The 110,581-nt window shown below is 56.7% G+C and carries 120 protein-coding genes and 3 tRNA genes (2 of these 123 only partly in view); 79 read left to right on the forward strand and 44 right to left on the reverse strand.

The window, feature by feature from the left end:
- The 4 genes from tssC to SIAM614_RS30470 form a co-directional block, all read right to left on the reverse strand.
- Nucleotides 1-890 carry the 5' portion of a type VI secretion system contractile sheath large subunit gene (gene tssC, locus SIAM614_RS06310; RefSeq protein ID WP_006932974.1) on the reverse strand. 634 nt of this gene lie to the left of the window's left edge, so only the first 890 of its 1,524 coding nucleotides appear in the window; its start codon is at nt 888-890; its stop codon lies beyond the left edge, outside the window.
- Nucleotides 891-1,445, reverse strand: coding sequence for a type VI secretion system contractile sheath small subunit (tssB, locus tag SIAM614_RS06315; RefSeq protein WP_006932976.1), 555 nt, complete (start codon nt 1,443-1,445; stop codon nt 891-893). It abuts the gene before it with no gap.
- Nucleotides 1,446-1,715: 270 nt separating this feature from the next.
- Nucleotides 1,716-2,999: a type VI secretion system protein TssA gene (locus SIAM614_RS06320; RefSeq protein ID WP_006932977.1), complete on the reverse strand. Its 1,284-nt coding sequence runs from the start codon at nt 2,997-2,999 to the stop codon at nt 1,716-1,718.
- 116 nt (nt 3,000-3,115) lie between these two features.
- Complete coding sequence (locus tag SIAM614_RS30470) at nt 3,116-3,820, reverse strand: OmpA family protein (protein WP_006932980.1); 705 nt, start codon at nt 3,818-3,820, stop codon at nt 3,116-3,118.
- A gap of 394 nt (nt 3,821-4,214) precedes the next feature.
- Between SIAM614_RS30470 and SIAM614_RS06330 the strand changes: the two genes are divergently transcribed.
- From SIAM614_RS06330 to SIAM614_RS06385, 12 genes are all read left to right on the forward strand, one after another.
- Complete coding sequence (locus SIAM614_RS06330) at nt 4,215-6,041, forward strand: type VI secretion system Vgr family protein (RefSeq protein ID WP_157139711.1); 1,827 nt, start codon at nt 4,215-4,217, stop codon at nt 6,039-6,041.
- 50 nt (nt 6,042-6,091) lie between these two features.
- Complete coding sequence (locus SIAM614_RS06335; RefSeq protein ID WP_157139712.1) at nt 6,092-6,688, forward strand: DUF6931 family protein; 597 nt, start codon at nt 6,092-6,094, stop codon at nt 6,686-6,688.
- 21 nt (nt 6,689-6,709) lie between these two features.
- Entirely contained in the window at nt 6,710-8,419 is a 1,710-nt protein-coding gene (tagH, locus tag SIAM614_RS06340) for a type VI secretion system-associated FHA domain protein TagH (RefSeq protein ID WP_006932987.1), read from the forward strand.
- Nucleotides 8,420-8,478: 59 nt separating this feature from the next.
- On the forward strand, nt 8,479-9,813 hold the full coding sequence (gene tssK, locus SIAM614_RS06345; protein WP_006932988.1) for a type VI secretion system baseplate subunit TssK: 1,335 nt from the start codon (nt 8,479-8,481) through the stop codon (nt 9,811-9,813).
- Nucleotides 9,813-11,414 carry a type IVB secretion system protein IcmH/DotU gene (icmH, locus tag SIAM614_RS06350; protein ID WP_006932989.1) on the forward strand — a complete coding sequence of 534 codons (1,602 nt, stop codon included), beginning with the start codon at nt 9,813-9,815 and terminating at the stop codon, nt 11,412-11,414. Before tssK ends, icmH begins: the two co-directional genes overlap by 1 nt.
- 33 nt (nt 11,415-11,447) lie before the next feature.
- Nucleotides 11,448-15,101, forward strand: a complete 3,654-nt coding sequence (tssM, locus tag SIAM614_RS06355) for a type VI secretion system membrane subunit TssM (protein ID WP_006932990.1) — start codon at nt 11,448-11,450, stop codon at nt 15,099-15,101.
- Between the two features lies 1 nt (nt 15,102).
- The gene (gene tagF, locus SIAM614_RS30475) at nt 15,103-15,777 is read left to right on the forward strand and encodes a type VI secretion system-associated protein TagF (RefSeq protein ID WP_006932991.1); all 675 of its coding nucleotides are present in this window, start codon (nt 15,103-15,105) and stop codon (nt 15,775-15,777) included.
- Nucleotides 15,774-16,538 carry a PP2C family protein-serine/threonine phosphatase gene (locus SIAM614_RS06365; RefSeq protein ID WP_006932992.1) on the forward strand — a complete coding sequence of 255 codons (765 nt, stop codon included), beginning with the start codon at nt 15,774-15,776 and terminating at the stop codon, nt 16,536-16,538. The genes tagF and SIAM614_RS06365 overlap by 4 nt, the downstream gene beginning before the upstream one ends.
- The gene (locus SIAM614_RS06370) at nt 16,538-17,989 is read left to right on the forward strand and encodes a serine/threonine-protein kinase (RefSeq protein WP_006932993.1); all 1,452 of its coding nucleotides are present in this window, start codon (nt 16,538-16,540) and stop codon (nt 17,987-17,989) included. The genes SIAM614_RS06365 and SIAM614_RS06370 overlap by 1 nt, the downstream gene beginning before the upstream one ends.
- 182 nt (nt 17,990-18,171) lie before the next feature.
- Complete coding sequence (locus SIAM614_RS31895) at nt 18,172-18,528, forward strand: hypothetical protein (RefSeq protein WP_006932994.1); 357 nt, start codon at nt 18,172-18,174, stop codon at nt 18,526-18,528.
- Between the two features lie 38 nt (nt 18,529-18,566).
- Nucleotides 18,567-18,989: an ExbD/TolR family protein gene (locus SIAM614_RS06380; protein WP_006932995.1), complete on the forward strand. Its 423-nt coding sequence runs from the start codon at nt 18,567-18,569 to the stop codon at nt 18,987-18,989.
- Complete coding sequence (locus SIAM614_RS06385) at nt 18,986-20,719, forward strand: hypothetical protein (RefSeq protein WP_006932996.1); 1,734 nt, start codon at nt 18,986-18,988, stop codon at nt 20,717-20,719. The genes SIAM614_RS06380 and SIAM614_RS06385 overlap by 4 nt, the downstream gene beginning before the upstream one ends.
- On the opposite strand, the gene SIAM614_RS06390 is transcribed toward SIAM614_RS06385, so the two are convergent.
- The 3 genes from SIAM614_RS06390 to SIAM614_RS06400 all read right to left on the reverse strand — a co-directional run bounded on the left by SIAM614_RS06390 (nt 20,711) and on the right by SIAM614_RS06400 (nt 22,429).
- Nucleotides 20,711-21,382 (reverse strand): MotA/TolQ/ExbB proton channel family protein, encoded by a 672-nt coding sequence (locus tag SIAM614_RS06390; protein WP_006932997.1) that lies wholly within the window; start codon nt 21,380-21,382, stop codon nt 20,711-20,713. The genes SIAM614_RS06385 and SIAM614_RS06390 overlap by 9 nt on opposite strands.
- 35 nt (nt 21,383-21,417) lie before the next feature.
- The gene (locus SIAM614_RS06395) at nt 21,418-21,849 is read right to left on the reverse strand and encodes a hypothetical protein (RefSeq protein ID WP_006932998.1); all 432 of its coding nucleotides are present in this window, start codon (nt 21,847-21,849) and stop codon (nt 21,418-21,420) included.
- 67 nt (nt 21,850-21,916) lie between these two features.
- Complete coding sequence (locus SIAM614_RS06400; protein ID WP_157139713.1) at nt 21,917-22,429, reverse strand: DUF1036 domain-containing protein; 513 nt, start codon at nt 22,427-22,429, stop codon at nt 21,917-21,919.
- A 90-nt stretch (nt 22,430-22,519) separates the two neighbouring features.
- On the opposite strand from SIAM614_RS06400, the gene SIAM614_RS06405 reads away from it, so the two are divergent.
- On the forward strand, nt 22,520-22,945 hold the full coding sequence (locus SIAM614_RS06405; RefSeq protein ID WP_006933000.1) for an ExbD/TolR family protein: 426 nt from the start codon (nt 22,520-22,522) through the stop codon (nt 22,943-22,945).
- Between the two features lie 125 nt (nt 22,946-23,070).
- Here SIAM614_RS06405 and SIAM614_RS06410 read toward each other — a convergent pair whose 3' ends face one another.
- Nucleotides 23,071-24,639, reverse strand: a complete 1,569-nt coding sequence (locus SIAM614_RS06410; protein WP_006933001.1) for a caspase family protein — start codon at nt 24,637-24,639, stop codon at nt 23,071-23,073.
- Nucleotides 24,640-25,109: 470 nt separating this feature from the next.
- Here SIAM614_RS06410 and SIAM614_RS06415 point away from each other — a divergent pair, with 470 nt between their 5' ends.
- Nucleotides 25,110-25,964, forward strand: a complete 855-nt coding sequence (locus SIAM614_RS06415; protein ID WP_006933003.1) for a hypothetical protein — start codon at nt 25,110-25,112, stop codon at nt 25,962-25,964.
- A 54-nt stretch (nt 25,965-26,018) separates the two neighbouring features.
- On the opposite strand, the gene SIAM614_RS06420 is transcribed toward SIAM614_RS06415, so the two are convergent.
- Both SIAM614_RS06420 and SIAM614_RS06425 read right to left on the reverse strand, forming a co-directional pair.
- Nucleotides 26,019-26,094: transfer RNA gene (locus SIAM614_RS06420), tRNA-Glu, on the reverse strand.
- Between the two features lie 125 nt (nt 26,095-26,219).
- A complete protein-coding gene (locus SIAM614_RS06425) occupies nt 26,220-26,660 on the reverse strand; it encodes a VOC family protein (RefSeq protein ID WP_006933005.1) in 441 nt (146 codons plus the stop codon).
- Here SIAM614_RS06425 and SIAM614_RS06430 point away from each other — a divergent pair.
- From SIAM614_RS06430 to SIAM614_RS06440, 3 genes are all read left to right on the forward strand, one after another.
- A complete protein-coding gene (locus SIAM614_RS06430; RefSeq protein ID WP_229597947.1) occupies nt 26,565-27,497 on the forward strand; it encodes an SIR2 family NAD-dependent protein deacylase in 933 nt (310 codons plus the stop codon). The genes SIAM614_RS06425 and SIAM614_RS06430 overlap by 96 nt on opposite strands.
- A 153-nt stretch (nt 27,498-27,650) precedes the next feature.
- On the forward strand, nt 27,651-28,232 hold the full coding sequence (locus tag SIAM614_RS06435) for a cold-shock protein (RefSeq protein ID WP_006933008.1): 582 nt from the start codon (nt 27,651-27,653) through the stop codon (nt 28,230-28,232).
- A gap of 170 nt (nt 28,233-28,402) precedes the next feature.
- Nucleotides 28,403-28,888, forward strand: a complete 486-nt coding sequence (locus tag SIAM614_RS06440) for a DUF192 domain-containing protein (RefSeq protein WP_040439558.1) — start codon at nt 28,403-28,405, stop codon at nt 28,886-28,888.
- 618 nt (nt 28,889-29,506) lie between these two features.
- Here SIAM614_RS06440 and SIAM614_RS06450 read toward each other — a convergent pair.
- Both SIAM614_RS06450 and SIAM614_RS06455 read right to left on the reverse strand, forming a co-directional pair.
- The gene (locus SIAM614_RS06450; RefSeq protein WP_157139714.1) at nt 29,507-29,758 is read right to left on the reverse strand and encodes a hypothetical protein; all 252 of its coding nucleotides are present in this window, start codon (nt 29,756-29,758) and stop codon (nt 29,507-29,509) included.
- Between the two features lie 18 nt (nt 29,759-29,776).
- The gene (locus SIAM614_RS06455; protein ID WP_006933012.1) at nt 29,777-30,001 is read right to left on the reverse strand and encodes a hypothetical protein; all 225 of its coding nucleotides are present in this window, start codon (nt 29,999-30,001) and stop codon (nt 29,777-29,779) included.
- Between the two features lie 310 nt (nt 30,002-30,311).
- On the opposite strand from SIAM614_RS06455, the gene SIAM614_RS06465 reads away from it, so the two are divergent.
- Complete coding sequence (locus tag SIAM614_RS06465; RefSeq protein WP_040439475.1) at nt 30,312-34,268, forward strand: PIN domain-containing protein; 3,957 nt, start codon at nt 30,312-30,314, stop codon at nt 34,266-34,268.
- A 142-nt stretch (nt 34,269-34,410) separates the two neighbouring features.
- Here SIAM614_RS06465 and SIAM614_RS06470 read toward each other — a convergent pair whose 3' ends face one another.
- From SIAM614_RS06470 to SIAM614_RS06480, 3 genes are all read right to left on the reverse strand, one after another.
- Entirely contained in the window at nt 34,411-35,556 is a 1,146-nt protein-coding gene (locus tag SIAM614_RS06470) for a tyrosine-type recombinase/integrase (RefSeq protein ID WP_006933015.1), read from the reverse strand.
- A 232-nt stretch (nt 35,557-35,788) separates the two neighbouring features.
- On the reverse strand, nt 35,789-36,415 hold the full coding sequence (locus tag SIAM614_RS06475) for a hypothetical protein (RefSeq protein ID WP_006933016.1): 627 nt from the start codon (nt 36,413-36,415) through the stop codon (nt 35,789-35,791).
- Nucleotides 36,412-36,675 carry a hypothetical protein gene (locus SIAM614_RS06480; protein ID WP_006933017.1) on the reverse strand — a complete coding sequence of 88 codons (264 nt, stop codon included), beginning with the start codon at nt 36,673-36,675 and terminating at the stop codon, nt 36,412-36,414. Before SIAM614_RS06480 ends, SIAM614_RS06475 begins: the two co-directional genes overlap by 4 nt.
- 113 nt (nt 36,676-36,788) lie before the next feature.
- Here SIAM614_RS06480 and SIAM614_RS06485 point away from each other — a divergent pair, with 113 nt between their 5' ends.
- Nucleotides 36,789-37,058, forward strand: coding sequence for a hypothetical protein (locus SIAM614_RS06485; RefSeq protein ID WP_006933018.1), 270 nt, complete (start codon nt 36,789-36,791; stop codon nt 37,056-37,058).
- Here SIAM614_RS06485 and SIAM614_RS06490 read toward each other — a convergent pair.
- Both SIAM614_RS06490 and SIAM614_RS06500 read right to left on the reverse strand, forming a co-directional pair.
- Entirely contained in the window at nt 37,055-37,312 is a 258-nt protein-coding gene (locus tag SIAM614_RS06490; protein ID WP_006933019.1) for a DUF2312 domain-containing protein, read from the reverse strand. The two genes, SIAM614_RS06485 and SIAM614_RS06490, sit on opposite strands and share 4 nt — an antisense overlap.
- A 479-nt stretch (nt 37,313-37,791) precedes the next feature.
- Nucleotides 37,792-38,250, reverse strand: coding sequence for a hypothetical protein (locus SIAM614_RS06500; RefSeq protein ID WP_006933020.1), 459 nt, complete (start codon nt 38,248-38,250; stop codon nt 37,792-37,794).
- Between the two features lie 291 nt (nt 38,251-38,541).
- Here SIAM614_RS06500 and SIAM614_RS06505 point away from each other — a divergent pair, with 291 nt between their 5' ends.
- Nucleotides 38,542-39,276 (forward strand): hypothetical protein, encoded by a 735-nt coding sequence (locus SIAM614_RS06505; RefSeq protein WP_006933021.1) that lies wholly within the window; start codon nt 38,542-38,544, stop codon nt 39,274-39,276.
- A 447-nt stretch (nt 39,277-39,723) separates the two neighbouring features.
- Here SIAM614_RS06505 and SIAM614_RS06510 read toward each other — a convergent pair whose 3' ends face one another.
- A complete protein-coding gene (locus SIAM614_RS06510; RefSeq protein WP_006933022.1) occupies nt 39,724-40,065 on the reverse strand; it encodes a hypothetical protein in 342 nt (113 codons plus the stop codon).
- Nucleotides 40,066-40,178: 113 nt separating this feature from the next.
- Nucleotides 40,179-41,057 (reverse strand): hypothetical protein, encoded by an 879-nt coding sequence (locus SIAM614_RS06515; RefSeq protein WP_157139715.1) that lies wholly within the window; start codon nt 41,055-41,057, stop codon nt 40,179-40,181.
- 119 nt (nt 41,058-41,176) lie between these two features.
- On the opposite strand from SIAM614_RS06515, the gene SIAM614_RS33510 reads away from it, so the two are divergent.
- Entirely contained in the window at nt 41,177-41,659 is a 483-nt protein-coding gene (locus SIAM614_RS33510) for a phage regulatory CII family protein (RefSeq protein ID WP_407636304.1), read from the forward strand.
- 5 nt (nt 41,660-41,664) lie between these two features.
- On the opposite strand, the gene SIAM614_RS06525 is transcribed toward SIAM614_RS33510, so the two are convergent.
- A complete protein-coding gene (locus tag SIAM614_RS06525) occupies nt 41,665-41,997 on the reverse strand; it encodes a hypothetical protein (protein WP_157139716.1) in 333 nt (110 codons plus the stop codon).
- A 68-nt stretch (nt 41,998-42,065) separates the two neighbouring features.
- Here SIAM614_RS06525 and SIAM614_RS06530 point away from each other — a divergent pair, with 68 nt between their 5' ends.
- The 5 genes from SIAM614_RS06530 to SIAM614_RS06550 are packed head-to-tail and all read left to right on the forward strand — an operon-like array spanning nt 42,066 to nt 45,157.
- On the forward strand, nt 42,066-42,506 hold the full coding sequence (locus tag SIAM614_RS06530) for a helix-turn-helix domain-containing protein (protein WP_040439479.1): 441 nt from the start codon (nt 42,066-42,068) through the stop codon (nt 42,504-42,506).
- A complete protein-coding gene (locus SIAM614_RS06535; protein WP_006933028.1) occupies nt 42,503-42,997 on the forward strand; it encodes a hypothetical protein in 495 nt (164 codons plus the stop codon). The genes SIAM614_RS06530 and SIAM614_RS06535 overlap by 4 nt, the downstream gene beginning before the upstream one ends.
- Nucleotides 42,994-43,215 (forward strand): hypothetical protein, encoded by a 222-nt coding sequence (locus SIAM614_RS06540; RefSeq protein ID WP_006933030.1) that lies wholly within the window; start codon nt 42,994-42,996, stop codon nt 43,213-43,215. The genes SIAM614_RS06535 and SIAM614_RS06540 overlap by 4 nt, the downstream gene beginning before the upstream one ends.
- Nucleotides 43,209-43,967: a DNA-methyltransferase gene (locus tag SIAM614_RS06545; RefSeq protein WP_006933031.1), complete on the forward strand. Its 759-nt coding sequence runs from the start codon at nt 43,209-43,211 to the stop codon at nt 43,965-43,967. The genes SIAM614_RS06540 and SIAM614_RS06545 overlap by 7 nt, the downstream gene beginning before the upstream one ends.
- Nucleotides 43,961-45,157: a DNA polymerase III subunit beta gene (locus SIAM614_RS06550; protein ID WP_006933032.1), complete on the forward strand. Its 1,197-nt coding sequence runs from the start codon at nt 43,961-43,963 to the stop codon at nt 45,155-45,157. Before SIAM614_RS06545 ends, SIAM614_RS06550 begins: the two co-directional genes overlap by 7 nt.
- A gap of 134 nt (nt 45,158-45,291) precedes the next feature.
- Here SIAM614_RS06550 and SIAM614_RS06555 read toward each other — a convergent pair whose 3' ends face one another.
- Nucleotides 45,292-46,563, reverse strand: coding sequence for a pentapeptide repeat-containing protein (locus SIAM614_RS06555; RefSeq protein WP_006933033.1), 1,272 nt, complete (start codon nt 46,561-46,563; stop codon nt 45,292-45,294).
- Nucleotides 46,564-46,628: 65 nt separating this feature from the next.
- Between SIAM614_RS06555 and SIAM614_RS06560 the strand changes: the two genes are divergently transcribed.
- The 12 genes from SIAM614_RS06560 to SIAM614_RS06615 all read left to right on the forward strand — a co-directional run bounded on the left by SIAM614_RS06560 (nt 46,629) and on the right by SIAM614_RS06615 (nt 59,033).
- Entirely contained in the window at nt 46,629-47,894 is a 1,266-nt protein-coding gene (locus tag SIAM614_RS06560; protein ID WP_006933034.1) for a CHC2 zinc finger domain-containing protein, read from the forward strand.
- Nucleotides 47,891-49,552, forward strand: a complete 1,662-nt coding sequence (locus tag SIAM614_RS06565) for a primase-helicase family protein (RefSeq protein ID WP_006933036.1) — start codon at nt 47,891-47,893, stop codon at nt 49,550-49,552. The genes SIAM614_RS06560 and SIAM614_RS06565 overlap by 4 nt, the downstream gene beginning before the upstream one ends.
- A 334-nt stretch (nt 49,553-49,886) precedes the next feature.
- Nucleotides 49,887-50,732, forward strand: a complete 846-nt coding sequence (locus SIAM614_RS06570) for a hypothetical protein (protein WP_006933047.1) — start codon at nt 49,887-49,889, stop codon at nt 50,730-50,732.
- A gap of 211 nt (nt 50,733-50,943) precedes the next feature.
- Nucleotides 50,944-51,465 carry a hypothetical protein gene (locus SIAM614_RS06575; protein WP_208983908.1) on the forward strand — a complete coding sequence of 174 codons (522 nt, stop codon included), beginning with the start codon at nt 50,944-50,946 and terminating at the stop codon, nt 51,463-51,465.
- A 144-nt stretch (nt 51,466-51,609) separates the two neighbouring features.
- Nucleotides 51,610-52,293, forward strand: a complete 684-nt coding sequence (locus SIAM614_RS06580; protein WP_157139717.1) for a hypothetical protein — start codon at nt 51,610-51,612, stop codon at nt 52,291-52,293.
- Entirely contained in the window at nt 52,290-54,254 is a 1,965-nt protein-coding gene (locus SIAM614_RS06585; protein ID WP_006933051.1) for a phage terminase large subunit family protein, read from the forward strand. Before SIAM614_RS06580 ends, SIAM614_RS06585 begins: the two co-directional genes overlap by 4 nt.
- Entirely contained in the window at nt 54,233-55,846 is a 1,614-nt protein-coding gene (locus SIAM614_RS06590) for a phage portal protein (protein WP_006933052.1), read from the forward strand. The genes SIAM614_RS06585 and SIAM614_RS06590 overlap by 22 nt, the downstream gene beginning before the upstream one ends.
- Nucleotides 55,843-56,109 (forward strand): hypothetical protein, encoded by a 267-nt coding sequence (locus SIAM614_RS06595; RefSeq protein ID WP_006933055.1) that lies wholly within the window; start codon nt 55,843-55,845, stop codon nt 56,107-56,109. Before SIAM614_RS06590 ends, SIAM614_RS06595 begins: the two co-directional genes overlap by 4 nt.
- Before the next feature lie 15 nt (nt 56,110-56,124).
- Complete coding sequence (locus tag SIAM614_RS06600; protein ID WP_006933056.1) at nt 56,125-57,168, forward strand: head maturation protease, ClpP-related; 1,044 nt, start codon at nt 56,125-56,127, stop codon at nt 57,166-57,168.
- 3 nt (nt 57,169-57,171) lie between these two features.
- Entirely contained in the window at nt 57,172-57,552 is a 381-nt protein-coding gene (locus SIAM614_RS06605) for a head decoration protein (RefSeq protein ID WP_006933057.1), read from the forward strand.
- A 12-nt stretch (nt 57,553-57,564) separates the two neighbouring features.
- Entirely contained in the window at nt 57,565-58,578 is a 1,014-nt protein-coding gene (locus SIAM614_RS06610; RefSeq protein WP_006933058.1) for a major capsid protein, read from the forward strand.
- 101 nt (nt 58,579-58,679) lie between these two features.
- Entirely contained in the window at nt 58,680-59,033 is a 354-nt protein-coding gene (locus tag SIAM614_RS06615; RefSeq protein WP_006933064.1) for a hypothetical protein, read from the forward strand.
- Nucleotides 59,034-59,083: 50 nt separating this feature from the next.
- Here SIAM614_RS06615 and SIAM614_RS06620 read toward each other — a convergent pair whose 3' ends face one another.
- Nucleotides 59,084-59,392 carry a hypothetical protein gene (locus SIAM614_RS06620; RefSeq protein ID WP_006933067.1) on the reverse strand — a complete coding sequence of 103 codons (309 nt, stop codon included), beginning with the start codon at nt 59,390-59,392 and terminating at the stop codon, nt 59,084-59,086.
- Nucleotides 59,393-59,424: 32 nt separating this feature from the next.
- Here SIAM614_RS06620 and SIAM614_RS06625 point away from each other — a divergent pair, with 32 nt between their 5' ends.
- The 13 genes from SIAM614_RS06625 (at nt 59,425) to SIAM614_RS31900 (ending at nt 70,931) form a co-directional block, all read left to right on the forward strand.
- On the forward strand, nt 59,425-60,240 hold the full coding sequence (locus SIAM614_RS06625; RefSeq protein WP_006933070.1) for a hypothetical protein: 816 nt from the start codon (nt 59,425-59,427) through the stop codon (nt 60,238-60,240).
- On the forward strand, nt 60,237-60,788 hold the full coding sequence (locus SIAM614_RS06630; protein ID WP_006933072.1) for a phage baseplate assembly protein V: 552 nt from the start codon (nt 60,237-60,239) through the stop codon (nt 60,786-60,788). Before SIAM614_RS06625 ends, SIAM614_RS06630 begins: the two co-directional genes overlap by 4 nt.
- 9 nt (nt 60,789-60,797) lie before the next feature.
- Nucleotides 60,798-60,983: a hypothetical protein gene (locus SIAM614_RS06635; RefSeq protein WP_006933075.1), complete on the forward strand. Its 186-nt coding sequence runs from the start codon at nt 60,798-60,800 to the stop codon at nt 60,981-60,983.
- Nucleotides 60,984-60,986: 3 nt separating this feature from the next.
- Nucleotides 60,987-61,385, forward strand: coding sequence for a GPW/gp25 family protein (locus tag SIAM614_RS06640; protein WP_040439481.1), 399 nt, complete (start codon nt 60,987-60,989; stop codon nt 61,383-61,385).
- 9 nt (nt 61,386-61,394) lie between these two features.
- On the forward strand, nt 61,395-62,246 hold the full coding sequence (locus SIAM614_RS06645) for a baseplate J/gp47 family protein (protein WP_006933078.1): 852 nt from the start codon (nt 61,395-61,397) through the stop codon (nt 62,244-62,246).
- Nucleotides 62,243-63,346 (forward strand): phage tail protein, encoded by a 1,104-nt coding sequence (locus tag SIAM614_RS06650; RefSeq protein ID WP_006933080.1) that lies wholly within the window; start codon nt 62,243-62,245, stop codon nt 63,344-63,346. The genes SIAM614_RS06645 and SIAM614_RS06650 overlap by 4 nt, the downstream gene beginning before the upstream one ends.
- Nucleotides 63,346-66,627 (forward strand): DUF4815 domain-containing protein, encoded by a 3,282-nt coding sequence (locus SIAM614_RS06655; protein ID WP_006933083.1) that lies wholly within the window; start codon nt 63,346-63,348, stop codon nt 66,625-66,627. The genes SIAM614_RS06650 and SIAM614_RS06655 overlap by 1 nt, the downstream gene beginning before the upstream one ends.
- Before the next feature lie 9 nt (nt 66,628-66,636).
- The gene (locus SIAM614_RS30480) at nt 66,637-67,626 is read left to right on the forward strand and encodes a phage tail protein (protein ID WP_006933085.1); all 990 of its coding nucleotides are present in this window, start codon (nt 66,637-66,639) and stop codon (nt 67,624-67,626) included.
- Nucleotides 67,627-67,634: 8 nt separating this feature from the next.
- Entirely contained in the window at nt 67,635-68,465 is an 831-nt protein-coding gene (locus SIAM614_RS06665; RefSeq protein WP_081455202.1) for a DUF4376 domain-containing protein, read from the forward strand.
- A gap of 87 nt (nt 68,466-68,552) precedes the next feature.
- Nucleotides 68,553-69,788, forward strand: a complete 1,236-nt coding sequence (locus SIAM614_RS06670; protein WP_006933090.1) for a phage tail sheath protein — start codon at nt 68,553-68,555, stop codon at nt 69,786-69,788.
- Nucleotides 69,789-69,840: 52 nt separating this feature from the next.
- On the forward strand, nt 69,841-70,353 hold the full coding sequence (locus tag SIAM614_RS06675) for a phage major tail tube protein (protein ID WP_006933092.1): 513 nt from the start codon (nt 69,841-69,843) through the stop codon (nt 70,351-70,353).
- Nucleotides 70,354-70,419: 66 nt separating this feature from the next.
- Nucleotides 70,420-70,785: a phage tail assembly protein gene (locus SIAM614_RS06680; protein WP_006933094.1), complete on the forward strand. Its 366-nt coding sequence runs from the start codon at nt 70,420-70,422 to the stop codon at nt 70,783-70,785.
- Nucleotides 70,785-70,931: a hypothetical protein gene (locus SIAM614_RS31900; RefSeq protein ID WP_006933095.1), complete on the forward strand. Its 147-nt coding sequence runs from the start codon at nt 70,785-70,787 to the stop codon at nt 70,929-70,931. The genes SIAM614_RS06680 and SIAM614_RS31900 overlap by 1 nt, the downstream gene beginning before the upstream one ends.
- A gap of 35 nt (nt 70,932-70,966) precedes the next feature.
- Here SIAM614_RS31900 and SIAM614_RS06685 read toward each other — a convergent pair whose 3' ends face one another.
- Nucleotides 70,967-71,287 carry a hypothetical protein gene (locus tag SIAM614_RS06685; protein WP_006933096.1) on the reverse strand — a complete coding sequence of 107 codons (321 nt, stop codon included), beginning with the start codon at nt 71,285-71,287 and terminating at the stop codon, nt 70,967-70,969.
- Nucleotides 71,284-71,631 (reverse strand): hypothetical protein, encoded by a 348-nt coding sequence (locus tag SIAM614_RS06690; protein ID WP_006933098.1) that lies wholly within the window; start codon nt 71,629-71,631, stop codon nt 71,284-71,286. Before SIAM614_RS06690 ends, SIAM614_RS06685 begins: the two co-directional genes overlap by 4 nt.
- Nucleotides 71,632-71,777: 146 nt before the next feature.
- Here SIAM614_RS06690 and SIAM614_RS06695 point away from each other — a divergent pair, with 146 nt between their 5' ends.
- The 4 genes from SIAM614_RS06695 to SIAM614_RS06710 are packed head-to-tail and all read left to right on the forward strand — an operon-like array spanning nt 71,778 to nt 75,831.
- A complete protein-coding gene (locus tag SIAM614_RS06695) occupies nt 71,778-74,144 on the forward strand; it encodes a phage tail tape measure protein (RefSeq protein ID WP_006933100.1) in 2,367 nt (788 codons plus the stop codon).
- 10 nt (nt 74,145-74,154) lie between these two features.
- Nucleotides 74,155-74,592 (forward strand): phage tail protein, encoded by a 438-nt coding sequence (locus SIAM614_RS06700; RefSeq protein ID WP_006933102.1) that lies wholly within the window; start codon nt 74,155-74,157, stop codon nt 74,590-74,592.
- Nucleotides 74,593-74,594: 2 nt separating this feature from the next.
- Nucleotides 74,595-74,810, forward strand: a complete 216-nt coding sequence (locus tag SIAM614_RS06705) for a tail protein X (protein WP_040439483.1) — start codon at nt 74,595-74,597, stop codon at nt 74,808-74,810.
- Between the two features lie 4 nt (nt 74,811-74,814).
- Nucleotides 74,815-75,831: a phage late control D family protein gene (locus SIAM614_RS06710; protein WP_006933106.1), complete on the forward strand. Its 1,017-nt coding sequence runs from the start codon at nt 74,815-74,817 to the stop codon at nt 75,829-75,831.
- 15 nt (nt 75,832-75,846) lie between these two features.
- On the opposite strand, the gene SIAM614_RS31725 is transcribed toward SIAM614_RS06710, so the two are convergent.
- The gene (locus SIAM614_RS31725) at nt 75,847-76,248 is read right to left on the reverse strand and encodes a thermonuclease family protein (RefSeq protein WP_006933108.1); all 402 of its coding nucleotides are present in this window, start codon (nt 76,246-76,248) and stop codon (nt 75,847-75,849) included.
- A gap of 121 nt (nt 76,249-76,369) precedes the next feature.
- On the opposite strand from SIAM614_RS31725, the gene SIAM614_RS06720 reads away from it, so the two are divergent.
- The 4 genes from SIAM614_RS06720 (at nt 76,370) to SIAM614_RS06735 (ending at nt 78,219) form a co-directional block, all read left to right on the forward strand.
- Nucleotides 76,370-77,074, forward strand: coding sequence for a M15 family metallopeptidase (locus tag SIAM614_RS06720; RefSeq protein WP_229597950.1), 705 nt, complete (start codon nt 76,370-76,372; stop codon nt 77,072-77,074).
- 12 nt (nt 77,075-77,086) lie between these two features.
- A complete protein-coding gene (locus SIAM614_RS06725) occupies nt 77,087-77,305 on the forward strand; it encodes a hypothetical protein (protein ID WP_006933112.1) in 219 nt (72 codons plus the stop codon).
- The gene (locus tag SIAM614_RS06730; RefSeq protein WP_006933113.1) at nt 77,305-77,655 is read left to right on the forward strand and encodes a hypothetical protein; all 351 of its coding nucleotides are present in this window, start codon (nt 77,305-77,307) and stop codon (nt 77,653-77,655) included. Before SIAM614_RS06725 ends, SIAM614_RS06730 begins: the two co-directional genes overlap by 1 nt.
- Before the next feature lie 234 nt (nt 77,656-77,889).
- The gene (locus SIAM614_RS06735; protein ID WP_006933115.1) at nt 77,890-78,219 is read left to right on the forward strand and encodes a hypothetical protein; all 330 of its coding nucleotides are present in this window, start codon (nt 77,890-77,892) and stop codon (nt 78,217-78,219) included.
- A gap of 162 nt (nt 78,220-78,381) precedes the next feature.
- Here the strand turns inward: SIAM614_RS06735 and SIAM614_RS06740 are convergent, their stop codons facing one another.
- From SIAM614_RS06740 to SIAM614_RS06760, 5 genes are all read right to left on the reverse strand, one after another.
- Complete coding sequence (locus tag SIAM614_RS06740) at nt 78,382-78,774, reverse strand: type II toxin-antitoxin system HicB family antitoxin (RefSeq protein WP_006933116.1); 393 nt, start codon at nt 78,772-78,774, stop codon at nt 78,382-78,384.
- A gap of 17 nt (nt 78,775-78,791) precedes the next feature.
- Nucleotides 78,792-78,974, reverse strand: coding sequence for a type II toxin-antitoxin system HicA family toxin (locus SIAM614_RS06745; RefSeq protein ID WP_006933117.1), 183 nt, complete (start codon nt 78,972-78,974; stop codon nt 78,792-78,794).
- Between the two features lie 283 nt (nt 78,975-79,257).
- Nucleotides 79,258-79,821, reverse strand: coding sequence for a TetR/AcrR family transcriptional regulator (locus SIAM614_RS06750; protein ID WP_006933118.1), 564 nt, complete (start codon nt 79,819-79,821; stop codon nt 79,258-79,260).
- Nucleotides 79,818-80,354 carry a dihydrofolate reductase family protein gene (locus SIAM614_RS06755; RefSeq protein ID WP_006933119.1) on the reverse strand — a complete coding sequence of 179 codons (537 nt, stop codon included), beginning with the start codon at nt 80,352-80,354 and terminating at the stop codon, nt 79,818-79,820. Before SIAM614_RS06755 ends, SIAM614_RS06750 begins: the two co-directional genes overlap by 4 nt.
- Nucleotides 80,355-80,542: 188 nt before the next feature.
- Entirely contained in the window at nt 80,543-80,896 is a 354-nt protein-coding gene (locus tag SIAM614_RS06760; RefSeq protein WP_040439484.1) for a hypothetical protein, read from the reverse strand.
- Between the two features lie 75 nt (nt 80,897-80,971).
- Here SIAM614_RS06760 and SIAM614_RS06765 point away from each other — a divergent pair, with 75 nt between their 5' ends.
- Nucleotides 80,972-82,453 (forward strand): hypothetical protein, encoded by a 1,482-nt coding sequence (locus tag SIAM614_RS06765; protein WP_006933122.1) that lies wholly within the window; start codon nt 80,972-80,974, stop codon nt 82,451-82,453.
- Between the two features lie 20 nt (nt 82,454-82,473).
- Here the strand turns inward: SIAM614_RS06765 and SIAM614_RS06770 are convergent, their stop codons facing one another.
- Nucleotides 82,474-83,844: a hypothetical protein gene (locus tag SIAM614_RS06770; RefSeq protein WP_006933123.1), complete on the reverse strand. Its 1,371-nt coding sequence runs from the start codon at nt 83,842-83,844 to the stop codon at nt 82,474-82,476.
- 338 nt (nt 83,845-84,182) lie between these two features.
- Between SIAM614_RS06770 and SIAM614_RS06775 the strand changes: the two genes are divergently transcribed.
- Nucleotides 84,183-84,259 (forward strand) — tRNA-Pro (locus SIAM614_RS06775).
- A 231-nt stretch (nt 84,260-84,490) separates the two neighbouring features.
- Nucleotides 84,491-85,201 (forward strand): hypothetical protein, encoded by a 711-nt coding sequence (locus tag SIAM614_RS06780; RefSeq protein ID WP_050789341.1) that lies wholly within the window; start codon nt 84,491-84,493, stop codon nt 85,199-85,201.
- On the opposite strand, the gene SIAM614_RS06785 is transcribed toward SIAM614_RS06780, so the two are convergent.
- Together SIAM614_RS06785 and SIAM614_RS06790 are read right to left on the reverse strand one after the other, a co-directional pair.
- On the reverse strand, nt 85,173-85,679 hold the full coding sequence (locus SIAM614_RS06785) for a hypothetical protein (RefSeq protein ID WP_006933125.1): 507 nt from the start codon (nt 85,677-85,679) through the stop codon (nt 85,173-85,175). The two genes, SIAM614_RS06780 and SIAM614_RS06785, sit on opposite strands and share 29 nt — an antisense overlap.
- Nucleotides 85,680-85,775: 96 nt before the next feature.
- A complete protein-coding gene (locus SIAM614_RS06790) occupies nt 85,776-86,009 on the reverse strand; it encodes a hypothetical protein (RefSeq protein ID WP_040439485.1) in 234 nt (77 codons plus the stop codon).
- Nucleotides 86,010-86,357: 348 nt separating this feature from the next.
- Here SIAM614_RS06790 and SIAM614_RS06795 point away from each other — a divergent pair, with 348 nt between their 5' ends.
- A complete protein-coding gene (locus SIAM614_RS06795; protein WP_006933128.1) occupies nt 86,358-86,663 on the forward strand; it encodes an ETC complex I subunit in 306 nt (101 codons plus the stop codon).
- A gap of 231 nt (nt 86,664-86,894) precedes the next feature.
- Nucleotides 86,895-86,971, forward strand: a tRNA-Arg gene (locus tag SIAM614_RS06800).
- Between the two features lie 194 nt (nt 86,972-87,165).
- Here SIAM614_RS06800 and SIAM614_RS06805 read toward each other — a convergent pair.
- Nucleotides 87,166-87,420: a hypothetical protein gene (locus SIAM614_RS06805; protein ID WP_006933129.1), complete on the reverse strand. Its 255-nt coding sequence runs from the start codon at nt 87,418-87,420 to the stop codon at nt 87,166-87,168.
- A gap of 219 nt (nt 87,421-87,639) precedes the next feature.
- Between SIAM614_RS06805 and SIAM614_RS06810 the strand changes: the two genes are divergently transcribed.
- Together SIAM614_RS06810 and SIAM614_RS06815 are read left to right on the forward strand one after the other, a co-directional pair.
- Nucleotides 87,640-88,449 carry an AfsR/SARP family transcriptional regulator gene (locus SIAM614_RS06810; protein WP_157139718.1) on the forward strand — a complete coding sequence of 270 codons (810 nt, stop codon included), beginning with the start codon at nt 87,640-87,642 and terminating at the stop codon, nt 88,447-88,449.
- A 107-nt stretch (nt 88,450-88,556) separates the two neighbouring features.
- Complete coding sequence (locus SIAM614_RS06815; RefSeq protein ID WP_157139719.1) at nt 88,557-89,594, forward strand: tetratricopeptide repeat protein; 1,038 nt, start codon at nt 88,557-88,559, stop codon at nt 89,592-89,594.
- On the opposite strand, the gene SIAM614_RS06820 is transcribed toward SIAM614_RS06815, so the two are convergent.
- Nucleotides 89,586-89,873 carry a hypothetical protein gene (locus SIAM614_RS06820; protein ID WP_006933132.1) on the reverse strand — a complete coding sequence of 96 codons (288 nt, stop codon included), beginning with the start codon at nt 89,871-89,873 and terminating at the stop codon, nt 89,586-89,588. The two genes, SIAM614_RS06815 and SIAM614_RS06820, sit on opposite strands and share 9 nt — an antisense overlap.
- Before the next feature lie 79 nt (nt 89,874-89,952).
- Nucleotides 89,953-90,243, reverse strand: a complete 291-nt coding sequence (locus tag SIAM614_RS06825) for a hypothetical protein (protein ID WP_006933133.1) — start codon at nt 90,241-90,243, stop codon at nt 89,953-89,955.
- Between the two features lie 249 nt (nt 90,244-90,492).
- Here SIAM614_RS06825 and SIAM614_RS31135 point away from each other — a divergent pair, with 249 nt between their 5' ends.
- On the forward strand, nt 90,493-91,902 hold the full coding sequence (locus tag SIAM614_RS31135) for a YcaO-like family protein (RefSeq protein ID WP_081455204.1): 1,410 nt from the start codon (nt 90,493-90,495) through the stop codon (nt 91,900-91,902).
- A gap of 154 nt (nt 91,903-92,056) precedes the next feature.
- On the opposite strand, the gene SIAM614_RS06835 is transcribed toward SIAM614_RS31135, so the two are convergent.
- Together SIAM614_RS06835 and SIAM614_RS06840 are read right to left on the reverse strand one after the other, a co-directional pair.
- Nucleotides 92,057-92,605, reverse strand: a complete 549-nt coding sequence (locus SIAM614_RS06835; protein ID WP_006933135.1) for a CAP domain-containing protein — start codon at nt 92,603-92,605, stop codon at nt 92,057-92,059.
- Nucleotides 92,605-93,441, reverse strand: a complete 837-nt coding sequence (locus SIAM614_RS06840) for a phosphodiesterase (protein ID WP_040439488.1) — start codon at nt 93,439-93,441, stop codon at nt 92,605-92,607. Before SIAM614_RS06840 ends, SIAM614_RS06835 begins: the two co-directional genes overlap by 1 nt.
- Before the next feature lie 180 nt (nt 93,442-93,621).
- On the opposite strand from SIAM614_RS06840, the gene SIAM614_RS06845 reads away from it, so the two are divergent.
- From SIAM614_RS06845 to SIAM614_RS06860, 4 genes are all read left to right on the forward strand, one after another.
- The gene (locus tag SIAM614_RS06845; protein ID WP_006933137.1) at nt 93,622-95,439 is read left to right on the forward strand and encodes an ArnT family glycosyltransferase; all 1,818 of its coding nucleotides are present in this window, start codon (nt 93,622-93,624) and stop codon (nt 95,437-95,439) included.
- The gene (locus SIAM614_RS06850) at nt 95,423-96,334 is read left to right on the forward strand and encodes a phosphatase PAP2 family protein (RefSeq protein ID WP_006933138.1); all 912 of its coding nucleotides are present in this window, start codon (nt 95,423-95,425) and stop codon (nt 96,332-96,334) included. Before SIAM614_RS06845 ends, SIAM614_RS06850 begins: the two co-directional genes overlap by 17 nt.
- Entirely contained in the window at nt 96,331-97,092 is a 762-nt protein-coding gene (locus SIAM614_RS06855; protein WP_006933139.1) for a glycosyltransferase family 2 protein, read from the forward strand. The genes SIAM614_RS06850 and SIAM614_RS06855 overlap by 4 nt, the downstream gene beginning before the upstream one ends.
- A gap of 63 nt (nt 97,093-97,155) precedes the next feature.
- The gene (locus SIAM614_RS06860; RefSeq protein ID WP_006933140.1) at nt 97,156-97,470 is read left to right on the forward strand and encodes a lipid-A-disaccharide synthase N-terminal domain-containing protein; all 315 of its coding nucleotides are present in this window, start codon (nt 97,156-97,158) and stop codon (nt 97,468-97,470) included.
- 28 nt (nt 97,471-97,498) lie between these two features.
- Here SIAM614_RS06860 and metC read toward each other — a convergent pair whose 3' ends face one another.
- A complete protein-coding gene (gene metC / locus SIAM614_RS06865) occupies nt 97,499-98,677 on the reverse strand; it encodes a cystathionine beta-lyase (protein WP_006933141.1) in 1,179 nt (392 codons plus the stop codon).
- A gap of 468 nt (nt 98,678-99,145) precedes the next feature.
- Here metC and SIAM614_RS06870 point away from each other — a divergent pair, with 468 nt between their 5' ends.
- The 5 genes from SIAM614_RS06870 (at nt 99,146) to SIAM614_RS06890 (ending at nt 104,366) form a co-directional block, all read left to right on the forward strand.
- Nucleotides 99,146-100,165, forward strand: coding sequence for an amino acid ABC transporter substrate-binding protein (locus SIAM614_RS06870; RefSeq protein WP_031268586.1), 1,020 nt, complete (start codon nt 99,146-99,148; stop codon nt 100,163-100,165).
- Between the two features lie 236 nt (nt 100,166-100,401).
- Nucleotides 100,402-101,607 carry an amino acid ABC transporter permease gene (locus SIAM614_RS06875; protein ID WP_006933143.1) on the forward strand — a complete coding sequence of 402 codons (1,206 nt, stop codon included), beginning with the start codon at nt 100,402-100,404 and terminating at the stop codon, nt 101,605-101,607.
- A 12-nt stretch (nt 101,608-101,619) separates the two neighbouring features.
- The gene (locus SIAM614_RS06880; protein ID WP_040439490.1) at nt 101,620-102,771 is read left to right on the forward strand and encodes an amino acid ABC transporter permease; all 1,152 of its coding nucleotides are present in this window, start codon (nt 101,620-101,622) and stop codon (nt 102,769-102,771) included.
- Nucleotides 102,772-102,840: 69 nt separating this feature from the next.
- Entirely contained in the window at nt 102,841-103,644 is an 804-nt protein-coding gene (locus tag SIAM614_RS06885) for an amino acid ABC transporter ATP-binding protein (RefSeq protein ID WP_006933145.1), read from the forward strand.
- Nucleotides 103,645-103,661: 17 nt separating this feature from the next.
- Nucleotides 103,662-104,366 carry a TIGR02117 family protein gene (locus tag SIAM614_RS06890; RefSeq protein ID WP_040439491.1) on the forward strand — a complete coding sequence of 235 codons (705 nt, stop codon included), beginning with the start codon at nt 103,662-103,664 and terminating at the stop codon, nt 104,364-104,366.
- Here the strand turns inward: SIAM614_RS06890 and SIAM614_RS06895 are convergent.
- Nucleotides 104,349-104,981, reverse strand: a complete 633-nt coding sequence (locus SIAM614_RS06895) for a TetR/AcrR family transcriptional regulator (protein WP_006933147.1) — start codon at nt 104,979-104,981, stop codon at nt 104,349-104,351. The genes SIAM614_RS06890 and SIAM614_RS06895 overlap by 18 nt on opposite strands.
- A 29-nt stretch (nt 104,982-105,010) precedes the next feature.
- Between SIAM614_RS06895 and SIAM614_RS06900 the strand changes: the two genes are divergently transcribed.
- Nucleotides 105,011-105,844 (forward strand): HD domain-containing protein, encoded by an 834-nt coding sequence (locus SIAM614_RS06900; RefSeq protein ID WP_157139720.1) that lies wholly within the window; start codon nt 105,011-105,013, stop codon nt 105,842-105,844.
- 284 nt (nt 105,845-106,128) lie between these two features.
- Nucleotides 106,129-107,469 carry a globin-coupled sensor protein gene (locus SIAM614_RS06905; protein WP_006933149.1) on the forward strand — a complete coding sequence of 447 codons (1,341 nt, stop codon included), beginning with the start codon at nt 106,129-106,131 and terminating at the stop codon, nt 107,467-107,469.
- A 15-nt stretch (nt 107,470-107,484) separates the two neighbouring features.
- On the opposite strand, the gene sseA is transcribed toward SIAM614_RS06905, so the two are convergent.
- The 4 genes from sseA to SIAM614_RS06925 form a co-directional block, all read right to left on the reverse strand.
- Nucleotides 107,485-108,330, reverse strand: a complete 846-nt coding sequence (sseA, locus tag SIAM614_RS06910; RefSeq protein ID WP_006933150.1) for a 3-mercaptopyruvate sulfurtransferase — start codon at nt 108,328-108,330, stop codon at nt 107,485-107,487.
- Nucleotides 108,331-108,339: 9 nt separating this feature from the next.
- On the reverse strand, nt 108,340-108,813 hold the full coding sequence (locus SIAM614_RS06915; protein ID WP_040439492.1) for a GFA family protein: 474 nt from the start codon (nt 108,811-108,813) through the stop codon (nt 108,340-108,342).
- A gap of 26 nt (nt 108,814-108,839) precedes the next feature.
- Nucleotides 108,840-109,556, reverse strand: coding sequence for an alanyl-tRNA editing protein (locus tag SIAM614_RS06920; protein ID WP_040439571.1), 717 nt, complete (start codon nt 109,554-109,556; stop codon nt 108,840-108,842).
- Between the two features lie 143 nt (nt 109,557-109,699).
- Nucleotides 109,700-110,191: a hypothetical protein gene (locus SIAM614_RS06925; RefSeq protein WP_157139721.1), complete on the reverse strand. Its 492-nt coding sequence runs from the start codon at nt 110,189-110,191 to the stop codon at nt 109,700-109,702.
- 26 nt (nt 110,192-110,217) lie between these two features.
- Here SIAM614_RS06925 and SIAM614_RS06930 point away from each other — a divergent pair, with 26 nt between their 5' ends.
- Nucleotides 110,218-110,581, forward strand: the start of a protein-coding gene (locus SIAM614_RS06930; protein WP_006933154.1) for a helix-turn-helix domain-containing protein. The gene runs 698 nt beyond the window's last position; 364 of the gene's 1,062 nt are visible here — the first part of the coding sequence; the start codon lies at nt 110,218-110,220; its stop codon lies off the right edge, out of view.

A 110,581-nucleotide genomic window follows, 5' to 3' on the forward strand; every position in this document is an offset into this window, starting at 1 on the left:
ACGTTTGCAGCCATGGCGTAAGCCGAACTCATCCAGGCGTAGTTTTCGTGGCTGTCTTCGCCGAACTCTTCTTCGAAGGCAAATTCTTCCACCGGATCAGACTTTGCACCGTAAGGCTGGCGGGCCAGCACACGCGGCATCGTCAGACCCAGGTAACGTGCGTCTTCGGATTCCCGCAGCGTCCGCCACTGGGCATGGATCTCCGTGTCGAAGATCTTGGACAGATCACGCTTGGCCGGCAGTTCTGTCCAGCTGTCCATCTGCATGAGCTGCGGATTGGCAGCGGCCAGGAACGGAGCGTGAGCAGCCGAGGAGATCTTCGCCATGCCGCGCAGCACCGTAATGTCCTGCGGATCGTAGGAAAACTCATAGTCGCCCACGATGCAGCCATAGGGCTGACCGCCCAACTGGCCGAACTCGGCTTCGTAGATCTGCTTGAACAGCGGGCTCTGGTCCCACTTGGCGCCACGATAGCTCTTGAACACGCCAGCAAGTTCTTTCTTGGAGATGTTCAGGAATTGCAGCTTCAGCGATGCATCGGTTTCGGACTGATGGACCAGATAGTCGATGCCGCGCCAGGCGCTTTCCAGCGTCTGGAATTCCGGCGCATGGATGATTTCGTTCACCTGTGCGGTGAGCTTTTCGTCCAGCTTCGCGATCATCTCGTCGATCGTGTCGTAGACATCTTCCTTGATCAGCGCCTGATCGGACAGAGCTTCGGCCAGAAAGGTCGACATGGCGTTGTCAACCAGTTGGTTCGCCGTGTCGTTTTCGTTCTTGATCCGGAAGTTCTGCTTCAGGATCGAAGCGAATTCCTCAGGGCTCTTCTCAACCGCTACTTCGCCGGCTGCTGCGCCACTTGTTTGAGCGCTGGTATCTGTGCTGCTCATTTATGCCTCCTCCGTGCCGTCACCATCTGCCTGCTTATCGGCAGACGATGCCTTGTCGGCCTCCATCTTCTGAGCGAGTGCCTGCATCAGGGCCGGATCCCGGGTCAGTTCTTCAAGCTGGGAAATTGCCTGAACACGTCCGTCCATCATGGTGCGCAGCGCGGCAAGGCTACGGCGCGCATCGAGCAATTTCTTCAGCGCAGGGACCTGTTCGGCAACACGGCCAGGGGTAAAGTCATCCATGCTCTTGAAACGGAGCTGGACGCTCATCTTGGAATTTTCTTCGCCTGACAGCTTGTCCTTCACAGTAAAGGACGTGCCCGGTTCGATTGCTTCCATGCGCTTGGAAAAGTTGTCCATGTCGATGTCGAGGAACTTGCGGTCGTCGATATCGGCTTTTTCGACACCGGGGTTATCGCCGGAAAGGTCCGCCATGATGCCCATGACGAAAGGCAGTTCTACCTTCTGTTCCGCGTCGAACGGATCTTCGTAGAAAATGTGGACCCGCGGAGGTCTGTTGCGCTTGATAAAGCCTTGCCCGCTGTTCGATGCCATTGTACTTGCCTTTCATTTTCCTGACCCAGAAGAAAAAGGTCGATTTTAGTAAAATACTAGCGCGTGTCACTTGTTTGCTAATTGCTGTTCTTTGGTCGGCGCTGCGTTTCGTTGATATCTGTGTACTTCGTTTTTGGGGAACGGGAAGTGATCACGGTCACATGATCGATGGTTTATATTTTTCTTGAAATATTGAGGACCCGTTGGCGATTGGTGTCAAGTAAGAAGCTGAAAACCCTAGGTAACATGCGGGTTGTATATCCTGTTGGCTTACTCCTCTTCGGGCCTCAGAAACAGGTTGAGAAGACCGGTAAATGACCCAGAACTCATGTTTTGCGCTTCGTCCAGCAACAAGGGTATCGGGCTGGTGGGTTCATTGGAGGTATAGTACCCCTTGACCGTCGAGATTCCCCTCATGGCGTCATTCCGGCTTTCAATCACCATCACCGCAAAATTGTCGATTTCACCCAGGTCCCGATCACCGCTGTCATTCAGGTCGACAAGACGGTCGTTGGAAAGCTGAAGGCCGCTTGCGCCCAGTATCAAGGCAACGTCGTCGAACCGGCGTGGCATCAGGATTTTCAGGGCGTCCAGATAGGACTTGCCGACAAGGCCGCGCGCTTCACGGACGAGAAAAAGAGCAGGGTGCGAAGGTTCCCGGGTGGCGAAGTATTCTTCGACCGCGTCCAGAATGAGTTTCGCCTGGGCTGCGTTCTTGATTTCAGACTGAGCCGCCTGCGGGGCCACGGCTTCTGCCGCGTTCGAACCGTCGTCATCTTTAGCTGACGATTTCGTCTCTTCCGGCGAGAGGCGTCCGAGGCGAGTGTTCAGCTCGACGTTCATCTCCTTCAGGAGCGTTGTCAAAGCCTCGTAGTTGGGAGGCGCAGCCTTGGCACCACTTGCCTTCAGCTTCTCGGTACACAGGTCGGCAATCGCCTGAAGCTCATCCGGAAGGTCGCCAAGATCCTTGAGAATCTCTTCAATGGCCTCTTGTTCAAGTTCGCCAGACGTAAGCGCAGCCTCGATCGCACCGAGCGAAATCGTATGCTCGTCCGCACGGGCCGTTGCCTCGCCGGTGGCAATCTGAATGGCGCGAAAGCTGATCGGTCCGGTCCGGCGGGTCTTGAGCAACGGCGCTGCCTCCAGCGGAAGCACGACAGTGGGCCTGTTATTCAGAGACTCAAGTGCACCGATCCGTTCCATGTGACCGAAATCGGCATCGCTCGGATGAACCTCATCCCAATGATTTTCCAGCAGCTTGCGGATGATCCGTACCGTGTTTGCAAACGTATGGACCTGCCCGCTTAGCAGGCTGAACTGAGCGAGAATGACGAGCAGTCTCAGGTCTCTGGACTGCTTCAGAAAGCCGTCCATCTGCTTGAAGAGATCGGTGAAGTCGATCTCTGACCGGTCGAATTCGCTGAACCGTTCAGGCAGCAGTTCCTCACACGAATCCAGCAATGCTGCGAAGGCTGGCTCTGTGTCATATAGGTCCGGCCCGCAGCCTGCACCCGGCGCAACTTCAGTGCCGTAGGTTTCCGGATCGAAATTCATTCGTGCTCCCCAGCCCGGTATGCATTCCGGTTGTGTGTCCGGAATAGGACCCGTTTATAGTTCAGGAGACCCGGACCGGAAAGCTTACCGGCCCGGCTTTTTGGAAGTGTGGATGGTTACTGTTCAAGCACGAGCTTGCTCTCGACGCGGCGGTTGGCCGGGTCGTTGACGTCGGCAACCTTTGGCCGTGTTTCACCGTAGGCAACGGTTTTCAGACGATCCCGGCTGACCCCGAGGTTGACCAGGAACTGTGTGACAGCCTGGGCCCGGTCTTCGGACAGACGCTGGTTGTAAGAGGTTGAGCCGATTCCATCCGTGTGGCCTTCGATGACGAAGGTGGCTTTGGCCAGGTCCGGGTCGTTGATGCCCTTGGCGAACTCGCGCAGGTTTGCCTGTGCGGACGGGCTGAGCCGTGCCGACGCATATTCAAAGGAAACCAGCAGGTTGAAGGCAGCGTCGATGGCGTTGGTCTCCGGGTCGACCACAAGGGTCTGCTCGGTTTCACCGCCATCGGACTTTGCGCCATCCTGGGAGACGGCAACCTGGCCACCTTCATCCGGTTTTGCATTCGGATTACACTCGTCCCGTGTTCCGATGCACAGCGCGCGGGTTCCGCCAGCCGGCTTCAGCGAACGCGTCTTCAGCTGCTTGAAGTGCTTGCTGACTTCATCGGCCGAGTAGGTGGCATCCTGCGCAAGCACAGGGGCCGAAGCCAAGACCGGCAATATGGTGGCAAGCGAAATTGAGGCAGCCAGCAACGAGCGGCGAAGGCCGGAGCGAGCGGCCGGGTTTCGGGCGAGCGAAGAAACAAAAAGGGTCACGATTTCAATCCTCCCTTGTGGAGTGTTCAAATGCGATAGCGCATTGGGCGTCGAAATGGATCGTGCCATATGGATAAGAATAATAGTGTGGCGAAAGTCACTAAAGTGCGATTTGATGTCAGTATGTCGTTTTATCGGCAAGAAGCAAGAGGAGAGCTGTTGGGGTAAGGTTGCTGAGTTGGGTTAATATTTAAAAGCAGCAGGCGATGTTTTTGCCGCAGTTTGGGAAGGGGGAGGTGTCCTCTTCGCCACAAAAGGGTTTGAAGTTTAAAGTATTTGCATCAAATGTGTTGGTGAGCACACTATTTTTGCCGGAAACGCCCTAGTATCTGAAACAAGGTAGCCTCCCGGCTGCCAGATGCAGAAAACCGCGTTATTTCCGAGGAGACCTTTCGTGGCCGTAGGACAACTCAAACAAGCCAAGCGAATGGCCGAGCTGACATCGGTCTTTGGCAAAGACGAGCTTTCCGTTGTCACCATCGAGTGCGACGAGGGGCTCAGCGAAGATTTCGAGATCAGGCTTGAGGTTCTGAGCCAGAAAGAAGACCTGAATTTCGACGAAGCCATCGCGACTCACATGACAGTGAAGGTCGTCACCAACAACGGCGATACGCGCTATTTCGACGGCCTGTTGACCGACGCGAAATGGATGGGCTTTCGAGATTCCTATTACGTTTACAAATTGACGGTGCGCCCCTGGTTTTGGCTGCTTACCAAAAATTCCAATTGCCGAATTTTCAAGGACATGACTGCGCCTGACATCATTTCCGCTGTTCTTGGGGAACACGATTTTGCCGATTTCAGGAACAAACTCACCGAAACCTATGATCCGATCCACTACTGCGTCCAGTACCGGGAATCGGATCACGATTTCTGCTGCCGGTTGATGGAAGAATTCGGGATTTCCTATTTTTTCGAACAGCTTGACGGCAGACACACAATGATTCTGGCGGACGCGAAATCGTCCTTCAGTTCAATCGTTGGAAGCAGCTCCATTCCCTATATCGCTCTTGGCGGCGACAGTCAGAGGAAGGAGGAGCATCTCTACCACTGGATTCCGACCCGCAAGTTCCGGACTGGCAAGTTTGCGGTCAACGACTACGACTTCGAAAAGCCGAGCGCGTTGCTGGAGGCTGAGCGCGACGCGGGAGCCAGCTATCGGGCAGGGTCTCTTGAAAATTACGACTATCCGGGCCGCTACACAGAAACGGACCAAGGCAACAACTTCAGCAAAATCCGCCTGGAAGCGGAACAGGCTGCCGACAAACGGATCGAGACTGCCGGTGAAGTGCCGCGTTTCTTCGCAGGCGGACTGTTCACGCTGATTGACCACCCCCACAGCCCGCAGAACAAGGAATACCTGATCGTGCGGGCGAGCCACCAGATCATCACCGAGCAGTATCGCACGGGTGGTGGCGGTTCCCAGGGCGAAGCCTATACCGGAACCTATGATGTTCTGGCTTCAGACATACCGTTCCGCGCGCCGGCTATGACCCGCAAACCGCGGATACCAGGCCCTCAGACGGCGAAAGTCGTCGGGCAGGGCGAAATTGATGTGGACGAATACGGCCAGATCTTGGTCGCCTTTCACTGGGACCGCGACAAGACACAGTCTCGCCGGGTACGCGTGGCGCAGGTTTGGTCAGGCAAGAACTGGGGGGGGATCTACATCCCTCGTGTCGGCCAGGAAGTGATCGTTCAGTTTCTGGAAGGTGATCCGGATCAGCCGATCATCGTCGGCACGGTTTATAATGCCGAAAACATGCCGCCGTATGACTTGCCTGGAGAGAAAAACAAGGCTGGTATCAAGTCGGAGTCGACGGTCGGCGGCGGTGGCTACAACGAGTTCGTGCTCGATGATACCAAGGGCCAGGAACTCATTGGGATGCATGCCCAGAAAGACATGGAGACCGTTATCGAGAATAACGAATTGCTGCATGTCAAGAATTGCCGTGAAACAAAGATCGATGTCGACCGGACAGAAAAGGTCGGCAGAAACACGACAGAAAACATCGGCATGAACTGGAAGGTGACTGCCGGAACGAAGATCGAGTTCATTTGCGGGGCAAGCAAAATCACGATGACGCCTGCATCGATCAAGATCGAAGCGCCGATGATCGATGTTGTGGCGTCGGGTGTGCTGAACGCCAAAGGCACAATGACCAACGTGACGGCCGCTGGCTTGATGAAAATCAAGGGCGCCCTTGTCATGATCAATTGATGCCCCGGTTCGTGAAACAATGCAGCCAAAAGAAAAACGGAGTAGAGCAGATGGGATCACGGATCCGCTTTACAAAGGCTAGCCAGGTATTTGAGACCTATCCGGAGCTCTCCGAAATGGTAAGTGAGCCGGCTAAGGACATGGCGCCGGACGCATATGCGCTGGAATTGCAGCAAAGCGAAGCGCCGCTGTCGGCAATAGCTTATTTCGCGCACGTTCTGCCGAAGCGGGAAACCGTGTGGTGGGGAATGAATTGCGTCGCCGGTCTGGATCAGGCCAAGACAGAACATGACCGGCAGGTTCTTCAGTTAAGTGAAACCTGGGTTCGTGAAGGGGATGAAGACGCTCGCTCCGCGGTTCATGCGGCCGCTGAGGCAGCCAAAATGGATAGCGCATCCGTTTGGATCGGGCTTGCAGCAGGGTGGTCGGGCGGCTCGCTTTCGCCCAACCCGGAACAGCGTGTGGAAATGCCGGACGATCTCACTGCCAAAGCCGTGAATACTGCAGTTCTGATCGCGCTGGGAACAGTTGAGCCTGACAAACGGAACGACGCTTTGAAATCATGCCTGTCAGCCGGGCTTTCTTTTGCCGAAGGCGGGACCATGCCTGTCGTGACCGTCGGCACGTCTTCGTCACCCTTTTCCTAAGCGCAAGGAGGAACCGCGGGAATGCGCATAACGCTCCAGATTGAAAATGTTGACCGGTTGGAGACCGGCGGTCAGCTATCCTATAGCTGCGCCGACCGCGGATTTGATATCGGCCGGCACGAACATCTGGACTGGAGCCTGCCAGATCCCCAGCGCGTGATTTCCGGCAAACATTGCGAAGTGCGCTTTGAAGACGGGCAGTTCATTTTATACGACTGCTCCACGAATGGCACCTTCTTGAACGGCAGCCAGACACGCATGGACAAGGCACATGTGCTGCGCTCCGGTGACCGTCTGATGATTGGCGATTACATCATTGCCGTTTCGCTGGAAGCAGGTTCCTCCTATCAGGCTACGTCGGCTGGCTCTGTGGCCTCGCAGCCGTGGGACGCACCGCAAACTTCGCCCGCAGCCGCAGGCTCGGCGTGGCCCACCGGTCCCGGCCCAGCCAGTGCTCCGCCATCTCACTATCCCATGGACAATCAGGGTGGGCCCTGGGCCTCGCCGGCAACCGGCATGGAGGGGCGGCATGCACCGCCGTCTTCGAACCCGGGGGTCGGTACACCTGCCGATGATGTCTGGAGCCAGCAGGGCCATGGCTGGGGAACGGCAGACCCGTCGCTCTACGATCCGAATGCGCATGTGGGTGAACGGGAATCACCACCGCCTGCCCAGGCCGACCCGCTCGATCATCTTGCCCAGCAACCTTACTTGCAGTCTGCCGGCTCTCCTCCGGCCGATCCGGTATTCGGAGCTCCTGCGCCGGAAGCTCAATCTCCTTTCGCGGCGCTTTCCGAAAATCCATCCCGGGAAGCTGGCGAACCGCTATTCCAGATGCCAGACCTTCAGGAGGACACGCCCCCGCAGGAAAAAGTGTCAGAAGCGGTGCCTGCACCAGCAAGCGAACCGGCCGCATCTCCTTTTCCGGAGGCTCCGGTCTGGACCGCACCGGTGGCCGACGCAACCCAATCCGTGCCTGCCCCTGAGCAACGGCCTGAACAGCCAGCGCCTGTCAAACAGGCTGTACAGGACGAGCCTGCCGTCGGTTCCCCGCATGAACCTGAGCAGGCGGCCGCAGCACCGGCAGCAAGGACGGCTGCGAGCGAGCCAGGGTCCCTGGCGGGCAATGTCGACTTCATCAAGGCCTTTGCAGAAGGAGCCGGTATTCCGGCGGCCATGCTTGAAGGACGCGACCCGGAGGAATTTGCCCGGGAAATCGGGGCCATTCTGCAAGGTATCACAGGTGACCTCATGGGCCTTTTGCAGGCCCGCAGTCAGGTAAAGGCGATGACGCGGAATACGAACCGCACGCTGATCATGCGCAGTGGCAACAATGCCCTGAAGTTCTCGCCGACCCCGCAAATGGCGTTGCAGACGATGCTGGCTCCGGGAGCGGAAGAAAACGGATACCTGCCGATTTCAAAAGCCATGCAGGCTGCGTTCAAGGACATTCAGAAACATCATGTCTGGACCTACGCCGCCATGCAGAAGGCTGCCGGACGATTTGAGGAAAAGCTTTCGCCGAGGGCGATCGAAGCGGAAGGCCAGGTCGCCAAAAGTACGTTTGGCAACCAGAAGGCCAAGCTTTGGGAGCGCATTCAGGAGCGCTGGAGCTCCTTGTCGGGATCGTATGACGATGGCGTGGTCGGGCTTTTCACGCAATACTTTACCGAAGGTTATGAAGAATTGAGCAGAGACGACCCGGACCAGAGTTCCGGTCTCATGAATTAAGAGTCTTCGCCAGTTTTCAAAGCGCGAAGGCGCGAAAGTGTTAAGGGAGCAGTACCTGTATGTCGTGGTATAGCAAGGTTGCATGGACCGAAGGCCTGTTTCTGCGGCCTCATCATCTCCAGCAGAGCGACCGGTACGCGGAGCATCTGGTGGATGAACGGGTCCGTTTTGCCTCTCCCTATCCGTGGGGCTTCTCGGAGCTGGAAATAGACCAGGACGTCGGTCAGCAATGCCGGTTTGCTCTGCGCTACGGGCGCGGCATCTTCTCCGATGGGACGGTTTTCAATTTCCCGGCGGACGGAACGCCGCCGCCTGCCATCGACGTTCCCGAAGATGCCGCCGGTCAGATCGTCTGGCTGGGCATTCCCGAGACAACCGTCAATGCGGTGGAAGTTGCCAACGGCCGTGACGATGCGGCGACACGCTATATCCAGGGCAGAGAAACCATCATTGATTCGACCTCCACCATTCGGCAGGAGGAAGAGATCGACGTGGCGCATCCGCGCCTGCAGTATTCGATCCGCTCGACACCGCATCCCGGACAAGTCTGCCTGCCGGTTGCCCGCATTACCGAAATCAAGGACCGCATCGTCATTACCGATGGCACCTTCGCGCCGCCGGTCCTGGCCTGCCACGTTCATCCCGTCGTTACCGGCTGGATTGATTCCGTTATCGGCTGGGTGGAGCGCAAACTGAGCGAACTGGCGCGTTACGCAGCCGACACTTCGGCGGGTGGCGGGCTGCAGAATTTCGATTATCTGACACTTCAGTTGCTCAACCGCACTTACCCTTTGCTGATGCACCTGCGTAAATCGGCCTATGTGCATCCCGAAAGGCTTTACTCCGTCTTCCTGCAGCTTGCCGGGGAACTGGCAACGTTCGCAACGGAGGAGCGGCGGGCCCGCAACTATCCGGTTTACGACCACGACAAGCTGCATGATGTCTTCAAGCCCGTCCTTGCCGATATCCAGGCGTTCTTGTCTGCCGGTTACGACAGGCGGGCCATCCGTCTGCCTCTGGAACAGCTTGCGCCGAATGCGTTCAAGTCGACCATCGTCGACCGCAACCTGTTCTCTCAGGCGGGCTTTGTCATCGAAGTGGCTGCCCGCAGGCCTTTGACGGAAATTCAGAACGAGTTTCCGCGGCTCTTCAAGGTTGGTCCCTTCGGCCAGATGCGCCAGATCGTCTATTCCAACCTCCCGGGCATTCCTTTGATCCACATGCCTGTGCCGCCAGCGCAGATCAGGGCACTGACCGACCGGGTCTATTTCCGGTTGGACAAGACGACACCTCTTTGGCGCGAGTTCAGCCAGGATTCGGCAATCGGGCTGCAATTTTCCGGCAACTGGCCGGACCTGCAGCTTGAGTTCTATGCCGTCCGGGAGGGCCGCTGATGTCGGACAATGACGATCCCTTTGGCGTTTCCAAACGCAAGGGAAAGACAATTGTGATGCCCAATCCGGGCGGGCGATGGAGCGAAGGGCAGCCGGGGCAACAGCCTCCGCAGCAGCCCGCTCCGCCGCCGGCACCACCTCATGCACCACCCGGGCACGCCGCCCCGCCGCCGCAGCATCCGCAATCCGGTGGGGCCGACCCCTGGCAAAGCGCGGGAGGTGGCGGCCGGGATCCCTATGCCCCGACGCCGGCAGGTTACGAATATGGCCAGCAACAGGCGCCGGATCTCAGAACCCCGCCGGGTGGATACCAGACGCCGCAAGGCGGAGCTCCGCAGCCAGGTGGTGCGCCAGGGCAGGGGGCGGGGAAGCTGGCACATATGCCGGACATCAACCAGATCCGCGTTGCCAACAGAAACCCGATCTCCCGTGCAGCGGCACCTCTGCTCCTGCTTCTGGGCCGGCTTCATCTGACAATGACGGATGCCCAGTTCGACCAGTTGATGCGTGACGTCTACGGCTCCATCAAGACGTTCGAGAAAGAATTGCGCAGCGCCGGTATCACGGACGATCAGATCCGTTCCGCCGCCTATGCGCTGTGTGCGACCTCTGATGACATCGTGCAGAATTTGCCCTCGGCGGGCCGTCATCAATGGACGCAATATTCCATGCTGACGCAGTTTTTCGGTCAGGCAACCGGCGGTGTCGAGTTTTTTCAATTGCTGGAAAAGGCGAAGCAGGACCCAGGTCGTAACTACGGTGTTCTTGAGGTCATGCATTCCTGTCTGTCGCTCGGCTTTTACGGGAAATACCGCGCGATCCAGGGCGGGCAGCAGGGCCTTGAGCGTGAGCGACGTGACCTTCACGAAATTCTGCGGCGTGTCCGGCCACGGCCTGGCGACGATCTCTCGCCTCACTGGCGCGGCCTGGAACTTTTGCAGAAGCGGGCAGGGTTTTCTGTTCCGATCTGGTCTGTCGCGGCAGTCGCCGGAGCATTGCTGCTCGGCGGGTATGTGACCCTGATGCTTCTTCTGTCCAGCGGCAGCGAAGTTGTCGCCGGACGGGCGAGTGCGCTCTATCCGTCTGGTCCGATTGAATTGGCACGCGAAGGCTATCAGCCCAAGCCACCGCCCACGCCACCGCCAGCCGAAGACGCGACCATCGATACGGTTTCCGCACAATTGGCTGGGCTTGAGGGGCTCGAGATTTCACAGGCAGGACCTGCGATCATGCTGCGCATGCGCGCGCAATTCGATGTCGCGGCGGCCACATTGCGTCCGGAGTTCCAGCTATTGGTCGAGCAGGTCAGTCAGACACTCGATCAGGTGGACGGGGAAATTCTGGTCGTCGGTCATACGGACAGCGATCCGATCCGCAACAATCCGAGGTTCCCGACCAATTGGCATCTTTCTGTCGAAAGGGCGAAAGCGGTTGCTGCAGTCATGGAATCCGTCTTGCAGACCCCCGGGCGGGTGCAGGTGGAAGGGCGCGGCGCCGACGAGCCGATTGCTCCCAACACCAGCAAGGAAGGCAAGGCGCTTAACAGACGTGTGGAAGTCTTCCTGAAACCACCGGCCAATGGGCTGGTGATCAACAACTGATGTCCGGGGCAACCGCATAACAAGGCTGTATCTATGAAATTCTGGCTCGGAATAACGGCAATCGTCATCGGCATACTCGCCCTGATCGGACTGATCTGGTTTGGCGGGCCGTTTCTGTCGATCGCCGGTGTGAGGCCCTTCGAACCGCTCTGGATAAGGCTGTCGCTGATCGCTCTTGTCCTGCTGACGATTGGCGGTTGGACAGGTTACCGGATCTACAAGCGCACCAAGGCAAATCGGGAACTTGAACGCGAGATCCTGCAGCCCAAGGCTAGCGACGCCGATCTGCAGATCATGTCCGAGCGCATGAAGGACGCCCTGAAGACGCTCAAGAACTCGAGCGGAAACGCCCGCACCTATCTCTATGATTTGCCCTGGTACCTGATGATCGGTCCTCCGGGCGCCGGCAAGACCACGGCGCTCATGCATTCAGGTTTGAAATTCGCAGGCTCGCGTGCTCAGGGTGAGGCCCAGAAACTGGAGGGCCTGGGCGGAACCCGGTATTGCGATTGGTGGTTCGCCGAAACCGCTGTGCTGATCGATACGGCAGGGCGTTACACGACACAGGATTCCGACGAAGAGCACGACCGGGAGGCCTGGCTCGGGTTCCTCAATATTCTGCGCAAGGCCCGACCACGCCAGCCGATCAACGGCGTGATGGTGTCGATCAGCCTTGAAGACCTGATGACCCTGTCGGACGATGAGCTGAAGCAGCATTCCGACGCCATCCGTACCCGGCTGATCGAACTCTACAAGACCTTGAAAATCGATTTCCCGGTCTACGTCATCTTCACCAAGGCCGACACGGTTGCAGGTTTCATGGAGTTCTTCGGATCCTATCCGGAAACCCGCCGCAACCTTGTCTGGGGGGCGACCTTCCAGACCCGCGAAAAAACCAAGAACATGGTGTCGGAGGCTCCTGCCGAATTCGACCTTCTGGTGGAGCGCCTCAACGAGGAAATGGCGGATCGTCTTCAGGAAGAACCGGATCCGCGCGCCCGGCTGATGCTTTACGGTTTTCCGACGCAGGTTGCGGCCTTGAAAGACCGGTTGACCGGTTTCCTCAACGCCATTTTCGAACCGAGCCGATATTATCCGAACGCGGTGCTGCGCGGTTTCTATTTTACCTCCGGCACCCAGAAGGGTACCGCCATCGACCGGGTGATTGGCTCCATGAGCCAGGCCTTCGGTACGGCCTATCAGGCTGCGGCATTGTCCGGTCAGGGCAAAAGCTACTTCCTGCGTGATCTGCTTTCAAAAGTGATTATCGGGGAAGCTGGCTGGGTCACGCATAACCGTCAGGCTGTGCGGCTGGCGACGGCAACCCGCATTGCGGCTTACGCGGCCATTGCGTTTGTAACACTTGGGCTCGGCAGCTTGTGGGGGATCAGCTATCTCAACAACAAGGCCTTGATCGACGAAACGGCCAAGGCTGTGGACACGGTGCGCGTCAACGGGGAAACCGTTCTCGCGGAGCGCGTTGTACGGGACGACAATCTGTCGGACACCGCCTACATCCTCTCCATGTTGCGGGACTTGCCTGCCGGCTACGACAGCCGGGACACGCCCACGCCGATCATGGAACAGTTTGGCCTCAGCCAGCGCGATCGCCTGGAAGCGGCCGGTGTAACCTCCTACCGAAGTGGTCTGGAGCGGCTGTTGCGGCCACGTTTGCTTTTGAGAATCGAAAAGCAGATGACCGAGGTGCTCGACAACCGCACCGGTCCAGGCGGACAGGATGTCGATACGCTCTACAGTCTTGCGAAGCTCTACCGCATGGTCGCAGGTGACGCACCGGAGATCGACAAGGAGCAGATCAAGAATTCGTTCCGCGCCGACTTCCTGCAAAGCTTCCCGGGACCGCAGGGCGAGATCCTGCGCAACGAGCTCAACACCCATGTCGCCGCGATGCTGGATCTCGATTTCGGCGGCAATGTCCTGACCAATCAGCTTGACGGCATTCTGGTTGCCGAGGTGCAGCGCGAGCTTGGTCGCGTCAGCCTCGCCGAACGGGGATATGCGCTTCTGAAGTCACGTGCCAAAGGCCTGGCCAGCGAGGACTGGATTGCAGAACAGCGCGGCGGGTCCGACATGGAGACCGTTTTCGAAACCGAAAACGGCGACACACTGGACACAGTGGCAGTCGACAAGTTCTTCACCTATCCGGGGTTCCACCTTTCGGTTCTGCCGAACCTTGCCGGTATCCGCGAGGAACTGGAGCGTGACAAATGGGTGTTTGGCGATGTCGGTGAGGCGGATGCCTTTTCCGACCAATACCAGTCTCTGCCCGGCGAGATCCTGGCGCTTTACACCAGGGATTTCATCGAAGCCTGGGAAGAAGCACTCGGCAACTTGAAATTCAAGTCGATGCGCAACGACAAGCCGCTTTACACGACGCTTCAGGCGGTGTCTGCGCCCACGTCACCCGTCGTGCAGCTTCTGGAAAGCATCCGGCGCGAGACCTTGCTGACGCAGGACCTCTCGGGCCAAGGCCTTGCCACAAACCTGACAGGGGGCAGTGCGCAAGACGCTGGCACTGATGCTGCGCAAAAAATCTTCCAGCGCTACGTTCTGGATGCGTCTGGCGGCTTGAAGCGCATCGGCCTTGAAGCCGGGCTTCAGGCAATTGCGCCGGGAGGATTGTCCGGTGCGCTTGGGGCAGCCACAGGCAACGGTGGGCCGACCATTATTCCGGGCAAGGCGATCGAAGATCACTTCAGGCCGTATCATGTGCTGGTGGAGGGCGAGAACAGCCGCAAGATCGATGCCTTGCTGCTGAACTTCAAGAACATCCTCGACAACCTTCTGATCGTGGCCAACAACCCGCTGCAGAGCGAAACGGCGAATTCCAACGTGCAGATCCAGGCGTCTCTTTTGAGAAGCAACGCCACGCGTTTCCCGCCGCCTTTCGACAAGCTGATCATTCAGGCCGCGAAGGAATTCGACGAGGAATACAAGGAAACCTCGATCACGCAGTTGAACGAAAAGCTGAGCACCCAGGTTGTTGGCGAATGCCGCAGGATCGTCGCCCGGAACTATCCGTTTGAAAACGGTCGCTCCGAAGTGCCGATGACGGAGTTTGCAAAGCTGTTTGCGCCCAACGGCATCATGCAGCGGTTCTTCGATGAGAACCTGAAGCCGCTGGTCGATACCTCGACGCGTCCATGGAACTGGAAACCGGAGGTGTCGCAAGCGGACCGTCTGTCGAACGCAACGCTCAGGCAGTTCGAGCGGGCAGACCTGATCAAACAGGCCTTCTTCCCGACAGGCAACGCGTTCCCGTCGGTTGGACTTCAGGTGGTTCCAAGGGCGCTGTCGCAGCAGGCAGATGCTGCCAGCCTCGAAGTGAACGGCAATCTTGTTCTGGTGACACGTGGTCCTGGGTTCAACGCGGAAATCGAACCGTTGCCTGCCAACTTCGACTGGCCCAGCAACACGGCGACGCCGCGTGTGGTTCTGGTGATCCAGCCAGAAGTTCCGGGCTACCGATCACGCCGTGAAATCCATGGGGACTGGGCCTTCTATCGCTTCGTTCGCGACAACAGAGTGAGTTCCGGTCAAAACAAATTTGTTGTGCGTGAAACGCTTGGCGGCAGACAGGTTGCTTTCACGGTGACGTTGAGAACGAGCCCGAACCCGTTCTTCCTGTCAGCTGTGGGAGATTTCAGCTGCCCGACGAGTTTCTAGGATGGGAGCCGGTTATTTCGGCAAGTTGCCGGCACGCGCGGATTTCGTCACGGGACAGTGCCCCGCCGGCTTTCTGAAAAGCTGGGAGGATTTTCTGATGGCTGGACTTGCGCAGTCCCGTCAGGATCTGGGTGAGAGGTGGGAGGAGGCCTTCATGACCATGCCGGTGTGGCGTTTCTGGCTGAGGCCACGCTTGGAAGGAGAAGCGCTTGCCGAGCGGGTTGCCGGTGCTCTGATGCCGAATGTCGACAAGGTCGGCCGGCCATTTCCGCTGACGCTGGTCAGCGCGGTTCAACCGGCACAGCAAAAAGGTCGTCCCGCGGAAGACTGGTACGACAGTGCCGAGGCGATCTTGCGTGACACCTTGCGGGAAGACGCAAGTCTCGAAGACTTTCAGCAGGCGGTTGCCCGTCTGGAAACGCCACTTGCGGAGGACGCGGGTGGCAAGACGAGCAGCGGGGCCGAACTGCGGGCCATGCCTGGGTCAGAGGCTGTCATGTCCGAATTCTGGTGCCGGGCTGGCGAAGCGGGATTTGAGTTTTCGTGTTCAGGCCTGCCGGACGCAGGCGCCTTTCGATGGCTACTGCTGCCGGAGGCTTTTGCCGATACGGAAACTCCACAGGAAGTGGCGGGGAAATTTCATGGGCGACTTCTTCCGGAGGATCATCGAACATGATGGAGCAAATGGACGCCTCAATGCGTGGCTTTGCGATTGGACTGACTCATGTTGGCCGGGTTCGGCAGCAAAATGAGGACACGTTCTTCGTTGACGAAGGCAAGGGCATTTTCGCAGTGATGGATGGGGCCGGCGGTATGCACAACGGCGCGATGGCGTCCGGTCTGGTGCGGGAAGCCCTTTCCAGCATAGCGCAACCGCGCAGCGCGGAAGACCTGCTGGAACAGTTCGAAAGCAGGTTGATTACCGCAAAAGACCGGATTGAACAGGCCGCAGCCAAAGCGAACGGGGCTGCCATGGGCACGACGATTGCCGCGCTTTTGATTTCCGGATCGAACTTTGCATGCCTGTGGGCCGGGGATAGCCGCGTCTACCGGCTTCGCAACGGTCGTCTCGAACAGTTGACGACGGACCATACCGAGGCTCAGGAACTGGTGGATCAGAACGTTCTGACCCCTGAAGAGGCAAGGACATTTGCCCGCCGGCATGTCATTACCCGTGCCATCGGGTCCGGGATAGAGCTTGAGCTTGAACTCGTTTCGGGAAATCTGCGTCAGGGCGATCGATTTCTGCTGTGCTCCGATGGCCTGACCGGTCACCTGGACGATAATGTGATCGGAACTTTTTTGATGAATGGTGCACCGACGTCGACAGCACAATGCCTCATAAACGGAGCGCTTGAAGAGGGAGGCTCCGACAACGTGACCGTTGTGATTGTCGATATCGATGCAATGTCTGCGCGCGAAGGAGTTCGCTACTGATGAACGTTGGTAACCACCTGCTACCCGCCGGAACCCGGCTCAACAATCTCTATGAGATTGTAGAACATCTTGCCGATGGCGGTATCGGGACGGTTTATAAGGCCAGGGACGTGGAAAGCGGCGATCCGGTTGCCATCAAGGTCCTTCTGGCTAGCTTCTCGCGCGACCCGATGATCCTGGATCTGTTCAAACGGGAAGCAAAGATCCTTCGTAAACTCAAGCATGATGCCCTGACGCAATATTACGTCTTTGCAAAGGAGCCGACGCTTGGCATCTACTATCTTGCCATGGAATTTGTCAGCGGCCCGTCGCTGAGTACACGTCTTGAATCCGGCCCGTTGGAGCCGGAAGCCGTGTTCCGGCTGATCAAGCGCCTTGCCGAAGCCTTGCAGGCGGTACACGACCGGGAGGTGATCCACCGGGACCTTTCGCCGGATAATGTCATTCTTCAAAACGGCGATGTCGCCCAGGCCAAGATCATCGATTTTGGCATCTCTCGGGCCAATACTGGTGGCCCGACAATTATAGGCGATGGATTCGCCGGAAAGGTGAATTACGTCTCACCTGAACAGGTCGGTATCTTTGACGCCAAGGTGACAGCGCGCAGCGATATCTATTCATTGGGTCTTGTCATCGCGGAAGCGCTGACCGGCAAGCAGATCGATATGGGTGGCACGCAGGTGCAGATCGTCGACAAGCGCCGGCAGACACCGCCGCTCGAAGGCATCGACAATCGTTTCCGCCCGTTGCTGGAAGCGATGCTGCAGCCCGACCCGGCGAACCGTCCGGCCAGCATGAAGGAAATCGCGGACTGGACGCTTGGTGCTCCCATGGGGCGGCAGGATCAGGACCGGACAATCATTCGGCCGTCGTCCGCCCCGCCGCCGGAACAATCCGCACTTGATGAACCGCCACCCCAGGCAAACTGGGGCAAACGCATCCTTGTCGCCCTGTCCCTTCTTGGGTTTGCCGGTGTTGGTGCCGGCGGCGTCTATTTCCTGGTCGGGCAATCCGTGCCGGAACAGGACCAGAAACCCGTGCTCGTTGCGCCGCCACGGCCGAATGCGCCTGAGGCCCCCTCGCAGCAGACGAACCTGAAGCCTCAAACGCAGACACCTGCGCCCCAGCAACAGGCGACCCAGCAACAAGCGGCACAACAACAGGCGGCCCAGCAACCGGCCGCAACGCCAACACCCGCGCAGCAGTCGTCTTCCTCACAACCGGCGGAAACTCAGAAGCCCTCGACACAGCCAAGTTCGACCGTGCCGGAGATCCCGACCACGCCAGCGCAACAACCGGTCGAGACCAAACCCGAACCGACTGAAACTGTTACCCGCCCACCCGTGTCAACCGACACGCAACAGGCTTCCGAAGATGTCAGTCCCGAAGCCCGTATCAGAACTTCATCAGCAGCTACAGGCAGCGACTGCATGTATTGCAGCGTGAGATAGCGAGCCAGTCTGCGAGAATTGAGGGTTTCGCCTCGAGAACGCCGCCTTTCATCAGTTTCGACAGCGACTTTACGCAGTCTCAGGGATTTGAGGCGAAGATCCAGGTCAATCTGGTCAGTGATGCCCAATGTCCGGCGATTTCTTTTCTGAGAGCAACCCCTCAGGGGAACGCGAAAACCGAATTGCATCTCGAAATGCAGCGGACAGTGGTCCCGAACGGCAGCAATATGGCAGGCCGTATTTCCGGTTATGAACCTTCAACAGGCGGACTGGGGCTGATATTCGTCAACAGCAAGGGCGAAGCGGTCAACCTCTCGCCCTATCTGCAGATGGAAGATCGTGGAGCCGGTTTCGTTGTTCCCCTGACACTGAAAACGTCTACGGAAGAAACCGGTTTGATCATTGCAATGGTAGGGCCGGACATTGCCAAAACGCTTGCCGAACGCCGTGAAAAAGATCCGGAAGATTATTTCGAAAAGCTGATGCAGGATGTTCCGGTCTTGCGGGCGACGGCAACCACGGTCAAAGTGGTCCCATAACCGGGGAAGACCTGGCGCGGCGGACATTCTGGCCAACCATGAAACGCTACACCAAACCGATCCACTTGCAGGAGTTGAAGCCGCACCGCAGGGCGGACAGCTCCCTCGCGCTGATCAACGTGGTGTTCCTGCTGCTGCTTTTCCTGTTGGTTTCCGGAACACTTCGGCCACCATTGCCGGAAGGGTTCGACTGGGCTGAAACGCAGCAAGAAAACGGCAGCGGCAAGCTGGAAGGAAGTCTTGTTCTGGACAGGGAAGGGACTGTCTGGCTCGACGGTGACATGCTCTCGGACGACGACCTCGGCCTGTTTCTGGAAGCCCGACAATCCGACAAGAGCCGAATGGTGGTGCAGGTCGACAGGCGTACCCGAATGGAGGCTGTTTCCGCACTTGCCGACCGGTTGAAGGCTGGCGGTGTGAAACGTCTGACACTGATGACCGTTGAGGCAGGTGCACCTTGACGGTGGTTGCGTATAATCAGGACCGGCAATGGGATATTCCGGGCTATGTCTGGCCGGCTGTTCTGGGTGTTTCGGCAGCTCTGCACATTTCGGTGCTGGTTCTCGGTTTGCCGGCCTTGCCCTGGGCTGAGGAAGATCCTTTGCCGCCTGTCGAGACTGAAGTGATCCTGGAAAGCGGCGGTTTGCCGTTTGAAGATCTGGCAAGTGTTGATACGGAAATAACACGGCCGCTTGAGCCGGAAATTCCCCTGGTGGCTCCGACGGAAACCCTGATGGAAGCCGTTCCAGGTTCCAGCAATGTGGCTGTCGTGGAACCGGTGACAGCAAAGCCGATCCTGACGGAAAGTCAGGGGAGCTCACTGGTCGAATTAGCGCCAGTCGACGTTGTGGAACAATCTGTTTCCGTCAATTCACCCATCATTGAAGCTGAGGACGTTGACCCGGTCGAGACGGGATTTCTTCCGGCACCCGCGCCGGAGCAGGTACAAGTCCTGCAGCCATCAAACGTACCGGAAATAAGCTCTACCGTTGTCATGGCCTCGCCTGTTCCGGATGCAGTTGTTGCGGTAACGCCACTTGAGCCGAATGAGATGGTGCAACCGGATCTCCCGGTGACCAGCGTTCAAGTTCCCGCTGCTGTCGAGGTCGTTCCATCAGAGCCCGTTGCAAAGGATATTGGTGAGGTTGTCATCGCAGGTGCGCCGGTGGCAATCACTTCAGTCGAAGAGGAAAGCCCGTTTCTTGCCCCGCTCGCGGTAGATCAGACGCCTGCCCAGGCAGTCGGCGGCGAGGCTGTGCCGGAGGTTTTCGTACCACAATCTCAAGTGCCGGAAGGTGGTCTGATCGATGTTACACCTCAGACCGGCGTTCCCGTGGATCCTGTGGTTACGGCGGAGGAAGAGGCGGTTTTGCCGACCGAACAGCAGATAGTTGCCCTCCAGCCGACTGAAACGGAAACGCCGGAAATCGCACCCAGCGCGCCTGTCTCCTCGACAGTTCCCGCAACACAGCCTCAGGGGGAAGTGACGGAAAACGTGGCTCCAGTCGCTGTAGCTTCGATCGATCCGCTGGCAAAGGTGACGGACTATGTAACCAACTATGCGTTCGGCGACTGTACGCACATGTCCGTTCTGTCGGCTGGGCCAGACAGTGCGGAAGTCACGGCATTTGGTTCAGGCATTGCTCCTTTTGCGATTTTCGATCAACGGTTCAAGGCCGATCAGGGATTTGAGGCAAGGATCGAGGTCAGGCTGGTGACTCGGAAACAATGCGCCTTGCTGAATGCCCTCGGGATTTCTGAAGGGATCGAGGCTGCAGGGCTTGTCGATCTGGACCGGACAGTGGTTCGTAGTGGAACCCAGGTGTCCGGCGTGGTTCGGCGCGATCTGCCGCTGGAACGGATTGCAAGCGCGGAGCAGTCCGGACTGGATTTAAGCGGGAAGGGGCCTCCTGAGCTTTATTTGATCGATAATACCGGGCAGATTCACGATGGCCGGGAGTTTCTGCTTCCGGCATCGAACAGCCAAACGGCGGGCGGTTGGCGTTTCACAGTGCCGGTCACCATGATAGCCAGTGACGAAACTGATGAGACAGCGCTTGTACTGGCCATTTGGAACCGACCGGCTAACCGTCAACCAGCCCGTTTCGGACGGCTTCCGGCAGAACGGGTTGCAGAGATATTGGCGGAGCCGGGCGTCTACTCGCTGACGGCATTCAAGGTGTCACGCTGAAGCTTGCGACGTTGAGGCTCCGGCCGTGAAAACACCGGTCAGGAGAACTTCCAATGCGGCGCGTTCCTTCTCCAGTCTTGTTTCGAACCAGGTGACTGCAATGGACACCGGCATGGCAACAGCCAGACCGCAAGCTGTTGTCAGGAGCGCAACCCATATGCCGCCGGCAAGTGTTGCAGGATTGGCAGAAGCTCCCGATTCCTGAAGGGTCTGAAACGTCTCGATCATCCCGAGGACGGTGCCGAACAAACCGAGCAAGGGCGAGATCTGCGTCACCAGATCAAGCGCTTTAAGCCAACTGGCGAGCCTGAACAGCCGGTCGGCTGCCCGCGCGGAGATTTCCTCGCGCAAGCGTTCTTCCCTGATGTCCCGAACCTGGGATGACAACGGCTGCTGATCCAGCATCTGGATGGCATCCATCGCACTGCGTACCAGAGCTCCCGACAGAGATCTGTCCTTCAAAAGGTTCTGGGAGGCTTTGGTGCGTTCGCCGCTTCGCCATTGGGAAACTGCCTGGCGGACGGGTCCGTGCCGGCCGACGCGGGCGGTTGAAAACTGGACGGCTTTCGCAAGGATGACGGCGACTGCGGCAATGGAAATTGCGAGCAGGATGAGCACGACCGGCCCGCCAAGTTCCAGAAGGGAGGAAGATGTCTCGACCATGCGCAAGACGCTCCATCAGATGTTGAAGGGAAGGGTCAGTCGCCGAACTCGATAGGGGTGCGATTGCTCAGGTCAAGCAGATCCGGGCAATAGACATCGGTGATGCTGGGCGGCACGCAATTCATGACATCGTTTATGTGAAGCCTGGAGAGACTGTCGCAAGCCTTTCCGGCAAGGTCGAACTGGAGGATCTTGGTTTTTCCAGCTGAAATGCGGGAGAACTGCAATCGCAGAAACTGGTCAACGAGCCCTTCCTTGTTGAACGCCACCATTTCCAGGCCGAGCTTGTCCATCGGGCGTTCAAGCCCGTTGGTCGCGATGATCGACAGCCGGCAGCCGCCATCAGCCGTTGGCTGCAACTGATTGAGCTCCAGGCTGATCTTGCCTGTTATTTGCTGTGCCTGTGCCGGTGCGGCAAAGACGCCAACCGCAATCGCCAAAAAAACTCGCTGAACCAATATCCGCATCTTGTTCCCCCGGTTAATGCGTCAATGATTGTTGGAAAGGGCCTGTGGTCGCCGGCTATAGCCGTTCTTAGTCATAGGACAACAGAACCGTCCAATCCTGTTTCCCTTCGGTTTCTACCTGAAAGAAATCTGCCTCGATCAAGCCGCGTTGCCAGCACTGATCACCGTCATAAAGAACGAATTTTTCTTCGCGAATGCAAAGCGTGATATCGCCTCCAAGGCGGCTTTCGCCGAACCCATCGGCGACATGAAGATAATAGCGTGCCTTCTTGAGCGGTTCCTGCAGAACCTGGCTGCAGGCATTGGCAGTTATGGTCCACCAACCTTCTGTGCGCAGGCCTTCATCGGTTTCATAGCCGAGCGCAACATTCACAAGATCGACAGAGCCGTTACATACGCGCAGGCCAGCGTGAGCACTGGAGGCCAATAAAATGCCTGCAAGAGCCGCCGCGCCTATAAACCCAATGCTGCGCGCACGTACCCGGCGTCTTCTCATGGTCTTGCCGCCGTCGCGGTCGGTTTTCATAGTTGTGTTTCCAGTTTGCCAACCTGAAAATACGCTAAGGAATTGTGTGCCCACGGTCAATTTCGGAAAGACGATTGAGCTGACGTAGTTTTTCGGCAAAACTCGATGTGTTGATTGACCAGCAGCTCCGGAAATACGTGATCCATGATTTCCATCGAAACACCGCTCGCGAGACGGAAGCGTATTCCGCTGACCCCTCTGATCGATGTCATTTTCATCCTGATCATGTTCTTCCTGCTGTCGTCCACCTTCGGCGTCTGGCGTCCCTTGGATGTGGCTCTTGGTGGCGGCGCTCCGGCCGGGGGTACAGAAACCCAAAAGCCTGCAAGCGTGGCTGCCGTTCTGATCGTGGTAAAGGCAAGACCAGGTTCCGATGGAACTGCACTCACGGTCAACGGCCGCGATATGGTTCTCGCCGATCTGACGGAGGAATTGAACCGCCTGGCTGAAGCCGGGGCGAGGGATGCCGTTCTCTTGCCTGCCAGGGGAACGGACTTCCAGCTGGTTGTGCGCATACTGGACGAAGCCCGCAATTCAAAACTGACAAGTGTTCGTCTGCATCTTGACTGACAAAGGTTGCTTTCCTGCCAAAGCCGAATAACGCGGAGTGAGCGATACTACGCGCCAGCAAAGAAAACGGTCCGGTTTTTGAGACCGGACCGTTCTGATTTGGCTGGTGGTAATGTGGTCTCGGATCAGCGGCCAATAGCTCCGCCGATGATGCCACCCACAACACCACCAATGAAGGCTGCACCAGCCGGGTTGAAGCTACCACCGTTGTTGTTGTTATTGTTCGCACGGTGAGTGGTGGTGTTGTTGGTGCGGCGGGTGGAGGTTGCACTGCGTGAGGCGCTTGCGGCAGCCTGCTGCTTGCGGTTCACTTCAGCCTGGTAAACCGAATACTGGGTTGCTGTCTGTGCGGTCAGCAAGGCGTATTGGGCGGCGGTGAAGTAACCGGTGGCGACGATGCCGTTAGCAGCCTGCCAGGCACTTACACCAGCGCGGGTTTTCGGGCCGAAGGCACCATCCGGGCGGCCTACATCCTGACCAGCAAGGTTCAGACGGGTCTGAACTTCGCGGCGGGCAGTCCGGTTCCAGCCGAGGGACGCTTCGGTTTCCTCTGTACCGGGAACGGCCTTTTGCGGGTCCGGAAGGGTTGCCACAACGCCTGCGGAGCTCGCGGCAGGAGCTGTTGTCGCACCTGGGACGACGGTCGGATTGACCGAAGCGACCTGACTACCAGCTTCAAGCCGCTTGATGGAGTTGCGCGCGAAATCCGCGAACAGGCCAGACGGGTAGGCGTCCAGGTAAGCCTTGTAGTCTGCAACGGTGTTGCTCGACTTGGCTGTTTCCCAGATCAGCTTTTCGCGTTCCCAGGCAATCGCGGATTGGCTGGGGGAAGTGCTGACGGCGTTGTTGACGGCCGGCTGCTGGGCAGTCGCAGTTGCAGTGTTGCCAAGAGATGCAACGGTCGTCGTCGCAGCAGGCACTTCCTGCTTGTTCAGGAAAACTTCACCGATCAACGAGGCATTCACCCACGGGCGCTGCTTCTTTTCCGTCTCTTCATAGACTTCGCCGGTGACGCGGGTCATGACGGTCTGGATGGAAGCGTTCGGTGTGTCGATGTGCCTGATCAACGCGGAGGTAAAGGGCGAATTCGCACCGTCGCCATCCAGAGCGACATCGCCTGGGCTCGTGGCGAATGCGATCACGGAGCCTTCGCCGCCGGTTTCCTGGATCTTGATTTCGGCAAGGCCCGCACCCACGCTGCCGGAACGGCTCGGCCCCATGCGACGCGCGAGCGTGCGTGCCAGCGGGTTGTCACGGCAGGCGTCCAGAAACACCATCTGCACTTTCACGTCCTTGGACATCTGGCGCATGATGAAGTCGACGGTGATTGTTTCAAAGTCGAGTGAGGTTTCATCCTCAATCGTGGCGTCGATCGGAACCAGATGGTTCTGACCGGCGACCTGCAGGCCGTGACCGGCGTAAAACAGAATGGCGATATCTGCGCCATATGCCTTTTTTGCGAAATCCATGACGGATCTGCGCATTTCACCGTAAGTCTGGTCCTGTCCGGCAACGACTTCGAAGCCGAGGGCCTTAAGTTTTGCGGCCATCTGTTCGGCGTCATTCGCCGGATTTGGAAGTTGTACTGTGTGCTCGTAAGCGCCGTTGCCGAGTACCAGGGCAACGCGCTTAGCCAATGCCGGAGCCGTCCCTGCGAGAATTATTGTCAGCACGGCGATCAATCGTTTGAACATATCCTGTCCTCTCGTAGATCAAGGTTGCCTGTCGGTTGCACCGATCTTTACACGAGGTTTTTTGTCCTCTTGAGAGGAACAGGTACCCCGGCTGGCACTATATTTCTGTAATAAGCGTCACAGGAACGTCAAAATAAGAAAGCTGCCCCTGCAACGATTGAAGCAAGTCCGGAACGAGCCGGTCATGATTTCACTAAAATCGGCTTCGCATTATAGCTGCTCGGTTCTTAAAAAACCACTTTTCAACGACGGATTGTCACCACTTTTGCACTGCAACAAATTGATTGGTGGCGAATAGGCAGAACCGGTCTTTAGGTGCCACGAAACTTGAAAAACAATGTCTGTCGATCATCAAGAACAGGTTTGTGACCTGAATCACCCCGGATGGGTGACGCTCTGGTAATCTGCTTTCGTTGCAAATGTGCGGTTCCGCAAGCTTACGACGCTTGCAGGTGGCGGAGAGAAGACTGATGGCTGGAAGAGCAGATATCCTCAAACACCTGAAAGCCAAACATATCGGTGTATTCCAGTCCGCAGCCCGGCTCTACAACGTTGCAATTCTTGTGCGGCGGACCAACACCGCATCTCTTGAGCATATCGGAGAGCCCTACGCCACTCCCAAGCGCCTGGATTGCAAGGCCAAGACTGCGGACTACGATGTCAAACCGATGGGGAGCAGGTGTCCGGACGCGCAGCGTAAAAGCTTTGCCGGACTGGTCGTTGACCCGAAACTTGCCGGCGAAAAGGCCTTCAAACCGAGCAAATACGCGGATGTCATCGAGGCTTGGAACGACTTCAAAAAACAGTTGCGACCGGAAATGGTAACCTTCGAGCAACAAAAAACAATGACGTATGTTCCCCGGGGCGGACTGTATTTTGTCGAGAGGAACCCGGAAGACCCGTATTTCGCCTGTGTGAAATTCACATCCAGTTCGCTGATCACCGCGGCAAAATGCGTGCACGGTGACTTTGATCTCTACGGTATCGTCGATATGGATGCCCCTCATCAGATCGTCCGCGTGAGGGAAAACCGTTTGGGCGGCAAGCACACACGCTCGCCGAAGTTTTTTGACGTGCAGAATTTTGTCAACAGCCGGCTGGGAGCTGCCATGGTCCTTCATGGATCACAGGAGACCTACGCAACGGAGCATAAGGACGACGATCTGGACATATTCTTCCCGAGCGGACGCGTTGAATACGCTGGTCCGGCAGCGGCAGACATCGAAGCATTCTACAAGAAGGAATTTCCGGGCAGGACGTTGTTCCGCAAGAATGAACCTGCGCTGGATATCGAGGGCAGATACATTTCGCCAGGCGCGATCTGACATTCAGCATCTGCTGATGTCGTATGCCAGCTTCTGAACCGGAAGGGAAGAAGTTGGCACGCCCAACGGGACTCGAACCCGTGTTTCCGCCGTGAAAGGGCGGCGTCCTAGACCGCTAGACGATGGGCGCGCGGTCGACGCGGCTGCGTCGTGGGGAGGCTTATAGGCGGGATTGGATCAGCCCGCAAGAGCCTTTGCGACAATTTTTTGCAAGCCCGGAAACCCGGGCCTGCGCCTGTTGAAAACTGTCCGGTTTTACCATTCGCCGGTATTGGGCATGGAGGCCCAGGGTTCTTTGATTTCAAGCGCTTCACCCTTTTGAAGTAGCTCAAAGGAAATGTTGTCCGGCGAACGGACGAAGGCCATGCAGCCATCGCGCGGGGGGCGGTTGATGGTGACGCCCTGTTTCTGCAGGTTCTCGCAGAAATCGTAGATGTTATCGACCTCATAGGCGAGGTGGCCGAAGTTGCGTCCGCCTGAATAGGTTTCAGGATCCCAGTTATAGGTGAGCTCAAGAAGGGGCGCCGAATTGGCCTTGCCGGCTTCAACGTCGTCGGACCCAGCAAGAAAGATCAAGGTGAACCTTCCTTTTTCGCTTTCGTGGCGGCGGATCTCCGTCATGCCCATCTTGTTGCAATAAAAATCAAGAGAGTCTTCAATGTTGGTCACGCGGACCATCGTGTGCAAATAACGCATGTCCTATCCTTTTCCTCATTCGAGGTGTTTTCCAAACGGGCACCGGACCGGCCGATGAATTGCATTACCACCTTGCCCGAAGCTCAACGCTTTGTGGCACAGTTCAAAGTCGGTTCCTACCGGCAGATCGTTGCCCTGACCGGGGCGGGAATATCGACGGAATCAGGAATTCCGGATTTCCGCTCACCCGGCGGGATATGGTCCAAACGTCAGCCTGTTCAATACCAGGACTTCGTCGACGACGAGGACAGCCGCCTGGAAGACTGGGACAGACGCCTGGAAGACTGGGACAGACGCTCTGAAATGATGGACTATTTTTGCAAGGCCGAACCGAACGCGGCACACTTTGCTCTCACGACTCTGGCTCGGTCCGGAAAGCTCGTCTGCCTCATTACGCAGAATGTTGATGGTCTGCACCAGCGTGCCGGGTTTCCGGATGACTTGCTTGTCGAGATTCACGGCAACTCGACATTCGCCTCCTGTCTGTCCTGCGGCGCTCGGGCCGAGCTGGAAGCACAGAAGCCGGCTGTTGATGCGGGGGAAAGTCCGAGATGTTCTCAATGCGACGGACTGTTGAAGGCCGCGGTCATCAGTTTTGGTCAGCAGATGCCGGAACGCGAGCTTCAGCGGGCTGCTGAAGCGGCGTCAGCTTGCGATCTGTTTCTGGTGCTGGGGTCTTCACTGGTTGTGCACCCGGCCGCGCAATTGCCAGCCGTCGCAGTGCAATCAGGTGCCGAACTGGTGATTCTCAACGGTCAGGAGACGCCGCTCGATTCTTATGCGTCAACAATCGTTCGCACGCCTTTGGCACAAACATTTGCTGGATTTGGCGAATAAAGGCACTGATTTCCGTAAATGGTCTGTGGTTAGTCCGACAATTTTCCTTCTCGCAAGAAAGCGCAATGTTATCCTTTTGTTAGGAATCAGCTGGCTGGTGAGTCGAATTTGCCTTCAGCTTAATGATGCGGACCAGAGACGGGACAAAAGGCTATGGGGGTCAAAACCGCACGGGAACCCCGCGCACTCGAAACATTGACGGACGAAGTTGCTGTCGATGTACTTGAGATCGCCGGAACGATTAAGTGGTTCGACGTCGGAAAAGGATATGGCTTCATCGTGCCGGACAGCGGCGACGGCGATATCCTTTTGCACGTCACCTGCCTCAGACGGGACGGGTACCAGACCGCTTACGAAGGCGCGCGCGTCGTGTGTGAAGTGCTCGACCGGCCACGTGGGCTTCAGGCCTTTCGCATTCTGTCGATGGACGAAAGCACGGCGACGCACCCCTCGCAGCTACCGCCATCGCGTACCCATGTTCAGGTTGTTCCCGAAGGCGGTTTCGAAAAAGCGACCGTGAAATGGTTCAACCGCGTCAAGGGCTTCGGGTTCCTGACCCAGGGCGAGGGGTCGGAAGATATCTTCATCCACATGGAAACGCTGCGCCGTTTCGGTATCACCGAGTTGCGTCCAGGCCAGGATGTTCTGGTGCGTTTCGGGGAAGGCCCTAAGGGTCGTATGGCAGCCGAAATCCGGCCGATGGGCACGGGCACGCACATACCCGCCTCCCACTGATGTCTCGTTTCCGCCATTTTGCGCATCGACTCGGCCGGACATGATCCGGCCCTTTTTTTTGCCGACCTTCAGCCGATCTGTTTCGGCTGGCGGGAAATGGTATTGAGATCTGACCATTGACCGCCAATCTTTCAATGCGGTTCGGCCGTGTCTTTCAGGAAGTTTCCAGAATGCGTGCTCTCTTTCTGTTCCTCTCGATTTTTGCTGCAACGCTTTGGATTTCCTTGTCGGGTTCTGCAGGGCCCGCGATGGCTCAGGAGCCGCAAAGGAACCTGCCGGTAGAAGATCTTGTCATTCAGTCCGGTGACAAGGAGCACAGGTTCGAGGCTGAAGTCGCAGCGACGGACAAACAGCGGTCGATGGGTTTGATGTTCCGAAAAGAAATGCCGGAAAAACGCGGCATGCTGTTTCTGTTCGAAGGAGAGGGTGACCGCTATTTCTGGATGAAAAACACACCGCTGCCGCTCGACATCATTTTCATCGACGCTCGCGGCGGTATCGTCAGCATCGCGGACAACACCACACCGTTTTCCGAAGACGTAATCCCCTCAATCGGCCCGGCGAAATTCGTGTTCGAGATTAATGCCGGTCTGGCGGAAAAACTTGGCATTTCTGCAGGCGACAGGGTCATCAGTCCGTCGATGGGGCTGGAATGAGTCTGCGGGAAATCAGTCCAGAAGATGAGGCCAGCCCGTCCACGCATCATTAGCCTGTCCACAATCATCCGGATAAGCGGTTGCTTCTCCCTTGACGAATGCGGCCCTTGGGGATACACCCCCAAAAATCAATCGGGGTATAGCGCAGCCTGGTAGCGCATCTGGTTTGGGAGTTTTTCCGCCTAAAGCCGCAAATCCCTGACAAAACTCACGAAAATACGCTGAGAGAGACCCGTGTTAGGGGGAGTTCGGGACTATTTCGGGATGTCGGGAGCGCCTCAGTCAGCTTCGAAGTAGCTCACCTGAGAGTGTTCGTCTTTGCCGGCATAAACAGGTTCACCGCGAAGCACACCTCGATTGGTCGTACAGATCTTATAGAGATTGTCACAGTCAAAAATTGCACAGACCGGTTCGTCTCCGGTTCCATAGTGCCCAGGCAAATGACCTCCTACGTAGCATTCCATCTGCATTCCGTTGTGCCTCCATGAAAGTGAAGCTATGCGTCGTTCCTGGTGAGGCGCAGCAACGAACTGTCTTATCTTCTCGTATACCTCCTCCGAATGCTCACGGTCATTTGCAGCTGGGACAAAAAATTTAACCATCGATCAGCTCCAATCCTCAAAACGCGGCAAAAGAGGGCGCTGCCATGGCCCCGGCCTGGCAAAGGGCCGCGATAGCAGCGCATAAAGCCCCGACAGCGCTTCGAAAACTTTGATTGCGCAACTTGTCGCCAAGCTCCTGCGCGGTACCGCCAATGCCTCCATATCCGCTGTTGATTTCTTTTGGAAGCCTCACCACGGCCGACCAAAACCAGAAAAACGCCGCGAGTACAGCGAATTTCACTGAAGACCAATTCAAAATCTCAACCACTGGATAGCCTTTAATGTCCTATTTGTTATTTGAAGCCCTGTCTTTCAGACTCTCGATGACCGGTTGTATCTCCGCTAGTTTTCGGCGCGTTTCGATCAGGTCTTTTTCGGTGGTTTCAACTTGGTTTCCATCTGTGTTTAGAGACCAAAACTTTGCACGCCCTTCTTCGATCTCATTGATGAGGTCGATGCAATTTGCTTCCTCCTTTTCGAGAAAAGCTATGAGAGCTAAGAGGGTAGCCATCTATTCGTTTCCTTTGACAAATGCGTTTTATTTCTGCGGGAAATCGACGGAGCGACATAAGTCAATAAGGTAGACACTTTCCTGGGCCTCTAGGAAGTTCTGATCCTCTTGATTCCGAACGGGAGCGGTTCTGGCACTTTCCACACCAATTCTTGTGATGAGGCCAAAAAAAGCTCTTGTTGTGTTTTCAGCGATGGGTTGCAGCATTACAATTTCAGAAATGTAATTTGAGTTCAACCGCTCGAAAATACTGACCGGAACGGCGTCGGCGCCGAAGAACTGCTATTAAGGAAGTGAATATTCGCAGCCAATGACGGTCAGTGCTTCAACCCAGATCCCTAAGACATCGGATCCTGCTGTTTTTCAAAGGCAGTGCAAGGTGCTTTTTGAGTGCGTGCTGGGCGATCCAAGCGTGCAGGAGTTTGGGTCGTCGGGGCATCCGCAGGACGGTATCGATCTTCTCGGTCGACGCAAATCGGTCTCACTCGATCACTGGGTCGGAATTCAATGCAAATTGAAGATCAAGGCTGAAAAGCTTCCCAAGAAGACCGTACGCGACGAAGCGAAAAAAGCACTCAAATTCGTGCCAGCGCTGAAAGAACTGATCATAGTTACAACGGCGCCTGATCACCCGGTACTTCATCGGGAAGCTGCCGCTTTCACCGATGAACAGGCTAAAGCTGGCAGGGACTTTCAGGTCCAAGTCTGGGGCTGGGGTACCTTAGAAACTTACATCTTACAGCATGAGGCGGTTATCAACGCATTCTCTCCCGATGCTTTTCCGCATCTGCAACGTTTTATCCATGGTCAGGAGGCATTAACAGAACAGGTCTCAAGAGATCACGCCACGCTCGAAGATAAATTTAGTCGGATTGAGCAGAAATTGGATCTTGCGCTTGCCATTCCACCATCTACAGAAGTGGATGGCTCAAGCCATGACACGTGGCTTGATAAGCAGATTGACCAACATCGCGATCTGATCGAGGAAGGCAATTCCGCTGTTGCGCTGAGATTGCTGCAAACTATGTGGGACGAGCTATCCGCTGATGCGTCAGATCGAATTCGTTTCAGGATCAAGGCAAACATTGCTGCATGCCGATTGCGATTTGGCGAGCAGGAAGAAGCGGGTCATCTGTACTTGGAGGCGTATAATTGGGCTCCCGATGAACCGAAGGCAGCAGCTTTCAAGGTGCTAGGTCTGACTTTACTTGGGCGTCCTCAAGAGGCCTACGATTTCGGCCTGTCGAAGTTCGATTCTGTAGACGACAAAGCGCCCCTTGTAGGCCATACGCTCATGGCGGCAAGGCTACTGCCCGATTTACAGGACGTTTTAACTGTTGTTCCGGACGAAGTGCAGGATGAAGCTTTCGTCTCCATTGCAAAAATCGACTATCTGCGCACGTGTGGCACACCCGAGAAATGGCATGAACTCGCAAAACTTGCACATTCCAAGCATCCCGATGACAAGACCCTCGCGCGTTTTCATGCGGAAGCTTCGATTGACCGAGTTTGCCGGTGGTCAGACGAACACAGACGCGCTCTGCTAACTGCTGAGCTGGAAACCGATGTTCTCATTGCGATCGAAACTCTTTCCGCGCAATTCGATGAGACTCTGGCAAAGTTGGATGCCCCTAGGTCATTCGATGTGGCTCTTTGCTCGAACCTTGCAACTGCGCACCGCCTCCTAAGAGACTTTGATAAGGCAAGAGAAACGATTGGTAAGGGATTGGCAATTGTTCCCGACGATGAGGGGCTCCTTCAATACCTAGCATTGATCGCTCTTGAGGAGGGCACTCCAGAGGAAGCCGCCAAACTGCTCGATCGAGTGCCGGAATCTCGCGACAAGGTATTTGGTCAGTTGCAGATATTCGCAACTAGCGGAAAATGGTGTGAAGTCCTCGCGTTGTCGGACAAAACAGAGATTTCCCAGTATTCAGAGGACGATCAAGCGTTCTTCGAGTCGATAGTTCTTCTAGCACGGTGCCGCCTTGACGAGATTAGGGATGTGCGAGCTGACGTTGACGCACTGTTGGCAAAGTTTGACACCGAGCCCATTGTCCCAATCCTCCTGTATGAAATCGCCACATCGCGTCAGGATTATGATTGGTCTGCTGCTCTCTACCAAGCTGCAAGAGATAGACAAGACAATTTGAGCTTTGCTGCGCGTATAATGCTTGCTCGCGTCGCGGAGAATGAGAACGATCCTGATACTGTGATTGATCTCCTCTACGGTCAAATCCCGATGAGGCATGATAGTGAAGAACTTCAGTGTTTGGCGCGGGCTTTTGTTAACGCCCCACCTCGCCAAGATGCCCTTGCATTTGTGGGGCAACTATCAGAGCAACTGAAGCAGAAAGCCTTCTATGCGCGGGCGATAGGCAGCATAGATTTTAATCGCGGCGATTTACCGAGTGCACAGGCGGCTTTTAAGCAGGCAATTGAGGCCAATCAGACCGACCTGGTTTCTCACCTCGGATTGATCAACACCTTGCTGCGGATGGATAGAAGGAGTGAAGTCGAGGAATATTTGCACTCTTTAGATTTCTCTGTGCTTCAGGGGCTCGCATCGCAGAAAATGCAGCTTTCTCAGTTGCTTGTTCACTTCGGACGAGCTGAGGATGGCCTTGGCTACGGCTATGAAGTGGCGCAGCAGAATCGAAATGATGGTCGCGTCTGCTTGCTTTATGTAGGGCTAATTCTTCCAGATCCTGCAAATCTACGTATGCCCGACATTGGCGAAACGATCTCCGTGGATTGCACCGTAGAGATCGAGCGAAGCGACAAAATCAGGCGAAAAGTCACCATCGAAGCTGGTCCTAATAGGCCGGGAACTGAACGCTTTAATCCAGCACATCCATTTGCCAAGAGTCTAATTGGTGCAAAGGACGGCGACATTGTTGTCTATGAGGGAGGGGGGGGAACACCACAAAGCTGGAAGGTTATTGGCTTCAAGCATAAATATATCGGTCTTCTCCATGACATCATGGAAACGTTTCCTACGCATTTTCCAGATGTTGGTGGATTCCATGTTATTGAGTTGCCGAATGGCGACGTCAAACCGATTTTAGAACAAGTTAAGGCCCAGACTGAAACTGATGACAAGATTTTCAAACTGCACATAGAGGACGGCTTCCCTATTTGCGTCATCGCGGCACTAATGGGTCGATCTACGATTGCGATTGCAGGCCAGTTTGCGTTTCGCAACGCTGTAGTCAAAACATGCGTCGGGGCTCACAGCGAGCGTGAGGCGGCGGTCGCTCAGATCTCTGACGGACAACAAAATGGCGTTGTCCTCGATACTTACACAGCCTGGTGTGTTTACTCGGCCAACCTAATCGATATGCTGAAATCGATTTTCTCGCGTGTGGTGTTGCCACGGTCAGTTCTCGATCAGCTTCGTATCTGGCGATCGGAATATGAAATTTCTGGCGACCGGCCGTTGATGACGATTGGGTACCACGATGGCGAATTTTTTCGCGAACACGTGTCACCTGAAGAACTGCGAAAGTCGGCAGCGGCAATTGATGAAGCGATCGAGACGCTTGACCGAGAGTGTGAGGTTCTTCCTTGTTCGGCCCCGGCATCGCCATCCCAACTGGAGCGTGGAATTGTCGATATAGCGGGCTCGGAAAGCCTGGACCCAATATACCTGGCTGCGTCGGAAGATCTATTGTTACTCTCAGAGGACCTTCATTACCGCAACGTCGCAAGACAGCTTTATCAGCGAGATGGGGTATGGCTTCAAGCTGTGCTGTTGGCTGCGTTTTCAAAAGGAGTGATTGACGGAACCGTTTACGCCCGATCCGTAGTCGATCTTGCTGCGCGGAAGCATCATTATGTAACGGTTGAGAGCACTGTGCTCTTGACGATTGTCGAGCAGGATGAAGACGAGAAGTTACCCATGCTTTCAGCTACGCTTGCCTTCATTGGCAATGTTACAGCAGAAGTCCCATCGCATACCAAAGTAGGATTAGAATTTCTCTTGCGAATTTGGCGAGCAGAACGGGGCCTAACTTCCCGAAAAGAGCGGGCTTCCGGCATGATGCTCGATCGGCTTACGTCAATGTGGGCAAGGCACGGCGATGTAACGGTCTTCTTGAGGAAATTAATAGACCAAACAAGGCATCGGCCCCATTTGCAGGACTACATCCGCAAATGGGCCCGCGGTCATTTTATCGTTTTGGAAAAGCCCGTCGCTGTTAGCCAGCCACCCAGAAAGGGGAACAAGAAGAACAGGCGGCTAAAACGTTCAACATCGAAACAATGACAGAAGGTGTCCACGGTAAAAAACACTGCCGAGTATTAAAGTGCAGTTTACGCAAGGCTTAGCTAACCACCAAAGATGAACAAGTGAAAGCGACGTTGAAGCGCTAGCTCTACACAGAGCGTCTGATCGGACCCCTCGCCGACTATTTGCCCTGTTTTTTTGCTTTATCTAACGATGTGCACACGAGTAGGTGGCTGGCATTGTCCAGTGCCTCCAGTCCCTCTCGCACATCCTCATCGAGCACATGTGCATACCGGATCGTCGAGGAGATATCCGCGTGTTTCAGCGCGTTTTTGACGAGGGCCAAGTCCCGTGTGGCGCGGAGAAGTTTAGATGCAAAGTCGTGGCGGAGGTCGTGGATGCGGAAGTCGGTGATGCCGGCGGCTTTCAGGGCTGTTGCCATGGTCCGGCGAAAGCCGGTGTAAGTGATCTCCTGGCGTTTGCCGCGGTTCGGGTGTCGCTGCATTTCGTAACTCCAGACGGCTTTGCCTGGGGCCTTCTTTGCTTCCTGGACGATGACGGTCATCTGTTCCTTGGTGACCGGAACCCACACCCAGCCTTCGCCCTTGATCCAGATCTGGATCCGGCAACGAGGTTCGTCCAGGCGATCTTTTGACATGCCGGCGGCGGCATTGACCCGCAAGCCGCGGGAAAGAAGAAACCAGACGAACGGGCCATAATCCTCGCGCATGGCATCCCAGAACCGGTCGGCCTCGTCGCCGACGAATTCCCGCACGCGTTCTTTGGGTTCCTTGAGCCGCATGCTGGACCAATCGAAGGCGTCGAGATCGATCCGCACGTGCCAGACGCGTTTTGCACGCTTCAGCACCTTGCGCATGATCTCGATGATCTGGCGGTTGACGGTTGCCGGCGCGACAAGCGTCTTGTTCTTCTTGCCCTTGGTTTCGCCGGCGCGTTTGCGGACGGCGATTGCGATGTCGTCGGTTGTGAGGGAGGTCAGGCGCCGATCGCTGCCAATAAGGCGGCAGCAATGTTTGATGGCGATCAGCTCGTCGACCTCGGAAGACTTACCCTTGATGACTTCCTCATGATAGCGCAGGCACGCCTGGCCGAGGGTCATGTGGTCGTTCGGGCCTTGGTCCCTTACGCGCCGCTTTTCCCGTTCTTCGAATTTTTGCGCGCGGCTTTTTGTAGTTTCGCCAGTTGAGCCATGAAATCGACGACGTGTCCCGTCGATCGTGAGGACGAAGTCGAAGTGGTAATACGGGGACGTGTAGACCCATTCCCCTGTTTCACGGTCACGCTTGCGCGCCCTGAAGACTGACATGTCGCACTTCCTGTCATATGCGCGGCAATGTCTTCTTTTGCATAGGCGCGCCGCGATCCGCGAAGTCTGTAGAAAATCTGGCCATCATCACCCCAGCGTGTCAACGTCTTCGAATGCACCCCGAGAAACCGGGCGGCTGCTGCGTGACCGACTAACGGTCCACCGGCTTCGGTAAAGAGGTCATCCAAAGACTGTTGAACGCTGGCGGGGAGGGGCTGCATCGGATTGCCGCTTAGCCTCGCGTCCGGATGCCGATGAAGGCGAGACGCAGTTCCAGCTGCGAACGCGCTTCGTCCAATCCCCAGGGCTTGATGACTTCCTTGAAGGGGGCCGGCAAATGCCATGTTTCCATGACGGCGCTTGCCTTCAGGAGATCGCGCACCTCGGTTGCCGTCACGGACTTGTCGAGGATCTGAAGGTACTTGATCCGGGCCATGGCGACTTCGTCGTCTTCATCTACCGGAAGTCCCGCGGCTGCAAAGATGGCGTCTGTCAACTCGCCCTTCGCCTCGCGGATCGCGTCCATGAAGGCGTCGGTGAAGTCGGTCTTTGCTGCGGCGAAGTCCAGAAAGGGCCAGGGCGGTTCGCAGGAAAACGCGACATGGAAATCAGACAGGAGGGCGTGTGCCTTGTGCGCGTCGAGCGCACGGTCATACATCAGGCAGCAATGCTGCGCGGCGCTGTAGTGAACATGAGGCGTTGCGCCATTGAAGCGGGGTATCTTCACGAGCGCCTCGACCAGGTCAGGCCAGAAGATATCGGCGGGCGCAAGGTTAGCGAGATCGACTGCGCGGCCGGACGCCATCAGCATCGGGTTTGCCATGCAGCGGGCGGAAACGGGGGAGGCATGCTGGGTCATCTTCCATCCTTGATGTTCTGACAGGCCTGCACAGCCTGGCCGTGCAGCGTCATGGCGCGTTTTTTGATGGTTTCGGTCAGGCGAAGAATTTCCGCCTTATCGTGCGGGCAGATCTCAAGGCAGGCCTTCAGATCCTTTTCACAGTCGACGATCTCGGCAATCAGGTCGCCGGCATCAGTCAGGAACCGTTCCGCCCTGTGAGCGGCCGGTGGCAGCAAACGTTTTGCATCGGCAACTTGCAGGGCGGATACTTGAGGCATCAGGAAATGGCCTCCGCTTCCGGTTGCATCAGCCGTGTGCTACAGCGGTCACTCCAATCTACATAGGCCCGGTACAGTGAAGCCGTCTCCGGGGCGATTTGAGGGGGTGTGCTGTGACCAACATCAACGAAATGCTGAACGATCTCATCGTGCGGCTTGCCGTGACTGAGCGTCTTTTGTTTGACGTGACGGGAAGCCTTATCGCGGAGTCGCCCGAGCCGGAAGTCACGTTCACCAACGTGCTCGCTCAGCTCCGGTCGCATTTCGATCCGTCCGGGGCAGACAGCCCAAGCGCTCTTGAATTTCACAAGCGCGCGACTGAGCAGGTTGCCCGCGTAGAAAGGCAGTTGCAGGCTGCTGCGTTTCCGGTCTCGGAACATTAGTCAGCTCCACCCGCCATGCCGAGGGCGTGCAGGTAGAGATCAAGAACGGCCTCTTCCTCTTCGCGCTCGTGCGGCTGTTTTTTGCGCAGGGTTACGACCTTGCGGAGGATGGCAACGTCAAACCCGTTGCCCTTGGCCTCGGCGTAGACATCCTTGATGTCATCCGAGATGACCTTTTTCTCTTCTTCGAGCCGCTCGATGCGCTCGACAAAAGCGCGTAGCTGGTCGCCGGCAACGCCGCCTGGATCACTCATTTCGATCTCCTTGGTTTGGGAAAGTCCTGCGAAACAGATTGAGGGGTTCAAAATCTGCTTGGCAGGACGGCGCGTCGTTAGGTGATTTGTACGTAGTCAGGTCCGGGCGCCGTCCCTTGTGTCTGCCATTTCATTCGGCTGTCCTTTCCGCTGTCCTTTCCGCTTGAGGGCATGAAGCTTCGGCTCGCCGATGGGGCGACGCAGACCGGGTCTGTGTCCGGTTGATAAGGGGAAAGGGGCCGGCCGGAGCGGGGCTGCCAACACTCCGGCCGAACCTGCCCGAGTGCAGCGACGGGGAGGTGGCGTCGGCATTGCTGTCTACGGGGCAGGAAAGGTTTGGCCACTGGCCGAAAATCAGGGAATTGGAAGATCGCGAGCGGGGCTTGTTTGCACCCTGGCGGTGCTGCATCCAGAAAACGGCGGCGATGCAAAGGCCGGAAAGCCCTGTCGCCGCGTAGGGGGTGCCGTGGGCAATAAAATCAAGAACTTCGATGCTCATTCGTATCTCCATTTCCCGGCGGATCGCAAGCGTCTGCCAGTTGCTGAGCAAGTTCACGGATGGGCGCGGGGCCGTACACCGACTGACCATTGGCGGCCAATGCATCGGCAATTGCTTTCAAAGCAGCGGGTTTGCCGTAGACAACGGCGTCCTCGGCCGAGCCGGGCAGGCGCAGGCACAAGGTTTCCACCTGCGCCCCATGCACGTACCGCTGGGAGCCGTCCGGCTCTGTGATGGCAAGTGCGCGCGTCGGGCTCTTTGCCGAGTGATAGAACCGGATTTCTGCTTCCAGCCGTGAAATGCACTTCTGCAGGCTGTCGACCAGCGTGCCGACCATCCACACCCGGTATTCCGGCTCTTCGTGTGTCGCCGTGTGAAACCATTCTAGTCCATTTTTCAGGATCTTCAGGCTGGACCAGGTGTTCTGAACGAAACTCATTTGTGCGTCTCCTGATTGAAATTTTTACGGAAACGCTACCGTGCTGCATGGCCCTTTGGCAGCACGGAAAAGTCGCATTGGTCGACCGTTTGAATTTTCCGGTTGTTAATTGCATTTTGAGGCGCTTTTAAAAGAGTTCGCTCAACTCGTGACCGAGCAAATTACGCTCTCATAATGCACGCAAATGCGTGCAAGTAAATATATTGAACCTAAAAAAGTTGATTTTGGCGCGCCCTCATCCGTAAAATTGCCGCGCAATTCGGGATAAAATCGCTAGATTGGGTGGGAAAAATGTTTGGTGAGGGTGTGATTTTGGCCGGGATTCGGTTTTCAGTTGTTGATTTGATGAAGGCGGGAGCGGCCTTAGAGGCAAAGATCAAATCGCTCGGGGTCAGCCAGATAGAACTGCATGACGAGGTATCCACCTACGAGCAAAGCGTTTCACATTCTGACAAAGGCTATATCGGAGAATACTTTCATCGAACGCTTAACACGCTGCCGCCTTCGATGTTTCAGGGAATCACTTGCAGATCCACAGATGGGAAAGTTGTGGCTACGAGCGCGGTGCGTTGCGATGATATTTCGGGATGGGATCTGGACAGGTACATCCGTGAATTTTGGATGCGTGCATACAGAACGGATGACGGTGAGCCTGTTCTGCTATCAGACGCTGCAGTTCCTTTCGCCAAGGACGTCACAGGTTCAATCGCTTACATCGGGGATACGTTTGTTTCATCAGAATTTCGTGCGAATAATTTGGCGGCCTATATCGTCAGGCTATGCCTGATCATCGCAAATACCAAGTGGCGACCAGTGTACACATACGGCTGGATGGCTCGGCATCATGCATTTGAGAAAGCGCTCTTTCTGCGGTGGGGGTACACAACCTGTTATGCTGGAGGGCTCACTTGGGAGCGCCCACCGGCGAATAAGGCATATGAAGACTTGTGCTTCCTGGGATGCACGCCTGCCGGAATTGCTCAGCTTTTGAAGAGGCCTTTGGATATCGGCCTGGACGAGGCTTAAACGAGTAAACGCCAATGAACCACGCACCTTGTCCGTTGGTAATTGGGATAAGGGCACGAACGTAAGAAATGGGTAGTCTGCCAACTAAGACGGCGTCGTCACATTCGATATGCTCAATAATTACAGAGGTCCGGTTTATGCAATCGCAGTAGCCGCCTGCAACAATCCGGCGATATGTGTCACTGAACACAGATCGTGGCGACACTGGTGTTCTAGGCCAATCAAAGTTGAACTGCGAGGAAGCTAGGCTTTGACTGCCTCCCCACAAAATTTGTGGTGACAGGAGCTGAGATGGGTTTCCATCAAGAAGAACCAGCTGTTCGGAATATTTCCCCATCTCTTCGCAGAGTAAAAAATCATTTCTGATGCACTCTGAAACGATGGTTTTCGCAGTTGGGTCGTGCGAGGACGCCAAGAAAGAGAGATCAAGTCTCGTGACGCTGTTGGTCATGACAGCAAGCTCCGCTGGAGCATTGCCGTCTGCAAAAAAGGGTCGGCGTGCTTCATAAACAGTTCGATGTCGTTACCCAATAAGCGTTCAGGGTGGCTATGTCCGAATAGGTCGTGACAAACAAAGCTGCTGACAAAAACGGTCAAATTATAATCGCTGCACTTATCGAGAAAGTTGACTAGCTCCTCCTCTGGTGAGCGTAGCGGGAGGTCTTTGTAAACCTCAACTGCAAACGCCTCAATTTTCTTCCGCTCAAAGGAATTCACCATATCCTGCCCCGGTTGCACGGTCTTTATTTTATTGGATAAAACATCTGATATGAATTTCCGTTCAGGCATTTAAGGGGCAAAGTTTGGCCTCTGTAAAGATCAATTTTAAGTTGAATAAAAAAAGATGAAAATACAACCTTTGCGAAAGTGGAGAGTTGCAAAAGTTGGCTTGTAAGGTCTGGTTATGAATTGCGATCGGACTTCGACAGCTTCAATGCGTAGATCTTTTTGACCAGCTGTGCACGTTTTTCAGGTGGGCCAAGTCGGCCCGCGATCGCATATTCGAGTTCATATGCTTCCTCAAGAGACTCTTGCAGAAGCTCAATGTCCAACTCGCGGCCGTTTGCGATCCGCGACAGTTCGTCGAAGGCGGCAGTACTGTCGTCGGTTGGCCGGCTGGTTTCAGCTCCAGAGATCCATGCGCGCAGGTCTTCTACTGGGGTCTGGGTTTGTTCTGATACCTGGGAAAGGTCTTCAACACTGAGCTTTTCACCTTCGGCCAACTTCGCAATCGCGTCGCGTTTCTGGTCGAAAGTTAGATGAGAAAACAGTTCCAGCAGCGAGTCTATTCGCTTGTTTCTCGGAACTCCCGTAAGCACCCAGTTAATATCAACTTCAACGGCATTGCAGAGTGCAGCCAAGGTGTCGTTCTTAGGAAGAGTCTGTTTCACAAAAAAATGGGAAACGTAATTCACGCCGAGTTTTGCCGCCTCGGATATCTTCCGAAAGCTTTTGCCGCTCAATAGCAATGCGGCTGCAATTCTGTCGACTGGTGATGCGTTCATCCCAGATTTATAGAGTTGTTTTTCGTGTATCGCACGCATCATAAAGCGTTCATAACTGTTGACATGCACGCATAAGCGTGCATTATCCAGCTTATGACACACGAGCTGCTCAAACCCATCAATGTCTTCCTCGCTCTCAAGCGTGAGTGCGGCGAGCGCATGTCTGAAAGTCACTTCGGTCGCGTCGCTGCCAGAGACGGGCGTTTGTATGAGCGGCTGTCCAATGGTGGTGACGTTGTCTCCAAGAAGGCTTTGGCGATCAGAGTTTTCATTCATGAGGAAACTCTCCGACTGATTCAAGAGCATGGATTGAACGAAGTCGATCCGTGTTTGCTGTGTCAGTCTCTCCCGCAAATGCCAGGCCTGTCACCGCGTAAATCCGCAGAGGTTACGCAATGACGTTTCGGCCGACTACAGAGCATGACCGAGCAGCCCTAAAGGCAGCCTTTCGCAGACTATTGAGGGATGCGGGTGGGCAGTCGGAAGCTGCGGGTTCAACCCGCGTAGGCCAACAGGCGTTGTCCCGGTACGGTTCTCCGCATCATGAAACAGATCACGTTCCTGTTGATGTCCTGATGGACCTCACAATGGACGCGGATAATCCTGAAGTCGTCCGGACGTTGTGCCGGATGGCCGGAGGGGTCTTTGTTCCGCTCCAGTCTTCCCGGCCGGATGATACATGTTGGCCTCAGCAGTTGGGTGCATTGGTACGCAGTGGTGCTGAGGCTGCTGAGTCCATCTGCAAGGCCCTAAGCGATGACGGGCGGGTTAGCCTGGACGAAATCCACGACCTTGATATTCGCGCAAAGCTGTCCGCCGCGATTGAGGCGCTCGCAGTTCTCGACCGACACGCGCAAGCGGTGGAGGGGCGGGAATGATCAGGCTAGTCCAGCAGCTTCCGCGCCAGCGCCTTCTTAGTTCCGTCAAGGTGTTTTTTGGCGCTTTCGACGGCACGTTCAGCCGCCATCATATCAGCCAAGGCAGCCTGAACGTCTGTCCCTTCCACCATTTCGGCGAGCTTTTCAACGTCCTTGGCGTTTTCACTCCAAAGGCTGGTGACGTCGCCCAGAAGAAGGTTGATGCGATGTTTGCAGTGAGTTCCTTTTGCGCCTGCCATGCATGTGCAGGTCATTTTGAAGTTATTTCCGCTGCGTTTTGCGATCACTTCATACGGGACAGCTTCCCGGCCCGAAACAAGAAATTTCAAAGATTTCAAAACACTCTCCCGTTTTTCAATGCGTGCATGAAACGGCATCTTCGCGGAAAAGTCGAGGGGGTGGCGCTATGAGCGTTTCTGCATTTCGTCATGGCGGCAGAAGCGCAGAAGCACTTTTGCGCGAAAAGCTCGACATCAAAGATGCGCGCATTCAGGCGCTTGAAGATGAGGTTGAGTACCTTAAGAGTCAGTTGATCAAGCCGGAAATGGAGTTTCCGTTTGAGTGGCATTTGAGAAAGACCTGGGCGACCGTCCTGCGGTGCCTTCTTGCTCGAAACCTGATGACAAAAGACGCTGCGATGGCGGCGCTTTTCAGCGATCGGGCAGGGGAAGAGCCGAGTTCGAAAGTTGTTGACGTTTACATCTGTCAACTAAGGAAGGCCCTGCGCCCACTTGGTATCGATATCAGTACCAAGTGGGGCTGGGGTTGGTACCTCACACCCGAAAATAAAGCAAAACTGCTGAAGCACTGCACACTCCCGTCAGGCAATTGGGGGTGTGTGCAATGAACCAGTCTCCGCGCATCCTTCCCGATTTGCTCGCTCCGATGAATGACTTTGTCCGGAAGTCCGATCAGGTGATCGACCCCGTCGCGATGGACTATCTCGCCAAGCGGCATCCGGACGGTATCCGCGTCATTGATATCGCCAGCTATCACGGGCTCCTGTTCCTTGAAGCGCACGACATTGTCGAGATCGCCTTATGCGCACGGCAGCTAAAAGCGCGCCGCGATCAGGATGGCGACATTCTGTTTGTCTGGCGGGCAGGCACAATGCCGCCGCTGTCCGGTTTGGAAAAGACGCTTTTGCGCCAGGCCCAACGTGACCTCGATGCCGGACCCGATCGCATCTTTGTCGAGGGCGCTGCAATGGACCTGCGCGTCGGCCCGACCGCTGTGCGCAAGGCCCTCGAATTTCTTGTTTCTGCCGACCTCTTGACCCGCGAAGGCCGCGCCTACGCGCTGACGCCGCTCGGACGCACCGAAGGAGACCCGGAATGAAAAGCATGACCGCTGAGCAAATCTCGCAGTTGGATCCGGCTGCTGTTGTCTTGTGGGTTTTCCACCCTGAAGGGCCGAAAGATGTCTATGAGCCGTCGCACGATGGCGAAGAGAAGATTGCGGCGCGCATGACGGTTCTGAAAGAGCTTGGAGCGCTGGCTGCCGTCATCTCGCATCCGCACCTCTTTCCGGAAGACCGGAGGGTTCGGTCGTGCTGACGTATTTGGGCGGACAGATTGAGCTGCACCTGGGGGATGCGCGCGACGTTGTTCCAAAGCTCGGACGCCGTTTTCCTGTCGCCTGTTTCGATGCCCCGTACCGTTTGACATCCGGAGGCGCGGCGCGGTCGTCAGGAAAACACAAGGTGATGTCTGGCGGTTGGATGGCTGACTATGACAACTCCGGTCAGTTCATGGTATGCGACATCACGTGGAAAGAGATCATGCAGCTTGTTGTGAGCTGCCTGGCAGAGGATGCGGACGTTTATGCGTTTGCCAATGACAAGAACCAGTTTGAGGCGCAGCGCGAAGCATTTGCCGCCGGCCTGAAGTTTCACAATATGCTGGCTTGGGACAAGAAGACCGCGACGGCAAACCGGTTCTACATGAAGAACCTTGAGTTTATTCTGTATCTCTACCGGGGCAGGGCGCGGAAAATCGCCAATTGCGGCGACAAACAGCTTGTGCCGTTTCCGCACCGCGACGTTACCGACCACCCGACCGAAAAGCCGGTTCCGCTGGTCGAGGCCTATATCCGGAACTCCGCCCGTCCAGGCGAAGCCGTGATTGATCCATTCATGGGATCAGGGACCGCCGCTGTCGCCTGCGTGCGCACCGGCAACCCCTTCGTCGGGGTCGAAATCGACCCGAAATACTTCGAGACCGCGCGGCGGCGTGTTGAGCGCGCCATAGATGGACATCAGTGCGACCTCGAAACCTTCTTGGAAAACAGAGGAGCACAGGCATGCTGATCGAAACCACGGCAGGAGAGCTGAAAACCGCTCTGATGTCGGTCAAACCGGCAATCCAGCGCAGGAGCACGTTGCCGATCCTTAGTGCTGTCCTGATCGAGGACGGGGCGGTTATCGCAACGGATCTGGATATGGAGATCCGGGTCAAATTCGCAGTGAAGAAATGCGAAGGGTCTGCGGTCATTCCGTTCAACCAGCTTTATGATCTGGTCAGGCTACTCCCCGCCGACAGGTCTGTCAGGCTGCAGGACACCGAATACAAGAACGGCGGGGTGTTCGTGACGTTCCAGGGCGGCCGATACTTCCTGCCCTCGTATTCCGTTGTTGATTACCCTCGTTTTTCGATGCCTGAGGACGTGCGCGAGATTGCTTCGCCCCAAGGTCTTCTCGTTGCATTGGAGGCTTGCCAGTCATTCATGTCGACCGAAGAAACGCGCTACTACCTGAACGGTGTTTGTTTCGGACGGGACAAAGACGATACCGGTGTGCTCGTCGCCACTGACGGTCATCGGCTCATCGCGCATGATTACGCCCATGATTGTGATGGAAGCCCGATCCTGCCCCGCGCGATGATCGTCGCACTGCTGAGGCTTTGCGAGCCGGAGAAGGTTCTTCTTCACGAACAGAAAATGGAATTTGTTCTGCCGGGTGGAGGGTATCTCCGCTGCAAACTGATCGACGGTACGTTCCCTGATTGGCAGCGTGTGGTGCCGACCATTCCACCTGGTTCGCCAAGGCTGTTTTTTGAGCCTTTGGAAATGGTCTCAATTCTCAACCGTTTGGAACTTGGAAGAGGCTGTAGGAAGCGCGCCGGTGCAAGTTTCTGCGTCGACATTGCCACAAACGCAGCCGGCGACCTGGCGATCGTCTCCAGTGAGGGTATGGGGGGTGAGGAATGTGCTGAGCGCATCGAGAGCGGTAGGGCTATCGACTGGACAAAGTTGAGCGGTGGCATCTGGTCAGGCAATTCTGGATATATCAAAGAACTTTGCCGATTGAACTTTTCTGCGGACCAGGTCGAGCTGACTGCCGAAGGATCAGGCACTCCTACGGTTATGCGGCATGAAGAGTCGAAGGCCCTTATGGTTATCATGCCCATGCGGGGCGGCAAGGCTTCTACCAGCACGTCCTTGCTTGCACTCTCCCGCGGTGGCGATAACGACGCCGACGCCGTCGCGCAGGTGGCGTAATGACGGTCTATGTTCTCTATTTTTATCCGTCGTCTCTGCATAGGCTAAACGAAGGACACATATCAAAGAAGGGACTAGATGCGCTGATAGCTTCAGGTTCAAGCGGTAATATCGGCTGCGCTGTTCATAGTTTTTTATGGTTCTTTGACTGTCGGCATTTCAAAATCGCCGAACAAAGCTTTCCTTCGACGATACTCATAGTCTTCATTTTCAGATCGATCTATTGTCGTGATCTTCTGGATCTCTTCTTCCGAGAGACCCGATGGAATTTCATCAGCCCAACACCATGTTCCAGTAAGGTCGAGCACCGATTTTCGATCAAAGTTATCTGTAAAAGTCACTGTTCCAATTTGAGTTTCGCGGAAATTACAACGAAACAGAACGGAACGGTCAATTGTAATGCGGCTAAGGTCGCAATTTTTGAAGGAGCAGTTTGCAAAACGCTGGTCCAGCGCCTTCTCGGAAAACAAACGACGAGCAGAGATTCTCTCAAAGATGGTATTGCGAAACGTGGCTCCAGAAAAACTAGGTATTTTTTCGTAACTACGCTTTTTGTTGCTTTGGGTCTGATTGGTAAATTTACACCTATCGAATTCACTCTTATCAAATTTAGCTCGATCGAAGAGAAAGTCCTCGAAAGTTACGTCGCTGAATTTTGCATCAATGCAACTCGCTTCACTCAAATCTACGCCGTAAAAGGCAATGGATCGTATAATTGCGTTATCAAGAATACTTCGACTAAGGTCTGGATGTATATCTTTGATACCACCCGCCGGCGCTACGGCTTGAAGTTCCTGAATAATTTCGAGTGCAACTTTCACATCGGATGGCAGCGGTTCCATTTCCCTAACGAACACAACCTCCCTCGCTTTTCCGAACGTCTCTCGTTCTTCAATTTTTCGCATTTTAGAACGTTCCCTCACGAAACTAAAAAGCAGGTCATTCACGACGAAAAAATTTCGAGTTCCTCCATCGGCGGCAAGAGCTCCAAGCGTGTTTACGCCAGCGAGCCGTATCGACAGAATTTCACTATCGAGCATGAGCGCGCCTTTTTGATACCGGTCGACATTGAGCGCCAATTCAGAAACTCGCCTTTGTCGATCAGCGATAGAACTCCGCCACCAAGCAAATACTGCACCTACTACGCCGGCACTAATGAATGCGCTTACTCGCCAGATTTCGAGCAGATTAGAGTTTGGGGAGTTAACTCCCCACGTTGGCAACCACAAAAACTGGAAAAAGACGACGAAGCTCGAGATAGCAAATATGAGGACAGTTGGGGCCAAAATAGCTACAGCTACCGACGCGAAAACAATCTGAAATCTCTTGAAGTGCTTAAGTTTCGCTTTAGCGAATTTGATTTTCTCTTTGATCGCTTCTTTCAACCGAAGCCCATAAATTTTCATGCGGTTGTCTCCATCGAGAAAGACAACTTGCCGGGTTTTCAAAAGACCAGCAAGCGGTGGGCGGCATGAGTCTTAGCGATCCCCAGAACTATGTTTGGAGTTCAGCAAAAAAAACGCCTTCTCTCCGGCGATATTCCGAAGCCGAGAAGGAACGCGTAAAATCGAATAATCCGATCTCGACCATCATCGGCCGGCACGTGACATGGGACAGGGCGAAGACGAGCGCCAACGCTGGCGACTTCTGGGCGTGCTGCCCGTTCCACGCGGAGAACAGCCCGTCATTTCACTGCGTTGATCGTGAGCATCGATACAAATGCTTTGGCTGTGGTGCGACAGGTGATCAGTTCACGTTTCTGCAGAACGTCGAGGGGCTTTCCTTTGTTGAGGCAATGGAGCGGCTTGGCGGCAATGCTGAAGCGGAGCCGCTGAGCCCGGAAAAGATCGCCGAAGACAAGGCGCGGGCAGAGGACAAGCGGAGAGAGCAGGAGGCTTTTGCCGAGGCTCGTCGCCAGGACGAAATCAAAAAGGCCTTCAAGCTTTGGGGCTATGGCGGCCGCGTCGGTGGCACGGAAGGTGTTGGCTATCTGCGGGGGCGCGGATTGGCACCGCTGCCGTTCGTTCTGCCGCTGCGGTTTCACCCGCATTTCAAATACTGGCACTCGCGGCCGGTGCCGGGCCAGAAACGGCAGGAGTTTTTCGTGCTGTTTTCCGGGCCGGCAATGCTGGCGCCGATCACCGGGCCGGATGGTTCGTTTGCCGGTGTGCACATCACCTATTTCGACCCGCGTCGACCAGGGCGGAAGATTGAGCTGGAAGACCCATATGCCGAGCCGCGCGACGATGGAAGGCCGTCACTGATCGCGCCAAAGAAGATCCGCGGCTCGAAGCGCAACGCCTCCATCAAACTGTTGCAGCCTGAAGGCTTCACCCGGCTGGTTGTTGGCGAGGGATGGGAGACGACTGCGTCTGTCGCCCTGGCCGAGTACGGAACCGATGTTTTCAGCCGAACGGCCTATTGGGTGTCCATTGATCTGCAATCCATGGGTGGCAAGGCCATTGAGACGATCGCGCACCCGCACCTGAAGAACAGGGCTGGCCGGCCGCTCAAGGTGCCGGGGCCTTTCCCGGATACGGATGACCCGAGGGCGCTGACCATTCCCGACCAGGTCGAGGAAGTTGTCCGTCTCGGTGATGGCGACAGTGACCGCTTTACCGCCGAACAGGTGATGGCGCGCGCGAATGCAAGGTGGGCGAAACCCGGGCGCCGGCAGTTCGATGCCTGGGCACCCGAAGGGCAGGACTACAATGATATTTTGATGGGGGCGTCGTGACCGAGAAGAAAAAGACGACTGCCGCTGAAAAATCCAACAAGCATAGGCAGCTTCTTGATGAGCTGTCGGCACAAAAAGCGACGGAAACCGAGGCCGAGGCAGATCAGGGCCAAAGGGGGGAAACGCCTTCAGACGGTTCTGTTCCCGCTGGGAAAAGGGGGCTCGATCACATCCGCACGCTGATCGAGAACGCCAGCCAGCCCGGCACAACGGACGATGACGATGACGTTCTGACGGAACAGGTAGATGATACGGATAATGACACCGGATCCAGTGCTCCAGTGCCGCAAGAGTGGGGCTACTCACTTGAAAAGATGAATTCGGAGTGGTCGCTTGTCCTGATCGGCTCCAAGGTTGCGATGGTGCGCGAACAGCCGCATGCCAAGGAAGAGGACCGCGTGCGCGTCGTCCAGGTGGACTCGTTCCACCGGCTCTACAACAACAAACCCACGCAGGTGATGGGGGCGGACGGCAAGATCAAGACCGTGTCCTGGTCGAAGCGATGGGAGGCGGAGCGCCACCGCCGGCAGTATGACGGCATCGAGTTCTTTCCGAACCCGGAAGGGAAGGCGGGAACGCGCGGGTACCTCAATCTTTGGCAGGGCTTTTCCTATCGGCCTGATGCAAAGGCCGGGTCATGGTCGGTTCTGAAGGACCACATGCTGACCAACATCTGCAACGAGGACACCGAGCTGTTCCGCTGGGTGTTCGCCTGGTTCGCACACATGCTTCAGCGGCCGCGCGAACGGCCGGGCACGGCGCTTGTCATCCGCGGCTTGATGGGCACCGGCAAGTCGATCATGGGTGAAGTGATGGGCAGTCTGATTGCGCCGCATTTCTTCCAGGTGGATGATCCCCGGTACATTACCGGCCAGTTCAACGCGCACATGAGCGCGTGTCTGTTGCTTCAGGCTGAAGAGGCGGTTTGGGCGGGTGACAAGGTGGCGGAAGGCCGTCTCAAAGGCTTGATCACCTCGAAAACGCAGATGATCGAGTCGAAGGGTGTTGACCCGTACCGGCTCGATAACTTCGTGCGCATCATGATGACCTCCAACGAGGACTGGGTTGTGCCGGCCGGCAAGGATGAACGACGGTATTGCGTGTTGGACTGTGCGCCAAACGCCAAGGAAAACCACGGCTATTTCGGTGAAATGATGGCTGAGCTGGAGGAGGGCGGGCGCCAGGCGCTGCTGGCTGATCTGCTGGCTTTCGATCTGAATTCCGTCAACCTGCGCCAGATCCCGCGAACGGGCGCGCTGCTGCAACAAAAGCTGCGATCGCTCGACAGTGTCGATCAGTTCATTTTCGAGCGGCTTTATGAAGGTGCGATCCTGAAAGCGGACGATAGTTGGAACCCGTCCGACTATGTCATCAAGCAACACCTTTACGAGGAATACCTGTCATCGGCCGACAAGGTTGGCATCAAGCGAAGGGCTGATCTCAATCAGTTCGGTAAATCGCTCATCAAGCTCATTCCGCGCCTGCAGGACGTTCGCCCCCGAGACGGGGCGACACGCAAGCGTGCCTATGTGTTCCCGGACCTCGCAACGTGCCGAGAATGTTTCGAGGAAGCCGTGGGGCAGGCCGTTGACTGGCCGATTGACCATGGAGACACGTCCTTTCAAAGCCAGCAATCTTTTTCGGGAGAGACAGGATGAGAGGGGTAGAACGGCTTAAACCACCATCCGGTCCACCCGGAGCATGGACCACGCGCCCGCGTATGGACCGAGAAAACGCAATGAAATCAACGGTTGGTCCATATGGTCCACGTGGTCCACACAAAATCACGCCCCGCGCGCGCGTGAAGTCCGTTTGGCGATGTACCCCTTTGGCCCTGTTCTTTACATGGCTGGTTTGCCCGGACCATCTGGACCACTGCGCTAAGTCATTGAAGGGCAATGAGAATACCGGTCCATATAGTCTTTTATTTAACTGGACCACTATGGACCATATGGACCACCACTTTAAATCCTGCAAAGCCGGGGCTTGGGCATGAAGAAACGCATCGATATCGAAAAGCTGCTGAAGTGGGCGTATTGCGAAGAGCTGCCGAAGGGGGCTCGTGACGGGGTTCAAAGCGCGGTGGCTGGCTCGAATTTCCTTGCCATCATTGAGCTGGGGCTGCTGGGCACCAGGGTCGATACCTCCGGCAGGGCACCTGACCGTCAATTCTCACGATTTGATGAGGTGGTGCATCCCGATGCCATGAAGGTGCATGAGGCAGTTTGTTCTTTCAATTTTCTGGATCTCGATCTGCCGCCCGATTGGTGCCCGATGCCGGAACTGGCCGTCTTCGGCGAGCATGGGCGGAACGCAATCAATGGCGCTGTGAACAGCCTGACTGTCGTGGATGGTCAGGGGCAGCGTTGGCTGCAGCGTCCAGTTGGTCAATTGGTGCAGACTTACGCGATCATGGGCGGCTGCCCGGATGGAAGTTGCGAAGCGCCTGAGCTGCTGACTGTTTGCGGAGAGCACGGCGGCCCGGTCTGGTTTCGGTTGGTCAAGCACCGGTACTATGACGATGGCGGCACGCGCGTGACTGCACAGGTTGAGAAGGATGATGGCTGGGACAAATACCGGAAGCGCCCGAAGCGTGGTGCGTATCAGAAGAAATATCTGCATCCCGATCCGCACGAGGCGTTGGTGAAGCGTGGCGAGTATCAGCTTTGGCTGGCTGCCCTTAGTGAACTCGTTGAAATGCTTGGGAATAGTCTCACCGATTATGAGCCCGTGATGACCCCGAGGCCTGCAGAACCGTGGAGCGTTGTCGACACCGAGAAGCGGTTGAGAGGTCGCCCGATCCGTATTGCGCGAAAAATATCCTTGACTGCAACCTGACGCTTGACATACAAAAACCGCACTGAAAAAGGTTCACACCCCGCTGGCAACGCCCGCGGGGTTTTTTGTTGGGGTTGCCATGTGCACGCTTGATCGTATCGACAGCTATGCGCAGCTTTTTGACTGTATCGATCAAACCCTGATCTGAGGTTCTCGCATGCTCGGTATGTATTGGTCTGATGTCACCGGCATCAGGGAGCTGGATCGTGCCATGTCCAAACTTTCGGGCCGGACGATCCGTTTGATTGGATCGCGGTCGTTGAACCGGGCGGGATCGCAGGGGCGGACCAGGACGGGCCGTGCGCTGGTAAAGCAAACCGGCCTGAAACTGCGAACCGTCCGGGCTGCCATGGTCCCGGTTCGGGCGTCGGCCTCGTCGCTCGTATACCGGATCAAGGCGCGGGGCGGGGATATCGCCCTCAAGCATTTCGATGCAAGGGAAACCCGCAGAGGTGTGAGCGCCAGGCCTTTCGGTCAGCGCAAGATCTTCAAGGGCACGTTCATCAAGGGCGGAAAGTTTCCGTCTCGTGTCGCTCTCAACATGGGCGGGCATGTCTATGCGCGTTCGGGTTCTGGACGCCTGCCGATCAAGAAGCAGAAGTCGGGCGTTATCTTGCCGAGGGAACTGGTGAAGGGCGCGAGTGCCGAGGCATGGCAAACAACAGTCGCCAAGGTCTTGCCGATGCGCGTCATCCATGAGGTGAAGCGCGAGACAGGCAAGGTCTTCAGTTGAAGGGTTTAGGGACCGTACACCGGGCCTCGCCCCGCCACGGGCGGGAAGCTCCCGAGATCTCGTCAGTCTGACGCTAAATTCAAAGCCTAAAATTAAAGTTGAGGGCTAAACTTCTAAAGTTGAGAACTTGAGGGGATCTGGACGGTGGACGCACCTATGCCGGAAACCCTGTCCAAAGGAGAGTTTGCGCAACTGATCCGCGTCACTCCGGGCCGGGTTTCGCAATACATCAGCGAAGGCAAGCTTTCCGGTGAGGCGTTGGATGGCGAGGGCCGCCGCGCCAAGATCCGGGTTCAGCCAGCATTGGCGCAGCTTCGCATGAAGCTGGATATCGGCCAGATGATGGGCAACGGCCTTGGTACGCGCCTCCAGCAACCGCCAGCCCCGCCGCCGCATCCAGCTGGAAGCGAACTGCCATTCCAACCAGGTCCGCCGCAACGTTCACCGGCTGCCTGGCCTCCGCCAGAAGACACGGGCCCGACCGTTGAGGATCAGCTCAAGCAGGAAAAGCTCCTGCAGGCGCGCATCACCAGCCGGAAGGCTGCGGAGGAAGAAGAGAAGAGGAAGGGACGCTTTACCGAGACAGCCGCGGTAAAGGCGGAAATGAACCAGATGGCCGGCAAGCTCCTCGACATTTTTGAGGGCAGCCTGCCGGACTTCGCCAACGCTGTCGCCGGCAAGTTCAAGGTGCCTTCAAGGGATGTTCTTCACCTCCTGCGGGGTGAATTCCGGGAGATCCGCGCGAAGGCTGCGAAGGCCGCCCGCAATCAGGCGGAAGAAGAACCAGAAACGATCAAGTCGGAAATCGAGACCAGCGAAGAAGAATGACCTGCCTCACAGTCGACACAGCGAACCCGCGCCGCTTGTCGCTGGAGGCCCTGTCTGAGGTTTTGAACCCGCCGCCGCCTGTCGATTATCTGGATTACGCCGAGAACAAGGTCAGCTTTTCCGAGCGTGAAAGCCCCTTCAAGGGGAACTACAACCGGAACCTGTTCGGATATTTTGACGAGATCCTGCGTGCGCTGTCGCCCGACGATCCTTGCCGGATAGTGACGCTGGCAAAGAGCGCGCAGCTTGGCGGCACCGTGCTCGCCAACATCTTCACCTGCGGCTCCATTGAAATGGACCCGGTTGATTTCCTCTATGTCCATCCGACTGAGGGGAACGCGAAGCGCTGGTCGAAGATGAAGCTGTCGCCGATGCTGAAGAACTCGGCATCGTTGAAGGCGCTGTTTCCGCAATCGTCTCGCGATGGCAGCGACTCCGTTCTTTACAAGGAGCGGGTGGATGGCCGTGGAGCGATCCAGATCTCCGGCGCGAACTCGCCGGCATCGCTCAGCCAGGTGACGATGAAGCGTCAGGTGCAGGATGACCTGGCTAAATGGGAAACGAACACAGCCGGCGACCCGGAAGCGCAGGCCGACAGCCGCAGCCAGGCACACGAATTTGCCAAGATCTTCAAGATCTCTACGCCGCTTGTGATGCCGGGTTGCCGGATCACGCGCAACTTTGAAGATGGAAGTCAGGAGCTTCCTTACGTTCCGTGTCCGCATTGCGGTCACATGCAGGTTCTCAGGTGGGAAAACATGCTTGCCCATCTGGATGAAGAGCACCCGGAGAATGCTTGTTTCTATTGCGAAGCGCCCGATTGCGGCGCGGCAATTGAGGAGCATCACCGGTCTGAGTTGACAAAGCACCTGGAATGGCGCGCTCAGAACCCGAAGGCGAAGCGTCAGCATCGCTCTTTCTGGATCTGGTCTGCCTATTCGGTCCTACAAACGTTCGAGCGGATTGCCCGCGCCTGGTTGAAAGCCAAAGGCGATCCGGCAAGCGAACAGACGTTTATGAACGACGTCGTCGGCATTGCCTTTCAGACGCAGGGCGAAGCGCCACCTTGGGAAAGCCTTCGGGATCGCGGGGCAGTTTCGGACTATCCCCGAGGCCGTGTCCCTGCGGGCGCGTTGATCCTAACGATTGGGATTGACTGTCAGGACGACCGAGTTGAATGGCAGGTCGTTGGTTGGGGCCGGAACAAGAACCGGTTTGTTATCCAGTATGGCGTCTTTCCTGGGCATATCTCGGAAGATAGCTGTCAGGAAAAACTAAATGTCCTGGTGAAACAGACCTGGCCGAATGCCTATGGCCGGAAAATCTCTGCTGATCGGATTGCCATCGACGGCAACGCCTACACCGAAGATGTTTGGGAATGGGTGAAGAAACACCCGGCCAGCGTCGTGATGATGGTTCGCGGCAACAATTCCGACAGCGCTCCGATGCTTCTGCCGGTCAAGAAGGAACGGCACAAGAAGACAGGCAAGCTCCTGAAGTGGTCGAAACGCTTCTATTCCTTCAATGCGTCGGTAATGAAAATGGCGCTTTACAGGAATTGCCGCAAAGAAGATCCGCTGGCAGCCGGTTACATCGCGTTCCCGACCGGGTTGGACGATGAATATTACCGGCAGGTGACGGCCGAGCGTCGTGTCTCGAAGAAAAACAAGGATGGTTTTGACGTCTACAATTGGGAAAAAGACCCAAAGCAGGCGAACGAAGCCCTCGACACCATGAACCAGGCAGAGGCGGCGGCGCTTCGGTTTGGTGTTCGCGACATGCCCGAATTGCTTTGGGACAAATACGAGGCTGAACGGGAAACGTTCCCGAAAGAGGCGCAGGGCGATTTCGAGGATCTCCTGAGCCAGCCGGCGCCCGAGCCTGCACCGGAAACAGAACCAGAAACCAACCCTGAACCTGAGAAGGCATCGCGCAGCAAATGGCGAAAACGAACGGGCTGATTGACGTGCATGGCCGTCCGCTGCGCGCGCGTTCCGATTTTCGGCCGCAGAGCCGTTACCTCCGGGACACCCGGTCCGGTGTCATTGCCTCGCGCATGGTTTCTCTGGTCGAAAGCCGGGATGATATTCGTCAATCGTGGCAACGCGCCGCGGCGCTCGCGCTGGATCTTATCAAGAATTCCGGACGGCTCCGCGGTGCAGCTGACCAGGTGATTGCCGACACGGTCGGAAGCGGGCTCAAGATGACGCCAACGCCCGACTTCTCCGGTTTGGGTTGGAGCGATGACGAGATCAAGGAATGGCGTCGGCTCGTAAAGCGGCGTTGGAACCGTTACCGGAAGAACCGGAAAGAGGTGGATTTCCGGGGCAAGTTCACCATGTCTCAGCTCGTTGACGTCTCCCTTCGCTGGGATATGGCTTACGGCGAGGTCACCGGCATTCTTGAGTACATGCCTCGGGCTATGCGTCGCCGCTACGGGATTACGACCGGCACGAAACTCTGCCTGACACCGCCCCATCGTCTCGTCCAGGATACAAACGAGGTTGAGGGGCTTTACCAAGGCGTCTACCAGGACGAAAACGGCAGGCCTGTCGGTTACCTCTTTGAAGAGCGCGAGGCCGGTATTACCGTCAAACGGAAATATGATGCGTATGACCGTTCCGGGCGAGACGTTGTCCTTCACGTTTTCAATCCGATGGACGCGACGGATGTGCGGGGGATCTCTGTTCTTGCATCCGCGTTCCGCAAGCATATCCAGCACGAGTTGCTGGACGATGCCACACTTCAGACCGCGATTTTGCAGACCGTTTTTGCGGCAACGCTCACGAGCGAAAAGCCGACCATGGAAGCCTTTGAGGCGCTTGAAGTCCTGAAGTCGGAAAATGTCGAAGGCGCTTCTGACTACGCGAACGAATATGTCGACTACCTGAAGGGCAGTCTGGAAGCTGCGGCAGAGTCCGAGATCCGTATTGGCGGCGACCCGCAGGTTTCACATCTGGCTCCAGGCGAGAAGCTCGACTTCAAGGCGGCCGGCACTCCGGGAAATCAGTATCTGCCGTTTTCGAATGCTTTGTCGCGCGACACAGCCCGCGCCATCGGGATCTCCTATGGCGCGCTTACCATGGATCATACCAACGCGACTTACTCGTCAGTGCGGATGGAAAATTCGTCCATCTGGCCGGTGGTCAAGCGGCGGCGCGATCATTGTGCGGTACCAGTTGAGCGTACCGTATATGAAGCGTGGCTGGACGAAGAGATCGGAGAAGGGCGCATTCCCTTCAAAGGCGGGTATCGCGCGTTCCTTGCGAACCGTGATGCCATCCTGCAAGCGTCCTGGGAAGGACCGCCGAAGCCGACAGCCGACGATCTGAAGAGTTCCAAAGCTTCGAGCGAGCGGCTGAACAACGGCACAAGCTCTATCGAGATCGAGGCTGCGGATCTGGGGCTCGATCCGGACGATCTCTTCGAGCAGCGGCTCGAAACACATCGCCGATACGAAGAGGCCGGGATGGCTTCGCCGTACGCACCTAAAGCGCCAGCTGCACGCACACCTGTTGAAGAGCCCGACGATCCGAAGGAGGAAGAGGTTTGAGTATTTCCTCGATCATCCAGATCGGCGGTGAAGATGTCGACATCAATGCACCTTGCGACGTTGTGACGGCGTTGAAGAAACGTCTGATCGCTGTCGCGAGCGGATCTTCAGAATTGATCATCCGCATGGGTGGTGAAGAGGTCACCTTCAGCAAGGCCAACGTCACGCAGCTCAAAAGCCTGATTGCCGACTACGAAGGGCAGTGCGCTCGCGCGAACGGGAAGGGGCGGCAGGGCCGTTCTCGCAGACTTCGTTTCATCTAAATCAAGGAAAGACCGATGGCGGTTTATGTGAACGGCGAACTCGTTCTTTACGGGTTCGTTGGGGAAAGCCTTTGGCGTGAAGGTTTCACGTCGAGCGAGGTGCTGCAGGCGCTCGCGGAACACGGCACGGACAACGACCTGACCGTTTTGCTGAACTCCGGTGGCGGATACGCCTTCGAAGGCATCGCGATCTACAACGCTTTGAAGGCACACAAGGGAACCGTGACCGTCAAGATCGACGCGATCGCCGCCTCGGCCGCCTCGGTCATTGCGCTCGCCGGCGACAGCATCGTCATGCGTGCCGGTTCCGAGCTGATGATCCACGATCCGTCCGGCTCGACCTACGGAACCGCCAGCGACCACGACAAAACCTCCGCAGCGCTCAACAAGCTCGCCGAGCAGATGTCGTCGCTCTACAGCGCTCGCAGCGGCAAGGATCTGGCAGAGGTTCGCCAGATCATGAAGGACGAAACCTGGTTCACCGCCGAAGAGGCGGTCGAGGCCGGGTTTGCCGACGAAGCCGAAGAGGCCAAGGCCAAGCAGGCAACCGCCTTCGACTATCGCGTTTATGCCAACGCACCGGAGCGTCTTGTCGCCCTTTCCGTCGAGAAGGGGTGGACCTTCGAGCGCGAGATCAACCGAATTGCGGCGTCCGCCGCACCAACCAGCCAAGAGGAGACCAGCATGGCTGAAACAACCGAGGCGGGCGGAAAATCCGTCGATGTCGCAAAGGTCACTGCCGATGCGACCGCCGCTGCCCAGACGCGTATCAAGGCCATTCTTGGCTCTGATGAAGCAAAAGGTCGAGAGGCTCAGGCGCAGCACCTTGCGTTTAGAACCGACATGACCGCCGAAGACGCGGTCGCAATTCTCGCTGCAGGCGTCGCCGCACAGCCGACGAGCGAAGCAGAGGAAGAGGCGAACCCGGCCGCCTATGAAGCCGAGCGACTTCGTGCCTCCGGCCAGGCTCTGCCCTCCGATGGCCCGAAGCCTGCACAGGCGAAACTCAACCGCGCAGGCATCTTTGCTTCCCGCGCTCAGCAGATGAAAGGTGCATAAGCCATGGAGAACAAGACCATGGGGCCGCGCAATCTTGCCTTTGTGCTTTCCGAGGCATCGGGCAAGCGGTCCGTCGATACCGTGACCATCGCCTCCGGGGAAGGTGTTCTTGAGCCGGGTTCCGTCCTCGGCAAAGTCACCGCTTCGGAGAAATATGTTTTCTCGCCGAACGCCGAGGTCGTTGGCAAGGAAGGCGCAGAGGTCGCAACGGCGATCCTTGGATATCGTGTCGACGCAACCGACGCGGACCAGAAAGTCGTCGCCTACACCGCCGACGCAGAGGTCAAGAAGCCGATGCTTCTTTTCCATGCCTCCGTTGACGATGACACCAAGACCGCAACCAAGCTCGACCAGCTGCGCGCTGTCGGCATCAAGGCACGCTAAGGAGGACCCTGCATGCCGACACTCGATATTTTCAATGACGATGCATTCAGCGTTCAGAACCTGACGGCAACCGTCAACGAACAGCCTTACCGCCCTGGACAGATCTCGTCGTCGGGCATGTTCGAAGAGGACAGCGTCACAACGACCGTTATCTCTGTTGAGAACCAGAAGGGGCAGCTGAGCCTTGTGGAGCCGACCGAGCGCGGCGGTCCGGGTGAGACGGCCGGCGAGGGCAGCCGCAGTCTGGTCCCGTTTTCGGTGCCTCACTATGAGCGCGACGACGCGGTCAAGGCAGATGAAGTTCAGGGCGTCCGTGCATTCGGTTCCGAAACCGAAGTCGAGCAGGTCATGGACCGGGTCCGGTCGAAGACCGATCGTCACCTGCGCGATCTCGACATGACGCTGGAACATCAGCGCGTCGGAGCGATCAAGGGAATCGTGGTCACCAAATCCGGCGTGGTCCTCGAAAATCTCTACTCGCGGTTCGGGATTGCCGTGCCGGCTGCCGTCAGTCTGGATCTCGACAACGACGCCGCCAAGGTCGACGAGATCCTTGAAACGGACGTTGCCTGGTCCATCGAAGACTCTCTCGACGATTACTATACCGGTTTCCATGTCTGGACCGGCCGCGAATTCCACCTGAAGGTCTGGAACCACAAGCGCATCCGCGAAACGTTCCTGAATACTGTCGGCGCTGACCAGCTTCGCCAGGCTATTCCGGACAAGTACCAGATCGGCAAATTCACCTTTGAACGTTATCGGAACGGCAGCAAGGCCAAAGCCGATAACGGCGGCGTTGGCTACATCGCGGAGAACGAGGGCCGTGTAACGCCGATGGGTGTCTCCGGGCTCTTCATCAGCCGTTTCGCGCCGGCCGATTACATCGAGACGGTGAACACACCGGGCCTGCCGCGTTACGCAAAAGTCTGGGTGCCGCAGAACGGAAAGAAGGCAGAAATCGAGGTCCAGACAAACGTGATCTCGCTTTGCACTCGGCCTGGAGCGCTCCGGCGCCTGACGGTCTAATCCGCACAGATCTGACTTGCGAAAAACCCCGGAGCATTGCCCCGGGGTTTCTTTTGATCTCCGAGGGCATTCAGCCTTTCGACATCAAAAGGAGACGTGAAATGGCTTCCAAAACGACCATGAAAATCCAGTTCCCCCTCGGTGGCATCATCCCGAAGGATGTTCTCAAGTCCGCGAAGGACCGGGTTTGCGAACCCGGTGAAGTAGTCACTGTGCCGATTGCCTACGGCGAGCACCTTGTCAGCGATCGGTTCGCAGAAAAAGCAACTTCGACCACCAAGCCGGTCCAAAGCTCGGAGGGGGCAGACAAGAAGAAGGCCGAACTCGCCGGGCTCGAAAAGGCCGTCGCGGCGGCAAAAGAAGCTCTCGAAAGCGCAGAGAGTGATGAGGCAAAGGCAACCGCTCAGGCAGCCTTGGATGGTGCAGAAAGTGCGCTTGCCGACGCCAAATCCTGACAACGAGGCGCATGAAACATGCCGCGGTTCGATCAATTCAAGCGTCGTCTTCACTCAAGTGTAGACGGCATGTTTGCGGAACGCGTCAGGATTGTTGCCTGGACGGATGGCCGGGAAGATCCGGAGCGGCCGGCACGCGAGATCGTGCGCCGTTGGTCGATGAGGACCGCGAGAACCAGTCTCTGTCTGGTGATCGGTCGGGCCAGTTCAGCGGCAATGTCCGGACAGGCGGTGCGGTTCTGAAGCCGGATCCAGCGGTCTATCCAGACCTTGATGTCCGGCAGGGTGACGATGTCATTGCGCTGGAGCGACCAGGCGAACCGCGCTGGCGCGTTTCTTCCGTCGATCCGAACGGCCATGGCCGTCTGATTATCAATCTTGGGGACAGCTGATGAGCCTTGTGCGGATTGCGTTGAGAATGTTGGCGGTCAAGGCCCTCAAAGACCGGACTGTAGCCGAGGGAAACGTGCTTGATAGCGAGATTGGTATTCTCGGTGAGGACGAAGAAGGATTGCGCATCAAGCCGCAAAAGGGCCGGTTTATCGCGGTCTATACCGATGACGCGGAAGCCAAGCCTGACGAACAGCGCGCGTTCCACGAGAACGGTCTTGTGAACCTCTGCCTTGAATACGGTGTCACCGACGCCATGCAGGAAGAGGTTGATGATCCGGATCGTCCGGGAAGGAAGATGAAGGTCATTTTCCCGACCATCCCTCACGCCAGCCGGATGCATGATTTCTACCTGGATATTCTGGGACGGCAAATTCGGTCTGGTCTGTCAGATGGGAAGAATGAAGCTGCGGAAGTGTTGCGCGGCTTGATCCGCCGCGTCGTCAAAGTCACCTGTGAGCGCGCCGGCAGCGACCGGACAGGGGAGCGTGTCGCGGCTCAGAAGCTGACATTTACCGTCGACGCCCTGCAAGATCCGCAGTTCCTTCAGGACGTGCCTGAGGGCGCGCCGTTTTCACGGTTCCTCGCACTTCTCGCGGCTGGCGATGCCGATGACCAGAAGCTCGGAGCGCTGATCCTCGATCAGATCCCGGTGTCCCCGGAGGATCTTGAAGAGGCGCGCGAGCGGATCGGCCTGACCCTGACCGAACTCGGTTCGCTCGGCTTTGAATACGTGCCAGATGCGGATGAGGACAGCGAGATCAGCAATGTGACGATTGATGTCGCGGGCGGTCAGCCGGTTGAGGTAGGGGCATGATCGAGTTTCTGACAGGGCAGCGCATCGATATCGAGATGCTGAAAACCCGGTTCGGTCAGATGATCCGGATCGGACCTATTGAAGAAATCGACCCTGCCAAGGGATACCGGATCAAGCTTGGCGACGGGGATGACGGGCCATTTCTGTCGCCTTGGTTGCCGCACCCGGAAAGCGGCGGGCAAACGTCATCCTGGATACCTCTATCGAAGGGGCAAGTTGTCGGCGTGCTCAGCCCGAACGGTGACATTCGGCAGGGGGTGTTGCTTCGAGGTGGGTTCACCGACAGCAATCCTGCGCCGAGCGCCGATTTGATGGCAAACGTCCTAAAGGGATTGGGCGCTACAGTCACATTGAAAGACGGAATTTTGACCGTTGATTGTGGCTTGGTGAAATTCATCGCTGACGTTGAAATCGAAGGAAACTTGCTGGTCAAAGGCGATGTTGATTTTGAGGACGGGCACGTCAGACACAACGGCACAAACATCGGCGACGATCATGTCCACTCCGGGGTCATTCCTGGCGGAGCGGACACCGAAGGACCTCACTAGGAGAAATCCATGTCTAAGAAGACTTATTACGTCGCTGACGGTGTCAGCGCGATCAGCGCCGCTCGCATTCCCGAAAGCCGCAAACTGCGTCTGACCGTGGAAGAGGCGATGCATGATGTTTCTCTCGGACGGCTCCTGACGTCCAGGCCGAAAGCTGCGGCAGACAGTGCCGAGCCCGTGGAAGGCGAAGAATAAGCCATGTCCGGTTTTGACCGCGTGACGATGCTCCCGCTCGACAATCTCACGCACACGCTTCAGAGCGTGGAAGTGATCCTGTCAACGGGCATCGGATCGCGCGTGATGCGCCGGCAGTTCGGAGGCGGGGTCGCGGAACTGCTCGGCCGGGCGGTCAAGCCGTCCCTGATGGCGATCGTGCAGCAAGTGATCGGAACGGCGATCGATCTCTGGGAGCCCCGTTTGCATGTGCGCCGGGTTTCCTTCAGCGGTTCGGCTGATGCAGTTCGCCGCGGCACAGTTGGTATCGTGATCGAGGCGGACTATCGGCCCAGCGGCCATCTTGGTGACTTCACCATCGAGCGCAATCTTTCCTTTTCCGTGCGTTTTGCAGGCGGCTCCGCCTCGGCCTCGGTCATCTGAGGGTAAACCGTGATCGATCTTTCCAGCCTTCCAGATCCTCAAGTGATTGAGGAACTGGATTACGAGACCATTTTGCAAAGCTTCATCGACGAGGTGAGGGTTTTGTTCGCGGCCGCAGGCATCGTTTATGATGTTGGAGCGCTCGAAACCGATCCGGTCAAGATTGTTCTAGAAGCTTTCACTTATCGCGAGATCCGCTTGCGCACCCGTGCGAACCATGTCGCTCGGAACCAGATCCTTGCCTATTCGACCGGCACCGATCTTGAGCATCTGGCGTCGCACTACGGTGTCGCCAGGCTCGCAGGTGAAACGGATGAGCGTTTGCGTGAGCGCGTTCAACTGGCGACCATTGGCCGGTCTCCTGGCGGCACCTATGAGCGGTTCAAGGCTATTGCAATGGCATCGAGCCCCAAGGTTCGCGATATCGCGACATGGACCGAAGACAGAGACCCGACCGTCAACATTGCGGTTCTGTCAACTGACGTTGGCGGCGCGGCTTCTACGTCCCTTCTTGCGACTGTTCGGGCAGCGCTTGAAGCCCCTGCGGTGCGTCTGGTGTCCGACCGTTACAACGTGATCTCCGCCGTTCAGAAAGTTGTGGCGGTCGACCTTTCTGTCACACTTACACCGGATGCATCTGAAGACATTCTCGCAGAGCTTCCAGACCTCATTCGCCTGGCGCGCGACCAGGAGGATCTGTTGGGGCTTGACCTGTACCGGGCTTGGGTGAGCAAGGCCGCAATGGTGCCCGGCGTTTCCAATGTCGTGGTCAACGCACCGGTGGCTGATGTGGCCGCAAGCCCGAAGGAAGCCGTCAAGATCGGTGACGTGACCGTTCAGTTTGCCGGGCGGGGCCGATGACCGAGACACTTCTTCCGTCCAACGCGACGCCAATCGAGGTCGCGCTCGATCGGGCCGGCGATCAGGCCCCGAAGATTGATCCCGCCCTGAGTTATATTTCCGGGTGGAAGCATAGCGTGCAGCCTGACGATCTCAGGCCGTATCTGGTTCATGAGTTTGGAATGGGCTTGCTTCAGCCGTATGTCGCGACCTATGGCGGCATTCTGGCGCTTCGCCGGCCGTGGTGCGAGGTGAGGGGCACGCATGAGGCCATTTCCCAAGGTCTCGCTGTTGCTGGTTATTCCGGCACGCTTAAAGATCCTCCGGCTCGGCGTCTCGCATGGGCCGAGTTCCAGATTGATCTGGACCGGGTCCGCGATGAGAAGGACGATCTCGGCATCATAGCTGGCCTTGTCGAGATCAGCCGCCCGGAGCGGTCAACATTCCGCCGTGGCGTCCATGGCTACGATGTGCCGGCCGCCGAAGGTTGCCGCACTCGATTGAGCGGTTCGATCCTTGGAGATGACAGCGGTGTCCGGATCGATGGCAAGGGGCCGAAATGGTCTTTCGGTCGAGCTTATCGCTACACCCACGTTCTGACGGAAGGTGACCTGACCGCGCTTGGCGTTTGGCTTCCCGAAGTCCCGAGCCAGCTTTGGGCCGACATGGAGTTTCCCTGGGCAACGGCCACGTTCAAGTGGGCCGATGACGCTGCGCTTGGCCGCAGGGTCTCGATGGCGAGTGCCATTGAGGCGTTGCCTTGCTGGGTTCGCTTTGCCGATGACGCTGACCAGACGATTGGTTATCGCCGGGCTGTCTGCCGGGGTGTTGAGCAAGGGCTTACCGGATACGCATTCGGCACTGACTTTCTGGAGCCGAACCTTGAGAACCCGATTGGTGTGCATGTCTTTGCGCGCACCGGGTTCGGTGACGGTTACGGCTCCGAAGCCGCGTCTGTCTCCATCGTCTTCGGCGCTGATGTCACAGACCAGTCAAAACCCGGCCAACTCTGGCTGGAGCCTGCCGGCCTGACCGGAGGCGTTGAAATCGCGTCACAGCCGATCTCGATCCTTTTTGGCGAGACGGTCCGTGAATACGTCCAATTTTTCTTGAGGTTCTGATGGCCTACGAACACGAGTCCGGCATTGCCGCTGCCTATGACAGAACTCCAGACGCGCCGTCCACCCGGACGGATCTGGTCTTTGTCGAGGACCGCTTCATTCAGGGCGCGGAACTCAATGAACTGCAGGGCCTGACCGGCCGTCGCATCCAGGCGATTGGCGATCTGGTTGCAGGCAACGGCAACCGGGAAAGCGATGCGGCAATCAAGGTCGCATTCGACATCGACCCGGAAGACCCGAATGCCATTCCGACAACTGCCAGCATCATCCTGCAGGCTGGCAGGATCTACATTGATGGTCATGTTCTTTCGGTTGCTGCTGCGCAGTTTGATGATGTTCCGATCTCCGGCGACGTGATTGTTGGGGTACGTCAGGTGGTCACCCGCATCGGCCACGAGGAAGATGCTTCTCTCGTCGGCTTGCATCCGGGCTCAGATGCGGAAGGGGAACCGGGCGCATACCGCACCAACCGGTCGCTTGAGTGGGGCTTGCTGAACGATGGCGGCGAGGGCCAGTTTATACAGGTCTACAAGCTGCTCGATGGCACTGTTGTTGATCAGACCGCACCGCCTGCGCTTGATGGCATTCTTGCGACCGCTGCAATTTATGACCGCGCACGCGGCTCCTACATCGTTGAGGGGTGCGAAGTCAGCACGCTTGGAGACGATGGCAACGATCGGCAGATCCTGTCGGTGGGTGCCGGCGCTGCAAACATTCAGGGCTGGCGCCGTACCCGCGAAACCGCTTTCACCATGTTCCAGACCCAAGATCCTGATCTTGAACTGGTCTCGGCCGAGGCGAAGACCTTCACCGATGGTGGCACCGGTACCGCAGTTCTGACCGTCGCAAGGCCGCCGATCGCGAACGTGGTTTCTGCGGTTGTCACCATGCAGATCTCCGAGAACGTGACGCGCGGTCCCGTGCCCAACGGTCTGGATGAACTGCAGGAAGCGTCGATTGTCGAAATCATAAGCGTCACGCAGGCCGCGACCACGTTTGATCCGGCAACATATTCCCTGTCCGGCGACAATATCTCGTGGGCTCCGGCTGGTGATGAGCCGGCTGCCGGCAGCACTTATGTCGTCACCTATCGCTATTTCAAACAGGTCGCGCCGGATGCATTCGACGCTACGACGATCACACTGTCAGGCGGCGTGACTGATGAGACGGCGCTGCTGACTTACAACTCGAAGATCCCGCGCAAGGATATTCTTGTTTTTGATATCGATGGCACGCCGAGCATTGTCAAAGGGCAGTCCGCACGCAAAGGTGCTCTGCCGCCGAAGCCGCCCGAAGGCTATCTGAAGATTGCCGAGATCCACAATACCTGGGACGGCGCTCCGGAGATCGTCAACAACGGCACCCGCGTACCGACCTATGATGAGCTTTGGGGATATCTGCGACTGACGGTGAAGCTCGCCGATCAACTGAACCGGACGCTCATGGAGCAATCGGTACCGGACGCGGCTGCTATCTCTGCCGATGGCATCTTCACGGATGATTTCTGGAGTGATTTCTACCGCGATGACGGTGTCGTTCAGACAGCGGCCGCCAACCAGGGCGTCTTGCAGTTGCCGGTCTATGAGCAGTTTGTCGAGACGATCAACACGCTTGTGATCCTCGATTACACCGAAGAAGTGATCATCTCGCAGCCGCTCGCAACCGGGTCCATGAAGGTCAACCCGTACGCCAACTACAACCCGATGCCGGGCTTGCTGGCGCTCAATCCGAACAACGACTTCTGGACTCAGACCGAAACGCAGTGGACCTCGTCCATCACGCGCCAGTTCACGGCGGCTCCTGGTCAGTCTCCGGGCCGCACTACGATCACGGAAGAGGTGCGTCAGACGACGCGGGCGGCTGAGTTCCTGCGGCAACTCGACATCAACTTCACGATTGAGGGGTTCGCCCCCAACGAAGAGTTGGAAAAGCTTCTGTTCGCAGGGCGGGACGTGACGCCGGCAGGCCCGCTTGTTGCCGGTGCCAACGGTGACGTGCAAGGCACGTTCCAGATCCCGGCCCGTGTTCCAACCGGCACGCATGCGATCCGGGCGGAAGGTGCTGCCGGTGGCTTTGCCGAGGCGTCCTTCGTTGGTGCAGGTGAAATCACCGTCGAGGTTATGCGCCGGGTCAACCTGGTTACCAGGGCTGCGCCGCCGCCCGTGGTCAACGTGATCAACAATATCGTCCGGGTCACCAACGTCACGAACGTCTCCAACAATCGCGGCCCCGGTGAAGGCTCTGGCCGTGAAGGGGGGATGAACGGCGATCCGCTTGCCTTCACGTTTGTCCCGCCTGTCGATTGCATGATGCTTGGCTTCGACGTGGTAGTTGCCGAGGTGGGTGATCCAGCCAACGGCTTGGTTTGCCAGCTGGCAAAGACCCTAAATGGCTACCCAACCAATGAGGTTCTCGCAACCAAGTTTATCTCAATGGTTGGCGTTCAGCCTGGTGACAAGGTCAGCCCGCGTTGGGATGCGCCGCACTATCTCAGCGCTTCGGAAAAATACTGCGTCGTTATCATGACCGACGATGCGGACCACGCTCTCAAGATCGCTACGCTTGGCGAGGTGGTTCCCGAGACCCAGCAACTGGTTTCCTCGCAGCCCTATACCAACGGCGACCTGTTCTCCGGATCGAACCGCACGACTTGGGTGGCTCACCCGAAAAGCGATCTCATGATCGATATCGTCGCTGCCAAGTTCAGCCCGGTGGAAAAGACCGTCGATCTGTACCAGGGCGACATCGAGGCTATCACAGACCTGGTCGTTCGCGGCACCGTCGAGCTGCAATCCGATCAGACCCGGTTCCGGTACGAGCTTGTCCGCGCCAACGGCGATGTTATCCCGCTCGCCTCGGGGCAGTCCATCGAGTTCGATGAATATGTCTCAGAGACGATCACTCTCCGCGCTGTTCTGAACGGCAACGAGTATCTGTCGCCGATCCTTTGGCCGGGCACAGCGATCATTGGCGGGCAGGTGCAGGAGCAGGCGGACTATGTCTCGCGGTTCTTCCCGATCGATGGCCCGATCGGGTTCCGTGCGCTGTTCGATCGGTGGCAGCCGGCCGGGGCAACTGTTTCGATCTTTGTCGATGACGGTGACGATGATTGGCAGCCGCTTGTCCAGGAGAGCGCGCGCGCCCTCGGCGGCGGCTGGACGGAACCGAAGCTCAATCTTGCAGGCTTTTCCGCCCCCAATGGCGGCCGCGTGAAAGTCACCCTTAACGGCACGCCGGCAGCGCGTCCCTCCATCGCGCGTTTGCGCGCCTACGGATACTAAGAGGTTCCGATGCCAACCGACGCAATTACAGCACACCTCGGCATTCCGAAGCCGGACCCGGCCAACGATGTCGATTATGACTTCACCCGGCTCATTCTGTCGATGGAGATGATCGATGGATTTATCCATTCCCTCCAGACGGCGCTAGCTGGTGTCGCGGCCTCAGATCACGGGCACGTCGTTGCCGATGTCGAAGGCTTGCAAGCGGCGCTGGATACGCTGGCGGGCGAGATCTCCAATATGCCGGGGACGTTGGAGGGGCTTTCGGACACTGATGTATCAGATGCGACGCAAGGTATGGTGTTGCAGTACCTTAATAGCAAATGGACTTCGGTCGTTGCGAAGGCGTCTTATTTTGGCATCGACGCGATCAATGGACTTGATGCGAACAACGTTCAAGCGGCGTTGGAGAAGCTCACGACCAAAGTAACCAACGGTGTAGCGCCGGGCTGTGTTGCCTACTACGCGATGTCTACTGCGCCAGATGGATGGCTGAAAGCGAACGGTGCCGAAATCTCGCGCACTGCATATGCCGATTTGTTCGCCGCGATCGGGACCATTTTCGGGGTAGGCGATGGAAACTCGACCTTCAATCTTCCTGATCTTCGTGGTGAGTTCCTGAGAGGATGGGACGATGCGCGTGGCGTAGACGGTGCTCGTGTTCTGGGGTCTTCCCAATCTGACCAAAACGCCAGTCACACCCATACAGGCTCAACCAGCTCCGATAGTCATAGTCACACCGGCACCACAAACACTACCGGCAATCACACTCACAACATGGCATACGAGGGTGGGACAAACGCAGGAACGGGTCTAGCAGCTCCTGCGACTTCCAGAAGCAATACTTCACCAGGGCCAACGGTGAACTATTCAGGCAACCACAGCCACACCTTTTCAACCAGCTCCGATAGCCACAGCCACAGCGTCACAACCGATGCAAGTGGCGGCAGTGAAGCCAGGCCGCGCAACATCGCCCTGCTTGCCTGTATTAAATACTGAGGATCGTTATGCCACTTACGCTTTACAGCTATCACCCGGAAACGGGCGAGTTTGTTGAGACTTTGCAGGCGGACAAGTCTCCACGCGAGCCTGATGTTTATCTGAAACCAGCGTTCACAACTGAAATTGCTCCGCCTCCGCCAACCGAGGGTATGGCGCGCGTTTTTGCCCAAGGATCATGGCAACTCCGTCCAGACCACCGTGGTGAGAATTGGTGGTGCGGTGGCGTGAGTTCGGAGGTTGGTTTCATCGGAACCCCGCCCAGCGATGCAGGTTGGACTGATGTCCCGCCACCGGAACCGGGCGAGAACGAAACCGTCGAGTGGATCGACGATGCCTGGGTGGTGAGTCTGGACTACAGAGGTGAGATCTGGTGGGACGGAGATGTTCCTGTCCTTATCGATTTTTTGGGTGACCCTACTGATAATGGATATGTGCGGGAGCAGGGTGAGGTACCGGAGCCGGAGGGGCCTCCTACAAGCGCCGATGTCAACGCTGCTCGCGATCGCCGGATTGACGCCGGCATTACCTTCAACGGCGTGCTATTCCAGACACGTCCGGAGGATCGCGAGAACATTCAGGGCGCTTATTCCCGCGCTCAGTCGGCTATCCTGATCGACGGTGCCCAGCCTGGTGATTTCACTTGGCACGGCGGCCCTGGCGACTTCGAATGGATCGCTGCCGACGACAGCCGCATGAAGATGGATGCACAGACGATGATGGCCTTCGGCGAGGCTGTCCTCGATCACAAGTCGGCGCATATCTTCGCTGCAAACGCCATCAAGGCAATGGACCCGGTCCCGTCCGACTTCGATGAGATCGTCGCGCTCTGGCCGTAACTAGCTCCGCAAACTTCTAACCCCTGACCGCAACCGCCCGTGAGGCGGTTTTTTTGTGCCCGGTTGTCGGGCTGATTGTGAGGAAAGATGACCGAACCAGTCTTTGGAATGAGCTTCACGCGCCCGGACGATGAGATCGTTCCGGCGCTTGGTGCCGACTTCTCCCAGATGCTGCTGATCGAAACGTCCGAGGACGCTTCGGTTGCCGAATATCCGGCCGATACACCGGTGCGGATCTCGACCAGCGATGCGGAGGCCGTATCCGCACTCGGTACCGGCCTCCTGGCCGATGCCGTCAAAGGGATCAACGATCAGTTGACCGATCTGAATTCCGGTGCGGATGTGACGATCGTTCGCGTTGCCGAAGGCGTGGATGTCGCCGCGACCGCAGCGGCCATTGCCACCATTGTCAACGGCATTGCCAGCATCCCCTCCGCAGTCAACAAGACCCCGCGCATTGTCGTTGCCGGTCGCACTGCCTGGCGCCCGGATCTCGAAACCACCAACCCGGTGATCGCGGCGCTGGAAGCCAACCTCGGCAAGATCATGGCTGTCGCTCCGGTCGATGTCGACGACACCTCGGCGGCGAATGCTATCGATGCCCGCGAGACGATGACCTCGGAACGTCTGATGCCGATCGGTGTCGCGGCAAAGGTCTGGGATGGTGCGCAGGTTGTCACCCGCCCGATGATGCCTCGCGTTGCCGGTCTGATGGCGCGGATCGACAACCAGGTCGGGGGCGGCAAGCCGTTCCACCCGTTTGCCAACCGCGAGCTGTACGGCCTTGCCGGTCTTTCCCGGAAGATCCCGTTTTCCACGCTGGACGGTTCCACCGAAGGCCAGCAGCTGCTTGCGGCCAACGTCGCCATCGTGGCCGAAGGCGAAACCGGTGTTGATGGCGCGATTGCCGATGGCGGGTATCGCTTCATCGGTACGGACAACGCTCAGACCGGGGAGCTGTGGGAGCAGATCCACCAGGTGCGCGGAACCGATTACATCATCACGCAGATCATCGAGATCACCAACCAGTTCCTTGGTCGGCGCATTCATGCTGACACAACGGAGTCCTGGATCAACTCGATTGCGTTTGCGCTGCGTGACCATGTCAACGAGGGCAACATCCTCGGCTATACGCCGAAGGACCAGATGTTCAAGGCGAGCCAGAACAGCCCGGAAAACATCCGTCTTGGTCGCCTCAAGCTGACTATCGGCATTGAGCCGTGCCCGGTCTTCAAGCTCGCTCAGCACGAGATCCGCCGGTACCGGCCGGCCGTCGACAACCTCGTCAACGAAATCATCGCCCGCCTGTCGAACGATCTCTGATCGGCGCTGACGCAGTACCAACCTATGACTTTCCAGAAATCAGGATCTGATCATGCAGACGATTTACATGCTGACCGCGGTTGACGTGCGCCGGGCAGAAAAGGCAGGCACGTCGCGCGCTCTCACAATTGCGAAACTGACTATCCCGCCGATCAAGTTCGCGACGGCGGGCCATAACCCTGGCGGCGGCGTCATGGCCGTCGACTACACGTTGCCGCGTATTGAGACGCTTGAACCCAAGTTCATGGTGAAGGGCCTCGACACCGAGGTGTTCGGAGGCCTTGGCGAGCGTGATCGCTGGGTCTTTGCCGGCGCCTATAAGGACAAGTTCACTGGTCGCGATATCCCGGCCCGTGCGGTTATCGAGGGTGCGGTCTCTCAGTGGGAGCCCGACGAAAGCGACCCGGTCGACTTCCAGGGCTGTAACCACTCCTTGACCGAGGTGACGCACTTCGAACTGACGCTTGACGGCCAGGAGCTGTTCTACATCGACGCCCAAGAGCGCATCCTTCGACGTAACGGTGTCGATCTTTTCGCAGGGGTGCGCGGCGCTCTCGGCGCGTAACTTAATCTTTCCTCGCAACCTCTACCGGCCGGGCTCAGTCCCGGCCTTTCTTTTGAAAGAAATCACATGTCTCAGAAAACCACTCCCGTCGAACTTACCCTTGAAGAGCCGGTCGAGCACGGCGGCAAGACCTTCGACAAGCTGACGTTCGCGCGCAAACGCAAGGTCCGGGATCTCGTCGCGGCGGATGATTACAAGAGCATTCTGCAGAAGACCGGAGCTGTCTATGCCTCAATGGCAGGTGTGCCGGCCGAAGTGATCCTTGATCTCGATGCCGACGATTATGCCAACCTTGAAGAGCAGGTCGCGCCTCTCATGGGAAAGTCCTGGGAAGACGTCAAAATGGGCTTCCTGACGGAAGAGGCGGCGAGCTACGGCATGCAGACAGCGGTTCAGGCGGAACTGGCCAAGCGGGCAAAAGCTTCGGATTGATGGCCGCGCAGATCGCGCGGTACCTGCATCAGTCCCTGACGGAAATCGAGGATTGGGACGTTCCAACCTTCTTCCGTTACTTCGGTCACGTCGAAGAGGTGTTGCAGATCGAGGCGGAAGCCAAAAAGCCGAAGGGCAGGGAATAACCCTGCCCAAAACGCTGAATATCGGCACTGGAAAGTCAGTCTATGAAGCCAAATGACTTTGCCACCCGACGCATTTGGGTGCAGTGGGCTGTCTTTTGCGACTGTGCCATTCCCTCTTGGTTATAGACGGCGATATCGACCGTTGTATCGAGCAATGATGCAAACCCCATATCGTCGGCAGGAACCGTGCTTTCGATATATGCGCTGATCGCACTTTGATTGTAGGCCATATCGCAGAAGCCTTCAGCAGCGATCACCGATCCTAACTGGCTCGCAGCGTCGTATTGCTCTGTTTCGCTCCACGCGAAGGCAGGCTGGGCCGCCAGTGCAATCACAGCGAAAACAGCTAACCTCATTGCGCAACTTCCTTCTGCGGGGACTTGCCCAAGGCTGCAATCAGCCCGCCAATAAGGGCCAGGCACATGAAAACGGCTACCAGCGTGCCGCCTAGGATCGCCCCGGCTATGGCGCAAACGATCAACAGAATACCGGGCCACCGAGACGTCGATCCTATCGCCACCGCACCCAAGGCGATTGTGAGGAACGAAAAAACAATTCCGCCCCAACCAAGTCCGATCGCAACATCGGCCTGATCTGCCTCCACGGCAGTAGCCACGCCACCAATAAATAGAGTTACCAGTGCTGCAAGTACGGCAAAAATGCCGGCAATTAGCGCAATTATTCCACCAGCCTTCTTCATAGTTCAACTCCGCTCGCAATTAGAAAAATAGCTATCCGCAGGTGCGAGCTACCTGGCCCGGATAGTAAGCAGGAAAGCACGTCAACCGTTGCGTGTCGAGCGGGTGGTGTTGACGCATGAGTTTTACAACCTAGAGGCCAACGAGAATGGCAACCCTCACGTCACAACTCATTGTGTCGCTGGTCGAGCGCGTGTCCCGTCCGGCTCGCGCCGTCAGTCAGTCACTGACCGAAATGCGCCTGCGCGTCGATGCCAACGCCCGTGCAATGGATGCCATGCGCGGTCGGATGCTGGACGCGGTCGGCGTCGGTTATGTGCTCGCCAAGGCGATCTCAGCACCGATCAACGCCGCGCGCGAGTTCGAGTCCGTGATGGCGGACGTCAACAAGGTTGTCGATTTCGACACGCCGGACGTCCTGAAGCAAATGAGCGCGGATATTTTGGCCCTCAGCCGGGTCATTCCGGTGGCCGCAACTGGCATTGCGGAGATTGTTGCAGCTGCCGGGCAGGCCGGCATGCAGGGCGACGAGCTGCTCGCCTTCGCTGAGATCGCGGCAAAGGTTGGCGTTGCCTTCGACCTGTCGGCCGACCAGGTGGGCGAAAGCCTTGCCAAGATCAAAACCGCGCTTGGCCTGACAGTGGAACAGACAGGAGAGTTGGCCGATGTGCTCAACCACCTGTCCAATACGTCTGCGTCTTCGGCGGCTGACTTGCTGGATTTCATGCGGCGGGTTGGCTCGGCCGGTACCGCCATGGGCTTTTCGGCGCGCGAGGTTGCGGCGATCGGTTCAGCGATGGTTGCGGCAGGTGCGCAGGCTGATGTTGCGGCCACAAGCTTTCGCAATGTGACCAAGGCGCTGGCACGTGGCGAGTCTGCGTCCAAGCGCCAGCATGAGGCATATAAGAAGCTTGGCCTGTCCGCGACGGACGTGGCGCAGCGCCTGCAAAAGGATGCTGTTGGCACCCTGCAGGATGTCATTGCGCGGATCCGCGCGCTGCCAAAGGAATTGCAGGCCTCGACGATCTCCGATCTGTTCGGGGATGAGGCGCGCGCGGTCATGCCGCTGATCGAGAACGCCGAGCTTTTGCAGAATGCCCTCGGTGAGGTGGCGAGCGAAACCAACTATCTCGGCTCGGCGCAAAAGGAATTCGAGGTTCGTTCGCAGACCTTCAATGCGAAGCTTCAGAGTTTCCAGAACCGCATGACCGAACTGGCCATTGCGATCGGCAATGCATTGCTGCCGGCGCTGACATCGATCATCGAGGCGGTGATGCCGACGATCAGCGCGATCGCGGATCTGGCCGCAGCCTATCCGCAGGTGACTGCCGCGGTGGTCGGCGTGACGGCAGCGCTCGTCGCCTTGAACATTGCCGCCATCGCAAGCCGGTATTCCTTCCTGTTCCTGAAGGGCGGAGTTCTGAATGCGGCTCTTGTCATTGGCCGCAGCGCGGACCTGATCATCGCGGCCACAAAGCGGCTTCGCCTGGCAGTTCTTGGGGCATCCATGCTAGGCGCTCTGGGGGGCGGAACATTCTTCGGGGTGCTTGCTGGCGCTGCGGGTGCCGCAGTCGGGGCGATACAGGCTGCAGCTGCGGCCATTGGGGCCGCGATCGCTGGCATCACCTGGCCGATTGCCCTGGTAATCGCGGCTGTCGCGGCGCTCGGCGCTGCCGTTTATCGGTATTGGGAGCCGATCAGGGAATTCACGCTCGGTTTTGCCGAAGTGATCGGCAGCAGCCTTGGGCAGGCCATGAGTGCCATTACCGGTTTCATGTCCAACCTGGCCGCACATGTTGGGCGTTGGGCGACCAAGAAGCTGGTGGACATCGGTACCTTGCTAGGCATCGATGAGGCGGAGATCCGCGGGGCTTTGGACAAGGCGTATGGCGCGATCTCCAGCACTCTTGGAAAGATTGTCGACGCGGTACTGGCGATCCCCGGGCAGTTAGGCGATTGGATTTCCGACATCTTCTCGATGAAGGACTATTCAGCGACGGCCGAGGCGGAGTTCCGGGATGCCGGGCGAAAGTTCGGGAAGGCCCTCGTTGATGCAATCATTGATGCCTTCAGTGCTCTTTGGGAGTTTTTGAAATCCATTCCTGACCGCATCGTTTCCGCGATCGGCAGGATCGATCTCTCCAACATGTTGCGCCTGCCTTCGTTCCTTGGCGGCGGCGGCGGTGAAGCCCCTGCAGCGCCCCAGCCGAAGATCGAAGGGGCTCGCGCCCTCGGCGGTCCTGTCGTCGCCGGCAGAACCTACCGCACGGCAGAAAAAGGCGATGAGCTGTTCACGCCTGACAGCAATGGGTTCGTTCACAGCGCTTCCGCGACAAAGCGCATTCTGGCCGGTGCAGGGCAGGGGCAAGGTGGCGGGCAGTCCGTAAGCCTCTCAATCGGCGATATTCACGTTCACGGCGCGCAGGATGCCAAGGGGGTTGCCGAGAAGATCGGTGAAGAGATCCGTTCGCAGCTTGCAGGGCTTCAGGCCGATACCGGTTGGTCAGTGGCGTAAGGGGAAAAGCATGCTCTACATGATCGGCGCAGTCGCAGTCGACACATACCCGTTTGCCTTTGATGCTGTCAGTCGGTCAGGCTCGGCGGACATTGCCTTCAAGCCTCTGCTGAACGGCCTCAAAGGCGCGGAGTTCATGGGCGAGGGGGATGACACGCTCAGCATGCGCGGTCAGCTCCTGCCAGCGAAGATCGGCGGACTGCCACAACTGGAAGCGCTCCGATCACATATGAACCAGGGCGCGGCCTTGCCGGTGATGCGCGGTGACGGTGTGCGGCTCGGCACCTACATGATTGTGAGCCTTCGCGACAATCACTCAGAGCTTTTGCGGGATGGCATCGGCGCAATTGTTCGGGTTTCCGTTTCCCTGAAAAAGGTGCCTGCACAGCAGTCTACCGGCCTGCAGGTCATTCCTGGGCTTTTGCAGCTCTTCGATCTATTGGGGTGATCATGACTGAAACGATAAAGATCGTGGGCGATAATCTTACGCTCGATCTGATCTTGTGGCGCAAGCACGGTTTGCGCGGCCTGGCTCTCATTGAAGAGACAATGAAGCTCAATCCGAAGCTGACCGGTGTCTATGTGCCGGTTGGTACAGATGTCGTCTTGCCAGACCTTCCTGCGGAAACCGTCCAGGCCCGCGAAGTCGTAACCTTGTTCGGGTGATCTGATGGCGTGGAAAACGGAATGGACTGTAATAATCGACGGTCAGGACGTCAGTTCGAAGATGGCGAACTACCTGGAACAGATCACGGTGACCGACAAGGCCGGCGCATCGTCTGACAGCTGTTCGCTGACGCTTGATGATACCGGCGGCCAGATCAAACTGCCGCAGCCCGGAGGCAAAGTCGTGGTGCGGCTGAGTGGCGTTCAGGTATTCTCCGGCGTGATTGATAGCGTGAAGTCCTCCGGCAACAGATCCGGCGGTCGCTCGCTGTCTGTCTCTGCCAAGGGCTTCGACGTGAAAGGCAAGGCAAAGCAGCCGCAGCGCCTTCATCAGGATGAGGGAACGGTGGGCGACTTCCTGAAGAAGCTGGGGCAAAAGGCCGGTTTTGAAATGAAGATCGATCCGGCTCTGGCAAGTATCGCGCGCGACTATATCGCGGCGGATGGCGAAAGCCTTCTGCACATCGGTGAGAAACTGGCCCGCGAACTCGGTGCAACCTTCAAGCTTCGCGGCCCTATGGCAGTTCTTGCCAAGCATGGACAGGACTTCGGCCTTCCGATGATCGCCGGTCTGTTCTCCCCGGATGGGTCCGGCAACCTGATCTCCTGGGATATCGAGCCGCTGTCGACACGCACGGTGTTTAAGTCCGTCGAGGTGCCTTACGTCGACCGGAAAAAGGGGCTGCCTCTGATCTACAAGACGGATGCGGGCAAGGCTGGCGAGCGTGCCGAGGCAGTCAATCTTGTACGGTCTGTCGCACACGATGAAAATCAGGCGAAGGACATTGCCGAAGCTCGCAAGGCGCAGATTGAGCGCGAGGGCGGCAAAGGCCGGGTCACTCTTGATTTGATGCCTGAAGCGCAGGCCGAGGCGCAGTTTCAGTTGAAGGGAACGCGGGCGGGTGTCGATGGCACCTACCGCATTGTTTCCGTCACGCACTCCGCAAGCAGATCGGGTGGCGCAACGACCGATCTGGAGCTGCAGCAACCGCAGGATGGCGCGGGAACAGACAGCCGCTAACGGGCCGCGTTGAAATCAGTTCGCCTTGTAAGGCTTGCCGAGTTTTCGCATTTTGAGCCAGGCGTTGACGTTGATGTTGTCGAGGTAGATCCAGGCAAGGTATCGACCATATTTGCCTGTCTTGTCCTCGTCCGTGCATAACCTGATCTCCTTCCCGAGGATCAGGTCTCTCAATTGATCGCGCGCGATTATAGCTTGCGTTCTGCTGGCGCTTTTTATCTCCGGGGTATCGACACCGAGCAGGCGCAGTTTCGTGTTGTGTCGCCAGGTGTCCATGCCGAGAAAAACGTCAGCGGTAACAGAGTCGCCGTCATAAACGCCGGTCACGATGGCTCGATATTCGAACAGGCCGCAATCGCGAGCTTGTGCGAGGGAGGGCATCAAAATGCCAATGATCAGAAGAGTTGCGAGGCGCATGTCCAGATCCTAACGCCCGCGCAGCCAACCACCAACATAGCTTTTCACCCAACCCGCCCAAGTGGCGGGTTTTTTCATGCCCAAACGATGGAGGGCGAAGATGTCCAGCCTGCCTTTTGAAATGTGGCTTCAGAGCCGATTGACCGCACATGGTTTTGCTTGTGGCGAAATCGACGGACGGATTGGTCCAAAGACTTTGCATGCGCTCCGGAGCTTCCAGAAAGCAATGGGGCTCGCGGTAACTTCCGAAGCCGATGAGGCAACGGTGCTGGCTCTGCGGCAGTCGAGTTCGCGCGTGCCTGTCGAGGTGAGCGGCTTCATCCCGGATCGTGACAAGCCTTCCTCAGAAGACCGGCGCAAATCCGTCTGGCCGCGTCAGAAGGATGTCATGCAGTTCTATGGTGCGGTTGGCACCAGTCAGACACGCATCGAAGTTCCATGGGACATGCGCCTGGCATGGGACAAGGATGTGACCGTGCGAACGATCACCCTGCACACGAAAGTCGCGGCCTCGGCCGAACGGGCCTTTCACGTGATCCGGGGGCAGTATTCCGATCGGGAGATCAGGGATCTTGGTCTCAATCTGTTCGGCGGTTCGTTGAATGTCCGGCGCATGCGGGGCGGCTCGAACTACTCCATGCACTCCTGGGGCATTGCCATCGACTTCGACCCCGAACGCAACCGGTTGTCCTGGAAGCGCCCGCAGGCGCGACTGTCGCTCGATGACGCCATTCCGTTCTGGCGGGCATGGGAAGCGGAAGAGTGGGTGTCACTCGGCCGCGCACGCAATTTCGACTGGATGCACGTCCAGGCCGCTCGCCTCTAAGGAGATCCTCAAATGGTGAAAACCTACAAGCGGGAAACCGCGTGGGCGCTGCTGGCAGGTCTGGCGGCGCTTTGTTTTTATGACTTGCTGCACGGTGGCGACACGGCGGCCCGTGATTGGGCAGAACTGTTCGTTGCGCCTGTGATCACCTTTGCCGTTGCAGCGTTTGGCCTTGATGCTGTGGGCAAGCAGCTGATGTCGAAATCGCCTTCGCCGCAGGATTACGGCTGATGCTGGCGTTTGCCGCTGCGGTCTGGAAATCCAGAACCGGCGCCGTCGTGATCGCGTTTCTTGCGGTTGCGGCGGCTCTCTACACCTGGCACCGGCTGGACAAGTCGAGTGCCGTTCGTGCCGCTGTGACGTCCTATGTCGCCGACGTCGAGCTGGCAGCCGCCGAGGCCGAACTGACGGCTGCTCGCAAACGGGCCGAAGCCGCGGAAGCGGCGAATTTCTCCTTCCAACGACAGCTCTCGGAAGCTGAAGCCATTGCCACTATCCAAGCGCAGGAGCTGGACAACTATGAATCGACTTCTCTTGATGTTGTTGATCAGCGTCTTCTTGACCGCCTGCCAAACCGATAGGGACCGGGCGATATCGGCCGGCGCACGGATCGGCGCGGCGGCTGCGCAGTCACAGACAGATCCGCCGTTGCCGCAGGACTGCCGGAAGCGGGAACGATCGGGCGTTGTTTTCGGCGATCCGCTTGATGTCGCGCTCATAAAAACAGACCAGGCCCTCGGCCGGGCGAACAGCCGAGTCGCGCGCTGCGCGAACTGGCACGACACCTATCGAAACAGCTTAGGCGGGGATGTGGAATGAAAGAGTTTCTCGAATGGATATGGCACCTGCCACTTACTAAAATTGCGGCGATTACGGCTTTCGCGATGATTGGTGCAGCTCTGCCGAAGGACTTGTCGGCGCGCGATCGCTGCATGACTTTCTTTGTCGGGTTTATCGCTGCGCTTGTTTTCGGAGAGCCGGTAAGGGCGTTGCTAGGCTTTGGGGAAATGTGGGCTTACGGCATGGCCGGAATTCTGGCCATGACGGGAAGGAACATTGCCGTGTTCCTGCTGCGGGCGAGCCGGGACCCAAAGACATTCGCCCAGGATCTTCTGGAAATTTGGCGGGGGGTACCGAGGCAATAAAGGCAGTGCCTGATTGATGTGCCAGCGTCGGCCGATCAGGAGCTGGATGATCTGCGCAGTGCCTGCAGCGAGGAAATCAGTTTGTGACGGGGCCGTCTGAACTGTAGGCCCCGAAGCTGCAGGCATTCATTCGTGGACGGTTCGAATTTCATTACCTTCCATTCAAACCGCAATATCACGCCGGGCGAGATCAGCCAGATAAGCGGATCTCGTAAGGCCACGAGCCTTGGCTGTGTGGTCGACCGCATCCAGCAATCCGGCATCCATTGTTATGTTCGCCTTTACCGTGCGGCCACTGAGAGAGATCAGCGGAACGGCGATCAGGAACGCACCTTCGGCAAGAGCGGAAGCAACATCCTCATCATTTCGGATCTCGGCCAGAGAGCGCGGAGAGGGCAGGGTTTCACCTTCAAGGTGAAGGGCTAGAGCTTCAGTAGCGTTTCTGACGAGCTGATCGATCTCATCGGCTGCTGAAAAGCAGCCCGGAACGTCCGGAAACTGGACGCCATATGCGCTATCACCATCCTGGTGAACAAGCGCGACATAGTTATACATAGGCTGACATTCCCCAATCAGACCCATCCGGCTTGTTTGTAGATGCTGCGCACGGTCCCGACCGGCAGGTCTTTCTTCGGGTGCGGCACAGTTACAGTCAGTGAGCCTTTTTTGAACTTGTGATGGGAACCGACAACCTTCACCAATTCGAAGCCGTCTTCTTCCAGCTTCTTAATGATCTTTCGGCTGTTTGTTTCCATCTGAAACGCTCCGCTAGTGCGTATTTAAATACGCCTACGCTGTCGATTTGTCAAGGGAGGCGCATTATAATGCGCATGAATGCGTGTTAGGGAATAGTTCCTTGTGGTCATCTGACTATGTGATGGGGTGCCTGTGTTTGCGTGTCGGATTGCAAACAATCGGGATTTCCAACTACGAACCAAGCATCGGCCTAGTTCGGTGGGAAGTGTTCTATCCCATTGCGGAACATTGCTCGATGTGCGGTGAAAGTCGGCTTCGAGCCCCTGCGGACGGAAGTGCCTACTATCTGTCCAGGCCTGTCAGCAGTTCGTTCAGGGCTAAGGTAAACCCTTGATCTACGGTGGGTTTACAGGTGCCGCTTTGACCACTCATTGCAGTGGCCAAGGCAGCGCCATGGGTGAAGTCTACGAGAATTTCGAGCCAGAGCTGCTTCTTGTGTTCTGGTAGGCCGACTTCGGCCAGAAGGGTCGAGATTTCGTTGGTGATCCGCACTGCCTGCTCCGGAAAGACATTCGGCCGACTGAAGATGAGCATCGTCAGACCCGGGTAGCGGAGTACGCGGTCATGGTAGGTGTTCAGGAGCTCGCGTATCCGCTCAATCGGCGTGCCGTCGTCAGGCGCTGATACCTGCTCATAGGCGTATTCCGACATTGCGCCGATCAAGCCGTCGCGTCCCCCGAAGTGATGATGGATCGTCATAGGGTTGATGTCGAGCCGCTCCGCCAGCGCTCTCATGGTGAAGGCACTGACGCCCTTGTGATCCAGAAGGTCAAAGGCGGCTTTGAGCATGTCTTTGCGCGAGACAGGTATGTCCGCCCGGAGCGGACGTCCTCTAGGCCTCTTCATGCTTCGATCCGATAGTGAGACTGGACAAGCCCGGACGGAAAACTCTTCGTCTGCTCGTGGCGCAGCGAAATGTCGGCAGGAATGCTACCGAACAATCGGCGTCCCTCGCCGAGTAACACAGGCACACTCGTAATTACCATATCGGCGATCAAGCCAGCCTTGAGGAACGACTGAATGAGGAGCCCACCATCGATATAGACCTTCCGGTGCCCCTCGCTTTGCAGCATGCGCATTGCCTCTTCGGGCGAGAAGTTGGCGACCCGGACCTTGTCGAGCAGGTCTTCCGACAGATCACTCCTGGTAAGGGTCGAAGACAGGACAACAACCGGACGATGATACGGCCAAGGCCTTACAGCGCGCATTTTCTCGAATGTGCCACGGCCCATCATAATGACGTCGATGTCCGCGATGAAGTCATCGTAACCATGATCTTCGGCGGGATCATCTCGCTCCAGCAGCCAGGCGATATCTCCGTCGCTTCGGGCGATGAAGCCATCCAAGCTGGTGGCGATAAAAACATGTCCAGTGATCATTTCAAGCCCATATTTATACGGTGTATAATAAATGATCTTTTTGTATCGACGGTGTCAAGATCAGCGCTGATCCAGTGATTTGCCAAAGGTGGAGTGCTACCGAACGTAACCTTCGGGGTGGAGCCGAGTTTACAGGCCGAAGTCGGGACACGGGCAGGCTGCATTCACAATCGCTCTGCTCTACCTGATTATCTTTTGAGCGGATCTTTCCTCGGCGCAGTTGATGCCGGCTTGTCGTGAAAATGGGTCCGGTCACCAGTCAGTTTCTCGACCATGTCGTCAATCGCTTCGCAAAGGTGCATGGCAGTCCGATATTGAGGTGAACCGATCTTTGCCGATCGCATGACCTGGACAGCTCCAGCTCTGCCAATGCAGAGCTTTTCCAGCACTTCCTGGGTGTTGATGAAACCGCGTCCGCTGCGACGTGACATGTCCAAGCCTGAAATTTGTTCTTTCTTTGTTCCAATATCGACCGGTTGGTTGATTTGGCAAGAGCGGACCTTTTCAATCTTCCGCCGCCCAGTGGCCTCCTGCTGTGACAAAGACGATTATACGCTTTGCAAGGTCGCCGATTTCGGAAATATTGTGGACTGCATCTGACTATTGACGGGTTCGCAATGCACCTTTTTTCTGGAAGCCTGCTTTTCATACTGACGGTTCTTTTTCCTTTTCTCGCTGAAGCGCAGACCTTCCAGCAAGTATCCGGCCAGGCGGAACAGGTGCGCGATCGGAACGACGGAACACTGGTTTTTAACTGGGATGCGAAAATTGCACTCGGAACGCTGCTTGGTGAACCTATGGTCAGTGTCCAGTTTCTCTACAAGACTTTGCCGGAAAGCGTCGGGTTTCTGCCGTTCTTTTTGAGCAGGAGCAGCGCCAGCCAATCGATCAAGCTTTCCGATTTGCCTGAGGAGGCGCTGATCGGGCCGCGGCTTTATGAAGTAAAGATGCAGTTCGATTTTCAAGTCGGCGGAAATTCCAACCGCGTTATTTCGGTGCGCGCGGATGTTGGAGCTCCGGGCAAGGGCGATGGTCAAACCTGGTCCTACAACACGCCAGGGTCGCCAGCATGGTCGGCCCTTTTCAGCGATGGCGGTGGCCCGCTGTCAGCGGCAGAGGCCAAGGAGGCGATGAAAGCGGGTCTGAAGCTTGTTTCGGCGCGCATCCTGAGTGCGGAGATCTCCTGGCTGGACCTGCAGAAATGGTATGTCGGGCCATCACGACAGGACGAGAAGCAGCGACTGTTGGAGGCGGAAAAGCTTCTCGCTGCAGGAATGGAGCGCAGCTACGGCTACAAGGTAAAAACCACGGATCCGAAGAGCGTGACGCCACAATCGATCGACAAGCTGGCGAAGCGGGTGGAGAAGATGGCGGCACTGCCGCCGGAAACCCGGATCAGCGACAATCACGGCTCCTATCAAGCCGCGGTCCAAATGGTGCAGGAATACAAATCACTGTTCCAGATGCGCAAGTCGAGTTTCAAATTCAGCGATCTGGACGTTGCGAAGATGCCTCAGGGCCATCCGGCCAAGTTCGACAGTGGTGAAAGAGCGCAGAGTAACAACAAAGTGGTGTATCTGCAGAAATACGACAAGAACGGCTTCGGACAATGGGGATCCTTTGGGCGGCCTTTTTTGGTGAAAGGCGGTGATATTCCTAGCCAATCTGACTATGATCGGTTCAAGGATCGTGTCCTCGCTGGTCCGTTCGAGGAATGGCCCTGGACGGCTTATAGCCCTTATGGGTCTTATCTCGTCGCGCCACACTTCCGGTATATTTCCCGAGAGTCATTTTGTAGCTACGATATTATTCCAATGGATAGTCCGGGGGATAGGTGGCGGATTGATACGAAGGTTTGGGTGAGAGGGAAACCGTCGTATGCGAGCAGCGGATGTAAACCGACCATCCTCAATGGTGCACTGACGCTACCAACCGAGACATGGGATCTCAATACCATGGCTGATTGCGATTTCGGTAAATCAAATTCCGCCTTCTGTCGGGAGGCGGCAATGCTGACATGCACAAAGTATGATGAATATCTCCAGCCGCTCAGCACTTACAAGCAGAGCCGAGACATACGGTCCTATCAATGCAAATAGTTGTTAGCGCTGCGGGGGCGTTACCCGTCGATCCAGGCGGTAACTGCTGCCTGCTGCGATGCGGTGGGGGGGGCCGAGTGCGCACTGCCTGCTGACAGGACTTTCTGAAGGTCATTCTTCGTGCGATTGGGGTCTAGTTTTGTGACAGGGTCCTTCGCCGGAAGTGTGTCCTGATTTTGTGTTTCCGAACTGCCAGGCGACGAGAACTTGACCGGGGCAGTTAGAAAGCGAAAGCTATCGGTGAAGTCGCTGTAGCGCGTCTCTCCCAGAAATGCGCCGCCAATAATGAGGCCGGTGAAGACAAAGAGGCCGGCAAGGAAGCGCTTCTCATAGCGGGCCACGATCACGAACTTGCCGTCTGGCATCCGATCGAAAGCACTTGCGCCGGCCGCAGGTCGAGCTGGCTTGACGGTTTCTGTTTGCAGATTTGACGGCTCTCCCGACTTGAACGCCGTTGTTTGCCAGGAAGCTTCCTGAGTGCCTGCCTGTGCTTTATGCCTAGCCGCTTCCTTGCTGGGAGGAGACTGATCCGATTTCTGGAAACCCTGTTGGGTCTTTGGAGTTGGTTCCTCATCTAGTCTGAGAAAATCCACTCCGGCGTTGCCGGGTGCCATCAGGATGTCGCCAGGCGCAATGTGAGTCTGCAGGGCCTTTCCAGGACAGCGCGCCGCGCACCAGTAGTGATTGCCCTGTCGGTCTTCATAAAGCCAGAGTCTTTCCCCTGTCGCGAAGGATACGCCCGGCTGCACGTGTACCTCCTTAATCCGGATCGGATAGACAGTCGGGTCCATATCCAGCATAAACCGTTCGGTTATGGATTTGGGCGGTTCGTCTGGCGTCGTCTGTTTGGGCTGCACAGGATCTATGCGATCGATAAAATGGATGAACTCGGCCGCAATCTGTCCAGGAGTTTCGTAAATATCTCCGGCCGAGATGTTGATCGCGAGAATCTTCCCAGCGTACGGGGCTTTTGCCAACCTCTCCTCACCATCGCGATTTTCATATTCCCAGAGAATCTGCCCAGCTTCGAAGTCGTCACCAGGCCGGACGGCAACAAGCTTGATACGCAATGGATACGCCGCTGCATTGCTGGTTTGCGCGAGGGGGAGAATTTCAGGTACTTTTTCCGGGCGCGGATCCGGTATTTCGTCAAGCTGGTACCGAGCAATCCTCGTTCCCGGAGCCGAAATAGTGTCACCAACATCGAAAAAGCAGCGCAACAGTTGCCCAGCGTTTTGGGAGCGGAGGGTGAGGTTAATGCCAAATGGGGTCGCCAGGTCGACGATCGGTTGATCTGGGGCCACGGCCGCGCCGGGCTTCCCATAGATTGCTGCTACGCGCAAGGGATAGAACTTCGGGTCATCCGGCAGAATAATGTTTCGAGGCGTCACGCGTCAGTCCCCCTTAAAGTCTTACTATTGAAGATCTTCGACGCTCAATTGCAAGCGGTAAGTCAGGTTGCAGCTGGCGTGTTGCGGAACACTATTGCAGTCGATAGGTCCTAATGACGACTTCGTGCATCCAAAGGTGGACACCTGACGAGCATTGAACGGAATTCTACGGCAAGACCGATTTTCCAAACCGATTCGACAAGAACAGGTCATGAACGGATTTCGGTACTATTTCGGGACTCGTTTGTCACTTGTTGTCCACAAAGGCGCAATTTTCATGGTTTGTTCTAGCTTGACTGACCTCAGTCAGAGCTATAAACCCAAGCAAATCAACGGATCGGGGTATAGCGCAGCCTGGTAGCGCATCTGGTTTGGGACCAGAGGGTCGCAAGTTCGAATCTTGCTGCCCCGACCACTCACTCTTCCTAAAAATCGATTTCTTTGCCTGCATGCGAACGGGTATTCGTGAGCGAACAGCTCCGCGATTCCGGCCTTGCCATGCCTAAAGGCCGGGATAACTAGGGCCGAGCTGCGCTCGCGTCTTGTGCAACTTCTCGCAGCATAACAGACTGTTTGGATAGGCGTTTCCACGCCTTGGGAAGTGACACGGTCTGCGGTGGCACGCAGGCTGCGCCGGATGGGGTTGATGATACCGGATCCTGACGACCAGGCGACGCTGGATGTATCGGCGGCGATCGCTCTGCTGCAGTCCAGAATTGAGAAGGCCGGGCTTTCCCTTAAAGAAAGCGCGGATTTTTCGCTTTTCGAAAAAACCGTCCGGGGCACTGAAGACAAATACCTGATGGAAGACTTCTCACCGCGGTTTTTCGACCTGCACGGGGCGACTGCCTTCTGGGTCGCTGCCGTCAACGGTCACGGCAATGTTGTGTCCGTGCAGGCCGCGAAGGTTGAGGACCTGAAAGACCGGAACCTGGCCGAACACTGGCAGCAGCAGCAGCGCCGGATCTTTGTCGATCCCGATCCTCAGGTCCGGTTCGGTACCGACCATGCGCATGACGCTTATTTCATGCGTGGGCGGATCGTCTATCACGGTAATCTCTGGCTGCGGCGGGACATCCGGGGGCAGGGCCTTGCGGAACCTTTGACCCAACTGGGCTTTCTGCTGTCCCTGCTGAAATGGTCGCCGGATTACCTGTATGGACTGATGGCAGCAAAAAGCGCTGAGAAAGGTTTCGGTATCCGGGTTGGCTACCGCCGATTCGTGCCGCGCGGCACCCATTGGGAAATTGCACCCGGGCATATCAGGCCGGATGACTGGCTGGTCTATGCGACCCGAAGCGATCTTCACGGCCTGGTGAAACTTATCCTCAGAACGTGCGCTGAAGATCCTGAATAACCCCAAGATAGGCACAGAAGCGAAGATCAGACTGTAGCGATGGCCGCACGGCGACGATCAGCCGTTCGAATGCGATCTCGAACAGTTCGCCGTTGACCTGTATTTTCGTGCGGGCATAACCGTAGTAGGGAGTGCCTTCCAGAGCCTTGCGGTAGCCGTCCGCCGAAGCATGTTCCAGGTCCGGATCGGGAGTGCGCAATCCAAAGGTGGGTGTTGCCGGGCTCGCCCAGTCTTCACCGAACAGGTGCCTTTGACCACTTTCCTTTCCCACATAAAAGATTGGGGGCGGCGCGTTGCCGGGCATCTTGTCAGAGCAGAGGCTCAGCCGCGGCAGAAACGGTCTCATGCACTGCTGGATCTGATCCGCATCGGTGGACATGATGCTGTCGTAGAAGGCAGACACAGCAGGATCGGCAAGCCCTTTTTCAATGGCCTTGATACCGAGTTCTGAAAAATGGGTATTGGGGCGTGTCAGCACATTCCTCTCTCAGGTTCTGATATGCTCGAGACGGGACGTATTCCCACCGCTCAGCACATTGGTTTGTCCGCTTGCCAACGGTTGATTTCGAACAGCCTACCGGTCGAAAGCCTTCAACAACAGCGACATGACGTTTAGAAATTCATCGCGTTTTTCCGGTGTCAGATCTCCGGGATCTGAAACTGAATAATCCAGCGTCAGGATCATGTCCCACATTTCAGTGAGATTGGCTGCGTCAATCGCGTCTTTCAGATTGGCTGGTACAGCCGGTACCGGCTGCACATGTTCTGGAACATAACTATCCAGTCTTTTAAGAAATTCGTAATGCATGTCAAAGCCTTATCGTATTCTTCAGAGGTTCGGACGGTTCGTGCCGTCCAGCCCTTGGATACTTTTGTTACGGAACGTGTGCTGTTTCCGGAAAGTCGGCGACTTCAAGACAAGTTCACGTAAGGGTAGTTAATAGCACGAATTGCGCTTCCCTGTCATGTTACGTGATTGTCATAAACGGCCTCTCCGACAACACCGTTAATGCTTGCTGGTGCGGTGAATTGAGACACTTTCCGCGTTACGATTGCGGGTTACGGCCAATATCGGTGTTGACACCGGCGGCAAAGGCGGGAAAAAGCTGCTGTAAGGAAATGCATCTCACACTTTCAGACTTGAGGGCACTGTCACATGGTTGCGCGCATCTACCGTCCGGCGAAAACCGCCATGCAGTCAGGCAAGGCGAAGACCCAGAGATGGGTTCTGGATTACGAGCCGGAAGTTGCCAAATCCGTCGAACCGCTGATGGGCTACACGTCTTCGTCCGACATGAAGCAGCAAATCCGGCTCTTTTTCGAAACCTCGGAAGAAGCTGTTGCTTATGCGAAGCGTCACGGCATCCCGCACAGGGTCGAGAAGGCACGGGAACGCAAGGTACGCGGTTCCGCCTACGCGGATAATTTCAAGTTCAACCGGTCAGCCCCCTGGACCCACTGAATTTGGTCTATCCGGCCTCGGAAATCTTTCCTGAGAGGCCGGATTGCCTGTTGAAAGCCGCAATTTCGGATCGACATGGCCCGGAGTTTTGTCGCATTAGGGCAACGGAGGTAATTGCGGGATCGATTTTGCCTCCGGACTAACAGGTCGATCCAGATTTGCCGGATGTCTTGCCGGCGCAGGTTGTAATGGCAGGTGGTCCGATGTGGATCGATTGCCGGTCTTGAAAATGGCTCCGTAGCTCAGCTGGATAGAGCACTCGCCTTCTAAGCGAATGGTCGCAGGTTCGAATCCTGCCGGAGTCGCCATCTTCCTGAAAAAACTTGTAGAAAACCACGAGAGACCTGCCGGATCTGTGCAGGTCTGGTTGATCGAATGTGTGGCAGACCGCTGTATCGGCCTGTCGTTGTGGTGCAGCTATTGTCCGCTGAAAAGCAAAAAAACCGCCAGCCCCTGCAATATAGGGGCATGGCGGCATGTCAGAACACGGTTCGCTTGAAGGTCAGAGGGTCTCGGACTTGGCCGTTTCCGCCTTCTGTCCAACCATGAGCGGCGTGATCTTTGTTTTAAGGATCATGTCCACATCTTCAGACCCATCTTCGAGGGACTGAAGGGCCATATCCAGGAAATAGGAACAGAACGTCCGGCCGTCCTTGTCCGATTCTTTTTTCGTGTAGCGGATCATGCGCTTGATGGCCTCGACTGCAGGTTCCTGCTCGAGTCCAGCGCGGTCCGGTTTGCTAACGGTCTTAGACATTTTACTACCCACCAGTATTAGATTTGCCGATTGCAGCAACGCTGCTGTGACCATCCGATAAAAGCATGCTGTTGCAGCGTGAAATGAGCGTGATAAGGTGCTGTTGTGTTTCAGGTTGCGTGATATTCGCGGTTGCGTAACGGCAACTGATAAAGCTTGCATTTCAATTACGGGGAATTAATGGCAAACGCGTCCTGCTTTGCGTGCCTTGGGCGGCCTTTGCTCCTTAATAGTGACCAGGAACCTGTTGCGGTCAAGACGCGAAAGGCTCTGGCGATTATGGGGTATCTGAGCCGCATGAGCGGCATGGCGTCGCCACGGGAAACCATGGCGGACCTGCTTTGGAGCGGTACGGACCGCCACAAGGCGATGCAATCCCTGCGTCAGGCATTGCGCCAGTTGAAGACTGCCGAGGAGACTGCCGGTGTTGATGTTGTAAGGTCTGCGGCTGGCCACATTCAGATCGACACTTCGGTGTTCGCATCAGACCTCATGCACATGAACACGCTTCTTGACCATGGGACAGCGGCCGACTTCCGCGAGGCGGAGGCACTGTGGCGCGGTGAGTTCATGACCGGCTACGACGATATTGATTCTGAATTTGCAGAGTGGCTGACGGTTGAGCGCGAAAGGGTACGTTCAGAACTCATCAGCGCTGCGTTCAAGCATCTGAACAGGATTTCCACTGAGGACGGCGGTGTGCAGACGGAAGCTGGGGCGCGTTTCGTTTTGAAGCTCGATCCCGCCTTTGAAGCGGCCCATCGCGTGCTTATCCGTCTCTATATGAAGCTGGGTCAGATTGAACGTGCGGAACAGCAGTACCGGACCTGTGAACGGGAAATGCGGCTTCATCTGGATGCTGAGCCCGATGAAGAAACGCGGAAACTGCTGACTGATCCCGATGTCGGGGCTCCAGCGCCCAGGTCTTCGCCAAATGAGGGAAACAACAGCACCAATCGAGGCTTCCTGCCGAACTATGAGACCAGGTGCCTTTGCCTGAGATCTCAATTGTCTCTTCGTCTCTGTTGAAGAAGGGCTTGAGTGACGCGGTTCACCTGAGAGAGGAAATTGTCTCCGGTTTATCTTCATTCCGTTCCTTCGAGCTGTTTGAATCGGAATATTTTGGCGACGAAAACATGCCGAGACCAACTTTGATGGAAGGTCATGAACTCGGCAGCTATATGCTGCGATTCCGCCATGACGAGCGATCCGGAAAAGTCGTTGTTCAGTTTGAGGACAGGGGCAACGGTCAGATTGTCTTTAACGAGATCATCGATCTGCAGTTTTGGGACGGGTTGGTGCCGGCGGCGAGCCAGATCGTAAGCCGTATCCACAATCACGCGACCAGCCGGTTGCGAAACCCCGCCAAGACTTCGGTTTTTGCCCGCTGGTGTCAGGCAGAGGCTCTGCTTTGGGATTTCACACCGCAATCCGATGAAAAGGCAATGCGGTTGCTGGATGATCTGGAACGCACAAATCGGTCATTCTCCATGACCTATGCGGGCAAGGCTTCCATCATCATGAAGCAGGAACTGCATTTCCCGCTGTTGGACAAGCCGTTTGCGGGCGAAGAAAACAATCTTCTGAACCTTGCGGAAAAATCTATCAGGCTGGATCCGTGGCAGGCGGTCAATCAGCGTGTCTATGGTTGGGCGCTCATCTTGTCCAACATGCCTGAAGAAGCCCGGCGGGCGTTCCACAACGCAGGCCGGTTGAGTTCCGCAGATCCGGCCAACCTGATGTCGGTGGCAGAAGGATTGGCTTTTTCAGGTGACATAAACGAAGCGCGCGTCACTGCAGAAAGAGCGTTTTCGCTGTTCGCTTTCGTCCCGCGCGTGTTTTACGAATACCTGGCCAACATCTTTTTTGCAGCAGAAGACTACGACAGCGCGATCAAGCAGATCGAGCGGGGAGCCGGTGTTGGCATCAGCGGATTGACGACGCGTGTGGCAGCACTGGTTTGCTCCGGCCGAGAAGAAGAAGCCATTCAGACGCTTCAGCGCTTTGGAGAAAACAGGGCTGCCTTATTGAGAAATTCGCCTGCGCTTGCTCAAGACCCGCAGAGCTGGAGAAAGAAGATCAATTTCTTTCAAAACGAAAAGGTCCGGAACGATTTCGACAAAGGCGCGGCTTTGGTGCAGCGGTTCCTCTTTGACGGCACCGGTTCAGTTTAGCGAGAAAGTAGCCGATAGGCGTTTCAAATACTCCTCATTGGAGCTTTCCAGTTTTTTGTCGTTCAGACGAAAAGGCAAAGCCACTGCATTTGGAGTGCTTTTCTGATCGACGATCTTGAATCGCAACAGCGCAACGGTTTCTTTGGGCAGCCCGATTTTGGAAATCACGCCGGCCGGGTCTCTTTCGAGTTCTCGTCGAAAGTGCTCGTCTGTTGCCGCTCTGGCGATAAGTCTGCCAAGGTCTTTTACGTTGCGCTGATAATAGGGAAATCTGGCCATCGTAGCATCCACTCGAAAGAATGGAGGCCTCCCCACACCAAGCAGGGAGGCCGAAGAAATATCGTGACGGTCGCGCCGGTTACTCCGGCATGTCTTCATAGAAGCAGTTGCCAAGAGCAGCTTTGCCGAGCTCTTCGAAATAGCTTTCATCGTCAGCGGAGAGACGAGCAGCGTCAATCTGTGCCGGGATGACCAGGTGAACCAGATCAGCAGTATCTGCAAAGATTTGGGCATCGGATTTGATACCGACTTCGGCCAGAACTTCTGTCGGGTTGGTTACCAGGCGCTCACGGGCTTCTGCGTTCTGAATGATCGCACCAAGTTTTGCACCGATTTCCAGTTCATTCCGGGAAGTTGTATCAGCGTGCATTATGAGCCTCCGGTAGTTTAAGTTGCAATGTACCTTGCCTGGTGGTGGGATGGTCACCTGGCATCTTTGAAATTAGGTCAAACTTTAGTAAATAGTTATGTATAAGGTGTATTTACTACTGATTGACTGCTTTCCGGAAGAATGTAGAACAAGGGGATTAACTCACTCAATGGCGGTTTTGTTAATATACGCAAGGTGCAATTGCAGGGTGAGGTGTAGTAAAAAGAACCTTCAAAACATTGGTCGTCGGTGGCCGGCCTTGTCGATGCTCAACCTGTCATCGAAATGAATATTGAAAGCGATTTTTCCAGTTCTGTTCTCGCAGACCTGACGAGGCTGGGTCTCGTTTCGACGCAAGTTGAAAACGGGAAAGGAGCGCCCCTGGTGACTGAACCGGACCTGCCTCTGTTTTCCAGGTTGCTATCGGCATATGCCCCGAGGCTTGTTCCCGTGTCACGCCCGGGATGTCCGGTGTTTTTTTGTACCGGGCTCCTAAAATCGCAGGATGTAGCGGAGTTGATGGTCGGGCTCGATATTCCGGCAATTCCTGCTGGTGGGCAGGGGGGTACTATGGCGGATGCAGCTTTGGGTTGTCTTGGTGAGCTGTCGGAAAGGTTAAGTCTTTGTAGTCTTGGGGCTCGTGATAGTCGGATAGTTGAATTCGACCAAAATCAACCGCAGGTAGATTTTGTTTCTCTGCTTGGCTTGAGTGCAAGCCAGGCGAGCTCTGCCTTCCGTGAGTTGGGCAATAGGGTGCCAGGCACAGGTGAAAGGTCATCTGACTGGGGCAGCCTGTCTGACAGGAGAATTCGGCTGCGAAACTTGCAAACAGGTGAGATGGCCCAGTGCCTGAGTTTGGGAGTTTTGTTCCAGGAAGTCGATGAAACCACGGGCAGGCATTTGCCCTTTGCGACGAGCGTCGGTTGTGCTGTCTGGCATGATCTTGAGGGAGCTCGAAAGCGTGCGCTTCTGGAACTCGTTGAGCGTGATGCCATGGCGCAAGCCTGGTACAACCGCCTGGGGATAAGTGCTCTGCCGGAAGGCCTTTTGAGCGAAGTTCTCCCGCCTGAACTGACACACTATCTGAACGATCAGCCGCGGGCGTGGGGCCTGTATCACGTCGAGACGGACCTGGCAGTTCAGGTGGTGATGGCTGTCTCTCATGACGGATATGGCAAAGGCTGTGCTTTTGGGGCCTCTGCCGGCTGGGACATCGCGCAGGCATCTGTCGGCGCACTTCAGGAGATGCTGCAATCTGAAAACGCACTGACTTTGATGAACAAGGCCTATCCTGTCACAGGCAAGTCAGATGAGACTCCCAAGCAGCCGCCGAGGCAACTGGCATATGCCAGAGAACGTGTGATTTTTGAAGACCTGCCGTTGAAGGACGCAGCTGCCTTAAGCGAAACGGCTGCGCTGACGACATCCTCTTTCGAAGCATTGCTGCAAAGCTGCTTCGATCGTGGGATCGGTCTTTGGGAATTTGATGCAACACGGCAAGATCTTGGAATTCCCTGCATAAAATTGATGTCTGCCGAGCTTTGTACCTGGGAACCGCGGTTCGGCAAGAAAAGGTTGTTCCACGGGGTTGTCGAACGTGGATTGCGCCAAACGCCTGCCAAGGAGCCAGAATTTGCCATCCGGCCGTTTCCGTTCTGAGTAATTGACAGGGCGCATGGCTGGTACTAATAAAATATGAGTTCCGCATTCATATTTTTTTGAATCGGGGCGTCCGGGTGGCGACTGGGTCATCCAAACTCTGGAAGAAACCTTTTTGGCGGAGCCTCGCTCCGCCCTTTTTCCAGAAAACTGCTTACCGGACTGTCGGTCGGCCATCTGCATAGGGGCGGGACAGCGTCATCACCCAGAAATTGCGCCACTTTCCGTTGTTCCGGTTGGTTCTGGCGATGCCCACGCGCGTCACGTAGGGGTTGAGAAGGTTCTTGTTGTGGCCTTCGGATCCCTGCCAGCCTCTAAACGCTGCTGAAAGATCCGCGTACCCGGCTCCGAGGTTCTCCGCCCCCGCGTAATTGGCGTACCCTGCCTTGTCGAGCCTTTGAGAAAGCCCGAACGCGCTGTGTGCCCAGGTGTCCATGCTGTCGCGTTCGGCAATATGCCGGGCCATTTTCTGGGAAACCGCATCCAGTTCCGGGTCGTGGCGCAAAGCGGGCAGGCCCTTTTGCTGGCGATAGCTGTTTATCATCGACAGCATTTGGGCCTTGTCGACCGGTTGGTCCGTCAGCACCGTCTTGTCTTCCAGGTCGCTTTTTCCGGGCAGTGCGCCACACGCGCTGAGCGCTGCCGAAAACACGATCAACAGCAATACCGAAATAATGCGTTTTTGCAGCGCATTTGCTGACATCAGGCTTCATCTCCCGGCCAGACCACGCCTTCATCGGCATAGAAATGATAAGGCCCTGGAAACGCTTCCACATAGGCCATATGAGATACAACACCGGTCTTTGGCGAATGATAATGCAGAAAATAAGCTGCAGGCTCGAAGTTGAACATAGCCGGCCCGTCTTCCGTCAAGTCGAGAACGACCTGGTGCCCGGTGCTGGGGGCTAGTGTCATGACCTTTCCGGCAAAGCTTGCGATGATCGGGCGGTGAAGGTGACCGCACAGGAAACGGGCAACATGCCTGTGTGGTGAAACGACTTCCGCAAGTGCATCGGCATCCACCAGTCCGATATCGTCCATGTGGCGGATCCCGGAGAGAGCAGGAGGATGATGGAGGGCAATCAGAGTCGTTTTGCTGCTTTCCTTCAATTGACCGTCAAGCCAGTCAAGCTGCGCTTGCCCGAGCCGTCCTCGCGGATCACCGGGGATGTGTGTGTCAAGGGCGATCAGGCGGATGTCTGCGATGTCTGCGGTGTAGCAGATCTTGTCGTCAAGGCTGCCGGCGAGACCGGGAAAGCCTGCGAGTTCACGGCGCATGACCTGTGTGCCGTCGTGATTCCCCGGCACAAGAAAAACCGGCATGTCGACCCGTGACAGGATAGAGCGCGCCAGCGCATATTCCCGAGGATCGTTTCCGTCGGTAATGTCGCCGGTAATGACGAGAGCATCGGGTTTCGGTGTGAGGCTCTGCAACGACCGGATCGCACGCTCTGCAAGCATATTGGTGTCGGAGACGCGATAGCAGGCGAGCCCCCTTGGACGCAGATGCAGGTCTGTCATATGAGCAATCAATGTCATGGAAAACCTTGTGACTCGTCAGTTGGATGTTCTGCCCGGACGATAACCGGGCAGTCGAAGAGGGCAAGCACTAGTTTCCCTTTTTGAAAAGCTCATGTAGGAGAAGCGTTCAGAAACAGGCGGACTGGGGCGGGCCGCCCAACGCAGGACACCGGACGCAGGAACTGGACAAGAAAGTTGATGTCGGACACGCGCGACGATCACAAGCCCGAGGCAGCAAGCGGATCTGCCGCAAATACCGATCGCAAGGATATGGCTGACGGCCCACCGGCTGCACCGCTCCGAAAGCCGGTCTGGCTTCACATTTTCGGGCATGACATCACGGCTCCGTTCCTTTTGCTTCTTCTGTCGCTTGTTTTGTTCGCTCCGGGGCAATGGACCGTGCCTCCGCTTGACAGGGATGAGCCCCGCTTCACCCAGGCAACCAAGCAGATGCTGGAAACGAACGATTACATCGATATTCGTTTTCAGGATCAGGCCAGGCACAAGAAGCCGGTCGGCATCTATTGGCTTCAGGCCGCGGCGGTTAAGCTGACCGGGCAGGGACCGGGTGCACCGCTTTGGGCCTATCGACTGCCCTCGATCATAGCCGCCACGATAAGTGTGCTGGCAACCTTCTGGCTTGCCCGGGCATTCATGGGACCCGCCGGCGCGCTGCTGGCAGCCGGGTTTGTGGCGCTGGCAATTATCGTCGGGGTCGAGGCGCGGCTGGCGAAGACTGATGCGGCACTGTTTGCAACCATCATCATCGCCCAAGGCGCGCTTGCGCGGATCTGGCTGAAAGACCCGGACAAAAGGTTATGGGGACTTGGGTTCCTGTTCTGGACCGCGCTTGCAGGCAGTGTGCTCATCAAAGGTCCTGTCGGGCCCATGGTGATCGGCCTTACGGTGGTCGGTCTCATGCTGCTGAAGCGGAAGGCTGCCTGGTTCAAGGGAACCGCTCCTCTCTTCGGAGTGTTATGGTTCGTCCTGCTCGTTTCCCCCTGGTTCGTGGCGATCTGGCTTGCGACCGACGGCACGTTCTTTACCGAAGCGATAGGCAAGGACCTACTCGGCAAGGTCGGGCAGGGGCAGGAGGGTCATGGAGCGCCGCCGCTGACTCATCTCGGAGCGATGTTCGGCATTTTCTGGCCGTTGCCTGCATTCCTCCTGCTCGCCTTGCCACTGATCTGGCACGAGCGGAAAAGCTCGCTGGTGACGTTTACCGTGGCCTGGTTCGTTCCCAGCTGGATTGTCTTCGAACTGGTCGCAACGAAGTTGCCGCACTATACGATGCCACTGTTGCCCGCCCTGGCGTTGCCGGTTGCCGCTGCCTTGATGGAAGGCGCTGGTGCCAATGCTAAAACCTGGCTGCGTTGGGTGGCTGCGCTGCTGCTGGCAATCCCAGCCCTGGGGTTGGCGGCTGCCGCCTTTGCCGGTCCGATCGCGCTGGGTATCTGGCCATCACCTCCCGGAGCGGTTCTGCTTTCTCTGGGTGCTGTTTTTGCCATTGCTGCAGCGTCCCGCCTCCTGCGAGGCCCGGCTCTTTATGCTTATCCTGCCATCTGCTTGACGGCTGTCTGCGTCAGTATCGGCTTCTGGGGCTTCGTTGGGCCGGCTCTCACGCCCATTTGGGTCAGTCCGCGGCTTGTCGCGGCCATGGATGAGATCCCCGGCTGCGCAGACAAGTCGGACCGTCTGGTCGTGACCACCGGCTTTCACGAACCCAGTTTCATTTTCCTGGAAGGGACGACGACAAAGATCGTTTCTGCGCAGCACGCTGCTGCCTTTCTGGCGGCCGATGAGGCCGGTAACGCGGATACCTGCCGCATTGCGGCTGTCGAAAGCCGGGAAGAACCAGCGTTTTTGGCTGCCGCAAAGGAGATTGGTCTTGTGCCGGAGGCTGTAAAAAGGGTAGACGGCCTCAATATCAACGGCGGGGACGATGTCGATATCGGGCTATATCGGAAGTCCGTGACGACGGCGGTTTCAGAAGACGGCAATGAGCAACAGCAGTAAATTTGTCTGGCATGTTCTGGCGCGCATGCGCGGGAATACCCGGCGGGCTGCAATACTGTTTTCCGGTCGCAGGGAACGTGTGCACCACAACAGGGATCCTTTGCCTCCCGGGCAAAGGCCACAGGATATTCTTGCAGTCCTGTTGCTGACGGTCGGTATTGCGGTCGTTGCGTTCGACGTGCCGACCTATCCATGGCTGCGCTCCTTGCCGGGCGAGTACAGGGCCGCCTTCCGGACCTTCACGGATATCGGCAAGGCCGACTGGATCCTGGTGTCCACCGGTTTCGCGTGTCTGTTTTTGCTGGCGCTGGATGCGGGGCGTTACGCGTTTCGCCTGCGCATGGCGATCGGAGCCGTGTTCACCTACGCAGCCTTCATTTTCTATTCCGTCGCTGCCACAGGTCTCTTGGCCATCGTTTTCAAGTGGTCGCTTGGTCGTGCCCGCCCAAAGCTGTATGAGGAAGTAGGCCCAATCCGGTTCGACTTTCTGGCCTTCGACGGCACGTTCACCAGCTTCCCTTCCGGACATTCGACCACCGTTGCGGCGCTTGCGACCGCGTTGGCGTTCATTTTTCCGGCCTATCGCTGGCTGATCATCGTGGCGGGCTTCTGGCTTGCCTTCAGCCGCGTGATGGTTGGTGCGCATTATCCAAGTGACGTCATCGCCGGTACGCTTCTGGGAATGACCTTCACCTTTTTCACGGTTCGCGCCATGGCCCGGCGCCGGATCGGCTTTCACCTGTCTTCCGCCGGAAAGATCGAGCCCAACATGAATGCCCTGTCTGCGAAGGCCTGTGTGCGGGCTGTGTGGCAGGTGTTGCGCGGCCAGCGCGGTGCAGGCCGTGTGGAGGTCAACGCCCACGCTGCAGACACGACAGAACGGACAAGTGCATGACACAAAGCTATCTGGAGGCATTGGCGGCCAGCAAAGGCACGCTCGCTGTCACGGTCGTGGTTCCAGCCAAGGACGAGGCCGAGAATCTGCCAATCTTGCTGGATGAAATCGAGGCGGCCCTCAAGAACAGGCGTTTCGAGGTTATCGTAATCGATGACGGGTCCTCCGACGGCACGGATATCGTGTTGCAGGACTACGCGGCCACCCATGACTGGCTGCGGCCCATCAGACACGAAAAATCCTGCGGCCAGAGCTGCGCCGTGCGCACCGGCCTTTTGAACGCGCGGGGCGATGTCGTTGCGACCATCGACGGCGACGGTGAAAACAATCCTGCCTATATCCCGGCACTCTTGGACGCGCTCGAGGCTGCAGGACCTGCGGTCGCCCTAGCCGCCGGACAGAGACTAGGCCGCAAGGCCAGCCTTGCCAAGCGGTACGCGTCGAAATTCGCCAACAAGCTGCGTGGTGCGATCCTGCGGGATAACACCCGCGACAGCGGCTGCGGCCTGAAAGCCTTGCGGCGGGAGGTGTTCCTGCAACTTCCGTATTTCGATAGCTGGCATCGCTTCCTGCCCGCTTTGGTGATCCGCGAAGGCTACGGTGTTACACACATCGACGTTCAGGACCGGCAACGGCGTCACGGAACGTCGAAATACGGGATTTTCGACAGAGCCCTTGTTGGCGTACTCGATCTCTTCGGAGTGTGGTGGCTGCGCCGACGCCGCAAAAAAATTCCCGATGTCCGGCCGCTGACCTGATTAATGCCCCAATCCGGGTGGAGAAGCCCGCCGACCTGCCAAACCACTGACTGGACGTGAGACATGAGCGCTCTTTACGATTGGATCCACACGGTTTTCATCGCGCAATTCGATTTCTGGATCATCCTCGGTTTCTTTGCCCAGGGCATGTTCATGATGCGCTTCGTAATTCAATGGATCGCATCCGAGCGGGTCGGCCGCTCGATTGTACCCGTCGCCTTCTGGTTCTTCTCCATTGCCGGCGGATCGCTGCTGTTGATCTACGCCGTTCAACGTCAGGACCCTGTCTTCATTGCGGGGCAGGGACTGGGGCTTCTGATCTATTTTCGGAACCTGTGGCTGATCTTCAAGGAAAAGCGGAACGACCCGACGATCTGAGCCGTTCCGCCATTCATATCGCATTTGTTCAGCCGAATGCTTTCGTCAGGGCCTGATCGAGGTCGTCAATCAGGTCTTGCGGGTCTTCCAGGCCGATATGCAGGCGAACGGATTGCAGATCCGGGTCCACCGGCGTGGCCGTCCGCGAGCCCTTCAGGCGAACCGGAATTGCAAGACTTTCGAAGCCGCCCCACGAATAACCGAGACCGAAGAGCGTCAGTGCATCCAGAAAGGCAAACGCCTGTTCCTGGGTCGTCCCGTCGCTGAAGTCGAAGGCGCATAGTCCCGAACCTCCGGAAAAATCGCGTTTCCAAAGTTCGTGTCCGGGATCGGTCTCAAGCCCAGGGTACCGGATACGGCCGATATGCAGCTGATCCTTCAGCCATCCAAGCACGGCCTGCGTATTGCGCTGGTGCCTTTCAAGGCGCACGGAAAGCGTTCTGAGGCCGCGCAGGCCAAGGTAGATGTCATCCGGCGCAACATGACATCCCATGGCGCCGCAGAGCGTATCCAGCTTTTCCCAGGCGCGTTCGCTTGCAGCAATCGTACCCAGCATGGCGTCGGAATGACCGACAATATATTTGGTCCCGGCCTGGATAGACAGGTCCACGCCCAAGGACAGTGGCTGGCAGTAAAGCGGGCTGGCCCAGGTGTTGTCCATCAGGACGGTGGCGCCAATGGGGCGCGCTTCAGCGACAATCGCCGGGATATCCTGCATCTCGAAGGTAAGCGAGCCGGGGGCTTCCGTGAAAACGGCGGTCGTGTTGTCCTGAAACAGGCTTTTGATTCCGCTGCCTACCTGAGGTTCGTAGTAGGTCACGGCAACGCCGAGACCAGGCAGAACGGTGTCGGCGAAATGGCGGGTCGGTCCGTAAGCGGTATCGGCGATCAGGATGTGGTCGCCGGTTTTCACGCAGGACAGAATGGCCAGCGCAATGGCGTTCAGCCCGGAATTTGCGATCTTGACCCCGGCAGCTCCCTCGATCTCCTTCATCGCCCCCTCAAGGGAATCGGTCGTCGGGTTGCCTCTGCGGGCATAGGAGTAAGTCTGGCCGCCCGTGACCATGGTTTTGGTATCGGGGTAAAGAACAGTCGAAGCGTGCACGACAGGCGGATTGACGAAACCGTGAAATGCAAGCGGGTCGCGCCCAGCATGTGCAAGCTTGGTATCTTGCTTCAGCGGCTGCTTGGAACTGGTGGAAGACATGAATGCTCTTGGGTATGTGCGTGGTAGGACAGCGCGGCCATGAGCGACCGGTCGCCGAGGGCACACTTTAGTCATTCGCGTCATGGTCGCAACCGGCATTTCGAACGTGGTTGCCGGCATCCATAATCGAAGAAATTTCTATCAACATTATCCCGTAGAAGGTCTCGTCTAAATGGATTGAACCCTTTTTAGGCATTCAATGATTTCGATTTAGACATGTTCGCTGTTTGTGCATCCGCGCCGATGGCAAATGGCGGACAGCTGGAGAAATTTGACGAGATATCTGAAGCAAGTACTTGACCCGAACAGCTAAATGCCATCGTATGGAAGTGTTGGGTGGAACGAAAGATGTCTGGAGGAAGCAGCCGTTAAGGCTGGTATCCGTCCGAAATTAAGAGACGGAGAAGATGTCTTTCAAACAAACCCGACATAATAAAACTATGGGTAACAAATAAAGGCTGCATATCCATGTCCAACAAATTCCTTCCGCTCGTAATCGGCGCTGCTATGGGAGTCGCCGCGACGACGGCTGCTGGTGCAACGACGCTGGAAGACGTCAAGGCAAAGGGCTTCATCCAGTGTGGTGTGAGCCAGGGCCTGCCGGGCTTCTCGAACCCGGATGCTCAGGGGAACTGGACCGGTATCGACGTTGACTACTGCCGCGCTATGGCTGCAGCGGTGTTCGGCGATGCTTCCGCTGTTAAATACACTCCGCTGTCTGCTAAAGAGCGCTTCACCGCGCTTCAGTCCGGCGAAGTTGACGTTCTGTCCCGTAACACCACCTGGACCATGTCCCGCGACACTCAGCTGGGCCTGAATTTCGCCGGTGTGAACTACTATGACGGTCAGGGCTTCATGGTTCGCAAGGACCTGGGCGTGACCTCCGCACTGGAACTGTCCGGGGCTTCGGTCTGCACCAACACCGGTACCACCACTGAGCTGAACGTTGCCGACTACTTCCGCGCCAACAACATGCCGTACGAAATCGTCGCCTTTGAAAAGGCTGACGAAGTTGTGGCTGCATATGACGCCGGCCGCTGCGACGTTTACACCACTGACGCGTCCGGCCTGTATGCACAGCGTCTGAAGCTGACCAACCCGGGCGACCACATGGTCCTTCCGGAAATCATCTCCAAGGAGCCGCTAGGCCCGGTTGTCCGTCAGGGCGACGATGAATGGTTCAACATTGCCAAGTGGACGCTGAACGCGATGCTCAACGCTGAAGAGCTCGGCGTGACCTCTGAAAACGTTGACGAGATGAAGTCTTCCGACAACCCGTCCATCAAGCGCCTTCTGGGCGTTGAAGGCGCATTTGGTGAAGCTATCGGCCTGCCGAACGACTGGGCCTACGCCATCATCAAGAATGTCGGTAACTACGAAGAGTCCTTCAACGCTAACGTTGGTCCGGACACTCCGCTCGGCATCTCCCGCGGCGTTAACGCTCTGTGGAACGACGGCGGCTTCATGTACGCTCCGCCGGTCCGCTAATCCTCTTCTTTTTTGAGGATTGAAGGGGTTCCGGCGGAGTATTCTGCCGGAACCCTCAATAAATTCCACGCAATAAAAACCGGACCACATACCCGGCAACCGCGTGGGGGAACAGACCGCTTCCGTCGATAGGGGAGTGCCGTCAATGTGCGGCCAGGAAGCAGGTCGGACGCGATTGAGGAGAGGCTTCGGGCCGGGCTCTTTCGTGAAAACTTGGGCGAGGTTCTATGTCAGTAATGGAGCAGGACTCGGCGGGGGCGCCGGCGCGTGCTTCGCTGTTGAACGATCCCAAAGCGCGCGGCATCTTTTACCAGCTTGTTCTGGTCGTCGCGCTGGTGACTTTGGGATATGTCATCGTTACGAACACGATAGCCAACCTGGAAAGGCAGAATATCGCCTCCGGTTGGGGCTTTGTTGGAAATACAGCCGGATTTGGAACAAACCAGTCGCTGGTTGAGTACTCGGAGACATCGAGTTACGGACGGGCGCTGTTCGTTGGTTTCCTGAATACGCTTCTTGTGGCGGGCGTCGGCATCTTCTTCGCCACGGTGATCGGTTTCATCATCGGTATCGCCCGCTTGTCGAACAACTGGGTCATCAACCGTCTGGCGTATTGTTACGTCGAACTGGTCCGCAACATCCCGCTGCTCCTGCAGATTTTCTTCTGGTACTTCGCGGTGCTGCGGTCGATCCCGAGTAAGCGTGAAAAATGGTCGCTTTTCGACACGTTTCATCTGAACATCGGCGGGCTTAGGCTTCCCAAACCGATCATGGGAACCGGGTCTGAATGGGTTGGTTACGCATTGCTAATCGGGATCGCCGCTGCGTTCCTCGTGGCACGTTGGGCACGCAAACGCCAGGAAGCCACCGGTCAGCCGTTTCCATCTTTCCTGACCGGTCTCGGACTGATCTTGATGCTGCCCATACTGACCTACTTTGTCATGGGTATGCCGATCAGCCTGGAACATCCGAATTTCGTAGAAACCGGACCGATCCTGCGTCAGGGCTTCGAGTTGAATGTCGGATTGAACGTCATTCCCGAGTTTCTGGCTCTCACCGCGGCCTTGGCGATCTACACAGCATCGTTTATCGCCGAGATTGTGCGTGCAGGGATCCAGGCGGTCAGTCACGGTCAGACGGAAGCGGCGCATGCTCTTGGGTTGCGGAATGGACCGACCCTGAGACTGGTTGTCATTCCGCAGGCGATGCGGGTGATCATTCCGCCGCTGACAAGCCAATATCTCAACCTGACCAAAAACTCGTCTCTGGCTGTCGCCATCGCCTATCCGGATCTTGTCTCGATGGGTGGAACGGTGCTCAACCAGACTGGCCAGGCGATTGAAATCATCGGCATCTGGATGGTTGTCTATCTGTCGCTCAGCCTCATCACATCGGCCTTCATGAACTGGTACAACCAGCGCATGGCGCTCGTGGAACGGTAAGGAGCGCGCACAATGGCTAATACTGATCTGTTTCATATCAGAACCGAGGAAGCGCCGCGTTTGCCGGCGCCGATCTCGACCACCGGTGTCATCGGCTGGATGCGTCAAAACCTGTTTTCATCAATAGGAAACACGGTTCTGACGGTAATCGGCATCCTGATTGCCTATTCGCTCATCGCGCCCTTGATCCAGTTTGCATTCATCGATGCTGTCTGGACCGGTGAGAACCGCGAAGCCTGCCTTCCGCAGGAGGGCGGCCATAGCGGTGCCTGCTGGGCTTACGTGGAAGCCTACTTCCCGCAGTTCATTTATGGCCGGTATCCCACCGAGGAAGTCTGGCGTGTGAACGTCGTCTATTTCCTGTTCGCGGCGTTGCTTATACCGTTGGCGATCCCCAACGCGCCGTTCAAGAAAATCAACGCGATCCTTTTCCTGGTCGTCTTCCCGATCGTTGCCTATTACCTGCTGACCGGTCTGGTCTTCGGAGATGTGGTTATCCTCCCGATTGTGGAAACTGCCGTCTGGGGGGGCTTGCTCGTCACGCTTGTCATTGCGGTAACCGGCATCGTTGCCTCGCTGCCGCTTGGCATCGCCCTGGCCCTTGGGCGGCGGTCTAAAATGCCGATTATCAAGCTGGTCTCGATCATCTTTATCGAGTTCTGGCGTGGTGTTCCGCTGATCACCGTTCTGTTCATGTCTTCGGTGGTGCTGCCATTGTTCCTGCCGGATGGTGTGACATTCGACAAGCTGCTGCGCGTGCTGATCGGCGTGACACTTTTCTCGGCTGCCTACATGGCCGAGGTGGTTCGCGGGGGCTTGCAGGCAATTCCGAAAGGGCAATACGAAGGCGCTATGGCTCTCGGGCTCAGGTTCTGGCCGATGATGTATCTCATCATCCTGCCGCAGGCTCTGAAGCTCGTAATCCCCGGCATCGTCAACACCTTCATCGGCCTGTTCAAGGATACGACCCTGGTTCTGATCGTCGGCATGTTCGACCTTCTTGGCCAGATCCAGTCGTCCTTCACGGACCCGACCTGGTCCACCCCCAGCACCGGTCATACGGGCTACCTGTTCGCTGCAGTGGTGTTTTGGACCTTCTGCTTCGGCATGTCGCGCTACTCCATCTTCATGGAGAACAAGCTGCATACAGGGCACAAACGTTAGCAAACCACATCCGGGGCGCGCGATGAACCGCGGCGCCCCGGCCAGAGGACCTTCTTGGAGTTTAAAAATATGTCTGAACACGCTGTACGCGACGAGGAACTCGCAGCCGATCGCACCAGAATGACCATCTCCGACACGGATGTGGCCGTCGAAATCAAGAACATGAACAAGTGGTACGGGGATTTCCACGTCCTGCGCGATATCAACCTGAAGGTCATGCGCGGCGAACGTATTGTTATCTGTGGACCGTCAGGGTCCGGCAAGTCCACCATGATCCGTTGCATCAACCGCCTGGAAGAACATCAGGCCGGGCAGATCCTTGTCGACGGTATCGAACTGACGGACGATCTCAAGAAGATCGACGAAATTCGCCGGGAAGTCGGCATGTGCTTCCAGCACTTCAATCTGTTCCCGCATCTGACGATTCTGGAAAACTGCACGCTGGCGCCAATCTGGGTTCGGAAGATGCCCAAGAGGCAAGCTGAAGAGATCGCGATGCACTATCTGGAGCGCGTCAAGATCCCCGAGCAGGCCAACAAATATCCTGGACAATTGTCCGGTGGTCAGCAGCAGCGCGTTGCCATTGCACGCTCCCTCTGCATGAGCCCGAAGATCATGCTGTTCGATGAGCCGACGTCGGCACTTGATCCGGAAATGATCAAGGAAGTTCTGGACGTGATGGTCGGCCTCGCCGAAGAAGGCATGACAATGTTGTGCGTGACCCACGAAATGGGTTTTGCGCGCAAGGTTGCCAACCGCGTCATCTTCATGGATGCAGGACAGATCGTGGAACAGAACGAACCGGAAGAATTCTTCACCAATCCGCAGCATGAACGCACAAAGCTCTTCCTGAGCCAGATCCTGCACCACTGATCTGCAATCGGTAAAAGATGCTGAAACTGCTGCGCAGGACTCTGACTGGAATATGTCTTGCTGTTTGCGCCATCATCCTGGCTTTGGGCCTCGGAACATTTGTTCCGAGGCCTTTATTCGGTGTTGAGCCGGGTAAAGATGCTCCTTTAGTGCCGGCAGATGGCCGGCGCATTCTTGTCCTGAGCAACCCTATTCATACGGATATTGCTCTTCCTGCTGATCCTGATGTTCTGGAGGCGTTCGGCTTCATTTCCGATGCCGGTCTGGACCTCGATTATCCGGGTGTCTTTTGGGTCGCATTCGGTTGGGGAGGGCGGTCCTTTTATATCGAAACGCCTACTTGGGGAGATCTGAAGCCGGGGCCGGTAATCGACGCATTGACCTGGGACGCCTCAGTCATGCATGTCCGTCGCACCGGGGATATTCGCCTTGATCTGGACAGCGTCAGGGAACTTTACCTCAGCGAGCAACAATTCAATGAACTGGTCGTCGATATCAAGGCCAGTTTCCAAGCGAATGACAAGGGGGCTCCGCAGGCCATTCCTGACGGTGCTTACGACGCCCACGATATCTTCTTTCCCGCGGTGGGTGGTTTCAATGCATTGATGGGCTGCAACACCTGGACGGCCGTCATGTTGAGGCGAGCAGGGCTGAAGACAGGCCTGTGGACACCGCTTCCTGTAATGCTCGACTGGTCGCTGGATTTACACAACGGAATCTGACGCTGGTTCCGGTGCAAGCCGGTCCACAGCAACTTCCGCCAACTCCTGAAGTGCCGCTCGCGATTCGCCGGCACGGGCGCGCACTGAAAGACCATGCAGGATCAGGGACAAATGCTGGGCGGCAAAGCGCACGCTTGCCTCCGGAACGGTTCCCGTTGTCTCTGCGCGTATCAGATCGGTAAACCCCTGATCCATCCGCTGAACGATGTGTTCCATCATGGTTTTGAAATCGGGGTCGTCAGCCACTTCTGTCGTAAGGGTGGAAATCGCCAGGCATCCATATGCAGCGTTGCAGAATGAAGACTTGCCGCAATAAAGGTCGATTGCCGCCGCCATGATGGCTTTCAGTTTGGGTTTAAGTCCGCTTGTCGACTGGCCCGCCTCGTGCAAATAGGCCTGCATCTGGTCTGCAAAGCGAGAAATCACCTTGAGATACATGTCCTTCTTGCTGCCAAAAGCTGCGTAAAGGCTCGGTCTGTTGAGGCCGGTAGCCTCGGCAATCTGATCCAGACTGGTGGCAGCATAACCGTGTTGCCAGAACACCAGCATGATGCGGTCGAGAGTCACGTCTTCATCGAATTTACGCGGACGTCCGCGTTTGCTTTCAGTCTTCATTTCATACCAATTCGCACATAATTATCGACATGTCTATTTTTGTGCGATATGGTACAAAAATGGAACATGGAATAGAGATGTGCTGGAAAATGCCAGAAATCAAAGCAGACATGGGGACGTTGGCCTGGGGTAGACAGCAGGGTGAATTTAGCAAGGGGCGGCTGACCAAGGTTGAAAAGCTGAGAATTCTCACGAACCTGGGCCGGATGGGCATGCTGGAAGCTTTGGATGTTCTGAAAGGAAGCGTCGGGCTAATCAACACCCACGGCGCAGAACTTGAGGGCTTGCAGCCACCGGAAACGGCACTGGTCCATGATGCGCTTGATTTCGCGGATGAAGTGCAAAACCTGGACCTGATGCGACATAGCTGGCGGACGTATTATTTCGGTATGTTGCTCGGTGGTTATCGGAATCTCACCGTGGACCGGGAAATCCTCTTTTGTGCCGCGATACTGCATGACGTTGGCCTGGCCTCCGGCCGCAGCAGCGAACCGAGGGACTGTTGCTTCGTGGTTCATGGCGCAGAGCGATGCCAGCACCATCTGATCGGCAAGGGACATGACCGGGCGAAGGTACACCGGATTGCCGATGCCATCGGACTTCATCTCAACGGATACGTGTCCGAAAAGACTTACGGTGCCGAAGCTCACCTTCTTTCTCGCGGGGCAATGTGCGACGTGTTCGATATGGGGCGGCGAAGGATTGCGCCGGAAGTTCGCAAGGACATCTCCGCACGACATCCCAAAGGCAATCTTGCCGATACTTTGGAAATCTGGCCTGGCCATCACCTTCCTGGAACGCGAGCGGACTTCCTGATCAAACTTGAGCCCTCGCGCAAGAAGGCGAACAGGCTGAGCGTATGACCTCAGCCGGGTGATTTCGTATAGGGTTTTACAACCGTGACGCGCTGATTCAGGGCTGTTTTTTCTTTTTAGGGTTGTGTTTGTCTTTTGTCTCGGGAAGATTCGCCGTCGGCTATTTGGGGCCTAAAAGGCCGCCAAAACGCAGGTGTTAGGTAATTATTCCGATCCTGTTTGCGTCGTGGCTTGGTCGATCATTGTCACTATGTCGTACGTAAAACTACAATTTATGGTTTATTTAGGATTTTCGGATGACGTTTGGTCTGCTTTTATCAAGGTGACGTGCCATGAGCGACCAGGATTACGATTTTCAAACCCGTTTAAAATTCGCCCAGATTGACCAGGCGACAATCGAAACTCTCAGAAAGCTGTGGCCTGTGATCGAGCCCGTGCTGGATGATGTGCTGGAAGGGTTCTACGAGCACATCAAAACCCAGCCGAATCTCGCCGCTCTGGTCGGAACGCATCAGCCCCGGCTGGTCTCGGCCCAAAAGGGACATTGGAAGAAACTGTTCACATCGGGCTTCGATCAGGGCTACCAGCAAAGCATCAATCAGATCGGACATGTGCATTGTCGCATTGGCCTGGAGCCACGCTGGTACATCGCGGGATATCTGTACGTCCTGCGTCATCTCCACGCGCATTTGACACGCAAGTACAGACGGTCATTTCAGAACCTGACTGTTTTGTTGAACGACGTGACAGCCGCTGTCTTCCTGGACATGGATCTCGCGATTTCGACCTATGAAGAGGAGCTCCTTCTCGAACGTGCTGCACAAACGGAACGTTTGAACGAGGCCATCGAGAAATTTCAGAAAGGTGTCCAGAAGCCACTCGCTGATGTTGAAGATGGCGCACGCAGTGTCGCAGGTGAGGCCGAGCATCTGACGAGCGTATCGCAGACCGCGAGAAGCCAGGTTGAAAATGCCGGTCATGTCTCGAAAGACTCCAGCGTGAGCGTGCAAACCGTGGCTTCAGCCACGGAGGAACTCTCCAGCTCAATTCAGGAAATTTCCAAACAGATTGCCGGCGCGTCCCGCATTGCAAGCCAGGCAGCCGGAGGTACCGAACAGTCGAGTATTCAGGTCGCGAGCCTGGCAGGTGCCGCACAGAAGATTGGCGATGTGATCGGACTTATCCAGGCGATTGCCGAACAGACCAACCTGCTGGCCCTCAACGCCACGATTGAGGCCGCCCGTGCTGGGGATGCCGGCAAGGGTTTCGCGGTGGTGGCCAGCGAAGTGAAAACCCTGGCGGAGCAGACCGCGAAGGCAACCGAAGAAATCAGCCAGCAGGTTACCGAGATTCAAAGCTCGACGGACAATGCCGTTGCGTCCATCCAGTCGATTTCCGAAGTGGTGAAACAGCTTGACGAAATGACTTCTTCCATTGCCGCCGCAATTGAAGAGCAGGGGGCCGCGACACAGGAAATTTCCCACAGTATCCAGACTGTGGCGTCCGGCACGCAAACCCTGGATGAGAACATCAGCGGGGTCGAACAAGCCATCAATGCGACAGACCAGGCCGCCGACAGTCTGCTGACAGCGTCCAGCAGAATGTCGTCGAGCACCAATTCGATTTCAGATGAGATCCGCGACTTCTTCGAAACCTTGAAGACCGGAACCTGAGCAGGCCGCCTAGGGCTACTCTGCGCCGGTGACGACATCCGTGTCGTCCCGGCTTCCCCATTCCGCCCAGGAGCCGTCGTACAACGCGAGATCGCGGACACCCAGCACGGTCAGCGCAAGTGTCAGGATCGCTGCGGTGACACCCGAACCGCAAGACGTTGTAACGGGCTTTTCAAGATCCACACCAGCTTCCTGAAATGCTTTTGCCAGTTCTTCTTTCGGCAAGAAGGTTCCATCTTCCGCGATAAGCTGGGTGAAGGGCAGGTTGAGCGCTGTTGGCATATGTCCGGATTTAAGGCCCGGACGTGGCTCGGGAGCTTCTCCGGCAAACCGTTCTGCGGACCGGGCATCCAGGATCTGTCGAGATCCGTTTGCGATTGTTGAGCGGATGTGATCGAGATCTGCCACCGCGCCATGGTTCAGTCGAGATGAGAAATGACTCTGAACACGGCGTGGGGTGTCGTCATTGAACGCCCGTCCTTCCGCGCGCCATTTCGGAAATCCGCCGTCAAGGACATACACCCGCTCGGCGCCCATGCTGCGCAGGGTCCACCAGACGCGTGGTGCGGAATAGAAACCGAAATCGTCGTAGACGACGAGTGTCTGGCCATCGCCGATGCCCATTTTCCGCATGGTTGACGAAAACACGTGTGGAGCAGGCAGCATGTGCGGAAGGTCCGACGACTTGTCACATATTTCGTTGACGTCGAAAAAGACCGCGCCGGGAATATGGGCGTTCGGATAGACGGGCGGAGCGTCCGGATGTGTAACAGGCGGCATCCAGGCATTGATCACGATCAGATCGGGCGAGGAGAGATGATCGTCCAGCCATTGGGTCGATACGAGAGGATGGTCGGTCATTTGGGCTCCTTAGGTCTCCAGCAAGCCTTTGGACTTGTGCCAGTCCTCGATGGAAAGGTCCGGATAGTGTTGAAAATGAACATGTCCGGGACCGTTCGGCACCTCTATCCAGTCAGGCTTGAACGCCAGCATGATATGGACAATCTCAGGCGGTGTTGGCAAGGGGCTATCGACGGCGCTTGCGTGCGGATGCACAAGCTCCGGCCAGCGCGGATCCCAGGCCCACAGATGAGATCCGCATTCCTTGCAGAAATGACGTTCCGCGGGACTGGTCTCGCCATCGATGACAGCGTTGTAGATGGCCTTCGTCTCTGCACCCATCACTTTCAGGCTTCCCGCATCTCCCATGAGGTTGATTGCATAACCACCGCTGCCACCGGTCTTTCGACAGATCGAGCAGTAACACCGCATGTACGGGTAGGGCGTCCTGCTTTCCACTTCGAAGGAAACAGCACCGCATCTGCAGCTACCGGTTAGTCTCATGCTTACCTCCCCAATCGTTCACGCGGTCAATCTGTCAGGCGAATCCGAACGCGCCTGTTCTGCTTGCCTTTGTTTTCGATCTTTCCAAGGTCAAGCACTCCGATTTCAGATGTTCTGGTCACATGGGTGCCCCCGCAAGGCTGCAAGTCAACATCGCTACCGATCCTGACCAACCTGACCTTGCCCGACCCGCGTGGCGGCTTGACCGACATGGTTTTGACCAGACCCGGATTGGCGTCGAGTTCTTCATCGGTGATCCACTGAGTGGTGACCTCATGGTCTCCGGACGCGAGTGCGTTGAGTTTCTCGACAAGAGCGTCCCGGTCGATCGTCTCGTCACCCATGTCGAAATCGAGCCGACCCTCCGGATCTCCAATCTGACCTCCGGTAACGGGAAAGGGCAAGGCCACGGACAGAAGATGCAGGGCAGTGTGTATACGCATCAACCGGTAGCGCCTTGCCCAGTCGATATGGGCTGTCACACGAGAACCAGTGCCAGGCAGGTTCTGTCCTTCAGAGGGAACATGGACAATGGTCTTCTTGTCCTCTTCATAGACGGCAGTGGCAATCTCGAGTTTCGTGCCGTCTTCCAGTTCCAGGGCGCCGCTGTCGCCGGGCTGGCCACCGCCAGTGGCATAAAACACCGTTCTGTCCAGTACGATACCGCCTCGCTCGTTCACACCGATCACCTCAGCTTCACAGGTTCTGAGGTAGGCGTCGTCGCGAAACAATGGTGTGGTCATCTTGAACTCCCTGTACTGAAGAGCGTTGAATTGAACAACGATCAGCCTTCCGCGCAAGGTCTATTTCACGTCCACCTGGGCTTGAAAAACCAACACCCGCAATCCTGTCGGACCGCGGGCGTCATTCTCGATTGAAAGAAAAGTCAGTCAGCAAAATTCAGATCGACAAAACCTTTTGTCCAGTTCTGGCTGTTTGATTTTCCTTTTGCATTTGTGAAGACCGGTTTGGTGGTGTCTTCACGCGTTACCGTGAAGCAAAGCTTGCCCCAGCCATCGCCGCTCCAGTCTTCGCAATAGTGTCCCGTCCCTTCCATTTCGACAGCCTCCCACGGAATGTTCCGGATCTTGTCTCCCTTGACGACGACAACGGCAATTCCATCGGCGTGGTTGTTCTGTTTGTACTCCGTCACGCCGTCCGGAAAGAAGCCGTGGATGGAGTTACCCGACATCATCTCGTCGATCTCGGCCACCGTCAGGTTGGCCGGATCGGCAAGTGCGGAAGTGTACGCGGACAGTGTTGTCAGCATTGCCAAGGATAACCATTGCAGGCCTGTTCTCAATTTGCGCATGTTCCCCTCGATTTCGATGCTTGCATTTGCGCTAAACCCTTGGTTTCGTTTAAGGGCACCTTGCATCCTGCAACACGGTCGAAAGAAGGCCTGTGAATATCGACGCCAAAATTTGTCATGAGCCGCGCAGTAACGTTGGAAATCTGCGTGTCAACGAGCCGCTCGGCGAAGCCTATTCGGCGTATTGGAACTGGTGGCTGAAACATTTTGCGCATCAAGCCGAGGCGCGGTTTCCGGATGTTTATGCAAGGTGCACTCAACAGGACCCTGATGCCAAGGACGCACTGTCTCGTATCGGCATGCTCTACGAGGCGCGCGGATGCGCTGCGGTATTTGGTCTGGCACGTGCGCTCGGGCGGCCTTCAGGGTTCGATGTGATCAGTCACCTTCTGACAAGTGCGCAGAGTGTTTCGGGCCTGGTCCGAAGATGGTCGGGTGTACTGGCGTTGCAGTCGT

Source organism: Roseibium aggregatum IAM 12614, from assembly GCF_000168975.1.
Classification (GTDB): domain Bacteria; phylum Pseudomonadota; class Alphaproteobacteria; order Rhizobiales; family Stappiaceae; genus Roseibium; species Roseibium aggregatum.

Excerpts from the sequence above, each read along its gene's own strand:
- SIAM614_RS06600 (WP_006933056.1), top strand. The coding sequence starts at position 56,125 with ATGGCGGTTTATGTGAACGGCGAACTCGTTCTTTACGGGTTCGTTGGG.
- SIAM614_RS06780 (WP_050789341.1), top strand. The coding sequence starts at position 84,491 with ATGATACCGGATCCTGACGACCAGGCGACGCTGGATGTATCGGCGGCG.
- tssM (WP_006932990.1), top strand. The coding sequence starts at position 11,448 with ATGAAATTCTGGCTCGGAATAACGGCAATCGTCATCGGCATACTCGCC.
- SIAM614_RS06740 (WP_006933116.1), bottom strand. The coding sequence starts at position 78,774 with ATGTATAACTATGTCGCGCTTGTTCACCAGGATGGTGATAGCGCATAT.
- SIAM614_RS06505 (WP_006933021.1), top strand. The coding sequence starts at position 38,542 with ATGTTTGGTGAGGGTGTGATTTTGGCCGGGATTCGGTTTTCAGTTGTT.
- SIAM614_RS33510 (WP_407636304.1), top strand. The coding sequence starts at position 41,177 with ATGACGTTTCGGCCGACTACAGAGCATGACCGAGCAGCCCTAAAGGCA.
- SIAM614_RS30480 (WP_006933085.1), top strand. The coding sequence starts at position 66,637 with ATGCCAACCGACGCAATTACAGCACACCTCGGCATTCCGAAGCCGGAC.
- SIAM614_RS06555 (WP_006933033.1), bottom strand. The coding sequence starts at position 46,563 with ATGAAAATTTATGGGCTTCGGTTGAAAGAAGCGATCAAAGAGAAAATC.
- SIAM614_RS06475 (WP_006933016.1), bottom strand. The coding sequence starts at position 36,415 with ATGACCCAGCATGCCTCCCCCGTTTCCGCCCGCTGCATGGCAAACCCG.
- SIAM614_RS06570 (WP_006933047.1), top strand. The coding sequence starts at position 49,887 with ATGAAGAAACGCATCGATATCGAAAAGCTGCTGAAGTGGGCGTATTGC.
- SIAM614_RS06700 (WP_006933102.1), top strand. The coding sequence starts at position 74,155 with ATGCTCTACATGATCGGCGCAGTCGCAGTCGACACATACCCGTTTGCC.
- SIAM614_RS06920 (WP_040439571.1), bottom strand. The coding sequence starts at position 109,556 with ATGACCACACCATTGTTTCGCGACGACGCCTACCTCAGAACCTGTGAA.
- SIAM614_RS06720 (WP_229597950.1), top strand. The coding sequence starts at position 76,370 with ATGTGGCTTCAGAGCCGATTGACCGCACATGGTTTTGCTTGTGGCGAA.
- SIAM614_RS06730 (WP_006933113.1), top strand. The coding sequence starts at position 77,305 with ATGCTGGCGTTTGCCGCTGCGGTCTGGAAATCCAGAACCGGCGCCGTC.
- SIAM614_RS06685 (WP_006933096.1), bottom strand. The coding sequence starts at position 71,287 with ATGAGGTTAGCTGTTTTCGCTGTGATTGCACTGGCGGCCCAGCCTGCC.
- SIAM614_RS06650 (WP_006933080.1), top strand. The coding sequence starts at position 62,243 with ATGACCGAGACACTTCTTCCGTCCAACGCGACGCCAATCGAGGTCGCG.
- SIAM614_RS06890 (WP_040439491.1), top strand. The coding sequence starts at position 103,662 with ATGCTGAAACTGCTGCGCAGGACTCTGACTGGAATATGTCTTGCTGTT.
- SIAM614_RS06815 (WP_157139719.1), top strand. The coding sequence starts at position 88,557 with ATGCCGAGACCAACTTTGATGGAAGGTCATGAACTCGGCAGCTATATG.
- SIAM614_RS06415 (WP_006933003.1), top strand. The coding sequence starts at position 25,110 with ATGGCTGGAAGAGCAGATATCCTCAAACACCTGAAAGCCAAACATATC.
- SIAM614_RS06795 (WP_006933128.1), top strand. The coding sequence starts at position 86,358 with ATGGTTGCGCGCATCTACCGTCCGGCGAAAACCGCCATGCAGTCAGGC.
- SIAM614_RS06610 (WP_006933058.1), top strand. The coding sequence starts at position 57,565 with ATGCCGACACTCGATATTTTCAATGACGATGCATTCAGCGTTCAGAAC.
- SIAM614_RS06680 (WP_006933094.1), top strand. The coding sequence starts at position 70,420 with ATGTCTCAGAAAACCACTCCCGTCGAACTTACCCTTGAAGAGCCGGTC.
- SIAM614_RS06630 (WP_006933072.1), top strand. The coding sequence starts at position 60,237 with ATGATCGAGTTTCTGACAGGGCAGCGCATCGATATCGAGATGCTGAAA.
- SIAM614_RS06380 (WP_006932995.1), top strand. The coding sequence starts at position 18,567 with ATGAAACGCTACACCAAACCGATCCACTTGCAGGAGTTGAAGCCGCAC.
- SIAM614_RS06500 (WP_006933020.1), bottom strand. The coding sequence starts at position 38,250 with ATGAGTTTCGTTCAGAACACCTGGTCCAGCCTGAAGATCCTGAAAAAT.
- tagF (WP_006932991.1), top strand. The coding sequence starts at position 15,103 with ATGGGAGCCGGTTATTTCGGCAAGTTGCCGGCACGCGCGGATTTCGTC.
- SIAM614_RS06820 (WP_006933132.1), bottom strand. The coding sequence starts at position 89,873 with ATGGCCAGATTTCCCTATTATCAGCGCAACGTAAAAGACCTTGGCAGA.
- sseA (WP_006933150.1), bottom strand. The coding sequence starts at position 108,330 with ATGACCGACCATCCTCTCGTATCGACCCAATGGCTGGACGATCATCTC.
- SIAM614_RS06540 (WP_006933030.1), top strand. The coding sequence starts at position 42,994 with ATGAAAAGCATGACCGCTGAGCAAATCTCGCAGTTGGATCCGGCTGCT.
- SIAM614_RS06535 (WP_006933028.1), top strand. The coding sequence starts at position 42,503 with ATGAACCAGTCTCCGCGCATCCTTCCCGATTTGCTCGCTCCGATGAAT.
- SIAM614_RS31725 (WP_006933108.1), bottom strand. The coding sequence starts at position 76,248 with ATGCGCCTCGCAACTCTTCTGATCATTGGCATTTTGATGCCCTCCCTC.
- SIAM614_RS06620 (WP_006933067.1), bottom strand. The coding sequence starts at position 59,392 with ATGGCCGTTCGGATCGACGGAAGAAACGCGCCAGCGCGGTTCGCCTGG.
- SIAM614_RS06725 (WP_006933112.1), top strand. The coding sequence starts at position 77,087 with ATGGTGAAAACCTACAAGCGGGAAACCGCGTGGGCGCTGCTGGCAGGT.
- SIAM614_RS06710 (WP_006933106.1), top strand. The coding sequence starts at position 74,815 with ATGGCGTGGAAAACGGAATGGACTGTAATAATCGACGGTCAGGACGTC.
- SIAM614_RS06825 (WP_006933133.1), bottom strand. The coding sequence starts at position 90,243 with ATGCACGCTGATACAACTTCCCGGAATGAACTGGAAATCGGTGCAAAA.
- SIAM614_RS06590 (WP_006933052.1), top strand. The coding sequence starts at position 54,233 with ATGGCGAAAACGAACGGGCTGATTGACGTGCATGGCCGTCCGCTGCGC.
- SIAM614_RS06855 (WP_006933139.1), top strand. The coding sequence starts at position 96,331 with ATGACACAAAGCTATCTGGAGGCATTGGCGGCCAGCAAAGGCACGCTC.
- SIAM614_RS06480 (WP_006933017.1), bottom strand. The coding sequence starts at position 36,675 with ATGCCTCAAGTATCCGCCCTGCAAGTTGCCGATGCAAAACGTTTGCTG.
- SIAM614_RS31900 (WP_006933095.1), top strand. The coding sequence starts at position 70,785 with ATGGCCGCGCAGATCGCGCGGTACCTGCATCAGTCCCTGACGGAAATC.
- SIAM614_RS06320 (WP_006932977.1), bottom strand. The coding sequence starts at position 2,999 with ATGAATTTCGATCCGGAAACCTACGGCACTGAAGTTGCGCCGGGTGCA.
- SIAM614_RS06805 (WP_006933129.1), bottom strand. The coding sequence starts at position 87,420 with ATGTCTAAGACCGTTAGCAAACCGGACCGCGCTGGACTCGAGCAGGAA.
- SIAM614_RS06840 (WP_040439488.1), bottom strand. The coding sequence starts at position 93,441 with ATGACATTGATTGCTCATATGACAGACCTGCATCTGCGTCCAAGGGGG.
- SIAM614_RS06750 (WP_006933118.1), bottom strand. The coding sequence starts at position 79,821 with ATGAAGAGGCCTAGAGGACGTCCGCTCCGGGCGGACATACCTGTCTCG.
- SIAM614_RS06395 (WP_006932998.1), bottom strand. The coding sequence starts at position 21,849 with ATGCGGATATTGGTTCAGCGAGTTTTTTTGGCGATTGCGGTTGGCGTC.
- SIAM614_RS06530 (WP_040439479.1), top strand. The coding sequence starts at position 42,066 with ATGAGCGTTTCTGCATTTCGTCATGGCGGCAGAAGCGCAGAAGCACTT.
- SIAM614_RS06675 (WP_006933092.1), top strand. The coding sequence starts at position 69,841 with ATGCAGACGATTTACATGCTGACCGCGGTTGACGTGCGCCGGGCAGAA.
- SIAM614_RS06665 (WP_081455202.1), top strand. The coding sequence starts at position 67,635 with ATGCCACTTACGCTTTACAGCTATCACCCGGAAACGGGCGAGTTTGTT.
- tssK (WP_006932988.1), top strand. The coding sequence starts at position 8,479 with ATGTCGTGGTATAGCAAGGTTGCATGGACCGAAGGCCTGTTTCTGCGG.
- SIAM614_RS06880 (WP_040439490.1), top strand. The coding sequence starts at position 101,620 with ATGGCTAATACTGATCTGTTTCATATCAGAACCGAGGAAGCGCCGCGT.
- SIAM614_RS06560 (WP_006933034.1), top strand. The coding sequence starts at position 46,629 with ATGAGTCTTAGCGATCCCCAGAACTATGTTTGGAGTTCAGCAAAAAAA.
- SIAM614_RS06870 (WP_031268586.1), top strand. The coding sequence starts at position 99,146 with ATGTCCAACAAATTCCTTCCGCTCGTAATCGGCGCTGCTATGGGAGTC.
- SIAM614_RS06860 (WP_006933140.1), top strand. The coding sequence starts at position 97,156 with ATGAGCGCTCTTTACGATTGGATCCACACGGTTTTCATCGCGCAATTC.
- SIAM614_RS06435 (WP_006933008.1), top strand. The coding sequence starts at position 27,651 with ATGGGGGTCAAAACCGCACGGGAACCCCGCGCACTCGAAACATTGACG.
- SIAM614_RS06390 (WP_006932997.1), bottom strand. The coding sequence starts at position 21,382 with ATGGTCGAGACATCTTCCTCCCTTCTGGAACTTGGCGGGCCGGTCGTG.
- SIAM614_RS06625 (WP_006933070.1), top strand. The coding sequence starts at position 59,425 with ATGAGCCTTGTGCGGATTGCGTTGAGAATGTTGGCGGTCAAGGCCCTC.
- SIAM614_RS06585 (WP_006933051.1), top strand. The coding sequence starts at position 52,290 with ATGACCTGCCTCACAGTCGACACAGCGAACCCGCGCCGCTTGTCGCTG.
- metC (WP_006933141.1), bottom strand. The coding sequence starts at position 98,677 with ATGTCTTCCACCAGTTCCAAGCAGCCGCTGAAGCAAGATACCAAGCTT.
- SIAM614_RS06410 (WP_006933001.1), bottom strand. The coding sequence starts at position 24,639 with ATGTTCAAACGATTGATCGCCGTGCTGACAATAATTCTCGCAGGGACG.
- SIAM614_RS06440 (WP_040439558.1), top strand. The coding sequence starts at position 28,403 with ATGCGTGCTCTCTTTCTGTTCCTCTCGATTTTTGCTGCAACGCTTTGG.
- SIAM614_RS06470 (WP_006933015.1), bottom strand. The coding sequence starts at position 35,556 with ATGTCAGTCTTCAGGGCGCGCAAGCGTGACCGTGAAACAGGGGAATGG.
- SIAM614_RS06755 (WP_006933119.1), bottom strand. The coding sequence starts at position 80,354 with ATGATCACTGGACATGTTTTTATCGCCACCAGCTTGGATGGCTTCATC.
- SIAM614_RS06335 (WP_157139712.1), top strand. The coding sequence starts at position 6,092 with ATGGGATCACGGATCCGCTTTACAAAGGCTAGCCAGGTATTTGAGACC.
- SIAM614_RS06575 (WP_208983908.1), top strand. The coding sequence starts at position 50,944 with ATGTCCAAACTTTCGGGCCGGACGATCCGTTTGATTGGATCGCGGTCG.
- SIAM614_RS06705 (WP_040439483.1), top strand. The coding sequence starts at position 74,595 with ATGACTGAAACGATAAAGATCGTGGGCGATAATCTTACGCTCGATCTG.
- SIAM614_RS06790 (WP_040439485.1), bottom strand. The coding sequence starts at position 86,009 with ATGCATTACGAATTTCTTAAAAGACTGGATAGTTATGTTCCAGAACAT.
- SIAM614_RS06425 (WP_006933005.1), bottom strand. The coding sequence starts at position 26,660 with ATGCGTTATTTGCACACGATGGTCCGCGTGACCAACATTGAAGACTCT.
- SIAM614_RS06490 (WP_006933019.1), bottom strand. The coding sequence starts at position 37,312 with ATGAGTGATCCAGGCGGCGTTGCCGGCGACCAGCTACGCGCTTTTGTC.
- tssB (WP_006932976.1), bottom strand. The coding sequence starts at position 1,445 with ATGGCATCGAACAGCGGGCAAGGCTTTATCAAGCGCAACAGACCTCCG.
- SIAM614_RS06455 (WP_006933012.1), bottom strand. The coding sequence starts at position 30,001 with ATGGCTACCCTCTTAGCTCTCATAGCTTTTCTCGAAAAGGAGGAAGCA.
- SIAM614_RS06695 (WP_006933100.1), top strand. The coding sequence starts at position 71,778 with ATGGCAACCCTCACGTCACAACTCATTGTGTCGCTGGTCGAGCGCGTG.
- tagH (WP_006932987.1), top strand. The coding sequence starts at position 6,710 with ATGCGCATAACGCTCCAGATTGAAAATGTTGACCGGTTGGAGACCGGC.
- SIAM614_RS06925 (WP_157139721.1), bottom strand. The coding sequence starts at position 110,191 with ATGCAAGGTGCCCTTAAACGAAACCAAGGGTTTAGCGCAAATGCAAGC.
- SIAM614_RS06895 (WP_006933147.1), bottom strand. The coding sequence starts at position 104,981 with ATGAAGACTGAAAGCAAACGCGGACGTCCGCGTAAATTCGATGAAGAC.
- SIAM614_RS06635 (WP_006933075.1), top strand. The coding sequence starts at position 60,798 with ATGTCTAAGAAGACTTATTACGTCGCTGACGGTGTCAGCGCGATCAGC.
- SIAM614_RS06510 (WP_006933022.1), bottom strand. The coding sequence starts at position 40,065 with ATGCCTGAACGGAAATTCATATCAGATGTTTTATCCAATAAAATAAAG.
- SIAM614_RS06835 (WP_006933135.1), bottom strand. The coding sequence starts at position 92,605 with ATGTCAGCAAATGCGCTGCAAAAACGCATTATTTCGGTATTGCTGTTG.
- SIAM614_RS06875 (WP_006933143.1), top strand. The coding sequence starts at position 100,402 with ATGGAGCAGGACTCGGCGGGGGCGCCGGCGCGTGCTTCGCTGTTGAAC.
- SIAM614_RS06735 (WP_006933115.1), top strand. The coding sequence starts at position 77,890 with ATGAAAGAGTTTCTCGAATGGATATGGCACCTGCCACTTACTAAAATT.
- SIAM614_RS06405 (WP_006933000.1), top strand. The coding sequence starts at position 22,520 with ATGATTTCCATCGAAACACCGCTCGCGAGACGGAAGCGTATTCCGCTG.
- SIAM614_RS06885 (WP_006933145.1), top strand. The coding sequence starts at position 102,841 with ATGTCTGAACACGCTGTACGCGACGAGGAACTCGCAGCCGATCGCACC.
- SIAM614_RS06465 (WP_040439475.1), top strand. The coding sequence starts at position 30,312 with ATGACGGTCAGTGCTTCAACCCAGATCCCTAAGACATCGGATCCTGCT.
- SIAM614_RS06365 (WP_006932992.1), top strand. The coding sequence starts at position 15,774 with ATGATGGAGCAAATGGACGCCTCAATGCGTGGCTTTGCGATTGGACTG.
- SIAM614_RS06905 (WP_006933149.1), top strand. The coding sequence starts at position 106,129 with ATGAGCGACCAGGATTACGATTTTCAAACCCGTTTAAAATTCGCCCAG.
- SIAM614_RS06615 (WP_006933064.1), top strand. The coding sequence starts at position 58,680 with ATGGCTTCCAAAACGACCATGAAAATCCAGTTCCCCCTCGGTGGCATC.
- SIAM614_RS06765 (WP_006933122.1), top strand. The coding sequence starts at position 80,972 with ATGCACCTTTTTTCTGGAAGCCTGCTTTTCATACTGACGGTTCTTTTT.
- SIAM614_RS06605 (WP_006933057.1), top strand. The coding sequence starts at position 57,172 with ATGGAGAACAAGACCATGGGGCCGCGCAATCTTGCCTTTGTGCTTTCC.
- icmH (WP_006932989.1), top strand. The coding sequence starts at position 9,813 with ATGTCGGACAATGACGATCCCTTTGGCGTTTCCAAACGCAAGGGAAAG.
- SIAM614_RS06690 (WP_006933098.1), bottom strand. The coding sequence starts at position 71,631 with ATGAAGAAGGCTGGTGGAATAATTGCGCTAATTGCCGGCATTTTTGCC.
- SIAM614_RS06655 (WP_006933083.1), top strand. The coding sequence starts at position 63,346 with ATGGCCTACGAACACGAGTCCGGCATTGCCGCTGCCTATGACAGAACT.
- SIAM614_RS06900 (WP_157139720.1), top strand. The coding sequence starts at position 105,011 with ATGTCTATTTTTGTGCGATATGGTACAAAAATGGAACATGGAATAGAG.
- SIAM614_RS06550 (WP_006933032.1), top strand. The coding sequence starts at position 43,961 with ATGCTGATCGAAACCACGGCAGGAGAGCTGAAAACCGCTCTGATGTCG.
- SIAM614_RS06370 (WP_006932993.1), top strand. The coding sequence starts at position 16,538 with ATGAACGTTGGTAACCACCTGCTACCCGCCGGAACCCGGCTCAACAAT.
- SIAM614_RS06845 (WP_006933137.1), top strand. The coding sequence starts at position 93,622 with ATGTCGGACACGCGCGACGATCACAAGCCCGAGGCAGCAAGCGGATCT.
- SIAM614_RS06640 (WP_040439481.1), top strand. The coding sequence starts at position 60,987 with ATGTCCGGTTTTGACCGCGTGACGATGCTCCCGCTCGACAATCTCACG.
- SIAM614_RS06850 (WP_006933138.1), top strand. The coding sequence starts at position 95,423 with ATGAGCAACAGCAGTAAATTTGTCTGGCATGTTCTGGCGCGCATGCGC.
- SIAM614_RS06670 (WP_006933090.1), top strand. The coding sequence starts at position 68,553 with ATGACCGAACCAGTCTTTGGAATGAGCTTCACGCGCCCGGACGATGAG.
- SIAM614_RS06745 (WP_006933117.1), bottom strand. The coding sequence starts at position 78,974 with ATGGAAACAAACAGCCGAAAGATCATTAAGAAGCTGGAAGAAGACGGC.
- SIAM614_RS06915 (WP_040439492.1), bottom strand. The coding sequence starts at position 108,813 with ATGAGACTAACCGGTAGCTGCAGATGCGGTGCTGTTTCCTTCGAAGTG.
- SIAM614_RS06515 (WP_157139715.1), bottom strand. The coding sequence starts at position 41,057 with ATGAATGAAAACTCTGATCGCCAAAGCCTTCTTGGAGACAACGTCACC.